Source organism: Brevibacillus laterosporus LMG 15441, from assembly GCF_000219535.2.
GTDB classification, from domain to species: domain Bacteria; phylum Bacillota; class Bacilli; order Brevibacillales; family Brevibacillaceae; genus Brevibacillus_B; species Brevibacillus_B halotolerans.
This window is the reverse complement of record NZ_CP007806.1, coordinates 3,714,019-3,829,361: the sequence shown is the minus strand read 5'-3', so window position 1 is coordinate 3,829,361 and position 115,343 is coordinate 3,714,019. Positions and strand designations below refer to the sequence as shown.

At 42.2% G+C, this 115,343-nt stretch carries 115 protein-coding genes, 1 other RNA gene and 2 riboswitches (1 of these 118 running past the window's edge); of the genes, 82 read left to right on the top strand and 34 right to left on the bottom strand.

The window, feature by feature from the left end:
• The 13 genes from ileS to BRLA_RS25040 all read left to right on the top strand — a co-directional run.
• Positions 1-208, top strand: partial view of an isoleucine--tRNA ligase gene (gene ileS, locus BRLA_RS16770; RefSeq protein ID WP_187349327.1) — the end only. Its footprint begins 2,573 nt before the window's first position; only the last 208 of its 2,781 coding nucleotides appear in the window; its start codon lies off the left edge, out of view; it ends in the stop codon at positions 206-208.
• Positions 209-359: 151 nt separating this feature from the next.
• Positions 360-1,139, top strand: coding sequence for a TraR/DksA C4-type zinc finger protein (locus BRLA_RS16765; protein WP_003336716.1), 780 nt, complete (start codon positions 360-362; stop codon positions 1,137-1,139).
• Positions 1,140-1,154: 15 nt separating this feature from the next.
• Positions 1,155-2,276 carry a mandelate racemase/muconate lactonizing enzyme family protein gene (locus tag BRLA_RS16760; protein WP_003336717.1) on the top strand — a complete coding sequence of 374 codons (1,122 nt, stop codon included), beginning with the start codon at positions 1,155-1,157 and terminating at the stop codon, positions 2,274-2,276.
• 43 nt (positions 2,277-2,319) lie between these two features.
• Positions 2,320-3,810 (top strand): MFS transporter, encoded by a 1,491-nt coding sequence (locus tag BRLA_RS16755; protein ID WP_003336718.1) that lies wholly within the window; start codon positions 2,320-2,322, stop codon positions 3,808-3,810.
• Positions 3,811-3,976: 166 nt separating this feature from the next.
• A riboswitch (SAM riboswitch) is annotated at positions 3,977-4,078 on the top strand.
• Positions 4,079-4,265: 187 nt separating this feature from the next.
• The gene (locus BRLA_RS16750) at positions 4,266-5,192 is read left to right on the top strand and encodes an ABC transporter permease (RefSeq protein WP_003336720.1); all 927 of its coding nucleotides are present in this window, start codon (positions 4,266-4,268) and stop codon (positions 5,190-5,192) included.
• Positions 5,193-5,195: 3 nt separating this feature from the next.
• The gene (locus BRLA_RS16745) at positions 5,196-6,149 is read left to right on the top strand and encodes an ABC transporter permease (protein ID WP_003336721.1); all 954 of its coding nucleotides are present in this window, start codon (positions 5,196-5,198) and stop codon (positions 6,147-6,149) included.
• A 15-nt stretch (positions 6,150-6,164) separates the two neighbouring features.
• On the top strand, positions 6,165-7,178 hold the full coding sequence (locus BRLA_RS16740) for an ABC transporter ATP-binding protein (RefSeq protein ID WP_003336722.1): 1,014 nt from the start codon (positions 6,165-6,167) through the stop codon (positions 7,176-7,178).
• Between the two features lie 3 nt (positions 7,179-7,181).
• A complete protein-coding gene (locus tag BRLA_RS16735; protein ID WP_003336723.1) occupies positions 7,182-8,174 on the top strand; it encodes an ABC transporter ATP-binding protein in 993 nt (330 codons plus the stop codon).
• Positions 8,175-8,204: 30 nt separating this feature from the next.
• Positions 8,205-9,830, top strand: a complete 1,626-nt coding sequence (locus BRLA_RS16730) for a peptide ABC transporter substrate-binding protein (RefSeq protein WP_003336724.1) — start codon at positions 8,205-8,207, stop codon at positions 9,828-9,830.
• A gap of 192 nt (positions 9,831-10,022) precedes the next feature.
• Entirely contained in the window at positions 10,023-10,322 is a 300-nt protein-coding gene (locus BRLA_RS16725; RefSeq protein ID WP_003336725.1) for a DUF3899 domain-containing protein, read from the top strand.
• A gap of 54 nt (positions 10,323-10,376) precedes the next feature.
• On the top strand, positions 10,377-11,570 hold the full coding sequence (locus BRLA_RS16720) for an amidohydrolase (protein WP_003336727.1): 1,194 nt from the start codon (positions 10,377-10,379) through the stop codon (positions 11,568-11,570).
• 24 nt (positions 11,571-11,594) lie between these two features.
• Positions 11,595-12,845 carry a M20 family metallopeptidase gene (locus BRLA_RS16715; RefSeq protein WP_003336728.1) on the top strand — a complete coding sequence of 417 codons (1,251 nt, stop codon included), beginning with the start codon at positions 11,595-11,597 and terminating at the stop codon, positions 12,843-12,845.
• Positions 12,846-13,156: 311 nt separating this feature from the next.
• A complete protein-coding gene (locus tag BRLA_RS25040) occupies positions 13,157-13,261 on the top strand; it encodes a putative holin-like toxin (RefSeq protein WP_338012069.1) in 105 nt (34 codons plus the stop codon).
• Between the two features lie 203 nt (positions 13,262-13,464).
• Here BRLA_RS25040 and BRLA_RS16710 read toward each other — a convergent pair whose 3' ends face one another.
• A complete protein-coding gene (locus tag BRLA_RS16710; protein WP_003336731.1) occupies positions 13,465-13,941 on the bottom strand; it encodes an NUDIX domain-containing protein in 477 nt (158 codons plus the stop codon).
• A 1-nt stretch (position 13,942) separates the two neighbouring features.
• On the bottom strand, positions 13,943-14,863 hold the full coding sequence (locus BRLA_RS16705; RefSeq protein ID WP_051876126.1) for an NAD(P)/FAD-dependent oxidoreductase: 921 nt from the start codon (positions 14,861-14,863) through the stop codon (positions 13,943-13,945).
• Positions 14,864-15,071: 208 nt separating this feature from the next.
• Here BRLA_RS16705 and BRLA_RS16700 point away from each other — a divergent pair, with 208 nt between their 5' ends.
• From BRLA_RS16700 to pyrE, 16 genes are all read left to right on the top strand, one after another.
• Positions 15,072-17,333, top strand: a complete 2,262-nt coding sequence (locus tag BRLA_RS16700) for a DNA topoisomerase III (protein WP_003336735.1) — start codon at positions 15,072-15,074, stop codon at positions 17,331-17,333.
• 53 nt (positions 17,334-17,386) lie between these two features.
• Positions 17,387-18,565: a DUF418 domain-containing protein gene (locus BRLA_RS16695; RefSeq protein WP_003336736.1), complete on the top strand. Its 1,179-nt coding sequence runs from the start codon at positions 17,387-17,389 to the stop codon at positions 18,563-18,565.
• Positions 18,566-18,656: 91 nt separating this feature from the next.
• Positions 18,657-18,845: riboswitch (Lysine riboswitch) on the top strand.
• 113 nt (positions 18,846-18,958) lie between these two features.
• Positions 18,959-20,467, top strand: coding sequence for an amino acid permease (locus BRLA_RS16690; protein ID WP_003336737.1), 1,509 nt, complete (start codon positions 18,959-18,961; stop codon positions 20,465-20,467).
• Positions 20,468-20,792: 325 nt separating this feature from the next.
• Positions 20,793-21,452 carry a DUF4912 domain-containing protein gene (locus BRLA_RS16680; protein WP_003336738.1) on the top strand — a complete coding sequence of 220 codons (660 nt, stop codon included), beginning with the start codon at positions 20,793-20,795 and terminating at the stop codon, positions 21,450-21,452.
• A gap of 191 nt (positions 21,453-21,643) precedes the next feature.
• A complete protein-coding gene (locus BRLA_RS16675) occupies positions 21,644-23,071 on the top strand; it encodes a phosphoglucomutase/phosphomannomutase family protein (RefSeq protein ID WP_003336739.1) in 1,428 nt (475 codons plus the stop codon).
• A 226-nt stretch (positions 23,072-23,297) separates the two neighbouring features.
• Entirely contained in the window at positions 23,298-23,987 is a 690-nt protein-coding gene (locus BRLA_RS16670; protein WP_003336740.1) for a hypothetical protein, read from the top strand.
• A gap of 98 nt (positions 23,988-24,085) precedes the next feature.
• Positions 24,086-24,553: a signal peptidase II gene (gene lspA / locus BRLA_RS16665; RefSeq protein WP_003336741.1), complete on the top strand. Its 468-nt coding sequence runs from the start codon at positions 24,086-24,088 to the stop codon at positions 24,551-24,553.
• Positions 24,554-24,595: 42 nt separating this feature from the next.
• A complete protein-coding gene (locus tag BRLA_RS16660; protein ID WP_003336742.1) occupies positions 24,596-25,528 on the top strand; it encodes an RluA family pseudouridine synthase in 933 nt (310 codons plus the stop codon).
• A gap of 270 nt (positions 25,529-25,798) precedes the next feature.
• Positions 25,799-26,338 carry a bifunctional pyr operon transcriptional regulator/uracil phosphoribosyltransferase PyrR gene (pyrR, locus tag BRLA_RS16655; RefSeq protein WP_003336743.1) on the top strand — a complete coding sequence of 180 codons (540 nt, stop codon included), beginning with the start codon at positions 25,799-25,801 and terminating at the stop codon, positions 26,336-26,338.
• 161 nt (positions 26,339-26,499) lie between these two features.
• On the top strand, positions 26,500-27,864 hold the full coding sequence (locus BRLA_RS16650; RefSeq protein WP_031308992.1) for a solute carrier family 23 protein: 1,365 nt from the start codon (positions 26,500-26,502) through the stop codon (positions 27,862-27,864).
• A 39-nt stretch (positions 27,865-27,903) separates the two neighbouring features.
• Positions 27,904-28,848 carry an aspartate carbamoyltransferase catalytic subunit gene (locus BRLA_RS16645; protein ID WP_003336746.1) on the top strand — a complete coding sequence of 315 codons (945 nt, stop codon included), beginning with the start codon at positions 27,904-27,906 and terminating at the stop codon, positions 28,846-28,848.
• Positions 28,815-30,095 carry a dihydroorotase gene (locus BRLA_RS16640; protein ID WP_003336747.1) on the top strand — a complete coding sequence of 427 codons (1,281 nt, stop codon included), beginning with the start codon at positions 28,815-28,817 and terminating at the stop codon, positions 30,093-30,095. Before BRLA_RS16645 ends, BRLA_RS16640 begins: the two co-directional genes overlap by 34 nt.
• Positions 30,096-30,114: 19 nt before the next feature.
• Positions 30,115-31,212: a carbamoyl phosphate synthase small subunit gene (locus BRLA_RS16635; protein WP_003336748.1), complete on the top strand. Its 1,098-nt coding sequence runs from the start codon at positions 30,115-30,117 to the stop codon at positions 31,210-31,212.
• Positions 31,196-34,408 carry a carbamoyl-phosphate synthase large subunit gene (gene carB / locus BRLA_RS16630; RefSeq protein ID WP_003336749.1) on the top strand — a complete coding sequence of 1,071 codons (3,213 nt, stop codon included), beginning with the start codon at positions 31,196-31,198 and terminating at the stop codon, positions 34,406-34,408. The genes BRLA_RS16635 and carB overlap by 17 nt, the downstream gene beginning before the upstream one ends.
• Before the next feature lie 135 nt (positions 34,409-34,543).
• A complete protein-coding gene (gene pyrF, locus BRLA_RS16625) occupies positions 34,544-35,257 on the top strand; it encodes an orotidine-5'-phosphate decarboxylase (RefSeq protein ID WP_041752652.1) in 714 nt (237 codons plus the stop codon).
• Positions 35,258-35,914, top strand: coding sequence for an orotate phosphoribosyltransferase (pyrE, locus tag BRLA_RS16620; protein WP_003336751.1), 657 nt, complete (start codon positions 35,258-35,260; stop codon positions 35,912-35,914). It begins immediately after the preceding gene.
• 149 nt (positions 35,915-36,063) lie between these two features.
• Here pyrE and BRLA_RS16615 read toward each other — a convergent pair whose 3' ends face one another.
• The 6 genes from BRLA_RS16615 to BRLA_RS16590 form a co-directional block, all read right to left on the bottom strand.
• The gene (locus tag BRLA_RS16615; protein WP_003336752.1) at positions 36,064-37,746 is read right to left on the bottom strand and encodes a hypothetical protein; all 1,683 of its coding nucleotides are present in this window, start codon (positions 37,744-37,746) and stop codon (positions 36,064-36,066) included.
• 22 nt (positions 37,747-37,768) lie between these two features.
• Positions 37,769-38,206 carry a divergent PAP2 family protein gene (locus BRLA_RS16610; protein ID WP_003336753.1) on the bottom strand — a complete coding sequence of 146 codons (438 nt, stop codon included), beginning with the start codon at positions 38,204-38,206 and terminating at the stop codon, positions 37,769-37,771.
• 22 nt (positions 38,207-38,228) lie between these two features.
• On the bottom strand, positions 38,229-38,585 hold the full coding sequence (locus BRLA_RS16605; RefSeq protein WP_003336754.1) for a DMT family transporter: 357 nt from the start codon (positions 38,583-38,585) through the stop codon (positions 38,229-38,231).
• 27 nt (positions 38,586-38,612) lie between these two features.
• Positions 38,613-39,524 carry a decaprenyl-phosphate phosphoribosyltransferase gene (locus BRLA_RS16600; protein WP_003336756.1) on the bottom strand — a complete coding sequence of 304 codons (912 nt, stop codon included), beginning with the start codon at positions 39,522-39,524 and terminating at the stop codon, positions 38,613-38,615.
• A gap of 464 nt (positions 39,525-39,988) precedes the next feature.
• On the bottom strand, positions 39,989-40,462 hold the full coding sequence (locus tag BRLA_RS16595; protein WP_022584328.1) for a CcdC family protein: 474 nt from the start codon (positions 40,460-40,462) through the stop codon (positions 39,989-39,991).
• Positions 40,463-40,601: 139 nt separating this feature from the next.
• Positions 40,602-41,831, bottom strand: coding sequence for an MFS transporter (locus tag BRLA_RS16590; RefSeq protein WP_272898017.1), 1,230 nt, complete (start codon positions 41,829-41,831; stop codon positions 40,602-40,604).
• Between the two features lie 178 nt (positions 41,832-42,009).
• Here BRLA_RS16590 and BRLA_RS16585 point away from each other — a divergent pair, with 178 nt between their 5' ends.
• The gene (locus BRLA_RS16585; protein ID WP_003336759.1) at positions 42,010-42,729 is read left to right on the top strand and encodes a CPBP family intramembrane glutamic endopeptidase; all 720 of its coding nucleotides are present in this window, start codon (positions 42,010-42,012) and stop codon (positions 42,727-42,729) included.
• Positions 42,730-42,797: 68 nt separating this feature from the next.
• Here the strand turns inward: BRLA_RS16585 and BRLA_RS16580 are convergent, their stop codons facing one another.
• Positions 42,798-43,325 carry a DUF309 domain-containing protein gene (locus BRLA_RS16580; RefSeq protein WP_003336760.1) on the bottom strand — a complete coding sequence of 176 codons (528 nt, stop codon included), beginning with the start codon at positions 43,323-43,325 and terminating at the stop codon, positions 42,798-42,800.
• A 101-nt stretch (positions 43,326-43,426) separates the two neighbouring features.
• On the opposite strand from BRLA_RS16580, the gene BRLA_RS16575 reads away from it, so the two are divergent.
• Positions 43,427-43,669, top strand: a complete 243-nt coding sequence (locus BRLA_RS16575; protein ID WP_003336761.1) for a hypothetical protein — start codon at positions 43,427-43,429, stop codon at positions 43,667-43,669.
• 87 nt (positions 43,670-43,756) lie between these two features.
• Here the strand turns inward: BRLA_RS16575 and BRLA_RS23405 are convergent, their stop codons facing one another.
• Complete coding sequence (locus tag BRLA_RS23405) at positions 43,757-43,927, bottom strand: YjzC family protein (protein ID WP_003336762.1); 171 nt, start codon at positions 43,925-43,927, stop codon at positions 43,757-43,759.
• A gap of 191 nt (positions 43,928-44,118) precedes the next feature.
• Between BRLA_RS23405 and BRLA_RS16570 the strand changes: the two genes are divergently transcribed.
• On the top strand, positions 44,119-44,298 hold the full coding sequence (locus tag BRLA_RS16570; protein ID WP_003336763.1) for a hypothetical protein: 180 nt from the start codon (positions 44,119-44,121) through the stop codon (positions 44,296-44,298).
• A gap of 351 nt (positions 44,299-44,649) precedes the next feature.
• Positions 44,650-44,841, top strand: a non-coding RNA gene (gene ssrS / locus BRLA_RS23400) — 6S RNA.
• Between the two features lie 64 nt (positions 44,842-44,905).
• On the opposite strand, the gene BRLA_RS16565 is transcribed toward ssrS, so the two are convergent.
• Both BRLA_RS16565 and BRLA_RS16560 read right to left on the bottom strand, forming a co-directional pair.
• The gene (locus BRLA_RS16565; RefSeq protein WP_003336764.1) at positions 44,906-45,406 is read right to left on the bottom strand and encodes a hypothetical protein; all 501 of its coding nucleotides are present in this window, start codon (positions 45,404-45,406) and stop codon (positions 44,906-44,908) included.
• Between the two features lie 117 nt (positions 45,407-45,523).
• A complete protein-coding gene (locus BRLA_RS16560) occupies positions 45,524-47,254 on the bottom strand; it encodes an Rqc2 family fibronectin-binding protein (protein WP_003336766.1) in 1,731 nt (576 codons plus the stop codon).
• 171 nt (positions 47,255-47,425) lie between these two features.
• Here BRLA_RS16560 and BRLA_RS16555 point away from each other — a divergent pair, with 171 nt between their 5' ends.
• Genes BRLA_RS16555 through rpoZ form a run of 4 tightly spaced genes read left to right on the top strand, consistent with a single transcriptional unit; the run spans position 47,426 to position 49,427 of the window.
• Positions 47,426-48,304 carry a YicC/YloC family endoribonuclease gene (locus tag BRLA_RS16555; RefSeq protein WP_003336767.1) on the top strand — a complete coding sequence of 293 codons (879 nt, stop codon included), beginning with the start codon at positions 47,426-47,428 and terminating at the stop codon, positions 48,302-48,304.
• A gap of 18 nt (positions 48,305-48,322) precedes the next feature.
• Positions 48,323-48,583: an extracellular matrix/biofilm regulator RemA gene (gene remA / locus BRLA_RS16550; protein ID WP_003336768.1), complete on the top strand. Its 261-nt coding sequence runs from the start codon at positions 48,323-48,325 to the stop codon at positions 48,581-48,583.
• A complete protein-coding gene (gene gmk, locus BRLA_RS16545; protein ID WP_022584337.1) occupies positions 48,576-49,220 on the top strand; it encodes a guanylate kinase in 645 nt (214 codons plus the stop codon). The genes remA and gmk overlap by 8 nt, the downstream gene beginning before the upstream one ends.
• 3 nt (positions 49,221-49,223) lie before the next feature.
• Positions 49,224-49,427, top strand: a complete 204-nt coding sequence (gene rpoZ / locus BRLA_RS16540) for a DNA-directed RNA polymerase subunit omega (RefSeq protein WP_003336770.1) — start codon at positions 49,224-49,226, stop codon at positions 49,425-49,427.
• A gap of 172 nt (positions 49,428-49,599) precedes the next feature.
• Here the strand turns inward: rpoZ and BRLA_RS16535 are convergent, their stop codons facing one another.
• The gene (locus BRLA_RS16535) at positions 49,600-50,016 is read right to left on the bottom strand and encodes a jacalin-like lectin (protein WP_003336771.1); all 417 of its coding nucleotides are present in this window, start codon (positions 50,014-50,016) and stop codon (positions 49,600-49,602) included.
• Positions 50,017-50,210: 194 nt separating this feature from the next.
• On the opposite strand from BRLA_RS16535, the gene BRLA_RS16530 reads away from it, so the two are divergent.
• The 17 genes from BRLA_RS16530 to spoVM all read left to right on the top strand — a co-directional run bounded on the left by BRLA_RS16530 (position 50,211) and on the right by spoVM (position 68,385).
• On the top strand, positions 50,211-51,371 hold the full coding sequence (locus BRLA_RS16530; protein ID WP_003336772.1) for a hypothetical protein: 1,161 nt from the start codon (positions 50,211-50,213) through the stop codon (positions 51,369-51,371).
• Positions 51,372-51,678: 307 nt separating this feature from the next.
• Positions 51,679-52,935, top strand: a complete 1,257-nt coding sequence (gene coaBC, locus BRLA_RS16525; RefSeq protein ID WP_003336776.1) for a bifunctional phosphopantothenoylcysteine decarboxylase/phosphopantothenate--cysteine ligase CoaBC — start codon at positions 51,679-51,681, stop codon at positions 52,933-52,935.
• Positions 52,936-52,941: 6 nt separating this feature from the next.
• Positions 52,942-55,422, top strand: a complete 2,481-nt coding sequence (gene priA, locus BRLA_RS16520) for a primosomal protein N' (protein ID WP_003336777.1) — start codon at positions 52,942-52,944, stop codon at positions 55,420-55,422.
• A gap of 49 nt (positions 55,423-55,471) precedes the next feature.
• Entirely contained in the window at positions 55,472-55,951 is a 480-nt protein-coding gene (gene def, locus BRLA_RS16515; RefSeq protein ID WP_003336778.1) for a peptide deformylase, read from the top strand.
• 4 nt (positions 55,952-55,955) lie between these two features.
• Complete coding sequence (gene fmt, locus BRLA_RS16510) at positions 55,956-56,909, top strand: methionyl-tRNA formyltransferase (protein WP_003336779.1); 954 nt, start codon at positions 55,956-55,958, stop codon at positions 56,907-56,909.
• Between the two features lie 4 nt (positions 56,910-56,913).
• On the top strand, positions 56,914-58,275 hold the full coding sequence (gene rsmB / locus BRLA_RS16505; RefSeq protein WP_003336780.1) for a 16S rRNA (cytosine(967)-C(5))-methyltransferase RsmB: 1,362 nt from the start codon (positions 56,914-56,916) through the stop codon (positions 58,273-58,275).
• A 194-nt stretch (positions 58,276-58,469) separates the two neighbouring features.
• Positions 58,470-59,540 carry a dual-specificity RNA methyltransferase RlmN gene (gene rlmN, locus BRLA_RS16500; protein WP_003342772.1) on the top strand — a complete coding sequence of 357 codons (1,071 nt, stop codon included), beginning with the start codon at positions 58,470-58,472 and terminating at the stop codon, positions 59,538-59,540.
• A gap of 6 nt (positions 59,541-59,546) precedes the next feature.
• A complete protein-coding gene (locus BRLA_RS16495) occupies positions 59,547-60,335 on the top strand; it encodes a Stp1/IreP family PP2C-type Ser/Thr phosphatase (protein WP_003336782.1) in 789 nt (262 codons plus the stop codon).
• Complete coding sequence (gene pknB / locus BRLA_RS16490; RefSeq protein ID WP_003336783.1) at positions 60,317-62,329, top strand: Stk1 family PASTA domain-containing Ser/Thr kinase; 2,013 nt, start codon at positions 60,317-60,319, stop codon at positions 62,327-62,329. The genes BRLA_RS16495 and pknB overlap by 19 nt, the downstream gene beginning before the upstream one ends.
• An 18-nt stretch (positions 62,330-62,347) precedes the next feature.
• A complete protein-coding gene (gene rsgA / locus BRLA_RS16485) occupies positions 62,348-63,247 on the top strand; it encodes a ribosome small subunit-dependent GTPase A (protein ID WP_003336785.1) in 900 nt (299 codons plus the stop codon).
• Complete coding sequence (gene rpe / locus BRLA_RS16480; RefSeq protein ID WP_003336786.1) at positions 63,241-63,888, top strand: ribulose-phosphate 3-epimerase; 648 nt, start codon at positions 63,241-63,243, stop codon at positions 63,886-63,888. Before rsgA ends, rpe begins: the two co-directional genes overlap by 7 nt.
• A gap of 540 nt (positions 63,889-64,428) precedes the next feature.
• Positions 64,429-65,241, top strand: a complete 813-nt coding sequence (locus BRLA_RS16475) for a transporter substrate-binding domain-containing protein (protein WP_003336787.1) — start codon at positions 64,429-64,431, stop codon at positions 65,239-65,241.
• A gap of 67 nt (positions 65,242-65,308) precedes the next feature.
• Positions 65,309-65,968 carry an amino acid ABC transporter permease gene (locus BRLA_RS16470; protein WP_041752648.1) on the top strand — a complete coding sequence of 220 codons (660 nt, stop codon included), beginning with the start codon at positions 65,309-65,311 and terminating at the stop codon, positions 65,966-65,968.
• Positions 65,961-66,683 carry an amino acid ABC transporter ATP-binding protein gene (locus tag BRLA_RS16465; protein ID WP_003336789.1) on the top strand — a complete coding sequence of 241 codons (723 nt, stop codon included), beginning with the start codon at positions 65,961-65,963 and terminating at the stop codon, positions 66,681-66,683. Before BRLA_RS16470 ends, BRLA_RS16465 begins: the two co-directional genes overlap by 8 nt.
• A 472-nt stretch (positions 66,684-67,155) precedes the next feature.
• Positions 67,156-67,872, top strand: a complete 717-nt coding sequence (locus tag BRLA_RS16460) for a thiamine diphosphokinase (RefSeq protein ID WP_003336790.1) — start codon at positions 67,156-67,158, stop codon at positions 67,870-67,872.
• Between the two features lie 226 nt (positions 67,873-68,098).
• Positions 68,099-68,275, top strand: a complete 177-nt coding sequence (locus BRLA_RS24335) for a hypothetical protein (protein ID WP_022584347.1) — start codon at positions 68,099-68,101, stop codon at positions 68,273-68,275.
• A gap of 23 nt (positions 68,276-68,298) precedes the next feature.
• A complete protein-coding gene (gene spoVM / locus BRLA_RS16450; protein ID WP_035292591.1) occupies positions 68,299-68,385 on the top strand; it encodes a stage V sporulation protein SpoVM in 87 nt (28 codons plus the stop codon).
• A gap of 280 nt (positions 68,386-68,665) precedes the next feature.
• On the opposite strand, the gene rpmB is transcribed toward spoVM, so the two are convergent.
• Positions 68,666-68,854, bottom strand: coding sequence for a 50S ribosomal protein L28 (gene rpmB, locus BRLA_RS16445; protein ID WP_003341540.1), 189 nt, complete (start codon positions 68,852-68,854; stop codon positions 68,666-68,668).
• 229 nt (positions 68,855-69,083) lie between these two features.
• Between rpmB and BRLA_RS16440 the strand changes: the two genes are divergently transcribed.
• The 13 genes from BRLA_RS16440 (at position 69,084) to recG (ending at position 84,163) form a co-directional block, all read left to right on the top strand.
• A complete protein-coding gene (locus BRLA_RS16440) occupies positions 69,084-69,449 on the top strand; it encodes an Asp23/Gls24 family envelope stress response protein (protein WP_003336793.1) in 366 nt (121 codons plus the stop codon).
• Between the two features lie 12 nt (positions 69,450-69,461).
• The gene (locus tag BRLA_RS16435; protein ID WP_003336794.1) at positions 69,462-71,189 is read left to right on the top strand and encodes a DAK2 domain-containing protein; all 1,728 of its coding nucleotides are present in this window, start codon (positions 69,462-69,464) and stop codon (positions 71,187-71,189) included.
• An 18-nt stretch (positions 71,190-71,207) separates the two neighbouring features.
• Positions 71,208-72,065, top strand: coding sequence for a DegV family protein (locus tag BRLA_RS16430; protein WP_003336796.1), 858 nt, complete (start codon positions 71,208-71,210; stop codon positions 72,063-72,065).
• A gap of 258 nt (positions 72,066-72,323) precedes the next feature.
• Positions 72,324-73,211 carry a phosphoenolpyruvate mutase gene (gene aepX / locus BRLA_RS16425; protein WP_003336797.1) on the top strand — a complete coding sequence of 296 codons (888 nt, stop codon included), beginning with the start codon at positions 72,324-72,326 and terminating at the stop codon, positions 73,209-73,211.
• Between the two features lie 22 nt (positions 73,212-73,233).
• Complete coding sequence (gene aepY / locus BRLA_RS16420) at positions 73,234-74,394, top strand: phosphonopyruvate decarboxylase (RefSeq protein WP_041752646.1); 1,161 nt, start codon at positions 73,234-73,236, stop codon at positions 74,392-74,394.
• A complete protein-coding gene (locus BRLA_RS16415) occupies positions 74,394-75,521 on the top strand; it encodes a 2-aminoethylphosphonate aminotransferase (protein ID WP_041752302.1) in 1,128 nt (375 codons plus the stop codon). Before aepY ends, BRLA_RS16415 begins: the two co-directional genes overlap by 1 nt.
• Positions 75,521-76,258: a YheC/YheD family protein gene (locus tag BRLA_RS16410; RefSeq protein WP_003336801.1), complete on the top strand. Its 738-nt coding sequence runs from the start codon at positions 75,521-75,523 to the stop codon at positions 76,256-76,258. Before BRLA_RS16415 ends, BRLA_RS16410 begins: the two co-directional genes overlap by 1 nt.
• A gap of 326 nt (positions 76,259-76,584) precedes the next feature.
• Positions 76,585-78,135: a spore germination protein gene (locus BRLA_RS16405; RefSeq protein WP_003336802.1), complete on the top strand. Its 1,551-nt coding sequence runs from the start codon at positions 76,585-76,587 to the stop codon at positions 78,133-78,135.
• On the top strand, positions 78,119-79,216 hold the full coding sequence (locus BRLA_RS16400) for a GerAB/ArcD/ProY family transporter (RefSeq protein WP_041752645.1): 1,098 nt from the start codon (positions 78,119-78,121) through the stop codon (positions 79,214-79,216). The genes BRLA_RS16405 and BRLA_RS16400 overlap by 17 nt, the downstream gene beginning before the upstream one ends.
• Positions 79,213-80,370, top strand: coding sequence for a Ger(x)C family spore germination protein (locus BRLA_RS16395; protein ID WP_003336804.1), 1,158 nt, complete (start codon positions 79,213-79,215; stop codon positions 80,368-80,370). The genes BRLA_RS16400 and BRLA_RS16395 overlap by 4 nt, the downstream gene beginning before the upstream one ends.
• A 93-nt stretch (positions 80,371-80,463) precedes the next feature.
• Positions 80,464-81,129, top strand: coding sequence for an L-serine ammonia-lyase, iron-sulfur-dependent subunit beta (sdaAB, locus tag BRLA_RS16390; RefSeq protein ID WP_003336805.1), 666 nt, complete (start codon positions 80,464-80,466; stop codon positions 81,127-81,129).
• A 96-nt stretch (positions 81,130-81,225) separates the two neighbouring features.
• On the top strand, positions 81,226-82,116 hold the full coding sequence (sdaAA, locus tag BRLA_RS16385; RefSeq protein WP_003336806.1) for an L-serine ammonia-lyase, iron-sulfur-dependent, subunit alpha: 891 nt from the start codon (positions 81,226-81,228) through the stop codon (positions 82,114-82,116).
• Positions 82,109-84,163, top strand: a complete 2,055-nt coding sequence (recG, locus tag BRLA_RS16380) for an ATP-dependent DNA helicase RecG (RefSeq protein WP_003336809.1) — start codon at positions 82,109-82,111, stop codon at positions 84,161-84,163. The genes sdaAA and recG overlap by 8 nt, the downstream gene beginning before the upstream one ends.
• A 273-nt stretch (positions 84,164-84,436) precedes the next feature.
• Here recG and BRLA_RS16375 read toward each other — a convergent pair whose 3' ends face one another.
• Positions 84,437-85,726, bottom strand: a complete 1,290-nt coding sequence (locus BRLA_RS16375) for a hypothetical protein (protein ID WP_003336810.1) — start codon at positions 85,724-85,726, stop codon at positions 84,437-84,439.
• 286 nt (positions 85,727-86,012) lie between these two features.
• Here BRLA_RS16375 and dinB point away from each other — a divergent pair, with 286 nt between their 5' ends.
• Positions 86,013-87,248 carry a DNA polymerase IV gene (gene dinB / locus BRLA_RS16370; protein ID WP_003336811.1) on the top strand — a complete coding sequence of 412 codons (1,236 nt, stop codon included), beginning with the start codon at positions 86,013-86,015 and terminating at the stop codon, positions 87,246-87,248.
• Positions 87,245-87,628: a YhjD family protein gene (locus BRLA_RS16365; protein ID WP_003336812.1), complete on the top strand. Its 384-nt coding sequence runs from the start codon at positions 87,245-87,247 to the stop codon at positions 87,626-87,628. The genes dinB and BRLA_RS16365 overlap by 4 nt, the downstream gene beginning before the upstream one ends.
• 60 nt (positions 87,629-87,688) lie before the next feature.
• On the opposite strand, the gene BRLA_RS16360 is transcribed toward BRLA_RS16365, so the two are convergent.
• Entirely contained in the window at positions 87,689-88,957 is a 1,269-nt protein-coding gene (locus BRLA_RS16360; RefSeq protein ID WP_003336813.1) for an MFS transporter, read from the bottom strand.
• 12 nt (positions 88,958-88,969) lie between these two features.
• On the bottom strand, positions 88,970-89,416 hold the full coding sequence (locus BRLA_RS16355; protein WP_003336814.1) for a MarR family winged helix-turn-helix transcriptional regulator: 447 nt from the start codon (positions 89,414-89,416) through the stop codon (positions 88,970-88,972).
• A 119-nt stretch (positions 89,417-89,535) separates the two neighbouring features.
• On the opposite strand from BRLA_RS16355, the gene BRLA_RS16350 reads away from it, so the two are divergent.
• From BRLA_RS16350 to BRLA_RS16340, 3 genes are all read left to right on the top strand, one after another.
• Positions 89,536-89,886 (top strand): YolD-like family protein, encoded by a 351-nt coding sequence (locus tag BRLA_RS16350; protein ID WP_003336815.1) that lies wholly within the window; start codon positions 89,536-89,538, stop codon positions 89,884-89,886.
• A 267-nt stretch (positions 89,887-90,153) separates the two neighbouring features.
• Positions 90,154-90,435: a hypothetical protein gene (locus BRLA_RS16345; protein ID WP_003336817.1), complete on the top strand. Its 282-nt coding sequence runs from the start codon at positions 90,154-90,156 to the stop codon at positions 90,433-90,435.
• A 338-nt stretch (positions 90,436-90,773) separates the two neighbouring features.
• Entirely contained in the window at positions 90,774-91,283 is a 510-nt protein-coding gene (locus tag BRLA_RS16340) for a hypothetical protein (protein ID WP_003336818.1), read from the top strand.
• 387 nt (positions 91,284-91,670) lie between these two features.
• On the opposite strand, the gene BRLA_RS16335 is transcribed toward BRLA_RS16340, so the two are convergent.
• The 4 genes from BRLA_RS16335 to BRLA_RS16320 form a co-directional block, all read right to left on the bottom strand.
• Positions 91,671-92,288: an ImmA/IrrE family metallo-endopeptidase gene (locus BRLA_RS16335; protein ID WP_003336819.1), complete on the bottom strand. Its 618-nt coding sequence runs from the start codon at positions 92,286-92,288 to the stop codon at positions 91,671-91,673.
• Between the two features lie 168 nt (positions 92,289-92,456).
• Complete coding sequence (locus tag BRLA_RS16330) at positions 92,457-93,098, bottom strand: GTP pyrophosphokinase (protein WP_003336820.1); 642 nt, start codon at positions 93,096-93,098, stop codon at positions 92,457-92,459.
• 296 nt (positions 93,099-93,394) lie between these two features.
• Positions 93,395-93,781 carry a DUF2500 domain-containing protein gene (locus BRLA_RS16325; RefSeq protein WP_003336821.1) on the bottom strand — a complete coding sequence of 129 codons (387 nt, stop codon included), beginning with the start codon at positions 93,779-93,781 and terminating at the stop codon, positions 93,395-93,397.
• Between the two features lie 73 nt (positions 93,782-93,854).
• Positions 93,855-94,481 (bottom strand): stage II sporulation protein M, encoded by a 627-nt coding sequence (locus BRLA_RS16320; RefSeq protein WP_003336822.1) that lies wholly within the window; start codon positions 94,479-94,481, stop codon positions 93,855-93,857.
• Positions 94,482-94,897: 416 nt separating this feature from the next.
• Between BRLA_RS16320 and BRLA_RS16315 the strand changes: the two genes are divergently transcribed.
• Positions 94,898-95,554 carry a hypothetical protein gene (locus tag BRLA_RS16315; RefSeq protein ID WP_003336823.1) on the top strand — a complete coding sequence of 219 codons (657 nt, stop codon included), beginning with the start codon at positions 94,898-94,900 and terminating at the stop codon, positions 95,552-95,554.
• 176 nt (positions 95,555-95,730) lie between these two features.
• On the opposite strand, the gene BRLA_RS16310 is transcribed toward BRLA_RS16315, so the two are convergent.
• The 4 genes from BRLA_RS16310 to BRLA_RS16295 form a co-directional block, all read right to left on the bottom strand.
• Complete coding sequence (locus BRLA_RS16310; protein ID WP_003336826.1) at positions 95,731-96,780, bottom strand: TolB family protein; 1,050 nt, start codon at positions 96,778-96,780, stop codon at positions 95,731-95,733.
• A 24-nt stretch (positions 96,781-96,804) separates the two neighbouring features.
• Positions 96,805-97,641: a permease prefix domain 1-containing protein gene (locus BRLA_RS16305; protein ID WP_003336827.1), complete on the bottom strand. Its 837-nt coding sequence runs from the start codon at positions 97,639-97,641 to the stop codon at positions 96,805-96,807.
• Entirely contained in the window at positions 97,638-97,964 is a 327-nt protein-coding gene (locus BRLA_RS16300; protein WP_003336828.1) for a PadR family transcriptional regulator, read from the bottom strand. The genes BRLA_RS16305 and BRLA_RS16300 overlap by 4 nt, the downstream gene beginning before the upstream one ends.
• Positions 97,965-98,231: 267 nt before the next feature.
• Positions 98,232-99,437: a S8 family peptidase gene (locus BRLA_RS16295; protein WP_003336829.1), complete on the bottom strand. Its 1,206-nt coding sequence runs from the start codon at positions 99,435-99,437 to the stop codon at positions 98,232-98,234.
• Positions 99,438-100,247: 810 nt separating this feature from the next.
• On the opposite strand from BRLA_RS16295, the gene BRLA_RS16290 reads away from it, so the two are divergent.
• The 3 genes from BRLA_RS16290 to BRLA_RS16280 all read left to right on the top strand — a co-directional run bounded on the left by BRLA_RS16290 (position 100,248) and on the right by BRLA_RS16280 (position 104,289).
• Positions 100,248-101,240, top strand: a complete 993-nt coding sequence (locus tag BRLA_RS16290; protein ID WP_187349328.1) for an NAD(P)-binding domain-containing protein — start codon at positions 100,248-100,250, stop codon at positions 101,238-101,240.
• Between the two features lie 319 nt (positions 101,241-101,559).
• Complete coding sequence (locus BRLA_RS16285; protein WP_003336833.1) at positions 101,560-102,171, top strand: YhcN/YlaJ family sporulation lipoprotein; 612 nt, start codon at positions 101,560-101,562, stop codon at positions 102,169-102,171.
• Between the two features lie 444 nt (positions 102,172-102,615).
• On the top strand, positions 102,616-104,289 hold the full coding sequence (locus tag BRLA_RS16280) for a diguanylate cyclase (protein ID WP_003336835.1): 1,674 nt from the start codon (positions 102,616-102,618) through the stop codon (positions 104,287-104,289).
• Positions 104,290-104,442: 153 nt separating this feature from the next.
• Here the strand turns inward: BRLA_RS16280 and BRLA_RS16275 are convergent, their stop codons facing one another.
• Positions 104,443-104,892, bottom strand: a complete 450-nt coding sequence (locus BRLA_RS16275) for a MarR family winged helix-turn-helix transcriptional regulator (RefSeq protein WP_003336836.1) — start codon at positions 104,890-104,892, stop codon at positions 104,443-104,445.
• A 284-nt stretch (positions 104,893-105,176) separates the two neighbouring features.
• Here BRLA_RS16275 and BRLA_RS24825 point away from each other — a divergent pair, with 284 nt between their 5' ends.
• From BRLA_RS24825 to BRLA_RS16255, 5 genes are all read left to right on the top strand, one after another.
• Entirely contained in the window at positions 105,177-105,386 is a 210-nt protein-coding gene (locus BRLA_RS24825) for a VOC family protein (protein ID WP_003336838.1), read from the top strand.
• The gene (locus BRLA_RS25160) at positions 105,328-105,600 is read left to right on the top strand and encodes a VOC family protein (RefSeq protein ID WP_338012067.1); all 273 of its coding nucleotides are present in this window, start codon (positions 105,328-105,330) and stop codon (positions 105,598-105,600) included. The genes BRLA_RS24825 and BRLA_RS25160 overlap by 59 nt, the downstream gene beginning before the upstream one ends.
• 179 nt (positions 105,601-105,779) lie before the next feature.
• On the top strand, positions 105,780-106,478 hold the full coding sequence (locus tag BRLA_RS16265; protein ID WP_003336840.1) for a GGDEF domain-containing protein: 699 nt from the start codon (positions 105,780-105,782) through the stop codon (positions 106,476-106,478).
• Between the two features lie 457 nt (positions 106,479-106,935).
• Positions 106,936-107,553: a DUF47 domain-containing protein gene (locus tag BRLA_RS16260; protein WP_003336841.1), complete on the top strand. Its 618-nt coding sequence runs from the start codon at positions 106,936-106,938 to the stop codon at positions 107,551-107,553.
• Complete coding sequence (locus tag BRLA_RS16255) at positions 107,546-108,553, top strand: inorganic phosphate transporter (protein ID WP_003336842.1); 1,008 nt, start codon at positions 107,546-107,548, stop codon at positions 108,551-108,553. Before BRLA_RS16260 ends, BRLA_RS16255 begins: the two co-directional genes overlap by 8 nt.
• A 32-nt stretch (positions 108,554-108,585) precedes the next feature.
• Here BRLA_RS16255 and BRLA_RS16250 read toward each other — a convergent pair whose 3' ends face one another.
• From BRLA_RS16250 to BRLA_RS16225, 6 genes are all read right to left on the bottom strand, one after another.
• On the bottom strand, positions 108,586-108,825 hold the full coding sequence (locus tag BRLA_RS16250; RefSeq protein ID WP_003336843.1) for a hypothetical protein: 240 nt from the start codon (positions 108,823-108,825) through the stop codon (positions 108,586-108,588).
• A 157-nt stretch (positions 108,826-108,982) separates the two neighbouring features.
• Complete coding sequence (gene lgt, locus BRLA_RS16245; RefSeq protein WP_003336844.1) at positions 108,983-109,777, bottom strand: prolipoprotein diacylglyceryl transferase; 795 nt, start codon at positions 109,775-109,777, stop codon at positions 108,983-108,985.
• A 130-nt stretch (positions 109,778-109,907) separates the two neighbouring features.
• Positions 109,908-110,804, bottom strand: coding sequence for a non-homologous end-joining DNA ligase (gene ligD / locus BRLA_RS16240; RefSeq protein WP_003336845.1), 897 nt, complete (start codon positions 110,802-110,804; stop codon positions 109,908-109,910).
• A 105-nt stretch (positions 110,805-110,909) separates the two neighbouring features.
• Positions 110,910-111,848 (bottom strand): ATP-dependent DNA ligase, encoded by a 939-nt coding sequence (locus BRLA_RS16235; protein WP_003336846.1) that lies wholly within the window; start codon positions 111,846-111,848, stop codon positions 110,910-110,912.
• A 56-nt stretch (positions 111,849-111,904) separates the two neighbouring features.
• The gene (locus BRLA_RS16230) at positions 111,905-112,627 is read right to left on the bottom strand and encodes a polymer-forming cytoskeletal protein (protein WP_003336847.1); all 723 of its coding nucleotides are present in this window, start codon (positions 112,625-112,627) and stop codon (positions 111,905-111,907) included.
• Entirely contained in the window at positions 112,628-113,257 is a 630-nt protein-coding gene (locus BRLA_RS16225; protein WP_003336848.1) for a YhbD family protein, read from the bottom strand. It lies immediately after the preceding gene.
• A gap of 174 nt (positions 113,258-113,431) precedes the next feature.
• Here BRLA_RS16225 and BRLA_RS16220 point away from each other — a divergent pair, with 174 nt between their 5' ends.
• Positions 113,432-113,977 (top strand): glutathione peroxidase, encoded by a 546-nt coding sequence (locus BRLA_RS16220; RefSeq protein WP_041752642.1) that lies wholly within the window; start codon positions 113,432-113,434, stop codon positions 113,975-113,977.
• A gap of 70 nt (positions 113,978-114,047) precedes the next feature.
• Here the strand turns inward: BRLA_RS16220 and BRLA_RS16215 are convergent, their stop codons facing one another.
• The gene (locus BRLA_RS16215) at positions 114,048-115,028 is read right to left on the bottom strand and encodes a non-homologous end joining protein Ku (protein WP_003336851.1); all 981 of its coding nucleotides are present in this window, start codon (positions 115,026-115,028) and stop codon (positions 114,048-114,050) included.
• 79 nt (positions 115,029-115,107) lie between these two features.
• Positions 115,108-115,251 carry a hypothetical protein gene (locus BRLA_RS24330; protein WP_003336852.1) on the bottom strand — a complete coding sequence of 48 codons (144 nt, stop codon included), beginning with the start codon at positions 115,249-115,251 and terminating at the stop codon, positions 115,108-115,110.
• Positions 115,252-115,343 lie beyond the last annotated feature (92 nt).

Here is a 115,343-nt window from a genome sequence, read left to right as displayed (position 1 = left end):
TATTGAAATGCATGAGGCTGGCACGGAGGCACCTGCGGAGGCTGTTAAGCTTGAAGGCATTTCCGTAGTTGTCCTTGCAGCTGAAGGTGGAAAATGCGAACGCTGCCGTGTCGTAAAAGAAGATGTAGGCACAGTGGAATCGCACCCAACTACATGCGAGCGTTGTGCTACGATTGTTGACGAACACTTTTCACATGTGACGGAGTAAATTTACTTGGTCACACCGTTTCCAAGCGAATTACATTGGTTTTACAAAGAACGTTCTTATTAGGGAAAAAAATTCCCTAGTAAGAACGTTTTTTTGTGGGGCATACTACCAAAACGAGAGCTCTACACTTTTAAGTAAGGATGGTGTCCAGATGGATAAACAGACGCTGGCTCATGTTAAGCAGAGACTCCTGGATGAGAGGGAGAGCATAACAAAACGTTTAGAGGAGAACGATCACTATGGTATGAAAAGCACTATGGGTGAAACTACCTCCGAGCTTTCCACTTATGATAATCATCCTGCAGATATTGCTTCTGAATTGTTTGAGCGGGAAAAGGATATTGCCTTGTACCAGTTGGATCGGGAAACATTAGGCGAGATAGATCAAGCATTAGAACGTATGGATGCAGGAACATATGGCATTTGTACTGTCTGCGGAAAAGAAATTCCAGCCGAAAGATTAGAAGCCCTGCCGCAAGCACTAACATGCAAAGAACATGCCCCGTCTCCAGCTGTTAACAATCAGCGTCCCGTTGAGGAGCAGTTTATGAAACCAGCCTTTGGACGAACTTCGCTGGATGAAAAAGAAGCAAATTCCTTCGATGGCGAAGATGCATGGCAAATTGTTGAATCATGGGGAACCTCCAGTACGCCCTTTTCTTTCCAAGACACGGATAAAACAGATTATAACCATATGTATATTGAGGCAGATGAAGCTGATGGTTATGTAGAAGCCGTGGAGCAGATTGGTTACACCGATATGTATGGCTATCATGGGCCAGACAGTGTTCATTTTATGCGGAGCCATACGTATGATCGATACATGGATCAAAACGAGGGAAAAGGGATATTCATATCGTATGACCAGTATTTAGATGATTTAGCTAAGCAGGAAGCCGATGAGGATATTGATGATCTTAGCAACCTGTAAGATGGAGGTATTTAGTTGATTATCGAACGGATCGAGACATACCCTTGCCTTCACCGGTTACGTGAGCCTTATGGGGATGCAAATGGCTACAAAAAGTATCGTTCCTGTTACATGATTAAAATCGTGACATGCTCGGGACTGGAAGGGTGGGGGGAATGTATTGATTGGTTACCCACGCTGGAGGTGGGCTTTCGCAAACGAATTATTCCCTATTTAATTGGCAAGCAGGCAACAAAGAGAAACAAGCTGGTCACTGTTGTGAAAAAGTGGCATCAACGAGCCGCTACTGCCGTTAGCATGGCCTTAATGGAAATTTTGAGTAAAAGTGGGGGGCTCCCCATATGCGATTTATACGGAGGAATGTGGCGGGACACCATACCTGTCTATGCTTCATTGCAATCGTATCGGGATACACCTTACTGGGAGCAGCAATCTTGTAAACAAGTAGAACAGGCTTTACTTGATGGTTTTCGAATGGCCAAAATTAAAATTGGCGGGAGAACAATAAAAGAGGACCAAGCTCACGTGAAGCTCTTAATGGCTAAGCTTGACTCTCAAATGTCTTTTGCCTTGGATGCAAATCAGAGCTATGATGTGGCTAGTGTAGGAGCATGGCAGCAGCTTTTTTCAGAATGGAGGAATCTGTTGTGGCTAGAGGAGCCCATGCCGATGGATCGCTTGCATGATTATGTTTTATTGCGATCTAAGCTTTCCATTCCATTAGCAGGTGGAGAAAATCTTTTGCATGTAAGGGATTTTCACAATCTATGCCAGCTTGGAGCGATTGATATTGCCCAGCCTGACCCGATGCATGAGGACGGAATCGATGGGTATCGACATACGCTATCAACTGTGCGTAGTTTTGGCTATCGTGTGTCCCCGCATGTATTTGATGGTGCTTTAACAAGGCTGTATGCATTGTTTGCCCAAGCCTGTCTGCCTTCATGGAGCAAGATGACAGGAGATGAAATCGAACCAGTTGAATGGGATATCATGGAAAATCCCTTTGCCAAACTAATTCCTCTCTCTCCGCACCAAGGGATGGTTACGCTGCCAAAAGGAGTGGGACTTGGTATAGAGATCGATACCGACATCCTAGCACACTATAGCTGGGATGGTAGTATATATCAGGCCTAAGTACATTTCATGATTACGTTGATCGTTTAAGAAAAGAGGACGTATGATGGCTCAAGCGCAAAATAACAAGAAAAACCTCATAGGATTAACAGGTGTTCCATTGGTTATGGTACTTGGAAATTCAATGTTAATTCCCATATTGCCAACAATGAAATCGGAATTGCACTTAACTTCTTTTCAAACCAGTTTTTTAATTACTGCTTTTTCTATTGCGGCCGGAATCATTATTCCATTGGCAGGCTATCTATCTGACCGATTTAATCGCAAAGTGGTCATAACGATCGCTTTAACGTTATATGGCGCGGGCGGATTGCTTGCAGGCTTAGCGTCCCTATGGTTAACCAATCCCTACTGGTTAATTATTTGTGGAAGGGTGTTACAGGGAATAGGTGCAGCGGGAACATCCCCCATAGCCATGGCTTTAGTAGGAGACTTATTTGATGGTGCCTCCGAAAGTAAAGCGCTTGGACTATTGGAAACCTCTAACGGGTTGGGTAAAGTGTTAAGCCCGATTTTAGGCGCTCTGTTCGCCTTATGGACATGGTACGCAGTCTTTTTGGCTTTTCCGGTCATATGTGCAGTAGTTCTAACTATTTTTTTGCTATTGGTAAAGGAAAAGAAGCAAAACAAGCAACCCAAATCAGTTAAAGAGTACCTTGGCTCGATTGGCCAGATATTTAAACAAAATGGAAAATGGCTCATTCCAGCCTTTTTTATTGGTAGCATATGCTTGTCTACGCTATTTGGTGTGCTTTTTTATCTATCGGATTTATTGGAGGAGACCTATCAGATTGATGGGATTCTAAAAGGTGCCTTTTTAGCTATTCCCCTGCTGGCTCTGAGCATTATGGCATTTATAACAGGAGCTATTATTAAAAAGAGACTAACGGTAATGCGCTACTTTATTATTGCAGGAATGCTCTTACTTACCATTTCTTATGCTGGGGCAAGCTTTGTTTCTAACGTGTACTTCTTAATAGGAATTCTTGTATTTGGTAGCGTAGGAACCGGCATGATTCTGCCCTGCCTCAATTCTATGATCATTGGAGCGGTTACAAAGACAGAGCGTGGTATGATTACGTCTTTGTATAATGGTGTCCGGTTTATAGGAGTAGCGTTGGGGCCTCCGATTTTTACGTGGTTATTGGGATTTTCGACGAAAGTTATGTTTTATTCGATTGCTTCTGTCACGTTACTATTTGCTATAATTGCATTTTTTACTATAACGCCGCAAAAGGGCAGCAATTCTCAAGGAGCTTCGCAGGAGGGAACTGTTAAAAAGGAATCTTCAGCAGACGGGAATTCAATGGATTCGTCAAGATCAGCCGGTACTAAAAGTGAAGCCGATTCCTCTGCCAAGGAAAAGAATCTTTTGGATCAGAAGGCTTTGGATGAGATGACTTTGTTATTAGAAATGCGAGAGGAAACAAAAGATCAGCAAAAACAGGAGCAATTGAAAAAGGAACTGGGTTTCGACCTAGGAGATTTGTTTGAAAAGCTACTTACCAAAAAAGAAAAAGATAAAACGAAATAGATGCTTAGCCTCCAGATTTTGGAGGTTTTTTTGTATTCTACTATTTCTATAAAAAAATGACTGCTAACAAAAATAAACAAAAGTAAAAACAAGGGTGGTTCTATTGACATTTCAAGTAACGATGATATGATAATGTATAAATTGAATCCGATAATTTTATAACAACTTCTTATCAAGAGCGGTGGAGGGACTGGCCCTATGAAACCCGGCAACCTTGATTCATTCAAAAGGTGCTAAATCCAGCAGAAGTATTTCTGAGAGATAAGAAGAATGGCAGATACATAGACATGAAGCCCTTCTTCTTAGAGAGAAGGGCTTTTTTGCATAAGTTTTTTACAGACAAATGAATGAATCACAAAGGGCGGTCAAAGAGGAAAAAATGTATCCTTGCAAGCATATAACCAAGTATTCCGATATAAAAATAAGGTATTAGAGAAAAGTGGGGGAACTTACGTATGTATCTGTTAAAAAGAATATGTACCATGCTCATAACACTATGGATTATTGTGACACTAACCTTTGTCATTATGCATCTTATACCGGGTGATCCATTTGCTACTGATTCGCAAATGCTACCGGCTGATGTCGTCCAAAATATGCGGGAAAAATATAATCTGGATAAACCAATGGCACAGCAATATTTGTTATATCTAAAGGATTTGGTCCAGTTGGATTTAGGACCTTCCATACAATCAAAATCACGTGATGTAAATACATTGATTGCTTCTGGATTTCCTGTATCGGCAACACTAGGTCTACAAGCGCTATTTTTAGCTTTATTTCTTGGTATTTCCTTAGGAATTATCGCAGCCCTTTATCATCATAAATGGTTGGATTACGTTTCGATGTTTATTGCGATCATAGGGATTTCTGTCCCAAGCTTCATTCTGGCTCCACTGCTAATCAAATTAGTTGCGGTTGAGTGGAGGCTTTTGCCGGCTGCCTCCTGGGGATCATGGAAACATTCAATCCTGCCGTCTGTTACATTAGCGGTCGGTCCTATGGCTATTATCGCCCGCTTTGTTCGGGCTAGCATGCTTGAGGTTTTTAGTCAGAATTACATGAAGACGGCAGAGGCAAAAGGCTTACCTACGTTCGCAATCGTAGTAAAGCATGGCATTCGTAACGCCTTGATACCAGTGTTAACCTTTATCGGTCCGTTGTTTGCAGCACTGATTACGGGCACGTTTGTAGTTGAAAAAATCTTTGCCATTCCAGGCATTGGCAAGTATTTCGTAGATGGCATCTTTAATCGTGATTACCCAGTTGTGATGGGAACAACGGTTTTTTATAGCACGGTCCTGATCTTGTCGTTGTTTTTGATCGATGTGTCATACCGACTGGTGGACCCAAGAATTAAGCTAACGAGCAAGGGGGACTAACAGATGGCGCAATCTTCACTGCATTCTGAACAAGATCATCTTTTTCGACCTGTGGATAAACGAGTTTTTGAGAAGCATCAGATAGATCGTCCTAGCCTAAGCTATGGCAAAGAAATGCTGCGAAAAATCATACAAAACAAGCTGGCGATGCTTGGTTTCAGTTTATTAATCCTTGTGGTCATGCTTTCGCTGATCGGTCCACATCTAGTAGCCTTCAGTCCAGAAAAACAAGATTTGATGCTTGGAAATCTCAACCCTTCCGGTACTCATTGGTTTGGGACAGATGATTTAGGACGAGATATGTGGGCGCGAACCTGGGCAGGTGGACAGATTTCTCTTTTTATCGGCTGTATCGCAGCAACCATCGACTTATTGATTGGCGTAGCTGTCGGTGGAGTCTCGGGTTATATGGCAGGACGCGGTAGGGTAGGGGATCGTATTGACAGCATCCTGATGCGTATTGTCGAGGTTTTATATGGCATTCCTTATTTACTGGTTGTGATTTTATTGATGGTGGTGCTAGAGCCTGGACTGTCCACTATCATTATCGCCCTTTCTGTTACAGGCTGGGTTGGCATGGCTCGTTTGGTACGTGGTCAGGTCTTGCAGTTAAAACAACAAGAGTTTGTACTAGCGGCCGAAAAGCTAGGAACCTCACACGCCAAAATTATTTGGAAGCATCTGTTGCCAAATGCCTTAGGAATTATCATCGTGAATCTGACTTTTACGATACCTCAGGCGATCTTTGCTGAATCCTTTTTAAGCTTTCTAGGTTTAGGGGTACAAGCACCGAGTGCTAGCTGGGGGACGATGGCTAATGATGGTATAGGCGTGATTTTAAATGGCCAGTGGTGGAGGCTGTTTTTCCCGGGCTTATCTATTTCACTAACGATGTTTGCCTTTAATGCTTTCGGAGATGGCTTACAGGATGCACTTGATCCTAAAAGTAAAAAGTAGAAGGGAGGGATAATCATGGGACATTTGCTAGAGATAGATGAGCTGGAAGTTGGGTTTACGACATATGGCGGTGAGGTTAAGGCGGTTCGTGGGATTTCGTTTTATGTGGACAAAGGAGAGGTGGTAGCCATCGTCGGTGAGAGTGGCTGTGGCAAATCAGTTACAGCGCAGGCAATCATGGGGATGGTTAAGGCAGGAAGCGGTGTTAGGACGGAAGGCTCTATTCGCTTTGCTGGGCAGGAAATGACAGGTTTGTCTAAAAAGGAATTGCAGGAGATTAGGGGTTCTAAAATAGGAATGGTGTTTCAGGACCCAATGACATCACTAAATCCTACGATGAAAATCGGCAAGCAAATTGCGGAGGGCTTACGAAAACACCAAGGGCTCTCCCAACAGGCGGCACAGCAAAAAACGATTGATCTGTTGCGGCAAGTAGGCATCCCAGAAGCAGAGAAGCGCTATCATCAATATCCGCATGAATTCTCGGGAGGAATGCGCCAGCGGGTCGTAATTGCGATTGCGATTGCCTGTAATCCACAGCTATTGATCGCTGATGAGCCAACAACCGCATTGGACGTGACCATTCAAGCGCAAATCCTTGACTTGCTGCTTGAATTACAACAAACAACCAGTACCTCGATCATTATGATCACGCATGATTTAGGAGTCGTTGCAGAAGTGGCTCAGCGGGTAGTAGTGATGTATGCTGGCAAAATCGTAGAAACAGGGACAGTCGATGAATTATTTGAATCGCCGGGACACCCATATACAAAAGGGCTATTAGACTCGGTGCCAAAGCTGGAACAAGCCGGGAAGCATCGATTAGTCCCGATTGATGGAGCACCACCAGATTTATTTGCTCCGCCAAAAGGATGTCCATTCGCTCCTCGCTGTCCACATGCGATGGAAATTTGCCTGGATCATCTCCCGCAGCCGACCACATTTTCAGCTACACATCAGGCGAACTGCTGGCTGCATGACCCAAGGGCTCCACGCCAACAAGAATGTAGAGTAGCAGGGAGGGAGTGAGAAATGGTGCGAAGCCTAGAAGTTACAGAAGATAAGGAACAATCTGAAACTCTGTTGGAATTACGCAATGTAAAAAAATACTTTTCTTTAGGCTCTGAGCAAACAGTGAAATCGGTAGATGACATTACGCTGTCTATTAAAGCAGGCGAAACCTTTGGACTGGTGGGCGAAAGCGGAAGCGGGAAATCAACGCTGGGACGTACAGCGGTCGGATTGTACCAGCCTACAGATGGACAAATTCACTTTGCAGGGAAAGACATCACAACCTATAGTCGGCAGGAAAAGCGTGAATTCAATCGGAATATGCAAATGATTTTCCAAGACCCATACTCCTCCTTAAATCCACGTATGCGAGTAGGTGACATTATCGGAGAGGGGCTGGATGCTTATGGCATTGCGAAAGGGGCTAAACGTACAGAGCGTATCTATGAGCTTTTAGAAAAAGTAGGTTTGCGACCAGAACATGCAAAACGATATCCTCATGAGTTTAGCGGAGGACAGAGACAGCGAATCGGGATAGCCCGAGCCTTAGCAGTAGAGCCTACCTTTATTGTGGCAGACGAGCCTATTTCCGCTTTAGATGTCTCGATTCAGGCACAGATTGTCAATTTATTAGAGGATTTACAGCAGGAACGAGGACTAACCTATTTATTCATCGCACATGATTTGGCGATGGTGAAGCATATCAGCGATCGGATCGGCGTCATGTATTTGGGTCAGATGATGGAGGTTGCTGACAGTGAGACATTATTTCAGGAGCCGCTTCATCCATACACACAAGCCTTGTTGTCGGCAATCCCAGTATCATCTACAGCGAAAAAGGCTAAGAAAGAACGTATCGTGTTAACAGGTGAGCTACCAAGTCCATTGCAACCACCAGCCGGATGCCCGTTTTCCACCAGATGTCCCGTTGCAATGCCGATCTGTCGAGAAGCTAAACCAGAGTGGAGGGAGGTGAAGCCGGATCATTGGACGGCTTGCCACTTGCACCAGTAAGAAAAGAGAGATAACGAGGAGGAACCATCAGTGAAAAAACTTTTATCGCCAGCGTTGGCCATTCTATTATTCCTAGTACCAACTCTGACTGCTTGTGGAAATCAAACAGGTACAGCAGGTACGCCTGAAGCAGGAGCTAGTGTTAAACAGGAATTGACAGCAAATTTGGCAGGTGAGCCATATTCACTTGATCCTGCCATTGCGACGGATACGAAATCCTTTTGGATTATTGATCATCTATATGAGGGGCTATATGCCTTTGATAAGGAAGGAAATGTGGTAGAGGGGGCTGCTAAAAAAGTAGAGATTTCTCCAGACGGAAAAACCTATACCTTCACGATTCGTGACGATGCGAAATGGTCTAATGGTGATGCTGTGACAGCCAAGGACTTTGAATACTCCTGGAAGCGTGTCTTACATAAAGAGACGGGGGCTACTAATGCATTTTATCTGTATTATATAAAAGGTGCAGAGGCCTATAATAAAGGGGAAGGTAAGCTAGAAGATGTGAAAGTAAAGGCAACAGATGACAAAACATTGGTAGTGGAGCTGAATGCACCTACTTCCTATTTCCCAAAAGTAATGATGAATAATGTTTACTTCCCTGTAAATCAAAAGGTTGTAGAAGGAAATAAAAATTGGGTAGCAGAAGCAAATACCCTCGTATCTAATGGAGCTTATCAATTAGCTAGCTGGGAACATGACAGTCAATTAACGCTAACAAAGAGTGAAACCTACTGGAACAAATCGAATATCAGCATGGATACACTACATTTCAAAATGGTGCCAGATGCAACTACTTATTACCAAATGTACAAGACAGGTGAGCTAGATATCATTGATACGTTGCCAATCGATGCTATCGAACAAGAAAAGAACAATGCGGAATATGTAAGTCTACCTAAATTTGGGACTTATCTGTATACTTTTAATGTGACGCAGGAGCCATTTACAAATGCTAAAATCCGTCGCGCCTTTGCCTTAGCTGTCGATCGTGATCAATTGACGAAGAATGTGACTAAGGCAGGTGAAACACCAGCATTCGCTTATGTGCCACAGGGTGTTAAAACGGCTGGTTCTGATTTCCGTAAAGAAAAGCCAACTTATTTCACGTTTGATCCAACTGAAGCGAAGAAGCTATTGGCTGAAGGGATGAAGGAAGAGGGCTGGAGTAAACTACCTGCGGTCACATTGAAGTACAATAATGCACAAAACCATAAAAAGGTAGCCGAAGCTCTGCAACAAATGTTTACAAATAATCTTGGCGTCGATGTGAAGCTAGAAAACCAAGAGTGGAAAACCTACATTGATACCTACAAACAAAGTAACTTCCAGATGGCTCGCATGGGCTGGGTTGGTTCTTTCCTTGATCCGGTTGCAATGCTTGATTACTATCTAGGCGAGAGTCCGAATAACCAAGCGAAATGGGTCAATCCACAATTTGACGAGTTAATGGAAAAAGCCAAAGTAGAACAAGATGAAGCAAAGCGTAATCAATACCTACATGAGGCTGAAGATGTTTTCATGCAAGACTTGCCTGTGCTTCCACTCTTCTTCTATTCACAGAACTATTTAAATACCAAAACCTTAAAGGACGTCACATACAGTGTTTATAAGAATCCAGACTTGCGTTGGGCTAAAAAAGGAGCAGAGTAGCAAGTAGGGCTAACATTAGTGTAAATGCTTTTATACGTATACCTGACATCTTAGGTCTGCTTCTGCCTCAAGAGGAGCAGACCCTCTTTTTTCATACAAAACACATGCTTAAAGACTAGAAAACAATAGAAGAGCAAACATGGTTCAGCCAATACCAGCAAGATAAAGGGTTCACCAGTGAAGGAGATTACTATGGATACAATTATGGATACGCTGTTTCTAACAGGCTTACTCCTAGTGCTGGGAGGAGCGATTATTTATGTATGGATAAGCAATTTTTTTGCCACGTTTATGAAGGGATTTTATCTATTAGGTAGCACTCTATTTAAAAAGTCAAAGGCACTTCAGCAAATTGACGAACAGATGTCTGAGGATACAAATCTGCAAGAATGGAAACGAAAACGAGCAAGGCAACTGATGGTGCTCCTGTTAGTGGCAGGGATGCTTTTGATCATCCTATCGCTGATTTGGGCTGGCATCCAGTTGTCATGACACCATATAGTTAATAAGTAGAACAAAATACGTAACGAAAAGGGGAACATACATATGTCAGAAGCAGTAACAATCATTACAAACGCTACAATCATCCTAGGCAATGGGCAACAAATTGAATCAGGCAGTATTTTATTGGCAGAAGGAAAAATTAAGGCGGTAGGGAAAACAGAAGAGATTGCAGAGCAACTCAATCAGCTAAAAAATCAATACAAGGAGTCCGTTACAATCCATGCAGAAGGAAAATATGTTACACCGGGACTCATTGATGTACACACACATCTTGGTGTTCATGAGGAGGGTATCGGAAGAGAAGGGCATGATTATAATGAGACGAGCTCACCAGTGACGCCATATGTAAGAGCATTAGATGGAATTAACCCTTTTGAGCGAGGCTTTCTTGAGGCTCGAAAAGCAGGTGTAACAACTGTTCAATCCATGCCGGGCAGCGCTAATGTGATCGGTGGCGAGATGGTTGTCCTAAAAACGGCAGGGACGATTGTCGATCACATGATTGTTCGCGAGCCCTCTGGAATGAAAGCAGCTTTTGGTGAAAATCCCAAGCGTGTCTTTGGCGCTAAGGACAAGGCACCTATTACACGGATGGGAACTGCTGCATTGTTTCGCCAGGAATTTATAAAGGCGCAAGAATATTTGGAATCTAGAGAAAAAGGGGAGGCCGTGAAACGTGATGTAGGCCTAGAAAATCTAGTAAAGGTGTTGAAGCGAGAGATTCCCTTACGTGCCCATGCTCATCGTGCTGATGATATTGTAACAGCACTTCGCTTAGCAGAGGAATTTCATATTGAAATCACAATCGAGCATTGCACAGAGGGGCATAAAATCGCGGATTTCTTAATAGATAAAGGGGTCAGTGTTTCCGTGGGGCCTACTCTTTCCTCACGCTCCAAAATTGAGCTAGCAGATAAAGGCTTCCATACCCATCTTGCCTTGGCAAAAGCAGGTGTACCTTTTAGCATAACTACAGATCATCCTGTTGTAGGTATCGAATACTTAGTGACCAGTGTAGCGCACGCTGTAAGCGATGGTTTGGATGAAGCGTTAGCTTGGCAAGCTATTACACTGCAAGCTGCCAAGCATCTAGGGGTAGAAGAACGTGTTGGTTCTTTGGAGGTTGGAAAGGATGCTGATGTGGTTATCTGGAGCGGACATCCGTTTCATATACAAAATAAAGTAGAAAAGACATTTATCAATGGTGAACTGGTGTATAAGCGTGTAGAAAACTAAGCAAAATGAAGCAGGTGAATTATGATGAAGGTAGATCAAACACAGGCCGTCCAGATGGGGACGGATCGTACTGAGTCAGAGCTGGAAAATAGAATCATTACCTACGTAGAACAAAACAAGCAGCAATTTATTTCGGTTAGTCATGCGATTCATGAGCATCCAGAGATCGGCAATGAGGAAGTGTATGCACAAGGGGTATTAACAGCATTATTAGAAGAGGCGGGCTTTCAGATTGAAAAAGGGGTGGCTGGTCATCCTACAGCGTTTCTTGCACGTAAAAAGGTAGGAGAGAAAACAGGACCTACGCTAGGGTATTTAGCTGAATATGATGCCCTGCCAGGTCTAGGCCATGCGTGTGGCCATAATATTATTGGGACAACAAGTGTGCTTGCAGCTATTGCGTTGGGTGAAACGCTCCAAGAGACCGGTGGAGAGGTGGTAGTGCTTGGAACGCCGGCGGAGGAGGGCGGTCCAAACGGCAGTGCAAAAGGCAGCTTTGTTAAACATGATTTGCTGAAAGGAATCGACGCATGTATGATGGTGCACCCATTTAGTCACAATCGTATTACGGGGACAACCCTCGCTGTCATTCCGCTTGATTTCGAATTTATTGGCAAGGCGGCTCATGCAGCGGCTGCACCAGAAGAAGGGATCAACGCACTGGATGCTGTTATTCATTTGTTCAATGGGATCAATGCTCTGCGTCAGCATGTGACGGCTGATGTCCGTATTCATGGAATTATTACTCATGGGGGAGACGCACCGAATATTGTACCTGAATATGCTAAGGCCAGATTCTATATTCGTGCGGCAACGCGTCACAGTTGCCTGAAAGTGACGGAAAGAATCAAGGAGATTGCCCAAGGAGCGGCATGTATGACGGGTGCGACTGTCAATATTATTGCTTTTCAAAATGAAGTAGATGATATGGTGCTTAATCGAACGTTTGATGGAGTGTTTCAAGCGCAAATGGAACGGTTTGGTTATTTGGTAGATACGCGTCATCAGGCGGGTCTTGGCTCTACCGATGCAGGAAACATCAGCTACGTGGTCCCGACCATTCATCCCTATATTAAAATTGGCTCAGAAGAGTTGGTCTGTCATACAGATGCGTTTCGTGAAGCAGCCAAATCCCCGGAGGGTGACGCGGCACTGATTGTAGGCGCTAAGGTATTGGCTTTGACAGGTTTTACCCTAATGACGAACGAGGCTGTGCTAACAGAGATTAAACAAGAATTCTTTCAACGAAAACAGGAGCTAGCCCTACAGTCATAATCGACTGGGGGTAGCTCCTGCTTTTTTATATGTAACGATCACAGTTTTTTATCAAGCGATGCTAAAAGTGGAAGAGCATAGCGTATATTTATTAAATTTCGTACTAAGGTTATTCGCTATCCCATCTCGCACAATGCTGGTAAGATTTGATTCTGTTAAAATTCATGCCAATTCAGGTGAAAATTGCGCAAAAATAAATTTCCTCAAAAAATACTAAGAAATGTAATCCTGTTGTGACGGGGATATGTTATAATTTTCCTACTACAATAGCTTCCTATCTCAAAGGTGGTCGGCTCACCCCTAGAAAAGAAATGTCAGAGGGGGGTGAGAACATGGAGGTTTATCAAGCGCTGTCCCTGATGTTTATGTTTGGGATGTTCCTGTTAGCTTTGTTAACCTACCTGAAAAAGAAATGACCTCATGCTGTGCACAAAGCACAGGAGGTCATTTCTTGTCTATAGCTGATGAGCTGATTCATCGAAGAGAATCAACTATTGTAGAAGGCTGTGAGTGCGGCAACACTCACGGCTTTTTCTTTATTACCATATGCAAGTAACTACATTTTAACACAAAAGGGACAAGGTGACTAAGCCTGTCCTGAAAAGACGCTACGCTTAGTTTATTTGATATAGCCCAAGTCACGTAAATGAGCGATGGTCAGTGGATAGACATCGTCTTTTACAAAAGCGCTATATCGCTCATCTGAACGCAACTCCTCGGCTGTTGGAATTTTATCACTGATAAATGCCCCGCCAACCGATCCTTCTATAATAGTAGCGACCTGTCGTTCCGCCTCTGCTACATAAATATCTTTCACAATCGAATCTCCGACCGTATACTGACCGATTTTTTTGATAGCGGATAAGTGATAGCCTGTTTCTTCGTATGTCTCTCGAATGGCAGCAGCAATGCTTGATTCGCCAGGCTCTACTTTGCCTCCAGGAAGCTCATATCCTCGTTTGGTATGGATCGTGAATAAAAGCTTGCCTTGATAAAAAGGAAAGACGAGGACGTGCTTAGCCTGCTCCTCTCGAAATTCCGCCGGGTCAAAGCTTAACGTCATGGGTACGCCTGTCGTATCGTAAAAAGTGTCCATGTTAGGCCTCCTTGGCATGCAAAGCAATGTGTTTTGCGGTTTTCATAGCCTGACCGATGGCAAGTGAAAGACTAGCATAATCACTTCCATTTGTAATATCTCCAATGGCATAGATCCATTCATGAGCAGTGCGCAGATACTCATCAACCGTTAGAAATTCGCCCATTTTATCCACTAATTCTGCCACCGGGCTACTATTAGCAGCGATACCAACACGAGGTAAAATCCAGTCAACCTGCAAGCGATGTATCTTTTGGTTGTGCGTTTGTAAATCAACAGAGCATCTATTGCCCTTTGATTGTGCCGCTTTTACCTCCGTTTCCATCCAAATGGTCACGTTAGGCAGTGAAGTGGCTTTTTGTACCCATTCTTGTCGGCCGCGAAATTGATGATTACGGACGGCAAGCCAAATATGATGTGCGTAGGCGGACAGATTACAAACACTTTCTAAGGCACGATCTCCACCGCCAATCACCAGAATATCCTTTTGATCTAATAAATGAGCCCCCGAGGATGTAGAAAACTCCGGACCTAACACATGAGAAGAAACCTCTGCAAGCTGTGGTAAGTGAACAGGGCTCACCCCTGTGGCAACAACTACATAATCCGCCTGATACGAGGTTTGATCTGTATGTATCATTTTGGTTTGATAATCAATGCTACGCAGGCATTCTTGATAGCGAATAGGGATTTGCAATACTTGCACACTTTCGCGTAAGTCTGTCAGCAATTCCTCTCCATTTGCATATAGTTTGGGGGGGAGGTCCCAAATGCGATTATGAATATAGTGAATTTGACCGCCAAGCGAATCGCTTTGTTCTATTACGAGGCAAGAAAGCCCAAGCCGTTTGCACCAAATCGCAGTGGAAATACCCGCCATCCCAGCGCCAACGATCAGCACTTGAACATGTTTCAATTTCATTTCCCCCGCTTCTTGCTAAGATGGTTGCTTCTCTTCATTATAACAAATATCACTGCACTGGGGGATACATTAAGCAAGCATGTCCCTAAAACCACAATGGATTCCTCCTACAATGAGATTGTCTAAGCGGGCAAAACACGGTAAACTAGAAAACAGTTTTTTTACTAGATCAGAAGAATAAAGCTATTGATAAAAGGGAGCCGTTTACATGAAAGTCATTATTGCTGAAAAACCTGATCAGGCCTCAAAGCTCTCCAGCCCATTTGCACATAAAAAACAACAAGGATATATTGAAATCGCTCCACATCGTTTATTTCCACAGGGAGCATTGGTGACTTGGGCTGTCGGACATATTTGCGAATTAGTTCCACCAGAAGATTACAACCCTACTTGGAAAAAGTGGAGCATGGAGACACTGCCCATGATACCGGAACGTTTTCGCTATCAGGTAATGAAATCAAAGGCCAAGCAGTTTACGATCATTAAACAACTGCTAAAACGCTCAGATGTCACAGAAATCATTCATGCGGGTGACGCAGGGCGTGAGGGTGAACTCATTATCCGTACGGCTATCGAGCTTGCTGGTGTAAAAAAGCCAATGAAAAGACTATGGATTTCCTCCTTGACGGACCGTGCAATTGTGGAGGGATTTGAGCACGTATTAGACGAAACACACACTCGTAATCTGTATTATGAGGCCTACAGTCGCTCCTGTGCAGACTGGCTCATTGGTATGAATGCTTCTCGGATTTATACGATTCTCTTTAAGCAAAAGGGTGTTTCGGATGTATTTTCTGCAGGACGTGTACAGACTCCTACTCTAGCACTCGTTGTCAAAAGGGAAAAGGAGATTGCTAATTTCAAATCAGAGCCATTCTGGGAAGTGATTGCTTCCTTTACCATAGAAGGAAAGAAATATGAGGGGATTTGGCAAAAGGACGGAGAATCCCGCCTGTTTGACGAGCAAATGGCTACACGAATAGCTCAATTCTGTGAGAAAAAGCCTGCTAGTGTGCAGGAGGTTAAGAAAGAACGCAAGGAATTTTTACCACCCTTCCTATTTAATCTCTCATCCTTGCAGGCAACCGCTAATAAGATTTTTAAGTTTTCGCCTAAAAAGACGTTGGATGTAGCTCAACAATTATATTTGAAGGGATTTTTATCTTATCCGCGTTCTGATTCCAGCTTTGTTACACCAGGAGAAGCTAAGAGTTTTCCAGAAATTTTGTCCAAGCTGGCTAAAAAGAAGGAATTTCAATCATTCTTTCCTACGCCAATTCATTCAGTAGCAAATAACAAACGCTATGTAAATGAAAAGAAGGTAACGGACCACTACGCTATTATTCCTACCGAGCAGGTGCCTCATTTGGACAAGCTCTCTGCTGATGAACGCCATATTTATGATTTGGTGGCACGTCGTTTGATCGCTGCTCATTATGAGCCGGCGATTTTTGACTATACTACGATTACTACCTTAGTGGATGGGCGAGCAACCTTTATCAGTAAGGGAAAATGTCAGGTGCAAGCAGGCTGGCGAACCGTGTTATTTCAAGGTCAGGACGAGGACGACAAGGATAAAGATGAAGAAAAGCTACTGCCGCCTGTTGAAAAAAATGAAACAGGGAAGGTAAGCCGTGTAAAAGTTAAAGCGGGCAAAACCCAACCGCCGAAACGCTATACAGAGGGTCAGTTAATTACGCTAATGAAGACCGCAGGTAAGCATTTAGAGAATAGCGAGTGGGAAAAGGTTTTGTCTAAAACCGAGGGGCTCGGTACAGAGGCTACACGAGCGGGTATTATTACCATGTTAAAGGATCGCAAGTACATTGAGGTGAAGAAAAACCAAGTATTTGCTCTAGAGAAGGGAAGCTTATTAATTGATGCCATTGGAGATAAGATTCTCGCTTCTCCAGAGATGACGGCCCGCTGGGAACAACGGTTGGCCGAAATTGGGCAGGGGCAGGCTTCGGCGCAGGAATTTATGGAGCAAGTCAAAAAATTAGCGCACAAGATTGTTCAGGATGCTACCGAGCAATCTGCTACATGGGACTTTTCCGGCATGGATATCGAGGCAATGCCTAAGCAAGCCTCTACGTTTACTCTAGGGAAAAAGATAGCGGTTTGTGCTGGATGTAAGGGCTCGATTGTAGATAAAGGAAATTTCTATGGCTGTGATCAGTATAACAAGACGGGGTGTAAAATCACTTTACCGAAAAAATTACTCGGCAAATCCTTGTCTGCCACCAATGTGAAAAAACTGATGGAGCAAGGAAAAAGCGGATTAATAAAAGGCTTTAAAAAAGGTGACAAGACGTTTGATGCCTATTTGAAATGGGATATAGAGAAAGCGCAATTCCAATTCGAATTTGAAGCAAAAACAGCTTCTTCGGGTGCTAAGGAGTATAAAAAACCAAGCTCAGGAGCACCGAAAGGGAAAAAGATTACAGAAGCGCTATATTCTACTGAGTAGAAAAGAATAAAAGTAGGCAAAGTAACAAACAAGAAAGAAAGGGGGTGTGATGTATGAATCAAGCAAGACCGATTTCCGTTAACGATCGAATAACATCGATTGATACCGTTAGAGGCATTGCGATCCTGGGTATATTTCTGGTGAACTTACCAGCTATGCTAGGAATCCAACCGCTTGACACAAGAGGATATACCCAAGGCGTCGATGCCGTGTTTCGTTTTGGTTATGACTTATTTATCCAGACAAAATTCTACTCCTTGTTTGCCTTTTTATTTGGATTGGGGTTCTATCTATTTATGAGTAGAGCAGAAGCGAAAGGGTCGCGGATGAGGTCCCTTTTTTCGATGCGTCTAGTTGTGCTGTTTCTTCTGGGATGCCTGCATTTTCTGCTTTTGTGGTACGGTGATATTTTACATATGTATGCATTAGTGGGCTTTTTACTTTTATTTTTTTATCGTCAGAAGGCATCAGCCTTGTTTGTGTGGAGCATTTTTTTAATGGCTCTGTTTATGTTGTTTATCTGGTTTGCTTATTCCGGGGATATTGATTTAGATCAAACAGTGCTACTAGAAGCTCCTTGGTTTAATGGACTAGAGGATTATGCACAAAAAGTGAGTCAACGCTATGAAATACTAAGTGGCATCCAGATTCTCAATGTAATTATCTATATTCCTGAATTACTAGGACTTTTTTTGTTGGGATTGTGTGCAGGAAAGATCAACTTTTTTCAACGTGTGCATGAATGGAAACGTGGATTGCGCATCACTCAGATTGTCAGTCTGGTAGTAACGATTCTATTGTTTATTCCGATGTTTCGTTATTATTTCAGCCATGAAGTCTATGTGTCTGAAGAAATTCAAAAGTACATTCAATTGACGGGGAAAACGTTGTTCGTTTTTTATCTCGTATCGATTGTTCTGCTTCTGGAAAACAAACGTTTTCGAGCAAAAATGCAAGGCTTCACATATGTGGGGCGCATGGCATTAACCAATTACTTATTGCAGACATTGGTCACAGTCCTGTTGTTTTCCCTGTTTATTCCTAATACGGCAGGAATTCCGCTATGGATTGGATTTATATTTTGTATTACGATCTATCTATTACAGATCATGTTTAGTAAATGGTGGTTATCTCAGTATGCCTTTGGACCAATGGAATGGCTGTGGCGATGTGCAACCTATATGCAAAAACAGCCACTACGGCTGAAGCAACAAACCCGTGAACGATCATAGATAGAAGGCAAAAAACTAGTTGAAATCTAATGGTTTATCATCTATAATGGCATTATCTTTTTTAATAAAATAATAAAATCCTCATCATATCTGGTGAGGTAGAGGTTGCGGTATTTAAGAGTATGCTGGACGAGACCCAGAGATGTTGTAGACTCCATCAGAAAGGAAAGACCGCCGAAGCTTGTACAAAGACTCTGTGATGTACAGGCTGGGGCTGTTTCCGAAAGGGACAGAACTGTCACGTTTATTTGCCGAATAAGCGTGTTGTGCTATCTTCATGGAAGGTATGATGCGGGTTACGTATAAATCCGTCGACAGATTCTAAATGACGGATTTTTTATATTCCCACTCCTTCCTTGCACGTATCTTTGAAAAGATAAGGAGTGTTTTTTTATGTCTCAAGCAACAACTGGGAATGAAAGTGTAACAAACATATCGACAACTAGGGATGGAGGACAGCCTCAGGAATTGAAGCGCGGTCTAAAGGCTCGACACCTGACAATGATCGCTCTTGGCGGTTCTATTGGTACGGGTTTATTCCTAGCAAGTGGTGGAGCTATCTCTCAAGCAGGCCCTGGTGGTGCGATTGTAGCATATGTAGCAATTGGTATTATGGTATATTTCTTAATGACCAGCTTGGGTGAAATGGCAGCTTATATGCCGGAGTCAGGGTCTTTTAGTACCTATGCAACAAAGTTTGTAGATCCTGCTCTTGGCTTTGCATTAGGATGGAACTATTGGTATAACTGGGCTATTACGATTGCAGCCGAGTTATCTGCCGCTACGCTTTTAATGAAATTTTGGTTCCCGAACAGTTCATCTTTATTATGGAGCGGCTTATTTTTAGCCTTTATGTTTGGATTAAACTATCTATCTGTAAAAGGATATGGGGAGTCAGAGTTCTGGTTCTCGATGATTAAAGTAGCAACCGTTATTATTTTCTTGGTAGTTGGTATCTTAATGATTTTTGGCATCATGGGCGGAGAGGCTGTAGGCTTTACGAACTTTACCATTGGCGACGCTCCATTCCATGGCGGCTTTATGGCAGCCCTTGGTGTATTTATGATTGCTGGATTTAGCTTTCAGGGTACAGAATTAATCGGGGTAGCGGCAGGAGAGAGCGACGATCCGCGTAAAAATATCCCAAAAGCCATCAAGCAAGTGTTCTGGCGCATTCTGTTGTTCTATGTTTTTGCCATTTTAGTTATTGGCTTGCTGGTACCCTACACCAGTCCGAATCTGGTAGGTGGAGAAATAGAATCGATTGCTCTAAGCCCATTTACAATGGTATTTGAAAAAGCAGGCTTGGCATTTTCTGCCTCTGTGATGAACGCTGTTATTTTATCGGCTGTATTATCCGCGGGTAACTCTGGTATGTATGCTTCTACACGTATGCTGTGGGCGATGGCGAAGGATGGGAAAGCACCTAAATTTTTTACAAAACTAAACCGCCGCGGTATTCCGATTTACTGTTTGTTAATGACAGCATCAGTTGGGATGGTTGCTTTCTTCGCTTCTTTTTTTGGCGATGGGGTTGTTTATGCATGGTTGCTTAATGCTTCTGGTATGTCTGGCTTTATTGCTTGGTTGGGCATTGCAATTAGCCACTATCGCTTCCGTCGAGCGTTTGTAGCGCAAGGACATAGCTTGAGTGAATTGCCTTTTAAAGCAAGATGGTTCCCATTCGGTCCGTTATTTGCTTTTATACTGTGCATCGTTGTTATTCTGGGACAGAATTACGAGGCATTTATTGGAGATAAAATTGATTGGTACGCTATGATGGTATCCTATATCGGCATTCCGATCTTCCTTGCTTTATGGTTGGGATACAAATGGATCAAGAAAACAAAGGTTGTGAAATTGCACGATTGTGATTTTAGCAGTGCACATGTAAGAGACTAGCTTGTAGTCCTTTTATATTGCTCATAGTAATCAATACAGGAAAAACCACTTCTCAAGCAAAAGGAAGAAATTCTGAGGCTTGTGAGTGGTTTTTTCTATGCTTCTTGAACGTTTCCACTCCACGTGAGCTTCTTGTCCATCGATTTTTCTTTTTAAAAAATTTAGTAAATATAAAAAGTTTGTCGAACTAGCATTCTCTATGCCGAACGTTTTAGCTGGTATCGACAAAAGAAGAAAAGTTATGCGTTCAGCGTTCGACATGATTTGAAGGCAAGCTCTTTTATACTTAAAAGCAATGAGTTAAGCAGAAAGGAGCACAACCTTCATGATTACAAGAATCCTACAAATGCGAGCACAATCTCTATCACTGCAAGAAATCGCTACAAGGTGCGAGATGACCATTGGCCAAGTGAGATACCAACTTCATAAATTTGGACTGAAGTCGCAGGCTTACAAGGAGAGCTGCCAAAGCGTAGCAGAGGAGTCCTTCATTAATTTGTTCATGGGAAAGGTTGTTAGCCCACCTTTTTATCCTGCTGTCTACCCATTGGAAACGGACAGAGGGGAGAGCTATACAACTCAGGAGAAAGACTTTTTAGCTGAACAAACCCAAGGACAAGCAATCTTAGAGGAGAAGCGAGTCCCTTCTATAGCTGTTATTCCAACGGCACCTGACACTGTGTATATCCATTGGTCTATTTCTAAATATCGCCTGCATATGATTGCGGGGTACCTAAAGGAAGAGTGGGCGAAAATCACACAAGGAATTCGTCTTTATGAGGTGGAGGAAGGCATATCCTCTAATAGGGAGGTGGGGTATAAAGACGTGTATATGAATGAAGAAGCAGAAGCCTGCTACGTTGAACATTTGCAAACAGGGAAACAATACGTAGCCGAGTTTGGTCTTTATGCTTCTGGGCAATTTTGTCCTATCATGCGGTCTGAGAAAGTGAGATTGACAGCTTACCGGTACGCCGTTTGGTAAAAAATTAGGAAAGACACTCCTTGAAACGTCTAGTGCAGGAATAAGGATTTTCATGATAGAGATGTAAAGCGGCCAATGGGTCGCTTTTTTATTTGTTTTTTGTTCCTAAACCTTCTATCCTACTATTTCCCTTCATACAGTAAAAATGGAGTATTTGACGCGACTACCTTGTCTAGCATGGAGGGAATCAAATGAAAAAACAGATTGTTTTTGGAACAGACGGCTGGAGAGCTGTGATGGCCGATCAGTTTACGATGGAAAATGTACGGACCGTGGCAAAAGCAATTGCCTGTTATACAGAGGAGAATGGGTGGATCAATCGGGGAATCATCGTGGGATATGATACTCGTTTTATGGGACGAATGTTTGCGCAAGAGGTTGTACGTGTGTTAACTGCTCAGGGCATACTTTCCTTCTTGGTAAGTGAGCCGACCCCCACCCCTGTCGTGGCCTTTGGCGTAAAGCATTTTGGGGTAAGCGGCGCAGTGATGCTAACAGCTAGTCACAATCCCGCAGAATACAATGGAATCAAATATATTCCCGAATATGCAGGGCCAGCTTCTCCTGAGATTACCCAGCGCTTAGAGGTGTTGATTCAAGAGATTGTAGCAAGGAATGAACAGATAGAGACGCGCTGCATGGAGGAGGCTAAAAATTGTAAGCTGTATCAGCCCATTCACTTAAAGCCTCATTATGAGGCACATATTCGCAGACTTATTCGCATGGATGCATTACAGCAAGCAAACTTAACCGTTGTCGTAGATGCCATGCATGGAGCAGGGAGCGGATATATGAGTGCTCTATTGCAGGAGGCCGGCGTTGCGGTGAAAAGCATCCGCGAAGAAAGAGATCCATTATTTGGCGGAGGCCTACCAGAGCCCAATGAACATCATTTAGCGGAATTGTCTCGTCAAGTGTTGGTCGAGCATGCGGATTTAGGAGTAGCCAATGATGGAGATGCAGATCGATTTGGAATCGTGGATCGACAAGGGAGGTATTTACCTCCAAATGAAGTGCTTACGCTACTTACCTACCATATGGTCAAAAACCGAAATGGTCAGGGCAAAGTCATTCGTACAGTAGCCACCACTCATCAGCTAGACCGGATTTGTGAATATTATGGATTGGATATAATCGAGACCCCTGTCGGATTTAAATATATTGGGGCGCAGATGCTCAAGGGTGATGTGCTTATTGGCGGCGAGGAGAGCGGGGGAGCCAGCATTCTGGGACATATTCCTGAAAAGGATGGAATTTTAATAAATTTATTAATTGCAGAAATGTGCGCAGTCGAGGGAAAGAGTTTAGATGAAATTAAAACGGATATCCACCGCCAATTTGGACGCATGTATAGTATCCGACTAGATATTCGCTTGAAAGAAAAGGAAGCTTTTTTACGCCGTTTTAAAGAGAAGCCTCCACATGCGATCGCTGGATATGCTGTTGAATCGATTCATACATCGGATGGGTTTAAACTGTTACTAGAAGGTGGGCATTGGGTATTGATACGCCCATCCGGCACGGAGCCCTTGCTACGGATTTATTGTGAGGCAACTGGATCAGAAGAGTTAGAAAGGCTGAAAGAAGCAGTAAGGGATTGGTTTGAGGAAAGCATGTAATTAAACAAGCAAAAGCTTTATCCCCAATAAGAATACGCTGAATGGAAAGGAACCGGCTTCTCGTGAGTTGGTTTTTTTCTCATGTCAGCTAAAAGTATGCAGGTCAAATCAATTGCATGGCGAAAAGTTCTTTCTAGAAAAAATTACACTACGAAAGGAACAATGTTTCTCGCATCTTTCTTTGTTACAATAAAAATAAAGATGTGATAACGAAGAGAGGGTACCGATGAAATTGGAGCAGGAGCTTTTAGAACGTTTTTTAGAAGAAGTAGTATTGGACTCACCTTCTCCCTATGACCCTGTGCAAGTCCTGTATGCTCCTCATCCATGGGAGATTGTTGGAACTGGTAATTATGCAGGTGTATTCTGTCATCCGGATTACCCTGACGTTGTTGTTAAACTGTACGCCCCAGGAAAACCGGGAATCGAAGAAGAGAGTGAGGTATATCGTCGTCTGGGCGAATCAAAATATTATCCGATTTGTTATGAGAAGGGCGAAAATTATCTAGTAATAAAGCGGATGCGAGGAATCTCGTTGTTTGATTGTGTCCGCTATGGAATCCCGATCCCTGAAAATGTAATTAAAGAAGTAGATGAGGCATTGGATGAAGCGAGAGCGAAGGGCTTATATCCTCAAGATGTGCATGGTAAAAATGTTCTTATGTATCAAGGACATGCCTATATCATTGACGTGAGCGATTATATCCATCCAGGAGAAGATCGCAAATGGAAGGATATTAGAAGAGCATACTATCGGATTTATTACCCTTATCTAAAAGATCGTCGGATCAAGATTCCGTTATGGGTGCTTGATCTGGTGCGCAAAGGGTATCGCTTTTATCGGAAGCTAAAGGGGTTGACCTCCTTGAAACATAAAGAGCGACATAAAAAGGGACCTAAAAAGAGCTCGATTTAATAAACAAGCAGGAAGTTATTGAAAAAAATTGCCCAACTGATTTTGCCTGTGGTACAATTTGCGGTGTTACTCTACGCCATTTCTGTAAGGAGGCTGTTATGTATTTCTACTACATAATTGCGCTCGCGGTTATTGCCTTGGATCAATGGACCAAGCATCTCGTGGTGAAGTATATGGAATATGGGGAGTCAATTCCTTTGATTGAAAATGTATTCCACCTTACTTCTCACCGTAATATGGGTGCTGCGTTTGGTATGCTCCAGAACCGTCGTGTGTTTTTTATTATTATTACTACTCTAGTTGTAATTGGGATTATCTATACTCTTTACAAACAAGGAAAAAGCAATCCGCGTATGTCCTTTGCCTTATCGCTTGTATTAGGCGGAGCCATCGGTAACTTTATTGATCGAGTTTCAACGGGACAGGTAGTGGACTTTTTACACGCTGTTATTATCAACTTCCCAATCTTTAATGTAGCCGACATGGCTATTACGTTTGGTGTAGCCGTGATGCTGATTGATATTTTTATGGAATCTCGCAAGCCATCACATTCTTCCAGCAAGTAAGAGCATACTATCATTAGAATGAATATATTTAGGAGCTTATAGATGACAGAGCAAACTTTCGAACGTTATGATTGGACAGTGGAAAAAGAAGAAGCAGGGGAACGCATTGATAAATTTTTGACTATGCAAGAAGGAGAATGGTCTCGTTCTCAAGTACAAGCATGGGTAAAAGAAGGACGAGTTACGGTCAATGATGCTCCGATTAAAAATAATTACAAGGTAGCAATGGATGACGAGATCAGCTTGCGTGTGCCACCTCCAAAAGAGTTGAAGATCGAAGCGCAAGCGATGGATTTAGACATCGTCTATGAAGATTCCGATGTCGTGGTTGTAAACAAGCCACGTGGCTTAGTCGTGCATCCAGCGTTAGGTCATTATACAGGAACATTGGTCAATGGTCTCATGCATCATTGTAAGGATTTATCAGGTATAAATGGTGTGATGCGCCCCGGTATCGTTCATCGTATTGATAAAGACACGTCTGGTTTATTAATGATTGCCAAAAACGATAAGGCCCATGCAAGTCTAGCAGCTCAATTAAAGGAACATACCGTTAATCGTAAATATGTGGCTTTGGTTCATGGAGAAATTCCACATGAGATGGGGACAATCGATGCTCCAATTGGACGCGATCCTAAAAATCGCCAACAGATGGCGGTTGTCTTTGGCAATAGTAAACCTGCTGTCACTCACTTTGTCGTATTAGAGCGGATGAAGGATTTTACCCTTGTGGAATTAAAGCTTGAGACAGGACGCACCCATCAGATTCGTGTTCATATGAAATATATTGGCTACCCGCTAGCAGGTGACCCCAAATACGGCCCACGAAAAACGCTGGATATTAATGGGCAAGCCTTACATGCGAAGACACTAGGATTCATTCATCCGAGTACAGGCGAATACATGGAATTCGAGGCTGAGATCCCACAGGAACTGCAAGCAGAAATTCAGTTCATACGTGAGCAAAAATGTTAAACGTGTTGACAGATATAAAAAGGTATGACATAATCATTCGTAACAAAAGGTAACCTTTAAATCCAGTCCCGTGAGGCTGGCAAGGGCGACGGTGAATAACGCAGATATAGTTGGGATGGTTATGCCCTTCTTTATGTGCGCACGAAGCTTCTTGTCAGTGAGACAAGAAGCTTTTTTTGTGTCAGACCATCAGGAACAACACAAGCTGGCAGATAGTAGCCTCCCGAGTCTTGTAAAGGTCATCTACTTCTGCTGAAAGGAGCAACTCCGATGAACGAAAAAAGCATTATGATGGATGAAGCAGCGATTAGGCGGGCCTTAACTCGCATTGCTCATGAAATTATTGAACGCAATAAGGGCGTAGAGGACTGTGTGATCATCGGCATTAAAACTCGCGGAATTTATTTGGCAGAACGCTTAGCCAAACGAATCGAGCAGATTGAGAATGTGAAGCTTCCCTTTGGTGAATTAGACATTACTTTATACCGAGACGATTTGACACACAGGTCTTCAGACGCTGTTGTTCATGGAGCAAAACTGCCTGAGATTACAGGGAAAAAGGTTATCCTGGTGGATGATGTGCTGTTTACAGGACGTACGGTTCGGGCTGCTCTGGATGCCTTAGTGGATCAGGGACGCTCGAAGATGATCCAGCTCGCTGTATTAGTGGATCGTGGTCATCGTGAGTTACCTATTCGACCTGATTATGTGGGCAAAAACCTTCCTACGTCCCGATCTGAAATTATTGCTGTACAATTGCAGGAAGTAGATGGAACAGATAAGGTTTCACTGATGCAAAAAGAAGAATGAATCGCCAACTATATATCGCCTCTTTAAGGCTAATCCCGTGAGGTTAGCAAGGGGACTCGATCTAACGCTGGAGGTATGCGTACCTCTGTGCTTGGACCTGCCTCTTTGTGTACCCACGAAGAGGTTTTTTTGTGCAAAAAATTAAGAAAGCAGGGGAGAAAATGAGCAAACAAGATTTTGTAGACGTACATGAAACACCAGCTTTGACTCGTTTATTACCACTTAGTATTCAACACTTATTCGCCATGTTTGGCTCCACAGTACTAGTTCCAATCTTAACAGGTTTAGATATATCTGCCGCACTGATTGCCAGTGGATTAGGCACCCTGATTTTCATGCTGATTACGAAGGGAAAAATTCCTAACTATCTTGGTTCCTCCTTCGCTTTCATTGGCCCCATCATTACCGTGACAGCAACATACGGGCAAGGAGTTGCCTTGCTGGGCTGCTTCCTATCGGGACTGGTTTATGTCCTAGTAGCAGCCATGGTACGAAAATTCGGGGTAGGCTGGCTGGATCGCTTACTCCCACCCGTTGTGATAGCTTCCATTATCGTGGTTATCGGTTTGAGCTTAGCAGGTGTAGCTGTAGACATGGCTACAAAAGTAACGGTAGAAGGAAAATCAGTAATCTCGCTAACTTCCATTGAAATCTCCTTAGTCACATTGCTGGTAACCATTATTGCTGCGGTTATGCTGCGCGGCTTCTTGTCACTGATTCCCATCCTACTTGGAATCATTGGCGGATACGGCTATACAGCTCTACGACATGCGGATTTGATTGACTGGGCTTCCATTACAAAGGCTCCCCTTTTTATCAGCCTGCCAGAAATGTTTTCGCAGCACTTGCATGTTGGCCTGCTGACAACTGCCATGACGGATAAAGGAGCATGGTTATCAGCTCTGATTATCGCACCGATCGCGTTTGTCTCCTTAACCGAACATTTAGGCCATTTATTGGTAACAAGTAAAATTATGAATCGTGACCTAATGAAGGACCCTGGCTTGCATCGAAGCTTGCTAGGTGATGGTGTAGCTACCGCGGTTTCTGCCTTTATCGGTGGACCACCTAGTACGACTTATGGTGAAAACATGGGTGTTCTAGCAATCACAAGAGTTTATAGTCGAGCAGTTATTGCCCTAGCCGCAGTATTCGCGATCTTATTCTCCTTCTGCGGAAAAATCAGCGCGTTTCTCATGACCATCCCAACGCCGGTACTAGGTGGCGTCTCCATCGTACTGTTCGGGATTATCGCATCCCAAGGCTTTAGGATGTATGTTGAAAATAAAGTCGATTTTGCAAATAAACGCAACATGATTATCGCTGCTTCCATACTTGTAACGGGAATCGGCGGGTACAAAATTAGCTTCGAGGGAGTTACCTTCTGGCAAAGCTTCCTAACGAACCTAACGATTGATAATGTAGCATTCTCAACCTTCATCGGAATTTTTCTGCATGCGATCTTGCCTGGAAAGGAATCTGCGATGGGTGAGGCGCACAAGGATCAGGTAGAGTCAGCAGCATAAGCATTATGACAAACCATACGGGCAAAGGAGTGGGGAATAATGAAAAATCTGCTGGGAATCAAACACCTTGGTAAAGATGAGATCGAAGCAATCTTGCGAGAGGCCGAATATTTTGCAGCAAGGCCAAATGAACAGATTAACCTCTTACAGGGACGATTTGTAGCAAACTTATTTTTCGAAGCAAGTACACGTACCCGCTTTTCCTTTGAAGTAGCGGAAAAACGTTTGGGTGCTCATGTACTGAATTTTAGCGATATCAGCTCTTCTACTACCAAAGGTGAGACAATTTATGATACTTTGCGAACGCTTGAATCAATGGGAGTAGAAACGGCCGTTATTCGCACCGGACAAAATGGATTATTTCATGAGCTTGCGAACGAACCAAATTTAAACCTGCACCTTGTAAATGCAGGGGAAGGCACGATGGAGCATCCAACGCAATGCTTGCTGGATTTGCTTACAATGAAGCAGCATCATGGGGGCATTCAAGGGTTAAAGGTAGCTATCATAGGAGATTTGCGCCATAGCAGAGTGCTCGGATCGCATTTAGATGCATTACCGAAGCTCGGGGCCAACCTTATGATTACAGGACCAGATCAGTTGATGCGGGATCAGACAGCCTTGCCAAAAGAGGTACGAGTGGTAGGGATGGAGGAAGCAATAGCAACAGCGGATGTGGTGATGATGCTGCGAGTGCAGCTAGAACGTCATACAGGCCAGCTCTTTTCTTCAAAGGAAACCTATCATCAGGCTTATGGATTAACTAGAGAACGCGCAGCCATGATGAAACCAAATGCCATCATTATGCATCCGGCTCCTTTTAACAGAGGGGTGGAGATTGATGGACAACTGGTGGAGGGTAAGCAATCCGTTATCTTCCCGCAAGTTACAAATGGAGTAGCTGTTCGAATGGCTGTAATTGCGAAATTGATGACAGGAGGAATAAGCACATGGGAATCATCCTTAAAAATGGCAAACTGCTAAACGAACAAGGTGAACTTTCGATCAAGGATCTGTTAATCGTAGAAAATCGCATTGTTAAGATCGAGAGCAACATTGAGGCGGAAGCAGATCATGAAGTGGTGGATTTAAACGGACACTTCATAGCCCCAGGTCTAGTGGATGTACATGTGCATTTCCGCGAACCAGGATTTGAAGCGAAAGAAACCATCGAAACAGGCGCTCATGCGGCAGTGGCAGGCGGTTACACTACGGTAGCCTGCATGCCGAATACACGCCCAGTGATCGATCGTGTCGAAACAGTAGAATTCGTTCTTCATAAAGCAAAACAAGCTAACCTGGCACGGGTTTTACCCTACGCTGCTATTACTGTACGTCAGCTTGGGGTGGAGCACACAGACTTTGCGGCTCTACAGCAAGCTGGAGCCTTTGCACTAACTGATGATGGGGTAGGAGTGCAATCCACGAAAATGATGGTAGAAGCAATGCAAAAAGCGAAAGCGTTAGGAATGTCTGTAGTTGCCCACTGTGAAGATAACGACCTGTTGCCTCCCGGTGCGGCATTACATGATGGAGTGACAGCAGCTAAGCATGGGCTACCAGGTATCCCGTCTGCTTCAGAAGCTGTGCATGTCGGCCGAGATATTCTACTAGCAGAAGCCACGGGGGTTCACTATCATGTATGCCATATCAGCGCAAAAGAATCCGTGCGACTTGTACGCGACGGGAAACATGCAGGTATCAACGTTACCACGGAGGTAACCCCGCATCACCTGTTGTTATGTGACGAGGATATCCCAGACAGCCTAGATCCTAATTGGAAAATGAATCCGCCGCTTCGCTCTCGTGAGGATCGTGACGCATTGATCGCCGGATTAAAGGAAGGAAGCATTGATATCATTGCTACCGACCATGCACCGCATACCTCGGAAGAAAAAGCAAAGGGATTAAAGCGGGCTCCATTTGGAATAGTTGGACTAGAAACGGCATTCCCACTCCTTTATACGCATCTTGTAGAAAAAGGAATACTCACCCTTGCCGAGCTGGTAGACAAAATGGCTACTAAACCAGCGGAACTGTTTGGGCTACCCTATGGAAAAGTAGAAGTAGGAGCAATTGCTGACTTGGCAGTGTTTGATCTTACGACTGAGAAAAGCATTAATCCCGATCATTTTAAAAGTAAAGGAAAAAATACACCATTTGCGGGTTGGGTATGTAAGGGATGGACTGTACTCACTATGGTAGATGGAAAAATTGTATACAACAATTAGGGATAAGGGGGATAACGGCATGAAGGCACGTTTGATATTAGAAGACGGAACGATTTGTGTAGGAAAAGCGATGGGGGCCACCAATGAAAGCATTGGTGAGGTGGTATTTAACACAGGATTAACAGGCTATCAAGAGGTATTATCCGATCCCTCTTATTGTGGACAGATCGTCGTCATGACGTATCCCTTGATTGGTAACTACGGGATTAATCGCGATGATTTCGAGGCGGTTCGTCCGTTTATCCATGGCTTTGTTGTACGAGAGCATTGCGATATGCCAAGCAATTGGCGCTCGACACAAACTCTGCACGAGCTCTTACAGGCATATGAGATTCCGGGTATTTCCGGTGTAGATACACGAATGTTAACACGTAAAATACGTCATTTTGGAACCCTGAGAGGATTGATTACAACCAGTGAGCGTCCAGCCGAGGAATTGCTTGCTCAGTTGAAAAGTACGGATGTCATGACCAATCAGGTTGCCCAGGTATCAACAAAAAGCATTTACTCCAGTCCAGGTAACGGTGATCGCGTCGTCTTAGTAGACTTTGGCTGCAAGCATGGCATTATGCGGGAATTATCCAAGCGAGGATGGGACATTGTAGTGGTTCCGCATACCGTCACCGCAGATGAAATTCGCCGCCTACAACCAGATGGCATCTTGCTGTCTAACGGCCCAGGCGACCCTAAGGATGTACCGCAAGCTATTCAGATGGTGAAAGAAATTCTCGGAGAATACCCATTATTCGGAATATGCTTGGGTCATCAGTTGTTTGCTCTGGCAAGCGGAGCTGACACGGAGAAATTGAAGTTTGGTCACCGTGGCGGGAATCATCCCGTAAAAGAATTGATAACTGGACGTACATATATCACGTCCCAAAACCACGGCTATGCTGTAAACGAAGCTTCCGTTATTGGAACAGAATTAGAAGTGACCCATGTTGCTCTAAATGACGGGACGATTGAAGGATTACGCAATGCGAAAAAGCAAGCCTTCTCTGTTCAATACCATCCAGAAGCAGCACCTGGACCGTATGATTCAGGCTATTTATTCGGCCAATTCCTAGACATGATGAAACAATCCAAGGAGGAGAAATGGTATGCCAAAAATAGATAATCTGAAAAAAATTCTGGTGATTGGCTCTGGTCCTATCGTGATTGGACAGGCGGCAGAGTTTGACTATGCAGGAACGCAGGCTTGCGAAGCATTAAAAGAAGAGGGGATGGAGGTGGTTCTAATCAACTCCAACCCAGCTACAATCATGACAGATACGAATATGGCTGACAAAGTATACATTGAACCAATTACTCCTGAGTTCGTAGCCCGAGTCATTCGTCAGGAAAAACCAGATGGATTGTTACCGACCTTGGGTGGACAAACAGGATTGAATATGGCAGTAGCTTTAGCAGATCTGGGTGTACTGGAAGAAGAGAATGTGAAGCTACTCGGAACAAATCTGAGCTCGATTAAACAAGCGGAGGATCGCGATTTGTTCCGCTCTCTCATGCAGGAGTTAAACGAACCAGTACCAGACTCTGTAATTGTAAGCTCGGTAGAAGAGGCGCTTGATTTCGCTAATGAGATTGGCTATCCAATCATTGTTCGCCCGGCTTACACGCTCGGCGGAACCGGTGGGGGTATCTGTGAGGACCAAGCCTCGTTAATTGAAATTGTCACAAGCGGTCTAAAATATTCCCCGATTACGCAATGCTTAGTGGAAAGAAGTATTGCAGGAATGAAAGAAGTAGAGTATGAAGTAATGCGTGATGCTAACGATAACTGTATCGTGGTCTGCAACATGGAAAATATTGACCCAGTTGGTGTACACACAGGTGACTCAGTCGTTGTCGCTCCGAGTCAGACGCTATCTGATCGTGAATATCAAATGCTGCGTTCCTCTGCATTAAATATCATCCGCGCCTTAAAAATCGAAGGTGGCTGCAATGTTCAGTACGCGCTTGATCCCGTTAGCTTCCAATATTATGTCATCGAGGTAAATCCTCGCGTCAGCCGTTCCTCAGCCTTAGCGTCCAAGGCCACAGGGTATCCGATCGCTAAGATGGCGGCAAAAATCGCTATTGGCTATACACTAGATGAGCTAAAGAATCCGGTGACTGGTCAAACCTACGCTTGCTTTGAACCAACCTTAGACTATGTGGTTAGCAAAATTCCTCGCTGGCCTTTCGATAAATTTCAATCCGCAAATCGCCGTCTTGGTACACAAATGAAAGCAACGGGCGAGGTAATGGCGATTGGACGTAGCTTTGAAGAATCCATGATGAAAGCGATCCGCTCCTTAGAGATTGGAAGCTACCATTTAGAACTACCAGAGGCGAGAGAGCTTACTGATGAGGAATTGGAGCAACGTTTGGTAATCGCAGATGATGAACGCCTGTTCTTACTAGCAGAAGCAATGCGCCGTGGCTATCATATCTCTCGGATTCATCAATTAACGAAGATCGACCTCTTCTTCCTGCATAAATTCTGGAATATTGTCGCTTATGAAACAACATTAGCCGAATCTGGATTGACACAGGAAGCTTTACATGAAGCAAAACGCCTTGGTTTTACCGATCGTAAAATCGCAGAATGTACAGGACAAAAGGAAGAAGAGATTTATAACCTGCGTACACAATGGGGAATGAAGCCTGTATATAAAATGGTAGATACGTGCGCTGCCGAATTCGAAGCGCAAACACCGTACTATTACTCGACCTACGAGCAAGAAAACGAATTTATGGATACAGGCAAAAAACGTGTCATCGTACTAGGCTCTGGTCCGATCCGCATTGGCCAAGGAATTGAATTTGACTACTCAACAGTCCATGCGGTCTGGGCTTTGAAGGAGGCTGGGTACGAAGCCATTATTGTCAACAATAACCCTGAAACGGTCTCAACAGATTTTAATACCTCTGATCGTCTCTACTTTGAACCGCTGTATATAGAGGATGTTATGCACATCATCGAGCAAGAGCAGCCAGAAGGTGTCATTGTCCAGTTTGGAGGACAAACAGCGATCAATCTTGCTGATAAGCTTACGAGACGCGGTGTCAAAATTCTAGGAACCAGCTTAGAAAATATTGATGCAGCTGAAAACCGTGAGAAGTTTGAGGCCCTCTTGCGAAAGCTGGATATCGCTCAACCGCCGGGCAAAACGGTGACCTCTGTAGAGGAAGCTGTGGTCGCTGCTGACTTATTAGGCTTCCCTGTGCTGGTTCGCCCTTCCTATGTCTTGGGCGGACGGGCAATGGAAATCGTTTATAACGAAGAAGAGCTAATCTCTTATATGAAAAAAGCAGTAAAAGTAAATCCAGAGCATCCTGTACTAATTGATCGCTATATGCTAGGAATTGAAGCAGAAGTAGATGCGATTTGTGATGGAGAGAATGTGCTGATTCCAGGTATCATGGAGCACATCGAGCGTGCAGGGGTTCACTCAGGCGACTCTATCGCAGTATATCCGCCGCAATCCTTATCAGAGACAGTGAAAGCAGAGATCATCGACATGACTACGAAGCTAGCACGCGCGCTCTGCATCAAGGGCTTACTCAATATCCAATTTGTCATCTATAAAGGAAAGCCTTACGTCATCGAGGTAAACCCACGCAGCTCCCGTACCGTTCCATTCCTGTCTAAGGTAACCGGAATTCCGATGGCGAACATTGCGACGAAGGCAATTCTTGGCTACAGCATTCTCGATCAAGGGTTTGCTACAGGCTATCATCCTGAGGAAAAGATGGTTTCTGTAAAGGTTCCTGTCTTCTCCTTCACAAAACTACGCCGTGTGGACATCACCTTAGGTCCTGAAATGAAATCCACCGGGGAGGTAATGGGGCGTGAGACTACCCTAGCTAAAGCTCTTTACAAGGGACTGCTAGCGGCTGGCATGAATATTCCAACCAAAGGAACACTTTTGGTAACGGTAGCTGACAAGGATAAGGAGGAAGCGTTGTCGATCACGAAGCGTTTCCAACAGCTTGGTTTCCATCTACTAGCCACGGATGGAACTGCTGATTATCTAGAGCAGGCAGGCTTGTCCGTCCGTCGTGTACAAAAGCTATCCGAAGGCACACCGAACCTACTGGATGAAATCCGTACAGGTCAAGTAAACCTTGTGCTTAACACCTTAACGAAAGGTAAAACACCACAGCGTGATGGATTCCGCATTCGTCGTGAGGCCGTAGAGAACGGAGCAGTCTGCCTGACATCTCTAGACACAGCGAGCGCCATCCTGCATGTATTAGAGACAATCACATTCTCTACAGAGGCAATGCCCAAGCAACAGATGGGAAAAGTACTGGTAACACAGTAAAAAAGAAGAGTTGACTTAGAACGGGGGCGTGCTCATTAGGAGCACTCCCCTCCTATATGTGGACAATGAGGGAACAACGGAGAGGAGCATTCACACATGGAATTATCCTTACTACAAGAGCATTCGTTAGATAAAATCGATGAACGGATTATTCTAGCGCTGGATTTTCAAACAAAAGACGAGGTGTTAAACTGTCTTGCTAGCCTAGAAAATCAAGTGCGCTACGTGAAGGTTGGCATGGAGCTGTTTTATGCAGAAGGATCAGCAATTGTATCGCTGTTAAAGGAACAGGGATTGAACGTGTTTGTTGATTTGAAAATCCATGATATTCCCAATACAGCTAAAGGCTCAATGAAAAGCTTAGCTAGGAATGGCGCCGATATGGTGAATGTACATGTAGCTGGTGGATTAGCTATGATGGAAGCGGCACGAGAAGGCTTAGAGCAAGGTATTTCTGCCGGCAGTACATCACCATTACTGATCGGGGTAACGATGCTGACGAGTAGTAGCCAGCAGATGATGAATGAGCAGATGCTCATCTCTGGTAGATTGGAAGAGACGGTTGCTCATTATGCATCCTTGGCAAGTCTAGCTGGGCTGGACGGTGTTGTTGCTTCTCCCTTGGAAGTACCAATCATTAAACAAGTCACTCGAACAGATTTTTTGACCGTAACACCAGGCATTCGTACTGTTGGTTCCGCCTTTGGAGATCAAACCCGCGTAACCACACCAGTCAAAGCATTTGAGTTAGGTACAGATTATATCGTAATCGGTAGGTCCATTACACAGGCCGAAGAACCTGCCAAAGCATGGGCTGACATGATGAAAAGCATACAGGAGGGAAAATAGATGAATACAACGATTGCAAAACAAGTGGCACAGCATCTCTTACAAATTGGAGCTGTACATCTTCGTCCTGACGAACCATTTATCTGGACATCTGGCATTGCTTCACCGATTTATTGCGATAATCGTATCACGATGACGTATCCAGAGGTTCGCAGCTTTTTAGCAGATGCTTTTGTTCAGATCATTCGTGAACGGTTTCCTGAAGTAGAAGTCATTGCTGGAACAGCGACAGCAGGAATTCCTCATGCAGCCTGGATTGCTGATCGTCTGGGATTGCCAATGATCTATGTTCGCGATAAGGCAAAAGGTCATGGCCGCCAAAACCAAATCGAGGGGCGTATTGCTGCCGGTCAGAAGGTGGTCGTAATTGAAGATTTAATTTCCACAGGGGGTAGCTCCATCAAGGCAGCAAGGGCTGTTGAGCTGGAAGGGGCTGAAATACTAGGGGTAGTTGCTATTTTTAGCTACCAATTTAACGATGCAGAACGTGCCTTTGCAGAAGCGAACTATCCATTGTACACGTTATCCAACTACACTGCACTCTTAGAGCAAGCAAAAGATAATGGAACAATCAATGCCCAACAAGAAAAAGTTTTATCCCAGTGGAAGGAAAATCCACACACATTTTATCAGGAGCAGGCTTTAAAACAAGAATAAAATGTTGACGGATGGGGACGACTGTAGCCTAAATGAAAAAACTGACCCCAATTGAAGCGTGGGGTCAGCAAGCGTCCTAACGAACGGACTATTCAGGTTGATTATAAAGCGAGCTTCTGCCCAAATGAGTGGCATGATGGAAAAGCCGCTCATCTCAATAAATACGTAGCACGTGATGAGCTAAGTTTTTTCGCGTTTTTATCATCAATTTTTGCTTCAATAAATTCTATCTCTGCTTTTTCTAATCTAATTCGATTGGAATGAAAATGCTGGAAATCAACTAATACAGGCAGCTTGCTCTTTTTCATTTCATGAAGCTGTATGTTTACTTGCACATTTAAGAAGGATTGAGCAATAGCTTGAGTAGCCCCTACTAACAGCAAGTTTATGGAAAGAGTACAAATTAAAAGCCAACTTCCGTACTTCACAAATTGTTTTTCGGATTCGAAGCCTACCATTGCGATGAGTATGGGGACAAACCACAATTGCGGAACGTATCGCGCCCACCAGCTTTCTGGATTGATAAATACGGTCAAGAGAATGATCCCGCTTAGTAAAAATACAGGCTTCGCTAGTTGTCTATTGCGAAGAAAGAGAGCAAGTGAGACAACACAGGTTACTAACACAGCTCCTCCAAACAAAGGCCCAAAACCCGCTACACGAGCATCAGCCCCAACAAAAGCTTGAAATTCCTCAAATGCTATAGTAAACGGCCATTTCATAGTGCTTTCATTTGGTCTTGTAATATTTTCCGACTTCGCAAATAAAGATACAAAGAACTTTTCGAATGGATTTTTTCCTTTGAAGTCGGCTGGACTGTTAGCTGTCATAATATCGACAGCATGCTCACCAGCTAACGGATAAAATGGATGCCCCTTCGCTAAAAAATTAGTAACGTAAGGATTGTAACCAACGATTGTTACCGCTACGAGACCGCACGCTACAAGCGAAAGCAAAAGCTTTTTCCAATGTCTATGCTTATCGTACAGGAAAAATAGAACGAGCAAACCACCGCATAAAAGAACGGCATATACAAGGGCGGTAAATTTAATAGCCGTTAGCAGGATGATGGCCGAGCATAGCCCTACGACAATCCATGCGTTAAATCGCTTAAATAAGAGATAGCCCAAGGAACAAATGATAAGTACAAGCGATGCCAATTGACCATCAATATAAAAGGTGACAAGCTGTGCTATCACGACTGGATTACAGGCCAAGAGTAGGGAGAAGAAGACGGCTCGCCTTTTTTTCTCTGGATAGGCATTTAGAATTGCCGCTAAACAAAGAAAAAAGGAAGCAAACAAAAGAATAAAGTTAAACATCTTACTGCCTTCTATGTTATCCGTCAATTTGTACATGACGGCATCAAGTATCCACGGGCCTTTTGTGTAATGATTAATCCAAAGATAAAAGGGAGTTCGTAGACTTTCCTCGCTTGGATTATCGAACTTTTGGGTATCTGTGATGGTAAGCAAAGGTTGGTCATGAACAGGATTCCAGCCATTCTTTAATAAAATGATCGCTTCTTGATGGTACGTTTGCCCGTCCCATGATAGATCATATGTAGCGGTACTAACATACCAACTTACTCCAAAAACCAATCCCAATCCCATTAACAAAGACAAAAACATGGTTGTCCTGCGTGTGGTGAAAAATGTATATGTCATAGCCAGGAGGCAGACAATACTTGCACATACAGCCACCCAGAAGCTAGCTGTTGAGATGGACACACCAAGTAAAAATAAAATCGAGGCAGAAAGTACGATTCCGATTAAGAATAGGAGTAAAACAATTCCTATCACAAGAGAGACGTTCGGTGTTCGGCTCTTCATATGTTTGCTAGTTCCTCCTTGGCTAAAGTAGTCCTGAAATGATTGGTGATAGCAGATACAACAGCAGTCCTACTAGCACACCTAGAACAATACCGCCGAGGATTTCCCATTTTGTATGTCCCATGCTTTCACGCAGGATTTCTTTTTCTTCAGTAGTGGCATGCTCTTTTACCATAAGATTAATAGCAGTAGCATGCTTGCCGACAGCTCTTCGCAATCCGGTCGCATCAATAATAATGATAAAGGTAACAGCCACTCCTAGACCAAAAATAGGGGTGGCAAAGCCTTCATGAAGACCAATGAAGCTGATCGTGCTTACCATTACGGTTGTGTGTGTACTAGGAAAGCCGCCATTTCCGATTTTATTTCTTGCTTCTTTCCCATATTGTAAATAATTAATCATAAATTTCATCGTACCGGATACTAACCAGCCGATAAATGGTGCTAAAGCGTATAGCATAAACATTTCCTCCGAATAGTTACTAAGAACGTGAAATGACAATGACGCCAACAACAATAATAGCTAGACCAAGCAGACGGACACCTGAGAGGGGCTCCTGAAAAATCCACATAGAAAGCAGGGCTACCAGAACATAACCCAATGCGGCCATAGGATAAGCATAGGAGAGCTGCACCTTTTCAATAGCTGCAATCCAAACAAACGCAGAAATTCCATAAAGGCCAAGCCCCACCATAATTGGAATATTGGTTAGATATTGCAGTATTTTCATCAAAAACACATCGCTTTTTCCTGAGAGACCAGAGGCTCCCATTTTCATAGCGACCTGCCCGCATGCACTAAGAATGACTGATATAAGGATAAGAACTTGCGATGGCATAAATATTTACACAACCTTTTATATTGTTTATTCAAAAATAAGGATAATACTAGCTACAGCAATCACATATAGTAGAACCGTAATCAGAATCGGTTTGTCCTCTACTAGCACTTTTTCAGGGGTTCCTCCTTTGTTGCCCATCATAATCAAGTAAAGATAGCGGAAAATACCAAAGATCACAAACGGAATTGTCCACATAAGCTGAATGGTTCGTCCTGAAGTAAAGGTAAACAAGGAGTAGCTGATAATCGTTGCTGAGGTTACAATCGTATTTAATTGATTTAATAGCTCTATCGAATAATTTTCCAATACTTTACGATGACTTCCTTTTTCCTCCTGTAGCAAATAAAGCTCATGGCGACGTTTGCTAATCGCCAAGAATAGAGAAAGCAACATTGTACACAGCAAAAACCACGGAGTAAAAGGAGTGCCGATCATTAGGCTGCCACCGATTGCCCTGAGTACAAAACCAGCAGAAATAATCATAACATCCAGAATAACCACATGCTTTAATGTAAAGGAATAGGCAACATTGATCAAAAAATAAAATAATAAAACACTACCAAACCACAAATCGAAGTGAAAAGCAGAAAACAAGGAAGCGATTAGCAGCCCACACCCGAATGCTAGTCCCAGAAAGGGATTTAATGCTCCTGAAGCCATCGGACGATATCGCTTTTCGGGATGATTGCGATCGTTTTTGATATCAGCAAAATCATTTATGATATAGACACAGCCTGAAACCATGCAAAATAGAAAAAAGGCGATCAGTGATTTGCCAAGCAGGTGAATACTGACTTTATGTAGAGAAAATAAGAGGGCAGCAAACACAAGCAAATTTTTTGTCCATTGGTGAGGACGTAACTGGAGAAGGAGTAAAAGGAAAATATTTTGTTTTGAAGCTATTCTTTCTTTTAGTTTAATTGAATTAGATAACACGTATAAATCCCCTGTCTTCTAGTAATATACCTCTTATAATTGACGAAAATTGTCAAAAATCGGTTACATGATTTGGAATTCGCAATCGTCAGAGTCAGAGTAAAGGTGCAAGTATTTCTTATCGTGCATGTTGTAGATATTTTCTGTTTATGTGGATTTTTACAAAAGCTTACTTTCCGATTTTTCTAGGTCATAGACGAAAAGGCTAAGCAGTTGTGTCTGTTGCGATTCAAAAAGGTAAGTGGGGCGTAGAGGTCGATTTTCATTTTATATCCAAATTATGAGTAGCCGTACATCTCTCTATTAAACCACATTCTGCCTCAAAAACCACGCATAATGAAGATAAAAAACGTATTTTTTTACCAAAATTACATCAATAAATAAAATAAAAAAGCGAGTTACCAAGCAAAGAAACATGCTTTGGATAGCTCGCTTTTGTGTAATTCCAAATTGGAAAGCATGGGTTATTTAATTAGTCTTTTATACATATAGAGCATGGCAACTCGCCACGGAAGAATCATGCCGTAAGCAAGGACAAAGAATAAACCTGCTGTCTGCATCGGAGTAAATGTATCACCGACCCAGATTTTAATCCCGAGTCGAATGACTAGCAGAACAAACAAAATCACGATAAACGCATTGGAACGACGCAAAAAGACATGATTCCCTACTTGTTCAAAGCGGGAAGACAAAATGAGCGGAATAGAGAACAAACACCCAATAAAGAAAGCGATAAAATCATAGCTGATAGGTGTTGGTACGCCCGGATAATGAAACATAGCAAACCCTGTAGACATAGCCACGGGTGGGATAATAATCTTACGTGTAGATATAGGCTTTTTTGCTGAACGCAACCGAACAAGAATGACAGTGGTCGCCATGAATAAACCAATCAGTATGCTAACGACTGTAGGGGAGATGCCAAGAATTGTATTCATCGTTTTCGTACGGCTCCCTTCTCGATTCACCCTAAATATTTACCTTTTACCTTATGTCTATACTACAAAAAAAGAAGAGGTGGTGTAAATACACCCCTCCTCCTGCGTTCTGGAAAGCACAAAATATAGAGTGATATGGCTATGCCATTTTAACAGGTGGTGCTTCTGTAACCTGTCTGACATCTAGAGCATGTCGCTTTCCATAGTAATAGGACAGAGCACCGACAACAAGGGAAGCAAAGCCCATTAGGAAAAGGTATGCGTGAATGCCCATGAGATCAAGGCACAATCCCGTACCAGCCAATGCTAGTAGGAACCAGGTCCGATCCAGCATGGTTTTAAAGGAGAAGAAGCGGCCACGTGATTCAGCAGGTAATTGCTTTTGAAACAGGGTGGCAGTAAGAGGCACAACCGTCCCAAAACAGAACCCGAATAGCGTATAAGATAAAAGCAATGGAACCAAACCATACGACAGAGCCATCCCGATTTGAGACAGAGCCAGTAAAAATAGAAAAAGCGTTGATGACATGACTAGATTGGTTTTTCCAAAAAAGCGTTTGACCAATATGCCTGCAATGAGTGCTGTGAGTCCTTCAGTCGTATAAATCCAGCCCATCAGCCCTGGTACTGCAAACATTTCACTGAAATTAATAACTAAGAGATTGGAGCCGCCTACAAAATACGAGACAACCAGTGCATTTGTAAGACCCAGACTTAATGTTCGATCTGATTTAAGCAGGGAAAAAACTTCTCGAAAGGGCATTTTAATAACCCTTCCAGCCGTTTTTAATGAGTTGATTACAGGAATATGAACAGGAAGAATAAAAAGAATAAGAACAAAATAGCAAGCTAGTGTAATGCTATAAAGCGTCCAAAGCTGCATAAAACCAATTAGGATTCCACCGATCGCCGTTCCACCAATCCTTGCGAGTGTGGAAGCATTTACATAAAATCCGTTGGCACGAAGTAATTCTTCTGAGGGCACGATTAACGGAATAGATGCTTGAGCGGCTGGTTGATAAAAGGTGGCGGCCAACTGGATAAAGATCGATGAAGCGATCATCCAGCCTACAGAATCGTAATGAATCGCAAATAGCATACAAATGGGAGCTAAACATCGTATCCAAGTCGCATAAAACAATACGTTCTTTTTGGAAAAGCGATCAATCCATTCTCCTGCTTTAGGAGAAAAGAACAGACTGACAAAAAGCCCCACCATCAATAATAACCCCTTCAAAAAATCGGAATCGAATAAATGTTGCAAAAACTTTAGGTTCCCGATGATTCCAATCCACATCCCTGTACCAGCTATAACCTCACCTATAACTAAGCATAAGTAAGATTTATTCCGTGATAAAATAATGACCACCCCTTACCTTGAATGTAGTTAAAATGTTCAGTGTTATTATTATACCAATATTTACATAAATAGGCATATCTTATTTATGGCTTTTTTCTTATCTATGCGCATTAGTTATTTTTCATTCATTACAAATAGAAAGAGAATAAACATCACAAACTAGAGTAGAAATCTGGGGGGAGTGAGTATGTTGCATACAAACAAAGCTGACAAACGAAGAAGACAGCCTTTATTAATGCTGATATGCTATAGCTGCTTTGCCACCCTCACCATATTTTATGGATTAGTTGAAAGGCACAGCTTATTTATTACCTTTATTGGCTTTCATCTTGTAACCTGTCTAATCATCCCTATTTTTCATGCCTATTGGGAGGGGAATCTGGCGATAAAGTGGCGAGAAGCATGGGGCTTGCATAGACAACAGGAAAGAAAGCTAAAAGGTATTTGGTGGGGCATTATCTCGGGTGTTTTATTGTTTATCCTGATTTGCCTTGGATTTTATATATTGCTATGGACAGGGGTATCTACAGAGTGGATGAGAAATAAGCTATTTTCTTGGGGATTAACCGAAGAAACGAAGTGGTGGTTTGCCCTATATATGACCATTGGCAACTCTCTTTTTGAAGAAATGCTGTGGAGGGGCTTTCTACTCGAACGCCTACTTTATAAGATGCAGCTATTTAAAGCCGCTTTACTTAGCAGTTTTTTTTATTCGCTGTATCATTGTATCATTGGAGTAACTTTGTTCGGTATAAAGGCTGGGCTGGTCGCTACGTTTCTGGTTTTTATGACTGGCGTGTTTTGGGCATGGTTAAGGAGAAGGTATCAAAGTATTTATCCGACATGGATCAGTCATTTATTTGCTGATTGGGCCTTGATGTACACGATGCTACGAAATGTCCTGTAAAAAGAATTCCCCTAGCGAGATGTGGAAAACTCTCCAGCTAGGGGAACGATATTTTAATGTAATAATTTTCACGAATTGTTCTGGTTTTTCTTTTGAGTGAGGCTAAGATGGCGCTCCATGATAACCTCGTTACGGTCACGTAGGGTATGCTTGTGTACAAGATATTCATCAGCAGGGGTATCGATATTGCCGAAGGTTAATCCACGATGATTAGCTAGCTTTTGACACTGCTTCAGAAGGTTTTTGTCAGCTAAGGGAAGATTCAAGCTGACATATGGTTCCTTCGCTAATACAGATTGTAGTCGTTCTTGTAGAAGCTGTGTAAACAAATCCACGTTTATGCCTAAATGAAGTAGCTCAGCCTTATTTGAAATCGCTAAGGAGGAGGCATTTTGCAGTAATTTAATTGCGCCATTAAAATTGCCACGGCGATGATGATAGAGGGCAACGGCTACCTGAATGAGACATACCCAGGTAGAGGTACGTTTGTCTGGAGGAAGTGATTTCCAATATTCCTCTAAAACCTCATGGCATTCAAAATAATCTCGATCAGTATGAAAATGCAGTAGAAATGTTACATAAGCAGAAGGATACATTTGATTCGCTCCTGTTAATCCATGTTTTTCTTTATTATAATAGATGAACTCCCCTAATGTAGAGCGGGAATACAATTCGTGTAGATAAAGGTGGATAAAAAATGACTCAACAAGAAATAGTAGATGCACTAAAAGAAAGACGCATGACGGAAATTCTGGAGCTTATTGAGGATGCAAAATCAGGAAATCTAGAGGAATTAGAGCTAGTGGAAAGCCTGGGGCTATTGGCAGATGAAACGTTAAATAAAGAAGTGATCCGTTTGTTAGAGGAGCTTGGGGTAACCATCATCTATTTAAGCGGTGAAGAAGAAGACGAGGAAGAGGACGAGAACGACGAGGTCTAAATTAAAGTGTGAAAAAAAGAAGAAAATGAAAAAGGCACATGCCGGTATCAGGCTGTGTCTTTTTCATTTTTATACAAAAAGATAGGCTTACTTTTGTGTCCATACACGATTTTTATTTCGGGTAGAAGGGAATTTCTCCCCCTTTTTTAGGGAAATAATCATGGGGTCCTCTACACCTGACCCTGTTTCTCCAATTTCGATATAGACTTGATTTTTCGGTGATTTTTCTCCTTCACGAAATCGGCTATGTTCGCCCATGCCTCCGTCACTCCTTCTTCATATGTTATCACTAGTATCCCCTCATACAAATGGGCTCATGTACATCAAAAAACGCCAAAAAATAGACGATTGTCTCCGGTACATTAGCTGATTTTGATTGAACTAGACACCTGTACCAATCACAAACATTGATTTGTACATAATTTGGTAACGTATCAGACAACGAAAGGATGATGAGTTTATGGGTTGTGGTTGCAGAAGAAGAAGAAGATTCCATGGTTGTGATCGTTGTGGAGGGCATCGTGATCACGGTGGTTTTGGCGGTTTCGGCGGCTTTGGTGGCTCCGGAAATTGTTACACGAAGAAGCATTGGAGAAAAGTTTGTAAATGTGTACCATTCCACAAAATAGTATGTGAAGCACCTGCTTTTGATGAGTTTGACGAGGGGTTTGACGACGGTTTCTGCGGACACCGCCAACGCCATCACCACTGTCATAAAAAATGCTAGTTAATGCTTAAGGAGAGAGGCGCTGTAAGGCGCTTCTCTTGCTTTTTCGGTGGAAATCATGGCAGAGATACCCTCATAAAATAAACCTTCTGTCTCCCACCTAATACATATCTGAGTTACCGGTAACAGAAGCCTTGTCCTGTATAAACAAAAGTGATATGATATATCTACATAATCCTTTAGTAACATTTGTATATAAAGTTGATTCCAATCGGTATTTGTGATAGGATTTCAAATACATATGATGTGTAGCATATTCCTGCGATGTGCGTTGAGCTAATATGTTTTTAACCTTAAGTGTTTCTAGGGAGACAGAACGCTGTTATCTAATGTCAAGCCCACCTCCTTTATGGGACGATGGGAAGGCAGAAGGGCGGCTGAGTCACCCACCTGGTCTTTCAGGTTAAAAGAAACATGTATAGCAAGACGGCAGAGCGGGGCGTTATACATAAGAAACAAAAAACCTGAAGCAATTGCTTCAGGTTTTTTTGTGTAAGTAAGAGCTATTTTCATTGATATTGCTGTTTGTTTTTGTCCTTTTGGTTGTTCTTTTGATCTTTGGACGAACCCTTTTTTGATTTATCCTGTTGTTGCTGCTGTTGCTGTTGATTTCCTTGCTGGTTTTGCTGACCATTTGAATTTTCAATACTTACGATTGTGAGCTGCTGCTCCAAATCTGCTTGTTTCTGAGCATCTGTTACGATCTGATACATCTGCAAAAATGTCGCCTTTTGTCCCTCAGGAATTCCTTTGATACGGACAACCATCTCTTGAGGTTCCTGTTGTTTTTGATTCTGCTGTGATTTATCTCTTGAATTGCCAGTTTCCTGTAAAATATCCCCGCCAAGAAAACTGAGAAAAGTACTGTCGTCATCGTGATGATCCTGATCCTGATGACTCTGATCGTCTCCATTTTGCTTTCCCTGTTGGTCTTGCTTCTGCTTTTTATCCGGTTCGAATAGAATGCTGAATTCATTCAGGTCTGTTTGGACAATTCCAATTACTTCCACATTTTCACCCTCGTTCACTACAATAATCTACCGCTTATCTCATATATGTAGTATGAAACGGATGCGGTATAGATATGCAGTCTATGTATGAACAAAGGTGATTACGTGGACCTAGCGTTATTTTTGTTCTGCTGCCGAATTATTTCGTAACGCAGCGACTAAGGTAGCATCTGGAGTAACAAATAGCGTTTTTTGCTGGTCATAGGTTACATAGCCAGGTTTAGCACCACTTGGTTTTTTTACATGTCGAATTAAGGTGTAATCGACTGGCACTTTACTGCCTTGTTGAGCTTTGCTGAAATAGGCGGCAAGCATGGCTGCTTCAAATAAGGTTTGATCGCTTACTGTGCGTGATCTAATGACCACATGGGAACCAGGGATGTCTTTGGTATGCAACCATGTCTCAAAGCTCGCCGCTAATTTATTAGTCAAATATTCATTTTGTTTATTATTTTTTCCGACTAACAGCGTGATGCCATCTGAGGAATAGTAAGTATCAAGCTCAGGCGCAGTCTCTTTTTTCTTTTTAGAACCGCGTTTGTTTCGATTGCGCAGATAACCTTGCTCCACTAACTCTTCCCGAATCTCTTCCGCTTCTGCTAAACTAGCGTGAGCCAATTGTACAAGAATGCCATCCAGATAGATGACTTCCTGTTCAGCCAAGCTAATTTGCTCTGCTATAAATGCCAGACTTGCTTTTGCTTTGTTATATTTTTTATAGTAAGCTTGCATGTTTTCCGACGGTGTTTTTAACGGATCTAGCGGTATGACAATTGTCTCCGCATTTTCACTATACCAGTTGGTTGCAGTAAGCTCAGTATCTCCTTTTTTGACCTGATGCATATGAGAAAGAATCAGTTCACCGTAGAGGCGATAACGTTCGGCCTCGTGGGCATCCTCGATAGAATGGTGTAGCTTTTCGATTTTTTTCTCGTTTTTGTGCTTTTCATTCGTTACCAATCGCAATAAATCCTGCACCTTTTGCTTAACCACGTCTCGCATAGCTTTATGCTCATAAAATCGTTGTAAGCATTCGCTGATTGACGTGAAGGTCTCGCTTTCCCTGACACCTAGATGTGAGAGAGAGGTTATGGAGAAGGCAGCTTTGTCATTGGTTGTCTCAATCACCGGCTCATAACGGTGAAGATTCATTTGTTCCATAAAGCTGGAGAACTCATGCCAAATTGCATCACGTGTAGGCAGTGTTGCTCTAGAAACAAGCTCTCTCGCTATCAAGGGACTAAGACCGCTGAAACGCTCGACAAGCTGTTTGTCCAGCTTTCCTTCGTTCCATTGGAGTGCCATCACAAAATCCTGCTCGCTTGCCGTTAATGGATTCAGCTTATTTTGGGCAGGAGGAGCTACATAAGCTCGACCTGGCAATACCTGACGATACTGGCTGATGCCATGAGAAACATGATGAATGCCATCCAGAATCATGTCAGTTTTTACATCTAGCAAAATAATATTACTATGACGGCCCATGATCTCAACTACAATTCGTTTTCTGGTTGTATCTCCTAGCTCATCACGAGACTTTAGATCAATGTAAATTACACGTTCCATTCCATCCTGCGTGATGGCCTCAATTACCCCATTTTCGCAATGCTTCCGCAATAACATACAAAACATCGGAGCTTCCTTTGGATTCATAAATTCCTCTGTTGTCAAATGAATGCGGGGATAGGTTGGATTTGCTGAAATTACTAATTTTAACGTTCCTTGGTTTGAGCGCACCTGCATAACGATATCGCTTGGATGCGGTTGATGTATACGAGTAATACGGGCTCCTACGAGCATGGATAGCTCATGAACGACCGCTCTAGTTACTAATCCGTCAAAAGCCACATTCTTCACCTCTTGCTTCCTCTACCTAGCAGTAGCTATTTCCTCAGTGTAGCATACAGGGAAGCTCAACCCAAGTAGGAACAGTAATTTTGTAATGGGGAGTCAAGTTGACACTAGACTGTATTCTCTCCTATAATAAATTAACGATTTTATGTCTGTGGGTGGAACCAGATGATTTCTATGACAGGCTACGGCCGAAAAGAAATAGAACGTGGATCTATGCGTTTAACGGTGGAAATGCGCTCGGTTAATCATCGTTTTTGTGAGATTATTGTTCGGTTGCCAAAAATATGGACCATGCATGAGGAACGAGTGAAAAAGCGGATTGCAACGAAAGTGCGCCGTGGGCGAGTGGATGTCACCGTCTCGCTAGAAGCCGTTCGGGACGAGTCTTCCGAGGTTCAGGTTGATTGGAATACAGCGCAATTTTATGTTACGGCGGCCAATCAGCTAGTGGAGCGCTTTGGTTTGCCTGAGACCCTTCATGTGAAAGATCTAATGCGTATGCCTGGCGTATTAATTGAAGCCAGTGTACCTGAGCTTTCTGATGAAGAGGTAGAACAGCTATTAGATGAGGCTACAGATGCTGCGTTGGCAGAGCTCTATGTTATGAAGAGTACTGAGGGGAATCTCCTGCAGCTTGATCTGATCCGACGCCTCGAATACATTAAGTCAACGACCCACACTTTGCAGGATATTGCTCCTGAAGTAAGAGAGCAGTATCGCAATCGCTTGAAAAATCGCCTTGATGAAATTATGGAAGATCATATGCTAGATGAATCTAAAATCTTTCAAGAGGTGGCATTGTTTGCTGAAAAGGCTGATATCTCCGAAGAAATTACGCGTTTGTTAAGCCATTGTGAGCAATTTTTGGAACAGATACATAGCTCGGAGATTATTGGACGCAAATTGGACTTTCTATTGCAGGAAATGAACAGAGAGGCTAATACAATCGCGTCAAAAGCGAATCATTTACAGATTCAGCGCTTGGCAGTTGAAGTGAAGACCGAACTGGAAAAAATGAGAGAACAAGTGCAGAACGTTGAGTGAGGAAGGGTGCCAATCTCTATGGGGATTAAGTTGATAAATATCGGGTTTGGAAATATCGTGAATGCAAGTCGCATTATTTCGATTGTAAGTCCTGAATCCGCACCAATTAAACGAATTATTCAAGAAGCAAGGGATCGCAACATGCTTGTTGATGCTACGTACGGACGCAGAACGCGTGCTGTGATTATCACAGATAGTGATCATGTCATTTTATCAGCGGTACAACCAGAAACGGTTGCCCAACGTCTAACCAATAAAGATGACGAGTCTGATGAATAAGGTAGGAGTTGAAACAAAGATTATGGATAAGGACCACGGCCTTCTGTTAGTTTTGTCGGGGCCATCTGGAGTGGGTAAAGGAACGGTTTGTAAAGCACTTCGAGAATACATGCCGGACCTTATCTACTCTGTATCTGCGACAACCAGACAACCGCGTGTGAACGAAGTGGATGGGGTAAACTATTTCTTTAAAGAAAAAGAAGAGTTTAAGCGTATGATGAAAGAAGATGAGCTTCTCGAATGGGCAGAGTATGTTGGTAACTACTATGGAACGCCTAGACGTTTTGTAGAAGACACACTCGCTACTGGACGAGATGTCATCCTGGAAATTGAAGTGCAAGGAGCCATGCAGGTAAAAGAAAAATTCCCGCAAGGCATTTTCTTATTCTTAGCACCTCCTGATCTGGAAGAGTTACAAAACCGCATTGTTGGACGTGGTACGGAAACGGAAGAATCCATTAAGAATCGGATGGCGATGGCACGTACTGAGATTGAGATGATGGATCATTATGATTATGTTGTCGTTAATGATGAAATCTCACATGCATGTGAAAAGATCAAATCCATTGTAACTGCCGAGCATTTGAAAAAAGATCGTCAGGTTCATAAATTTTTGAAATGGCTTAAGGAGGTATAATACATGTTATATCCATCGATTGATAAACTTGTAGACAAAGTAGGTAGTAAATACACATTGGTGACACTCGCTTCCAAGCGTGCACGTCAGCTTCGTGAAGACAATGATATGCAAGTAGAAAAACCTTTCTCGAAAAAATTTGTTGGGCAATCGTTAGAGGAAATCATCTCAGACAAATTATTGTACGAGACGCCAGCAGTAAAATAATCCGAAAAAAAGTGGAAAAGTAATAGGTACAGGCTCGTTTTAGACCGACAAGCTCCCTTTATGTTCGTTACATAAAGGGAGCTTTTTGCTTTTTTACGACTTGCATCCATCAAAAGTTGGTGAGTATGAAAAAAACGTTATCAAGTGAATGATAACGTTAAAAAATGTATGTTTAGACTGTAGGTATAAAAAAGCCTATCGCATCAAGCTCACTAGCAGATCTTCCGAAGAAGCCGCTTATATGTGCGGCGTCAATCTCAAAGGGATTGCCCCCATCCCCGCCGTAAGGACCATACGTACGCTTATTTGTCGTAAAGGTAAGTTGATCTACTCGTCTATCGGTACGCCCGGTAATTTGGATGATATACTCATCATTTTCAAAGAAAACAATGTTATGAGAGCCTCCGTATCCCCCATGGAAGCCTTGTGGGGTTCTTCTCCCGTCTGAATACTCATAAATCCCCTGAATAGCATCGATTCTACTGCCGTGACGGATATAGAAGCCTGCTAATCTTTTTACGTTAGTGAGATCATCACTAAAGGGGCTACCGCCGTCGCCGCCAAATTGTGTAGATTTTCTCCACGACATACCTGATCACTCCTTTGGGAAATCAACTTTGAATCAATGTAAATATATTCCAATAAATGTAATTTATACGTAAATTTTCAACGTTATGAATTACGGATTTATTGTTATTTTTACAAGCAAACTGTAACCTTTTTACTTTTTCTGTGACTAATGTAGGATACAAAAATTCGCAATAGAAATCAGGAGGGTACAAAATGAATACATTTCATAGGCTTACAGCCACGGCAGCAATAATCAGCCTGTTATCAGCAATACCGCTAGAGGCTGTCGATGCAAAGGGAAATGTCGTCACGCAGAAGGTGGAGATGGATAAGTACACAAAGGTCGCAAGTCAATGGCAGGAAAAAATAGCACTTATGTTTCCAAAGGTTAAGGACTATCACAAGGTGAACCTGGAAAATTATGAGTGGAGTGACTTGGTAAAGGTGACGCTGAGTAAAAATGGTCCGGGTACGCCTTCTCTCTCGATAGAAATCAATAAGGAAACGAATCAACTGTATAGATTCTGGCTTATGGAACCAGCTGGAGTGGATAGGGAAGGAGATTATCGATATAAAACATCTACTGGAGACAAAAAGGCTATTACAGATGAGCAAGCAAAAGAGAAAGCAACTACATTGCTACAGAATTTGTACGGAGCGAAAGCGAAAAACTATCAGATCATTTCAATTTGGCGCGAACCTGATCGCGATGCTCCGGGTAAAACGCGTCCACCTATTGTTAATGTGAAATCTCCTATCGAGGGTAATGGGAAAATGGCTACATACGCGTCTATTACCTTTGCGGACGATGGAGGTATCGGCGTATATCGGATTGAAACGAAACCAACAACCTTTGATAAGTGGTACGGTGCAGACTTGAATACACGTGAAATGCAGGATGATATCCTTTCTCAGCCTGCCCAGGTTACCTATGATAAAGTAATAGCTACTTTGTCTCATTTTAAAACATTCCCACTTAAGAATGTTACGTATGAATATCATAATCAAACATTTAACGTGACTCTAAAACATACACCAGATCAAGGCTGGGGGTCACTTAACGTTGCTACCATCGCTATCAAAAAGAATGGCCAATTGAAATTGTTAGATTATCCGACGTTATCCGATAAAATCCCTGCTCCAGATATCGCTAAGCAAAAAGCGACTCAATTTCTCCAAAGTTTTGACAAAGAGAAGGCGCAAGCGTATAAAATTCAAGAGGTTATGGACTGGACCTATGGCGGTATGAATTACAATAATCAAAAAGGGAGTATGATTCAATTTTCTCTTCCAGATAAGCAAGATGCGCTAAAAATAGGGGTTAATGGTAATGGTGATATTTTTACAATTTATGTGAATGATGGTTCTAAATAGTATAGATAAACAAATGAAAAGCCTTTGCGGTCATGCAGGGGCTTTTTGTGATTATTCTTGGAGGAGCAGGTTAATGATAGGGGAAGAAATGGCTTCTTGATGGTCGAGAAGGGATTGTACAAATGGGGCAAATTTAAGACCAAAATAGGCAAAAGAGGTTACAAAAGGCTATAAAAAATATATACTCGAAAGCAGAGAAAGCCAATATAACAATAAAATTTTTACGATAACTGTAATGAATGCAAAACGCTCAACCACTTTTTGAAGGTTGTTTTTTTGCGTAGGTTGGCGTGAAAGGAGCTGTACCATGAGTATCTTACAACATAAAGAGATTGTTCTGGGTGTGTCCGGTGGAATTGCCGCCTATAAAGCAGCAGCTTTAACAAGTAAATTGACACAGGCAGGAGCCAAGGTAAGCGTCGTGTTGACGGCTAATGCTTGTAAGTTTGTACAACCGATTACGTTTGAAGCATTATCGCATCGAGCTGTTTATACAGACACGTTCAAAGAGCCGGTTCCAGGAGTAATCTCTCATATAGATGTAGCAGATCGAGCTGACTTGGTCATACTCGCCCCTGCCACAGCTAATATTATCGGGAAATATGCAAACGGAATAGCTGACGATATGTTATCTACCATGTTATTAGCTACGACTGCTCCTGTCATGGTAGCACCGGCTATGAATGTAAATATGTATAATCATCCTGCTGTACAAGCCAACATGCAGCGTTTACTCACCTATGGAGTGACGATGGTAGAGCCAAATGAGGGCATGCTGGCTTGTGGATGGGTTGGCAGAGGACGCCTAGCCGAGCCTGAAGAAATTGTAGAAGCGGCTATACGCTTTTTTGAACAGAAAGAGACCACTACGAAATCATTACATTCAGCACCTCAACAGGACCTGCAAGGTAAAAAAATCGTTGTGACAGCAGGACCTACCCGTGAAAAAATTGATCCAGTACGTTATATTTCAAATTATTCGAGCGGAAAGATGGGCTATGCGATTGCAGAAGCAGCACGTGATCGTGGAGCGGATGTTACGTTAATTAGCGGACCTACAGCGCTTTCTATCCCTGCTGGAGTTACTTTTGTCCCAGTCGAGTCTGTTCAAGAGATGTTGGATGCAGTTCTACAGGTTTATCCACAGGCCGATGTTGTGATTAAGTCAGCCGCTGTATCTGATTATCGCCCAGAACAAGTGTATGCCCATAAGGTCAAGAAAACACAGAGTGAGGACTTTTCGCTTTCGTTAGTAAAAGCCCCAGATATTCTTCGGACGTTAGGGGAACAGAAAACCCATCAGATGCTAGTCGGCTTTGCAGCGGAAACGCAGGAGGTTGAGAAGCACGCACTAGATAAAATGCGCCGTAAAAATTTGGACATGATTGTAGCAAATGATGTGTTGCAGGAAGGTGCGGGTATGGGTGTTGATACGAATATTGTGACCATCTATCAACAGGATCAAGCACCGATTCGTCTCGATAAAATGAGTAAGCGGGACGTAGCAGAGCGACTTATAGATGTAATAAAGCAGAATCTGCAAGTAGCGGTTCAAGAGGCGTGATGCCGCATGAATAATCATCAAATCAGAGCAAAAGTCATTGTAGATGTCCCAGCAACCCGGACCAATCGACCGTATGACTATGCTGTTCCCCTGTGGTTACAGCCGTTGGTAGCGGTAGGAAGTCGTGTTGTTGTACCGTTTGGACCCAGGAAGGTTCAAGGGTATGTCATCGGATTGATACAAGGACAAGAGGCAGATCATGATCCTGATGGCCCTGGCATGATCAAAATAAAAGAACTGGAAAAGGTATTAGACGATGTTCCTCCACTCTCCCTTGAATTAATTCAATTGGCGGAATGGATGAGCCATCGTTATTTATGTCCACTTACTATGTCCATTGCAGCGATGTTGCCTGCTGTTTTAAAAGGGAAAACAGAAAAATGGTACATGCTTGCAGATGAAGTCGATGAAGAACTGGCAGAAAAACATCCTATGTTACGCTATTTACTTCATCAAGGAAGCCTGCTGCAAACAGAAGCAGACAAGCAATTCCCTGTGGATAGTAAACAAATACCGAAATGGATTAAAAACGGATTAATTGTTAGTGAATATCAGGTGAAAAATCGGCTAACCCATAAAAAGCTAGCACATGTACAGCTTGCAATAGATGAGGTACGAGCATGGGAGCTTATGGAGAACATCCCCAAGCGTTCCTATCGTATGCGAGATGTACTTGAATTTTTGTTGAATCAGCAGAAGGAACAAGGACAGCAGGCATCATACCCAGTCAAGGATGTAATCGAAAAGCTATCTATTACTCGTTCCACACTTACAACGATGCAACAAAAAGGCTGGATAGCGATAGAGCAGAAAGAAGTAGGGAGGGATCCTTACGCCAATCGTACTTTTTCACCTCCGCCAAAGCATATATTGACACGGGAGCAACAACATAATTTAGCGGCTATTTTGCGTTCCGTTGAGCAAGAAGAATATCATTCCTTCCTACTGCATGGGGTCACGGGTAGCGGTAAGACTGAAGTGTATATGGAAGCAATCGAACATACGTTAGCAAAGGGCCGAGAAGCCATCTTTTTAGTGCCTGAAATTTCCTTGACACCTCAGATGGTAGAGAGGATTAAGGGGCGTTTTGGTGATAATGTAGCTGTATTACATAGTGCGTTGTCACAAGGTGAGCGCTATGATGAGTGGCGCAAAATTTTGCGGCAGCAGGTACAGGTGGTAGTTGGCGCCCGTTCGGCTATCTTTGCTCCGTTTCGTAATCTGGGCCTGATCATCATGGATGAGGAGCATGAGGGCTCTTATAAACAGGAGGAGACCCCAAGATATCATGCTAGGGATGTGGCGTTATGGCGAGCACAGATGAATAATGCTGTATTTATCATGGGTAGTGCCACACCCGCTTTGGAAACCTATGCGTTGGCAACGCGTGGACGTTATGATTTGTTATCAATGAAGTCGCGGGTAGGGAACAGGCCGCTTCCTAAAGTGCATGTGGTGGATATGCGGGAAGAGATGCGGGAACAAAATCGATCCATGTTTAGCAGGAGCCTACATCAAATGATTGCGGATCGGCTTCAAAAACAGGAGCAAATTGTCATTTTTTTGAATCGTAGAGGCTTCTCTACTTTTGTCATGTGCCGGTCCTGTGGCTATACATTGGCCTGCCCGCATTGCGATATCTCACTTACTTATCATCGAACAAATCATACGGCCCGCTGTCATTATTGTGGTTATACCATTTCCCAGCCAAGGCATTGTCCTGAATGTCAAAGTGATCACATTCGTTTTTTTGGCACAGGGACACAGAAGGTAGAGGAAGAATTGGCTAAATTATTTCCCGGTGTTCGCGTTATTCGAATGGATGTGGATACTACCTCCAAAAAAGGAGCGCACGAGGCGCTTTTGACCAAATTTCGCACTGGTCAGGGTGATATTTTATTAGGCACACAAATGATAGCGAAGGGTCTTGATTTTCCGCGTGTAACGCTCGTAGGAGTAATTGCTGCCGATACATCCTTACATCTGCCGGATTTTCGGTCGGCAGAAAAAACGTTTCAGCTTCTAACCCAGGTAGGGGGGCGAGCCGGTCGGCATGAACTCTCTGGTGATGTAGTCGTACAAACCTATACACCTGAGCATTACAGCATCCAGCATGCAACTCATCACGATTATGAGGCCTTTTATCAAGCTGAGATGGTCCACCGTAAGAAGAAGGGTTATCCCCCATTCTATCGGCTAGTATTGATCACATTTTCCCATGAGGATGTTCCTATGGTGATTCGGGCTGCGGAACAGTATGCCGCTTATTTACGGCCGCGGCTGGCGCAGACAACCGTAGTTCTAGGGCCTGTGGCCTCACCGATTGCCCGGATCAAAGATAGATTTAGGTTTCAGATCATGTTAAAATATCGTGATGAACCGAAAATATTTGATCTGTTGGCGCAAACTACGCTACATTTTGATGATTGGATGAAACAAAACAAAGTGTTGTCCACGATAGATGTCGACCCACAGATGCTACTTTAATCAGATCAAATGCAATTTATGCTGGATATAGATAAAGGAGGCCTTTTTTATGGCAATTCGCAACATCGTAAACCATCCTGATCCTATTTTAAGAGAAAAAGCAATACAGGTAACCAAATTTAACAGTAACCTGCACAAATTGCTTGATGATATGAAAGATACAATGTATGCTGCAAACGGGGTAGGGATTGCGGCTCCGCAGGTAGGTATTTCGAAACGCGTATTCGTGATGGATTGCGGCGATTTCTATGTAGAAGCGATCAACCCTGAAATCATTGAGTTTAGTGGCGAGCAATTTGACAATTATCCAGAAGGGTGCCTAAGTATTCCAGGCTTACATGGTGATGTTCGTCGTCATATGGTGGTCAAAATGCGTGCACAAGACCGTGACGGTAATCTCTATGAGCTAGAAGTAGACGACTTAGAAGCTCGTTGCATTCAGCATGAACTAGATCATTTGAACGGTGTTTTATTCATTGACATCGCTGAAAAAGTATATCCTGCAACAGAGGGCAAGGAAGGGGTTTAGCGTCTTGAAAGATACTCGTATTCTTTTTATGGGAACCCCTGATTTTGCTACACAAAGCTTGGAAGCCCTGATCACGAATGGTTTTCAGGTTGTAGGTGTTGTGACACAACCAGATCGTCCGGTCGGCCGCAAACGCGTGCTGACCCCTCCTCCGGTGAAAGAGCTAGCACTTCGTCACGGGTTGCCTGTTTATCAGCCGGAAAAAATTAGGGAGAGCGAAGCCGTTCAAAGTGTGTTGGATGCAACTCGTCCCGATTTGATTGTAACAGCAGCTTATGGTCAAATTTTACCTGTCTCTTTATTGGAAGCTCCTAAACATGGATGCATTAATATACATGCCTCCTTGTTGCCAAAATATCGTGGCGGCGCTCCCATTCACGCCAGCATTATTAATGGCGAGAAGGAGACAGGAGTTACCATTATGTATATGGTACAAGCGCTGGATGCAGGTGACATGATCTCGAAGGTGATTGTACCGATTGAAGAACGCGATACGGCAGCTAGCATGTTTGAAAAGTTAGCGACAGCCGGAGCAGACTTATTGATCGAAACGTTGCCTAAACTATTGAAGGGCGAGATCACACCAGAGCCTCAAAACCACGAGGAAGCTACCTTTGCGCCTAATATTAAACGTGAGAATGAGCGACTAGATTGGAATAAATCAGCGCGGGAAATATATAATCAGGTGCGTGGTATGAACTCATGGCCTGTTGCCTTTACGACTTTTGAAGGCAAGGTGTGGAAAGTTTGGTGGGCCGAAGTAGTGGAGCTAGCTGGCCAACTGGCTACACCGGGAACCATCATCGGCCGAACCGAGGATGGTCTCATCATTGCTTGTGGAGCGGGAAGTATTATCTTGAAAGAAATCCAACCAGAGGGCAAAAAGCGTATGAGCGTGTACGATTTCTTACGCGGTGCAGGCGCTTCAATTGCTTCAGGTTCGAAAGTAGGAGAATAGATTCGTGTCAAAAACGAGAAGTACAACAGCGCGGGAAGTAGCCCTAGATGTTCTAGTGAGAGTAGAAGAGAATCAATCCTATAGCAACCTAGAATTGAAATACGCTTTAGGTGAAGCAGGCCTTTCCAAAGCAGATGTAGGATTGGTAACGGAGCTTGTTTATGGAACAATTCAACGCCGAATGACGTTAGATGAAGTGATTGGTCAATTTGTAAAAGGTGGTACAAAAAAGCTTCAGGGCTGGGTCCTGCAATTATTACGGATGAGCCTGTATCAGGTTCGTTTTTTGGATCGTGTTCCCGATCGAGCAGCCGTACATGAAGCGGTTGAGATTGCCAAAAAGCGCGGACACAAGGGGATTTCCTCATTAGTCAACGGGGTTTTGCGCAATATTCTTCGCCAACCAGAGTCATGGGAAAAACTACCTAAAGGCATAACAAAGCAAATTGCGGTCACCGAGTCACATCCAGAGTGGCTGGTCAAGCGCTGGGTTAAGCAATATGGTGAGGAAACCACCAGAGCGATCTGTCACAGCAATAATCAGTCGCCTATGCCAAGCATTCGAGTAAATCGTTTGCGAACAACTGCTGATGCGTTGTTACAAGAAATGAAGGAAGCATTCCCTGAGGCTGCAAAATCTGAGCTAACGCCAGATGCTCTTTTGCTACAAAGTGGACATGCAGCAGGGTCTTCTTGGTTTCAAGAAGGATTTTGCACCATTCAGGACGAAAGCTCTATGCTAGTGGCCCCTGCCCTGCACCTTACTCCAAACCTACGAGTTCTGGATGCTTGTGCGGCACCAGGTGGGAAAACAACGCATATGGCAGAGTTGATGGGCAATCAGGGGGAGATTCTTGCTTGCGATGTCCATCCTCATAAACGCGAGCTAATTGAACAAAATGCGAAACGTCTAGGAATTACGATTATCACAACAATGGTAGCGGATGCGGCTGATTTAGTAGACCGTAACGTGGGTGAATTTGATCGGATTTTACTAGATGCTCCTTGCAGCGGATTTGGTGTCATTCGCCGTAAGCCTGACCTGAAATGGAATAAAACAGCAGAGGATATAAAAGCGATCTCTGAGATTCAATATGATTTGCTGGAGCGCGTTGCTCCTTTACTAAAGCCGGATGGTTACCTCGTTTATAGTACATGCACAATCGATTCTCAGGAAAATCAAGATGTTGTGGAGCGTTTTATTGCCGAGCACCCAGAGTATGAGCTGGATAAATCATTGGCAGAAGACTTGCCTACAGGCTTAACTGAAAAGATTGATGCTTCGAAGGGCTATGTGCAGATTTTGCCACACCACTTTTCTAGCGATGGATTCTTTATTGCCAGAATAAAGCGTGTTTCTAAATAAATAACGAACTGGTTTACCAGGCTGTATCAGGTGGCAGAAATCAGGTCTCTATGTGAAAAAAAGTCAAGTGGAAATCTGCAATTGCGGCTTTCCACTTTTCCTTTTCCGTCACAAAGGGTACAATGAGTGAATGGGGTTTGTTTCTTATCCCCAAATACAATGTAGTTACAACTAGTAAAAAGGTGAATCTTACAATGAACATTACGTCATTTACAGACAATAAACCCTTAATCTATAGCTTGCGTCTTGAAGAAATGAAACAATGGCTGGAAGAGAACGGGGAAAAAGCATTTCGAGCTGCACAAATTTTTGACTGGTTATATGTGAAACGAGTAACAGCATTTGAAGAGATGAGCAACCTGTCGAAGGCCTTGCGTGATAAATTAAATGAGGAGTTTCGCATCAATGCGCTAACCGAAATTACACATCAGGAATCAGCGGATGGAACAATCAAGTTCTTATTCCAACTGATAGATGGGCATGCCATTGAAACGGTAATCATGCGCCACAATTACGGAAATAGCGTATGTGTAACAACACAGGTAGGGTGTCGCATTGGCTGTACGTTCTGTGCATCGACACTGGGTGGCTTAAAGCGAAATCTGGATGCCGGTGAAATTGTGGCACAAGTATTGCAAGCCCAACGTGCCCTAGATGCAGATGAAGGACGTGTAAGTCATGTAGTTGTTATGGGGATTGGCGAACCATTTGAGAATTTTGAACCACTATTATCCTTCTTGAACATCATTAATGACAACCGGGGATTAAATATTGGTCAACGGCATATTACCGTTTCCACCAGCGGAATCGTGCCTAAGATTTATGAATTTGCTGAGCGTGGAGGGCAGGTGAACCTAGCTATTTCCCTTCATGCCCCTAACACAGAGCTAAGAACCAAGCTAATGCCGATCAATCGCGGCTTCCCGTTGGAAAAATTAATGGAAGCTTGTCATCATTATATAGCTAAAACGGGGCGTCGTATCTCCTTTGAGTACGGTTTGTTTGGTGGTCAGAACGACCAGCCGCATCATGCGGAAGAATTAGCCGAGTTAATCGGCGATATGCTTTGCCACGTTAACCTAATACCTGTGAACTACGTGCCAGAACGCGATTATGTTCGCACGGCTAAAAATGATATTTTCACCTTTAAACGCATTTTAGACGATCGCGGTATAAACGTTACAATTCGACGGGAGCACGGCAGTGATATTGCGGCTGCTTGCGGTCAATTGCGTGCGCAACACGCGAAAGAAACGGCAGGGTGATAAAGTATGGAAATAGCGATGAAATCGCATGTGGGGTGCGTCCGACAAGTTAATGAGGATTTTTATGCCTGTGCAGTTGACCTGGCTGGACGCGTACTTGCAGTTGTCGCAGATGGCATGGGCGGTCATCAAGCTGGCGATGTTGCGAGCAAAATGGCGGTTGAACGCATTTTAAAAGAAATGAAAAAAGTTGAACATAGCATGGCTCCTTTAGAAGAGCGAGAATTATTGATGGATGCTTTACTTCTTGCTAATCAAGAGGTATATGAGTATGCCGAGGCACATCCGGAGTGTAATGGGATGGGAACCACAGTCGTTGCTACACTAATAGGAAATGATGAGGGTGTCACCGCACACATTGGTGATAGTCGTTTGTATATTTATAAGGAAAATGAGCTGATTCAGCATACAGAGGACCATTCGCTTGTACAGGAATTGTTAAAAAGCGGGCAAATCAATCAAATGGAGGCGTCCCTGCATCCGCAGCGCAATGTCCTGATGAGAGCTCTAGGTACGGAGGATCATGTTCGAATTGATCTGGGACAGTTTGAGTGGTCAGATGGCGATATTGTGCTGCTTTGCTCAGACGGATTATCCAACAAAGTTCCAGAAGAGATCATAGAGGAATGGTTAGCTAAACCAATACCTTTGCAGCAAAGCGTGGACGCACTCGTTCAATATGCACTTGATGCAGGGGGAGAAGATAATATTACTTGTGTGGCCATACGTAATAAAAAGAAGCCTTCGCAAGTCTGTGAGAAAGAGGGGGGAGGAGAATGCAAGGTCAACGACTAGGTGGGCGCTATCAACTTGAGGAAGTGATTGGTGGCGGCGGAATGGCTATTGTTTACAAAGCCAGAGATCTTGTATTAAATCGAATCGTTGCCGTCAAATTGCTAAGACCCCAATTTGGCACGGACGAAGACTTTGTAGAGAGATTTCGCAGAGAAGCGCAAGCGGTAGCAAGTCTTTCGCATCATAATATCGTCAATGTTTATGATGTTGGGCAAGACGATGATATTCATTATATGGTGATGGAATATATCGAAGGCTCAACCTTAAAGGAAATTATCACCGCCCAAGGTGGCATGATGATGAGTGAGGCGGTTCGAATCGCGATGCAGGTGTGTGACGCACTAGATCACGCCCATCAAAACCAGATCATTCATCGCGATATTAAGCCGCACAATATCATGATTGGAACGAATGGTCGTGTGAAGGTAACGGATTTTGGGATTGCCCGTGCGGTTACGTCACAGACGATTACACAGACGGGTTCGGTACTTGGCTCAGTCCATTATTTTTCTCCTGAACAAGCTCGTGGAGGAATCACGGCAGAGAAATCCGACATTTATTCTCTCGGAATTGTACTGTATGAAATGGTTACCGGCACGTTGCCATTTTCAGGAGATTCACCCATTACTGTAGCGCTTAAGCATTTACAAGACCCATTGCCTGAACCACGTAAATTAAATCCAGCTATTCCACAAAGCTTGGAAAATGTTATTATTCGTGCTTTGGCTAAGGACCCATTTCAGCGCTACAAGTCTGCACGGGAAATGTATGAGGACTTGGAAACGTGCTTGTCAACAGAAAGACGTCATGAATCAAAGCTTACGTTTGCAAGTGATATAGATGATGAAGAAACAAGGGTCATTTCAGCAATCACGCCAGATATGCTGGAGAAAAATAAACAAGATAGCTATCAACCGAGAACCTATCCTACCCGCACTCCTCAAAAGGTGGCAAGCACAGAGGAGCAATATAGAGACGAGGAGGAAGAGGAGGAGGAGAACTTGGCTAACAAGAAAAAGGGGATCTGGTGGAAGCGAAGCCTTCTTTGGTCTGGTATCGCTGTTCTATTCGTTGTTTTGGCTATTTTTGGTTTTAACCTTGCAATGAAGATACTCACTGTTCCAGAAACAGATGTACCTAATGTGATTGGAATGACGAGAGAGCAAGCAGATACGGCCCTGAAAAATGCTGGATTAAGTGCTACGTTTGAAGAGGCCTTTAATGCCGAAGACAAGGGCAAGGTTTTTGAGCAAGATCCAGCGGCAACAAGGCGCGTTAAAGAAAATAGCGCAGTAATTGTAATGATCAGTAAAGGAAAACAATTGCTACCGACTCCTGATTACGTCGGTATGTCACAACAGGAAGCAGAACAAAAAGCACGTTTAGCTAACTTTAAGGAAGTAAAGATTGTTATGAAAGAAAGCAATGATGTTCCAGCGGGACAGGTCATGACTCAAGATCCAATGCCAAATGTTAATCTTGCTTTTGTAGATACTGTCATGACCTTAACGGTTAGTGAAGGGAAAAAACGGACAAAAGTACCAAACGATTTAGTTGGTAAGCATTGGGAGATGGCGAAAGCTTCTCTTAACAATGTAAATCTAAAGGAGGGAGAATTATCAGAGCAGGGTTCTTATGAACACCGGGAAAGAGGTATTGTCCTTTCCACAAATCCTCCTGCTAACACTGTAGTCGAAGAAGGTACGAAGGTTAACATGGTAATAAGCAATGGACAATGGCCTTCTGATGCCAAGATTGTAAGTGTTCCTGTTCATGTTGAGCACGATCCTGTCGAAGTACCTTCTGCAACCATTGAAATCGTTGTAAATGATGCTCGCAAAACGGAACTAAAGCCCATTCATCAATCTATATCAGAAAGCGCTGATTTTAGCGTTGAAGTAATCTTATCGCCAGAGACGAATGGAAAAATCGAGGTTAGGAAGAATGGCGAAACAATCAATACCATAGATGTTGATTATCAATCGTATCCGTAATACGCTGGAGGTACATGCATGCCAGAAGGGCGAATTGTAAAAGCATTAAGTGGATTTTATTACGTGGCCGATCAAGCGAATCCAGAGCGAATCGTCCAATGTCGAGCTCGTGGCTTGTTTAAAAAGAAAGGGGCAAAGATTACCCCTTTAGTTGGCGATTGGGTTGTATTTGAGGCCCCAAATGATCGAGATGGGTATGTGATGGAGATAGAAGAGCGAACAAGTGAGCTGGTTCGCCCTTCTATTGCCAATGTTGATTTAGCTGTCCTAGTATTCTCTGCTAAGGAGCCTGATATGAGTCCGTTGCTGTTGGATAAATTCCTTGTGCATACGGAGCATGCTGGCATTGATGCGATTATTGTTATTACGAAGGCAGATTTATTGGAAGAGCAAGATTGCAGCAGGTTTGTAGCGGAATATGAAAAGGTGGGATATCGAGTGATTCCCACCTCCATTCTTGATCGGCGTGGTGTAGAACAAGTCCGTGAAGAGCTGATTGGAAAGCTAGCGGTGTTTGCTGGACAATCAGGAGTAGGGAAATCATCTTTGCTAAATGCTATTTTTCCAGGAATAAGTCTACAAACGGGAGAAATCAGCCAAAAGCTAGGACGCGGTCGACACACTACTCGCCACGTAGAGCTGCTTCCATTAAAGGAAGGTGGCTATGTTGCGGATACACCTGGATTTAGTTCATTGGATTTTATCAATATGACCGAGCTAGATTTGGCGCAAGCATTTCGTGATTTTGAGCAACGAAGCGATGAGTGTAAGTTCCGGGGATGTTTGCATATAACGGAACCAAGCTGTGCAGTCCAAGCGGCTTTGCAGGCTGGTGAAATCGTTGAACATCGTTATAAACATTATCTACAGTTCATGGAAGAGTTGAGAGAATACCTGAGGAGGAACAAACAATGGTAAAAATCGCACCATCTATTCTATCAGCTGATTTTGCTCGCTTAGGAGAAGAGATTAAAGATGTAGAACGTGGAGGCGCTGACTGGATTCATGTAGATGTAATGGATGGTCATTTTGTCCCTAATATTACGATAGGTCCCTTGATCGTCGATGCGATTCGTCCAGTCACACAACTTCCTTTAGACGTACATCTGATGATTGAAGAACCGGATCGCTATATCGCTCAATTTGCTAAAAGTGGAGCAGATTACATCACTGTTCATCAGGAAGCTTGCCGCCATTTACATCGAACTATTCACCACATTAAAGAACAAGGTGTAAAGGCAGGGGTTGTTTTAAATCCAGCTACTCCAATTAGCACGATCGAGCATGTGCTAGAGGATTTGGATCTGGTGTTATTGATGACGGTAAACCCAGGCTTTGGCGGTCAAAAATTTATACATAGCGTATTACCAAAAATACGTGATCTACGTCATTTATTAAATGAACGTGGTTTATCTCATGTTGATATTGAAATTGATGGTGGGGTAAATGCTCAAACGGCACGCTTGTGTGAGGATGCTGGAGCAACTGTACTTGTCGCAGGTTCTGCTGTTTATAATCAACCAGATCGAGCAAAGGCGATCGCTGAGATTCGCGGCTAACAAAAAAGGATGACTCTCTCATTTTTATACGGAGGGAGCATCCTTTTTTTATGACCATCTCTGTGAGCTTTTGGATTCGTTTAATATAGGAAAAAAAGAATGAAAAGAGTATGTAAATATTACAGTGTGAATCCATAATAGGAATGCGTACCTTGAAGATTAAAGGTGCGCATTTTATATTTACATGCATATTTGTCTTTGGTGACCTAATAAAGAACAGATATTTATGCATAAAAAATGCATAAAAACCGAAAAAATGTATAAATGCTGGTTTTGAGCAGGTTATAAAGGCGAATATATGTGAATAGATGATTAGTTTTGATCGCACACTATACGGAGATTTTATTTGAAGTAAGCTGATAGGACAAGAATTATGGTTAGATACGCACTGTCTTTTTATGAAGTTTTAAAAAATATTATTAAATTTTACTTTCTTATTTTTATACATATGGTATTATAAATATAAGTTTTCAGTGTTTCGTAAATAATTGGATTACACACATCGTAGATCATCGGTGTTTCATACAGGAGGGTATTATTATGAGAAAATCTACAAAATCATTCGCAGCAATTGCCTTATCTACTTTATTATCTGTTTCTTTATTAACAGGCTGTGGTTCTGCTAGTCAGGACAGTGGAAATGCAGCTAACAAAAACACAGATCAAGCAACGGCTAAAACCTTAACGATGTTCACGTCAGCGGATTACTATCCGTATGAATTCCATGAAACAAAGGATGGCAATGACCAAATTGTAGGCATGGACATCGATATTGCTACTTATATTGCAAAGGAACTTGGTTATGAATTAAAAGTAGTGGATACAGATTTTAATGGTCTGGTTCCTGCTCTTCAATCAAAACGAGCAGACTTCGTAATGGCGGGGATGTCCACTTCACCTGAGCGTAAGAAGAATGTAGATTTCTCCAATAATTATTATGAAGCAAAAAATACATTAGTGAGCAAAAAAGACTCGCCTATAACCAAGCCAGAACAGCTATCAGGTAAACGGCTAGCCGCTCAAATTGGCTCTATGCAAGAAAAGGCCGCTCAAGTGATTGCGAAAGAGGTTAATGGGGTTGAGGTGGTTTCCTTAAATAAAATGGGAGAAATCATTCAAGAGGTGGTTACGGGTCGATCTGCGGCGGCAGTTGTAGAAAATACCATCGCCCAAGGCTTTCTGGAGAAAAACCCTGGTTTGCAATCAACGGTTATGACAACAAATAATACAGAAGGTTACGCAATTGCTTTCCCAAAAGGATCAGAACATGTGGAAAAGTTTAATGAAATCTTGAAAAAGATGGAAGAAAACGGTGAAATGGACAAACTGATTAAAAAGTGGCTGGGACAATAATCCCAGTCTGCTTTTTTTACGGGACAAGATGATGAAGCAGAGGTGAACATAAAACATGAATACAAGCATACCAATAGATTTTTCAGTGCTTACACCACATATACCCTACATGCTAGAGGGTATGGGAATTACCTTACAATTTACGGTTTTATCGGTTTTTTTCGGATTTATTCTGGGCACAATCCTAACCCTATGTAAAATATCCAATAGCAAATCTTTACAGATATTTGCTGCTTTTTATACAAGTATTTTTCGTGGTACACCATTGCTGGTTCAACTCTTATTGATTTATTATGCCATTCCGCAATTAACCGATTATCAGATTCCAGCTTTATTTGCTGGGGTTCTCGCTTTTAGCTTGAATTCCGCAGCCTATTTGTCAGAGACCATGCGCGCTGGAATTTTGGCTGTAGACAAGGGGCAGTGGGAAGCGGCTAAGGCATTAGGGGTTCCTTACTCTCGCATGATGAAGGATATTATTTTTCCTCAGGCGATTCGTAACATTTTACCTGCCATTATGAATGAATTTATTACCTTACTTAAGGACTCATCCTTAGTATCCGTTATTGGAGTGGCGGAAATCTTGCGCCGTGCAGATGTCGTCAAGGGTCAATTGTATATTTATTTTGAGCCTTTAGTGTTTGCAGGCTTACAGTACTATATTTTGGTTATGATTTTAACGCTACTGTCTACATGGCTAGAACGGAGGCTGCGTCGTAATGGTTAAAATTGAAAGTTTGCATAAAGCATACGGGAAACTGGAGGTTCTGAAAGGAATCAGTACCAGCATTAAAAAAGGGGATGTAGTTGCTATTATTGGACCATCTGGTTCGGGCAAATCTACATTTTTACGTTGCATGAATATGCTAGAGGAGCCTACAAAGGGACAAGTAATGATCAACGGGATGGATATTACCAATTCGAAGGGAAACATCCAAGAGATTCGGCAGAAGGTGGGAATGGTGTTTCAGCATTTTCATTTGTTCCCACATATGACGGTACTGCAAAACCTGACCTACGCACCAATCAAGGTAAAAAAATTAACGAAGGCGGTTGCGGAGAAAAAGGGAATGGAGCTTTTGGAACGCGTTGGGCTGGCTGATAAGGCAGGGGTCTATCCAAGTAGCTTATCAGGTGGGCAAAAGCAACGTGTTGCGATTGCGCGAGCCTTAGCAATGGAACCAGAGATTATGCTCTTTGATGAGCCCACGTCCGCTCTTGATCCAGAAATGGTCAAAGAGGTCTTAGAAGTTATGAAAAGCCTGGCGAACTCTGGTATGACAATGGCAATTGTTACACATGAGATGGGCTTTGCTCGTGAAGTGGCAGATCGTGTACTGTTTTTGGATGGCGGGTTGCTAATTGAGGATGCCTCCCCGCAGGAGTTTTTTACAAATCCAACAAGTGAACGTGCCCGTCAGTTTTTGGAAAAAGTATTATAAAAAGCCGAAGTAAAACGCCGAAATAAAAAGCAGTGTAAAAGACAGGTGTTGTCCCTATTGGACAGCACCTTTTTTCGTGTCGAAACTCAATTTTATTCATGCTTATCCATTGGTAATGTAGTATTCAAAGTAGTGATTTTTGATGTGACATTTTTAGTATTCCGATATATTGTCCGTATGCGTATGATTAGAAAACAAATAGAATGAAGGGGGAATAATAGTAGATATAGATGGAATTCTTCTGTATAAAGGAGGAAACATAGAGGGCTCTTATTTTAGCATATCGAGGACAAAGAGTACGAAATCGGAGTGTTTGAGATTCTACATAAATTCAATGGTTTTATACTAGGCTTACGTTTACTTCCCCTAGGAGCGACCGTACAATATAGAGTAGCTTCCTAAATGAGCTAAAACAATTTGATATGAAAAAAACTACTAAGAGGCACGTACTGGAGAAAGGAATGTAAGCACAATGATTGATTTTACTATACATATTTGCACAGGTGGAGACCTCGATATGCTGCCGCAGATGGAGAGAGAGGATTTATTAATCGGAGTGGACGGGGGAGCGATTGCTTTACTAGAAGGAGGGATGATCCCGCATATTGCCGTGGGGGATTTTGATACCATTCAGGAAGAGGGGCTTAGACTGCTTCAGGAGGCAGGTATTGCTATTAAAAAGTTCTCCGCCATGAAGAATGCCACTGACACGGAAATTGCCGTAGAGATCGCTATGGAGGCTGCACGAGAGCATTTGCGTGATTTGAGTGCTACACTAGATAGCGAGGATGGTGTCGTGCATTTATATCCAGATCATCGCTTCAAGATCATAATGTATGGGGCGGTAGGTAGTAGATTGGATCATTCGCTTGCCAATTTATCACTGTTAAAAAAAGCGCATCGTGAAGGTGTCTGGATGGAGATTGTTAATCGACAAAATCGTGTCATGCTGTTATCCGATCATTTTCCAAACGTCAATCTTCGCGGACACTCTGGTGAATTTCTGTCCTTAGTGCCAGCTTCGCAGGAGGTGACTGGCATTTATTTAACAGGCTTTGCTTATCCATTGACCGATGCGACTATTGCATTTGGCTCCTCTATTGGGATTAGTAATGAATGGGCAAGTGAATATGGCAAAATAGAACGTGCATCAGGGGATTTATTTGTGATCGCAGCCCGAGATTGTTAAATCTTTACACAGGCTTTGGATTCTTACCTGCTGCTATTGATTTTTCTAGAAAAACTAGCAACAAATGAACTTTGGACGCATATACATATCAGGTAGGCAGGTACTGTTCTTACGTGATGAAGTTTTTCTATTTTTCCCCGGCATACTGGACATATGTTTGACCCTCTTCGGAATATGTATGTAATAGCTTTATTACGGAATAAGCCTAAGGGGGGTGCGACCTGGTATGAGTTTTCGCTCGTTTCACGTGAAGCAGGGGATGGCAATCAAGCGCGTTCTCGGAGTCATTTTTGGAGTGGGTGGACTTATCCTCATTTTGAATACGATGCCCCTCTGGGTGTGGTATGCCATCTTGGGAACAGCACTCATAGCAACAGGCTGGTTTTTATTTCATCACAAGTAATTCCGGAGTAAGGAGGGGTCAAGATGCGTTTCTATACGATCAAGTTGCCGAAAATTCTAGGTGGTATGGTTCGCGCCATGATTGAAGCTTTCAATAAGAAAGCCAAGTAAACGCTGAGGATGTGGCTCAGATGAGAGGCGACATTCGATTGCCCATCAGCATTTTAAACAGGCATTCACCCTGTATTTTTTGGTAGGTGGATGCCTTGGTATTTATGATGATTCCCATCTTAGGGGATAATAATAGTAAATAAAAAAAGCACCCAAGAAAGGTGCTTTTTTTACATGTTACATGTAAGTGCAACGTTGTCGTATCTAGTCAAAGACCAGACAGACCCATTCTATGACGAACCAAACAAATTGATTCGCTTCTAGCTCAGCCTTTGCTGAGTTATACGCGAGTTACAAGACCAGATTTCAAAGCTCTAGTGCTTACATAAACGCGTTTTGGTTTCCCGTTAACAAGGATGCGCACTTTTTGAACGTTAACACCCCAAGTACGGCGGCTAGCACGCATAGAGTGAGAACGCGCATTACCAGCTTTCGCTGTTTTTCCAGTAACAAAACATTTACGTGACATTTACATCCACCTCCCTTGAAGCTATTAAACAAGCCCAATACGGGCATAAGAACAGCTTGATCCATAGTATCATAGCAAGCTGTCAATTGCAATACTTGACAGGAAATTCCCTGTGGCTATTTCGACAAATGAAAAAACCTTCAAATCGCACTTTACTTATAGTAGAATGGGGTGAAGTACAAGATATACCATTATACGGATTGGTCTTTTGTAAAAGGAGGAACCTGAAATGCCAGTTGAAATGAATACACCTCTTGGAAAAATTGATGTTAGTGAGGAAGTAATCGCTCGAATTGCTGGCGGGGCCGCCATGGAAGTATTTGGATTGGTGGGTATGGCTTCCCGTAAAGCATTAAAGGACGGAATTGCAGAACTTCTAAAAAAGGATAATTTGAGTAAAGGCGTTGTTGTTCGCAATGAGAATAACGATGTTAGCTTAGATTTGCATATTATTGTGAGCTATGGTACAAAGATTTCTGAAGTGGCTGGCAATGTGCAGAGCCGTGTGCGATATACACTCGAACAAACGCTAGGAGTCGAGGTATCGGCGATTAATATATATGTCCAAGGGGTCAGAACAGACCGTGAACTGTAAGGAGGAAAAGTAGTGGTACACAAGCGTCTTGATGGCGTGCAATTTAGTCAGATGGTTTATCTAGGCGCCAATAACCTGCATACGAACTACAAAATAGTAGATGCTTTAAACGTGTTCCCTGTTCCAGATGGCGATACTGGTACAAATATGAATCTTACGTTTACAGCTGGTGTAGAAGAGCTTTCCCGTAAAGAGTCTGCACACATCGGTAATTCAGCTCAGGCGTTGGCAAAAGGACTTTTAATGGGGGCCCGCGGAAACTCAGGTGTTATTTTGTCTCAATTATTCCGTGGATTTAGCAAGGTGGTGGCAGGTAAGGAAACCATCGATGCTCGCACGTTTGCAGATGCATTAAAAATGGGCGTGGATACAGCATATCAGGCGGTAATGAAACCAGTAGAGGGTACTGTTCTTACGGTAGCACGTGAAGCTGCTGAAATGGCTGTTAAAATCTCTCGCACGACGGATGACATCCTTACTGTGATGGACAAAACCTTTGAACAGGCAAAGCTTACTCTAAGCCAAACCCCTGAATATCTGCCTGTTTTAAAAGAGGTAGGCGTTGTTGACTCCGGTGGGCAAGGATTGGTTTACATCTACGAGGGCTTTGTTCGTTCCTTGCATGGTGAGAAGGCTGTTGAGCAAAAACAGATGCCTGGCAAAGCTACTACGTTACAGAATATGAGTGATCTGGTTGAAGAGAAGCATAGCGCTCAATCTCAATTAAAAACAGAAGACATTCTGTATGGATATTGCACGGAGTTCATGGTGTATTTGACTGGAAGTACAGAAGCGAATAAAAAGCCTTTTGCTGAAGCCACGTTCCGTGCGCAATTAGATACAATGGGAGATTCATTGCTGGTTGTATCTGATGAGGATGTCATCAAAGTACATATTCACGCTGAACACCCAGGAAATGTGCTTAACTATGCACAGCAATTCGGTTCACTGCATCGAATTAAAATTGATAATATGCGTGAACAGCATTCCAATATCCTGCGTGAAGAAACAGCTCACGTGACTTCTGAAGAAGTACAGGCTGAATCAGCATCTATAGCAATCAAAGATGAGCAAGAGCTCCCAGTACCTTATGGAATTATTGCGGTAGCAGCAGGAGACGGAATCGCGGAGATTTTCCAAAGCTTAGGAGTACAAGTAGTGGTTCAAGGTGGACAAACCATGAATCCAAGTACCGAAGACTTCGTAAAGGCTATTGAAGAGCTTCACGCTGAAAAAATGATTATCCTACCAAATAATAAAAACATCATCATGGCTGCACAACAGGCGGCTGTATTGGCAAGTGTACCTGTTGCTGTTGTACCGACGAAGAGTGTGCCACAAGGGATGGCAGCGTTGGTAGCATTTAATGGCGGAGAAGAATTAGAGAGCAATAAAGAAATGATGACAAAAGCGCTGGAGCAGGTAAAAACAGGGCTGGTTACGCATGCAGTTCGAGATACCAAAATGGGGGATGTCGAAATTGCAGAGGGTGACTTTATTGGAATCAACGAAGGAACCATCATTACAGCACAAGCAGATATGATGGACAGTGCTATGGAGCTTTTGAAAAACATGGTAGATGAAGAGACAGGGCTGGTTACAATTATCTATGGTGAAGGTGCTTCCGAAGAGCAGGGGGCCCTACTAGAGGAAATGCTAGCGGATTTATTTGAGGATGTGGAAGTTGAGATCCTTTCTGGTAGACAACCACTTTATCCTTTCATTTTTGCTGTCGAGTAGGAGAGGAGTAATGTTACGTTGTCACCTATTGTAATTGTTACGGATAGTGCGTCAGATATTGATCCAGCTCTGATTACAGAGCTAGGTATTGAGATCGTTCCTTTGAAGGTGAGCTTTGGTGCTGAAACCTTTCTGGATGGAATCACTATACGCTCTGCTGAGTTTTTTGAGCGTTTACGTTCGTCCGACGTATTTCCAAGAACATCTCAGCCATCACCAGTAGAGTTCTCTCAAAAATTCCAAGAAATTAGTGAGAAGCATGGTGCGGATGTTTGCATCATTGCTATTTTGTTGTCCAGTCAGTTATCGGGTACGTACCAATCCGCTGTTATTGGCAAGGGAATGCTCGAACAAGACCTAGACTTGACGATTATTGACTCGAAGAAGGGTGCTATGTTTGAGGGACTCCTTGTTGTTGAAGCAGCTAAAATGGCGCGTGCAGGATGCTCTAAACAACAAATTCTGGATGAAGTGGACCGGATGATTCAGCAAATGCAGAATTTCTTTATCATCGACACTTTGGAGTTTTTACAAAAAGGCGGTCGAATCGGTCGCGCTTCCGCATTTATTGGTTCGCTTTTAAACATTAAGCCGATCCTGTCGCTAGATGCAAATGGTGCTGTGTATGCCTTTGACAAGGTACGCGGCAATAAAAAAGCAGTGGCTAGGATGCTGAATGAACTAAAATCCTATGCTGCCGATGCAAGAGTAAAGGTAGCCATTCTGCATGCAAATGCGTTAGAAGAAGCAAAGTCGTTAAAAGAGCGGGTCGCTCAGGAATTCCAGGTAATTGAAACCTATATATCCGAAATTGGTCCTGTTATCGGAGCACATATTGGACCAGGCGGAATTGCCTGCGCAATGGTAAAAGAGTAGGAATAACACAACATTTTATTGTGAATAAAGGTTCACGAAAAACCAAGAGAATAAGGGACACCTTGCTTGAATCGTGCAAATAGCGATTAGGTAAGGTGTTTTTGTTTTGCATTCGTACAAATAAGAGGGTGGGGTTGATATCCAGCAGATGAGCATATGATGAAAGCATTATAAACGAAACATTTTGGCACACGTCCTATAATTATTCATAAGATAAAGATAAAAAATAGTTAGACTCCAAATGGAATGGAGGTCCTTATGAAAAAAACAACACGATTAAAGCAGCTCATTCGTTCTGAAGAAATTGAATTTTTAATGGAAGCTCATAACGGATTATCAGGCAAAATTGCAGAGAATTGTGGCTTTAAAGGAATTTGGGCTAGTGGTTTGACCATTTCGGCTTCGCTGGGTGTGAGGGACAACAATGAGGCGTCCTGGACCCAAGTGCTAGATGTATTAGAGTTTATGAGTGATGCTACTTCTGTACCAATTTTGCTAGATGGCGATACGGGTTATGGAAACTTCAATAATGCAAGGAGATTGGTAAAAAAATTAGAGCAAAGGAGCATAGCGGGTGTATGCATTGAAGATAAGCTTTTTCCAAAAACCAATTCGTTTATCAAAAGTGAAATGCAACCGCTTGCCAATATTGATGAGTTCTGTGGAAAGATTAAAGCGATGAAGGATAGTCAAACAGATGAGGATTTTGTTGTTGTGGCAAGAGTAGAGGCATTCATTGCAGGGTGGGGGCTAGAAGAATCCTTACAAAGAGCTGAAGCTTATCGACAAGCGGGAGCGGATGCTATTCTGATCCACAGTAAAAGATCCGATGTCACAGAAATTGATGCTTTCATGAAAGAATGGGCGTTTAGACATCCTATTGTGATCGTACCGACTAAATATTACAAAACGCCGGTGGACAAATTTGAAGAATTGGGTGTGAGTATGGTCATCTGGGCGAATCACAATCTGAGATCTTCAATTGTTGCTATGCAACAAACCTCGAAACAAATTTTTGAACAGAAAAGCCTCATTCAGGTGGAAGAGAATTTGGCAACGTTAGACGATGTGTTCCATCTACAGAATGCGGATGAATTAAAGGAAGCGGAAAAGAAATATCTCCCTGCAAACGGACTTAAATCCTAGATGTAAAAAAGGATGATTAATGGTGCTAAATACGAATCTGTTTGTTAATGAATTGAGAAAGCGGGGATTCCAATTTTACTGTGGAGTTCCTTGTTCGTTTCTAAAGGATTTTATCAACTATGTCAAAAATGAATGTACGTATGTGGGGGCTACCAATGAAGGCGAAGCTATAGCTATCTCATCTGGAGTAGCGTTAGGAGGAGAAAAGGCAGTTGTTTTTATGCAAAATTCCGGTCTGACCAATGCTGTTTCCCCATTAGTATCACTCAACCATCCTTTTCGTCTTCCAGTTCTTGGATTTGTCAGTTTGAGAGGAGAAGAAGGGATTCAAGATGAGCCACAGCATGAATTAATGGGCAAAATAACGACACAGCTCCTTGATTTAATGCAAGTAAAATGGGAATTTTTATCAGTCGATATAGAAGAAGCGAAGGAGCAGATTAACCGAGCTAATGAATATGTGGAAGCGAATCAGTCTTTTTTCTTTGTTGTCAGAAAGAAAACCTTTGAAAAGGTTAAGCTGTTCAATCAAGAGCCTTCTGGGAAAGGCAATCTATATAAAAAGCAAAAAAATAAACAGGATGCTGTTCCAAAACGTTCAGAAGCGTTGGAGGTTATTAACGCACTAAAAGATAGTCAAACAATTCAGCTTGCCACAACTGGAAAAACGGGACGGGAACTGTATGAAATTGAGGATGCTAACAATAATTTATACATGGTTGGCTCTATGGGATGCATTAGCTCTCTAGGACTCGGTCTAGCCCTAACCAAAAAGGATAAAGAGATTGTTGTCATTGACGGGGACGGTTCCATGCTGATGCGTATGGGGAGTCTGGCTACAAACGGGTACTATGCTCCAGACAATATGCTCCATATTCTACTCGACAATCATGCCCACGATTCTACGGGTGGACAAAGCACCGTATCACATACGATTGATTTTGTAGAAATTGCTTCCGCCTGCGGGTATCTGACATCCACCTACATTCACAGCTTGAAGGAATTGGAAGCCTCCATTCGAGAATGGAAACAAACGAAAGGACTTACTTTTCTCTATTTGAGAATTGCCAAAGGTTCCTTGGAGCAGCTTGGTCGCCCTAAAATAAAGCCTTATGAAGTAAAAGAGAGGCTGCAGGCGTTTGCAAGTAGCAATGTATCCCGTTTTGGAAAGGGGGATATCTGATGCAGATCGTGAAGAGAAATATTTTATTGAATCCCGGTCCCGCCACAACAACGGATAGTGTGAAATACGCCCAAGTAGTTCCTGATATTTGTCCTCGTGAAACAGAATTTGGTGACCTATTGGAATATGTATCTACAGAGCTTACCCAGTTGGTTGCTGATACGAAGGATTACACGACGGTCTTGTTTGGCGGTTCCGGTACAGCAGCTGTAGAAGCTATTATTAGTTCTGTTGTGCGCGATGATACTGTACTTGTCATTAACAATGGTGCGTACGGAAAACGCATATGTGAAATTGCCAAAGCCTACAATCTGCCCCTCCTCGAATTCACTAGTCCTCACGATGATGGAATCGATTTAGTTGCACTAGAAAACACGATCAAAAAATCCTGCCAAAAAATCTCCCACCTAGCCGTAGTTCACAACGAAACGTCTACTGGTCTTTTAAACAATCTTGAAGCGATTGGAGCCATTTGCGAAAAATATCATATTGATATGATTGTGGATGCAATGAGCTCATATGCGGCCGTTCCCATTCAAATGGACAAAATGAATATCAGTTTTTTGGCTGCAAGCTCTAATAAAAATCTACAGGGTTTTGCAGGTGTCGCATTTGTCGTTGCCAATCGAAAGAAATTGGAACGTATCCGGGACAATAAGCCCAAAAATTATTACCTACACCTCTATGAACAATATCAGTTTTTTTGTGAGTCCCGTCAAATGCGTTTTACTCCTCCTGTCCAGACCTTCTATGCACTAAAGCAAGCGATCGACGAATTGAAAGAAGAGGGGGTAGAGAGAAGATACCAAAGATATGTGAAATCGTGGGAAACATTAATCAAAGGCATGGATAGGCTTCATTTGAATTATATTATTCCAAAGGAGCATCATTCCAAAATCATTACTTCCATCGTTGAGCCTGATTGTAGCGGATACAATTTCAATGAAATGCACGATTATTTGTACGATCAAGGCTTTACCATTTATCCTGGGAAATTTGCAGATTCAAAAACATTTAGGGTGGCAAATATTGGGGATATTACCTATAAGGATATTGAGGATTTTTTGAGTATCCTAGAAAGTTATTTACAAGCCATTGGTTATCCTTTTGCAAAGGAAGATGCCTAATGAGAGCAAGAAATAAATGGTCAAAATATTTATTTTTAAAACGGTCAAAAAGTTTAGCACCGTACTTGCCGGAAACACAACGGATGTCAAAAAGCGCCTTTTGGGATTTGATTAATCGGTATGGAAAGGTGATTCTAAAGCCTGTCAGGGGAAGGGGAGGGGCGGGCGTCATTCAAGTATCTTCACTAGGGGATCGTAAATTTAATATACACAGTGAAAATAAAAGGAAGACCATAAAAGGGAAAAAACGGACTTATCACTACATCAAAAAAAAGATAAGATCGACTGCTTATATGATTCAACGGCGAATTTCCCTTGCTACAATCCATAAACGTCCTTTTGATATGCGGATCATTGTACAGCGCAGAAGATATTCTGATTCGTGGAAAGTTACTGCCAGAGCAGCTAAAGTAGCTGGCAAAGGTTATTTCGTCACCAATAATACTAGGAGTAAAGGAAAGATGCTGCACGTTCAAAGGGCACTTCAAAAATCATCACTTAAAAATCATTCGAATCAACTTCTCCTCTCTAATGTTAAACAGGTGGCTTTAATGTCCGCAAAAAGGCTAAGAGTAGCATTTCCATCGCATCGTACCTATGGAATGGATATAGGATTGGATAAGAAGGGGAAGGTATGGATTATTGAAACAAATCATTATCCAGCTATTTCTCACTTCCGCAAGCTGGGTGATAAAGCTATGGTGTATCGAATTTTGGCATATCAAAAGGGTAGATAAGTAGGGACTTTGGAAGTAAAGGATCGGTTTTTCAATGGATCATAGTAGAATAGTAAGGTTCTTGTAACGTAAACGTGGCAATCTTTTATGAATGAATGGTTGTCACGTTGGTTACCTATTTTGCTGGGATATTAAAGTATGCTAAGACAAGCTGACGTAGCAGGTGCGCCCATGGAATCCTATTCATTTTTAATGTTCGGGATATTTCGTTATTGTTTTTTCCTTTTATATGAGAATCTCTATTCCCTTTTTGGCAAACCATACATATACAGGCTACAACAGCAAACTGGAACGCAGAGGTTCACATTGAATAAAAAGGTGAGGTCATGTCATTCTTCCAACGATATTGGACAACCAGACAGGGACAGAAGGCAGGGGGAAGCCAGACTTCAGATTCTGCCTGTATTGACTCTTCGATGTATAGCAATTTGAATCAATTAGAGAAGAAATTCTCTGGAATTCCGGATTTGACTATGCGTGAGCTTCCTTTAAAAACAGGAGAGAAGGCACTATTGGTTTATTTAGATGGTTTGATTGACAAAACCATTGTGAATCGAGATATTGTTCATCCCTTGTTGGTTGCTGAAACCGTATATCCTGAACAAATGGAATCTGTATTATTTGTAGGCAAAATCAAACAAATTAATTTATGGGCTGAGATTGAGGAGTCCTTGTTTCATGGTTGCTGCATTATATTTATGGATGGGTTTCCTCAGGCTTTTCTTATAGAGGCTCAAGGCTGGCCCCAGCGTGCTATTCAGGAGCCGCAGATTGAATCAGCGATTAAAAGTGCTCATCAGGGATTTATCGAGACAGCGAATGCCAATATTTCTATGATTCGGCGCTACATTCCTAGCAGGGAGCTGAAGGTTAAGGAACATACCATTGGAGAACGCGGTGGAGCAAAAGTATCACTCTTGTATTTGGAGGATGTGACGAATCCTCAGATTTTGGACGAGCTTGAAAAAAGATTAGAGTCGCTTACAGTCGATATTATTTTAAATACAGGAGAACTAGAAGGATATTTGGAGGATCGAGCATTTACTCCTTTTCCTCAATTCTCTATGACAGAGCGTCCAGATACAGCAGCTTCCCATATTCTGCAAGGTAGAGTCGTCATCATCATGGATCGGTCACCGGGAGTGTTAGTGGCTCCCATGACCTTTTTTTCATATTTTCAAACCGTAGATGATTATAGTGTTCGATGGTTTGCTGCTTCTTTTATTCGCCTGTTGCGTTTTGTTGCTTTTTTTATCGCAATTTTGGCTCCTGCGATCTATATTGCTTCTGTATCGTTTCATTATGAATTGATACCGCTTCCCTTGCTTTTGACGATTGGAGAATCGCGTGAAAGAGTGCCGCTCCCGCCAATTCTTGAGGCATTTATTATGGAAATGGTATTGGAAATGCTCCGTGAGGCTGGATTACGATTGCCAGCTCCTATTGGACAAACCATTGGTATTGTAGGCGGTATCGTTATAGGGCAAGCGGCAGTATCAGCTGGGTTGGTCAGTAATATCATGGTGATTGTAGTTGCTTTGACAGCGATTGCTTCCTTTATCATTCCGAATTTGGAGATGTCGGCTGGAGTTCGTATGATTCGGTTTCCTATGATGGTGGCTGCTTCTTTATTTGGGATGGTGGGTATCATTTGGGGGCTTATGCTCGTTATTCTGCATCTGCTCTCACTGGAATCGTTAGGTACACCATATGGTGCTTCCTTTTCACCCTTGCATTTTTCCGAACTAAAAGATACCTTCATTCGTTTACCAGTGTGGATGATGAAGAAACGGCCAATCGAGCTTAAACCAAAGCAGGTTGATCGACAGGGAGACAATGGCAGAGGGAATGGTGAACATCATGAGAAAATTGAGTGATCGGAAAATTTCTCTCCTGCAATTTATTTTAACAATCAGTGGGATTGAGGTAGGTACTAGCATCTTGAATCTACCAGCAGATTTGGCTCGTGTAACTGGCACTGATGGCTGGATTTCTATTATTATCGGATACTTGTGTACGATGATTATCAGTCTTTGCATCATCGGGATTATGTCTAAGCATCCAAATAAAACGATGCTCGATGTGTTGATTTACTATGTAGGCTCCTTTTTGGGGAAATCAATCATGGTGGTCTGGATTCTCTATTCCTTGCTTGGGGCTATCACGATCTTTTATACGAGCATCTATATTATAAAAGAATGGGTATTGCCTAATACAATGACATTTCTGATAGTTGCTCTCTTTCTCCTTTGTACTTACATTGGTCTAAGAGGAGGCATTCGCCTAATTTGCCGATATCAGGTGTTCGTATTTTTCTTTACTTTGTGGATGCCTTTAATTTTGCTGTTCTCATTAAAGGATGGTCATCTTACTTTCTTGCTCCCAGTGTTTAAAGAGGGCTGGATGCCTATCTTACATGGAGTGAAAACAACGGTATTAGCGTTCTTAGGCTTTGAATGGATCTTTTTGTTTTATCCTTATTTGGAGAATAAAAAGCAAGCAGTCAAAGGGGTCATCATTGCAAATACAATTACGCTGCTTGTCTATTTGCAAATTACGTTTAGCTGCTTTACCTTTTTTAGCCCAGATGAAATTACAAAATTTATTTGGCCTACGCTCACCTTGGTCAAGCCGGTTCGGTTTTCTTTTCTCGAGCGTTTTGAGATCGTTTATCTTTCCTTCTATATCTTTATTTTTTCCACGTCTGTCATCCCTTACTTGTTTTTCGCGATGGAGAATATTTCGCAACTGTTTCATAAAACGGATTGGCAGATGCCTTACACTATCTTACTTATCTATGCGCTTAGCTACCTGTTTTATCAGCCATCGTATACAGGTATTACGTTTTGGAAGAATTCGTGGGAATGGATGGGCTATTACACGGTATTTGCGTTTCCAGTACTCTTTTTATTGTATACCATGCTGGTTAGCCGATGGAGGGGGGCGACAGTTAAATGAAAAAGCGGGGTAAAAGTAAAGTGTCACAGCTACTGAGCTGCATGGGTGCATGTGCCTGTTTGTTCGGCTTAAGCGGCTGTGGAGATCAGGTTCTTGTGGAGGATATTAATTTAGCGCTGATTTATGCCATGGATCGGACCTCTGACAACCAAATACTAGTCTATGAAATGAGTCCGATCTTTGATAAAGATGCAAAAAAGAAATATGCTGTCTATGGAGCAAAGGCACACACTGTTCGCCAAGCGAAGGACGTGTTCAACAGTGTGGCTCAAGGACAGGTAGTTGTAGGAAAAGTACAGGTTCTGCTGTTCGGGGAGGCAATGTTAAAGGAGGGAATTGTTGCTGATCTGGATGTATCCTTTCGTGATGCTAAAAATGTGGCGAATATGGTGATGGCAGGAGTTAAAGGCTCCATGTCTGATCTTGTAAATAGTAATTTCCCGGATAAATCCATCCTGCCTCGCTATATTACAGATTCTCTTCAAAATAGTGCCAAGCTTAATCAAGGGCTAGAAACTACTCTTCAAAAATTTCATACATTGCTATATGACAAGGGAATCACTCCGGCTATCGCGGAGGTAAAAAAAGATAAGAATGGGATTGTCGTATTGGGAGCGGCTCTCTTAGACAAAGAAGGAAGACAGCATTTGTCCTTGAATCGTCGAGAGAATTTGTATCTGCTAATGCTACAGCGGAAAGCCAAAATTCCGATCTCTTATACCATAGCAGTTCCAACAGCTTCGTTTTCGCAAGGTCAGTCATCAGGTAAAGCGAAAAAGGAAGGCTTTGTGACAGTGAATATTCAACGATTAAAGCCAAAGATAGAAACCTCCTATCAGGATAATCAATTTGTTTTTACGGTTCATCTGGAAATGGACGTCCGAGTTATTGAACGAACCTTACCGATTGATTTGGAAAAAGAAAAGGATAAGCTGGCACATTTTATAGGAAATAAAATGAAAGCTGAAATGGAGACGCTCATAAAAAAGGTACAACAAAAAAAATTGGACCCATTCGGGTTTGGATGGTATGCAAGAGCGTATCAGTATCCGCATTGGAAGAAAATTCAAGATCAGTGGCCTGCTCAATTTTCGAAAGCACGGGTGAATATCCTGCCGACTATCAATATAGAAAGTCGAGGAGTAATCGAATAGATTGAGTAACATGTGTTTTTAGAAGTAGCCGATTTCCCTAACCTACGATACAATAAGGTGTACGAGACTTTTGGGAGAGCGAGGGCTGCTCAAATGAAATTTAAAAGCGTTTTCGATATTATTGGACCCGTGATGGTTGGGCCATCCAGTTCACATACAGCAGGAGCGGCTCGAATTGGACGCGTTGCTCGCACTTTATTTGGGAGACAACCAAAGAAGGCGGAAATCACGTTCTATGGTTCTTTTGCAAAAACCTATCAGGGTCATGGTTCAGATGTAGCGACTGTGGCAGGAATTCTTGATTTTGATACAAGTGACTTACGATTAAAAGATTCCATCCAAATAGCCAAAGACTTTGGAATTGAAGTGATCCTTACTACCTCAGAGCTACAGACGGAGCATCCGAATACGTCTCGGATTAAGCTCTCAGATGAGCAGGATAGTGTAGAGATTGTTGGAATTTCCATTGGCGGGGGCAAAATGCTGATTACTGAAATCAATGGGTTTCAATTAACATTGTCAGCAAGCGCTCCTACATTATTGGTTTTCCATGAGGATCGTTTCGGTATGATTGCTAAGGTGTCCGAGGTTTTGGCTGAGCATCGTGTCAATATTGGCTTTATGGAGGTATCACGACGGGAGCGAGGCAGTTTAGCTCTCATGATCATTGAGCTAGATACGCTGGTTGATCAGGCTACAATACAGGAGATGGAAAAACTGTCGTCCATTGAGCAGGTATTGTTGCTACCTACTGTGTAGCTTGGGCTGCTTTTAATTGGATATTATCGTGAAAAATAAAGCCCTTTATGGAATAGAGATAGAGTTGGAAGGTAAGTGCAAAAGGAGTTGAGGTCCATGTTTCGCAATGTAGCAGAATTAGTGGAACTGGCGGAATCACAAGGGAAACCCATTTCTCAAATCATGATTGAGGCAGAAATGAACTTTTCTGAGCGATCTCGTGAGTCTATTATGGAAGAGATGTATCGCAATCTGGATGTGATGGAAAAAGCGGTGCAACGGGGATTGACCGAGGACATTCGTTCATATAGTGGTTTGACTGGTGGAGATGCTAAAAGGCTGCAACAATATATGAAAGAAAAGCCGTTTTTATCTGGCAAGACGCTGCTTAACGCGGTAAGCATGTCTGTGGCTGTTAATGAAGTAAATGCAGCGATGGGGACGATTGTTGCCACACCAACAGCAGGTGCCTGTGGGATTGTTCCTGGAACCTTGTTTGCTGTATCAGAAAAACTAAATCCAACACGCGAGCAAATGGTGAATTACCTTTTTACAGCGGGAGCGATTGGATATTGCATTGCTAACAATGCTTTCATCTCAGGAGCAGCCGGTGGGTGTCAAGCGGAGGTAGGCTCTGCTACAGCGATGGCAGCGGCAGCGATTGTTGAAATGGCTGGAGGTACACCAGAGGAATCAGCACAAGCGGTAGCTATCGCTTTGAAGAATATGCTTGGCTTAGTATGCGATCCGGTGGCAGGATTGGTTGAGGTTCCTTGTGTGAAGCGTAATGCAATGGGGGCCGCTATCGCAACCGTAGCTGCCGATATGGCAATGGCGGGCATTAAGAGTGTGATCCCTACTGATGAGGTAATTTTAGCGATGTATCGTATCGGATGTAGCATGCCAAATACCCTGAAGGAAACGGCACAAGGCGGGTTGGCGGATACGAAGACAGGCCGTGCAATTGAGGCGAAAATCTTTGGTGTGCCGGTGAAACAGCATGATTGATTTATTAGCTGGTCCTGTTAGCAATCTCTATGGCATTGGAGCCGAGCGGGCTAAAGATTTAGAGGCACTTGGCATATACAGCATCAAGGATTTAGTAGAGTATTTTCCATCGCGTTATGAGGATTATCGTATTCGCGATCTAACTGAAGTGAAGCATGAGGAGAGGGTTACTCTTGTAGGCACAGTCTACGGCGAGCCCTCTGTTCGCTTTTTTGGCAAAAAGAAATCGCGGATCAGCGTCAAGCTTGTCATGGATCGTGTAGTTGTTACGGCTGTTTGGTTTAACCAAATGTATGTTAAAACACAGCTATCTACTGGTAAAGAGATCGTAGTTACAGGTAAATGGGACAAGCATAAACTGCAAATTACCGTGAGTGAAATGACACAAAAGGATTCACCGCGGGCCAAGAAACGTAATGATCTCGTCCCGGTTTATCCGTTAAGTGCGGGAGTTAATCTTTTATTTTTACGCAAAACGATTCAGCATGCCCTTGAAAAATACGGCAAGCTAATTCCTGAGATTCTGCCTCCGGAACTAGTAGAACGTTATCGTTTATTGCCGCGTCATGAAGCAATTGAGCTGATCCATTTTCCAGGCAATGCACAAGAAGGTCATCAAGCGCGCCGCCGTATTATGTTTGAGGAGCTTTTTTTATTTCAAGTAAAAATGCAGGCATTTCGACGGATAACACGTCAGCAAACAGAGGGGATTGCCCAAGCCATTCCGCTGGAGCTGGTGCGAGAATTCGTACGTTCCCTACCGTTTCCGTTAACAGGAGCTCAAAAGCGTGTGGTAAAAGAGGTGCTTGATGATATGCAGGCTCCCTATGCAATGAATCGTTTATTGCAAGGGGATGTAGGCTCCGGTAAAACAGTGGTAGCAGCTATTGCTTTGTATGCTACAGTAAAAGCCGGTTTTCAAGGGGCTTTGATGGTGCCCACCGAAATTTTGGCTGAGCAGCATTTGCACTCATTAACAGGCTTATTGGAGCCATTGGGACTACGGATTGCGCTGTTATCAGGCTCTGTTACAGGCAAAAAACGACGTGAGTTGCTTGAAACTCTGCAATCAGGAAGCTTGGATGTAGTAGTTGGTACGCATGCACTTATTCAGGACGATGTATTTTTCTCTAAGCTGGGACTGGTGATAACAGACGAGCAGCATCGTTTTGGGGTCGAACAACGTCGTGTGCTTCGCAACAAGGGGCTTTGTCCAGATGTCTTATTCATGACAGCTACACCGATTCCACGTACGTTGGCAATCACGGCTTTTGGCGATATGGATGTCTCTGTAATTGATGAGATGCCGGCTGGACGTAAACCAGTAGAGACCTCATGGGCTAAGCACGAGCAGTTTCATCAAGTGCTAGAACGCATGCGAGCAGAATTATCACAAGGTCGCCAAGCGTATGTAATCTGTCCTTTAATCGAAGAATCCGACAAGCTGGACGTTCAAAATGCGATTGATGTACATGCGCAATTAAGCATGTATTTCCAGGAGTATCAGGTAGGCTTGATGCATGGGCGTTTGCCATCGAAAGAGAAGGATGAGGTCATGCAATCGTTTGCTCGTGCAAAGACTCAAATTCTTGTTTCTACAACCGTAGTAGAGGTTGGGGTAAACGTGCCGAATGCAACCTTTATGGTCATCTATGATGCTGAGCGGTTTGGTCTTGCTCAGTTGCATCAGTTGCGTGGACGTGTCGGTCGTGGGGCTGATCAATCATATTGTGTACTCATTGCCGATCCAAAATCAGAGGTTGGAAAAGAACGGATGCGTGTCATGTGCGAAACCAATGACGGTTTTGAACTGTCTCAACGCGATTTGGAGCTACGTGGTCCAGGTGATTTCTTTGGTACTAAGCAAAGCGGGGTTCCTGACTTTAAGGTAGCAGATTTACTAAGCGACTATAAAGCGTTAGAGGTAGCTCGTCAGGAAGCAGCGGTTATGGTCAATAAGGATGAGTTCTGGACAGAGCCTGCGTATGAATATTTACGCTCCTATTTGCGAGAGCAGGGAATTCTGGAGGGTACCGTTTTAGATTAGACTAGTATAAATGGCTATGCTTGCTCTGTTTGATATGGATGCAAATGATTTTGATTTTTTTACTTTGCTAGGATGATAAAAAGATTTCAAATAAGAATACACGTTTGTTTAGGACGATGTAAGAAGCCCCCTCACTCTTCTTAATGTTAGAAGGGTGAGGGGGCTTTCATTTGGAAAACGGCGGAAATACGGATCGTTTTTGATGTACGTATGTTCAAGGAACACATTCTTGTTTAGAAAAACTAGTGTGGTAATAGGTGGTCAAGGCACGTTCTAGTCGATGGAATCTAATAAAATAACGTCACCATTTATTCCTAGCACTCCATAGTGGCAATCTAGCTTTCCACACAATACATAATGGGTTCTTTCTGGATGCAACACATACGTGGGCGTCAGAGTAAGATGCTGTTTAAGCCGTTCGAAGGCAAGTTCTTTGTCAATGGTGACGGGCTCAGCTTGCGCTAGATTTCCATGTACCTCTTTCCAAAAGAGCTGATTATCAAAATACGAGACGATTTGCAGTTGTTTCGGGTCTAAGAATATTGTGATTTTAGGTGAGATCAATTTAGTGGGACTAGAAACAGGTCGGAGTACAGCCTGAATGTAGCTGTTTTGCCGATATAGATGGGTTAGCTTCCACTGTCCTGACTCTGTTGGGTACATAGAACGCAAAAAGTCGGAGATTGCATGAATAGCCTGCTGCTGCTTCTCCCGTGTAATAGGTAGCATATCTGGGTGTGGTTCATTAGCAAATGCTTGCTTGGCAGACACCTCCGGCTGATTCTGAAATAGGAAAGGATTTTGTTCCTCATACGTTAGCGTTAATGGTGTGACCCAATGAAAAACATGGTCAATCTTCAAGCAAAAACGATTATCTATCATAAATTCAAAAGGATAAGTTGCTGATAAATCATTGGCTATATAAATTTCCTCAAGTGCATAAGCCAAAATCCATTTGTTTTGCTCTGTTGAAGGAAATTCGATTAAGCTAACCTGTTCCTTTGCGATCTGTATGACATCTGTATCTAGGGCCAATGCATAAGGCTCCTCTTTTATCATTTCTTTTGTAGGAAACACGCCACCTACTGTAAACGAAAGAAGCTGTCCTTTATCATTATGCTCTACTGTTATCATTCCACCTGGAGCAAGAGGAATACCATTATGGCAGGCTTTAAAATGATGGATGGTGGAGGACTGTGTCCGATCGCTTAGAATGAACTGCTCTTCATGGCGTAGGCCTGTTTCTGCTTCTATCCACTCTATTATTTCGGAATGGGTTGAAAAGCGTGTAGAGCTTGTAGAAAAAGTTTTTCCATCGACAAAAATAACACTTTTATAGCGTTTGGAGCTAATATCATATTCAATTACGGCCGTACCGGGTGGATTTACATCATCCTCCGTACGTTCTGTTACTCCGTTTACAAACCATTCCATGTTCAATTGATAGGTTGTGCCACGAATCAAATCCACGGTTGTCGATAAACGGCTCGTATGTAAGTGATACGTTTGAAGGCCAAATTTTTCACTTGTAGCCGTAATAATCTCCTGTATGCGCTTGTCCACTCTTAATCACCTCTATAGTAAGTACGTTATTTTGCTTGGAAGGTTTCACGGGAAACGTATACCGATCAACCTCGGCTCGAATTTTTTCTAGGCAAAAGCTAACCTGATTCTGCTGATCTGGTTTAATCCATTTACATGTAGCAGCATCTCCAATTGTTCCGTTTATTTTCTCATGCTGAAGTGCTTCATTCCTGTATAAAATTACCTCCGGGTTCATAGTATAAATAGGAACAAGTGTTTGGTATACTATTCGACAGGAATGTATGTTCGATAGGGGGTGTTCGAGGTGAACAAGAAGCGGGTGATTTTTCTAATTGACATGCAAAGCTTTTACGCAAGCGTTGAGAAAGCGGCTAATCCAGAACTGCGTGATCAACCTGTCGTGGTGGCTGGTGATCCGAAGAGACGGAGCGGTGTGGTACTAGCTGCTTGTTCGTTAGCAAAAGCATATGGTGTGACTACAGCAGAGCCCTTGTGGAAAGCCGAACAAAAGTGCCGCCAGCTTGTGGTAGTACGCCCCCGCATGCAGCGTTATTTAGAGGTAGCGGGGCACATTACGGCTATTTTTGAGTCCTTTACCGATTTAGTGGAGCCTTTCTCGATTGACGAACAGTTCCTTGATATTACGGGGAGCCTGCGATTATTTGGGAATGATCCAGAAGCGATTGCGACTAGGATTAGACAGCGTGTTCTCATGGAGACAGGAGTAGTCTGCCGAGTAGGAATTGGCGAAAATAAGGTGCTGGCTAAAATGGCTTGCGATATGGCTAAAAAGCAGGAAGGAGGGATTTTTTGGCTAAAAAAAGAGGAGCTGGCTGAAACGCTGTGGCAGTTACCCATCGACAAGCTGTTTGGTGTGGGCTCACGGATGAAGCGGCATCTTCATCGGATGGGAATGTATAAAATTGGTCAGTTAGCAGAAGCATCGCTTGATGTCATGATGAAACGTTTTGGAGTAAATGGAGAGGTGCTGTGGCGGACTGCACATGGCATTGATGAGTCACCTGTATCGGTTCAGGCGCATGATGTTCAGAAGGGGATCGGTCATCATATGACATTGCCACGTGACTATCATACAGCGGAAGAGATTAAGGTGGTTTTGTTGGAGTTATGTGAAGAAGTGTGTAGAAGGGCTAGAAGCAAGCAACTAATGGGCTGGGTCGTAGCTGTAGGATGCAGAGGGGCGGATTTTGACGTACCAACAGGTTTTTCTCGACAGATGAAAATGCTGGAGCCAACCAATGATGTGATGACGATTTATGCCGTTGTCTTAGAATTGTTTGAGCGTCATTGGGAGCAGTCTCCAGTACGTAGCGTGGGCGTTCAGATTGGCCAATTGACCCCGGATGATGTTTGTCAGCTTAGTTTATTTGAAGACAAAATGAAAAAGCGTTCTCTTGCCTACACCATGGATGGAATTCGATCTCGCTTTGGCAATGATGCGATTATGCGCGCAGTATCGATACTCTCGGCTGGTCAAGTGAAGGAGAGGGCACACAAGATTGGAGGACATTATAAATGAGCCAGTCAACCGTGCCACCCGAGTGGCAGGAGCACGTGCGTGAATCTATTTTATTTGGCTTGTTATTTAAAGTAGCGATGGTGGATCAGCAGACTTTGCGACAGATTCCATTGTCTCTGTCCTATATCCATTTATTAGAGCATCTGTCACGTTGGGCAGAGCGTAGACATCATGATCTGCGCAGAGCCCTACTAGACAGAGGATGCGAGGTGATTGGCGCACAGACCAAAGAAGGCTTATATCGCGTACAGGTTCGGTTGAACGGCTATGTACACGAATTCCTCTATTCCCCCGAATTATTGCGGGCAGAATGTCAGGAGCGCGTCCAACAATGGCTGACGGGAGAGACGCAACAAGGTGATGCAGGAAACGGTCGCTAGTGAATGATACCAGCGTTGTATGCACTACCCATCTGGCGTGCATGATTCTACTCGCAACGGTTACATTTTTACGTTCTCAGCGTGCTTGGCTAGCTCTCTTTTCATGCGTTTTCCACGTGTCATTAAGAAGAATAAATAAACGAGCAAATAGGTCACCATGGCTAAAGCAGAGATGCGATACATGATTGCATAATTGGCACTAGCTGCTACTACGCCGAGCAACATAGAACCGATGGCAACTCCTAAGTCAATCGAGTTGAGAAAGGCAGCATTAGCCATTCCTCGCTTATCTGGACTTACTTCCTTAATGATCCACGCTTGCATGGAAGGCTGGAGAGTTCCATAACCGAGTCCATACAACACAGCCGAACCAATTAGACCGATCATACCAGTCGTAAAGGAAAGAGAAAGCAGACCAGCGATTACCAATAAAGCACCTGGAATCAAAACAGCTACATGCCCTTTTTGGTCAAAAATCTTGCCAGAAAGCGGACGAATACACAGAATCGCTAGTGCATTAAACAAAAAGAAGTTACCTACATTGTCAATTTGCATTTCTTTTCCAAATAAGGCCAAAAAGCTCAGTAATCCGCCATAGGTAACTGATAGCAACAGATTTAACAGGCAAGGAAGCAAGACGTTTTTATCCAAAAAGGAAGAGCTACTATTGGATGACATGGTTTTGTACGTGGATTGCATAGTGAACGTCTTAGGGTCCGTTTGTCTAATAGACTCAGCATTTTCCGTTGCTATTGATTGTTGCTTGGGTAAAACGAGGTACAGCAAAGGGAAGATCAATAAAATCAATAGGGTAGAAGAGGCAGTTAATGTACCAAAGCCATACGTTGCTAATACCCATAATCCAATCATTGGTGCGATAGACATAGCTAGGCTGGTAGATAAACCGAAGTAACCCATGCCTTCTCCTATACGGCGAATGGGAATGACATGAGAAACCATTGTGGGAAAGGTGGTACTAGACATCCCAAAGCCAATCCCGTAACAAACGCGCATAACAAGCAAGACAGCAATAGTTCCGCACCAATAATAGCCGGCTGTAGAGAGAGCAGCAATTGCTAAGCCCGTGAATAATAGGAAAGTGATCTTTCCCCGCTTTAACAACTCACCTGCGAATAGCCGTGTCACAATAGCAGACAAGGCAAAAAGACTTGTTACTAGACTAATCGTAAAATCATTAGCATAGAAGGTTTCTTTCACATAGGCCGGAAAAGCGGGAAGGATCATTTGTAAATTAAGAAATAACAGCAGATTACAAATTGTTAACAATATAAATTGTTTAGACCAAAGTTTCTCTTGTTCTCCTATCAAAACGTACCACTCCTAAGACTCTATCTGTTTTTGAGCATTCTCACTCATTTGTTGTAAAAGCTGTTTCATAAACGCTAGATCAGCATCCGAGATGTTCTGGAGTGCTTCCTGAATCGTTTGTTGCTCGATGGGGAGTGTCTGTTTGACCATTTCTTTGCCAGCATCGGTTAAGAAAAGCAAAAAAGCGCGGCGATCATTTTCAGACGTTTTTTTGTGAATCAAGCCTTTTTTATACAGTGCATCTAAAATCCGGGTTGTTGATGGTTGATCTTTAGATGTACGGTGTGCTAGTTCTTTTTGATTGATCCCGTCTTGTTTATCCAATTGATACAGAAGGGAAAATTGCTCCGTCGTAATGTCAAAATCCTTTAAGCGTGAAGAGAGCAGATAAACGATTTTGCGGTAGGTCTGCCCTAGCATAAAGCCGATAGAGTCCTCCGAAACAATTTGTTTGGTCAAAGGGGCTCCTCCTTTCTTCAAAAATACTTGCTACAACAATTATATGTAAGACAACTATTCTTGTAAATATCTGTACTTTTTGTATAAGTAAAAAATGGAAAAAGAAAGCAGTGACGATCATGAAAAATAAGCCTGTTTCCAAGAAGGAAAATCTTTTTGCGACTAGCCGATTTATTTTGCCAGAGCATCGGGAGCTATATCTGCGAATGAAAGCAGAGCAAGAGAGATACTGTCCGCCTAATCTAGATGAAGAGGATCGTGCCAGTATTAGCGCCACATTATTTCAAGGCTTACAACAAAAGCGTTTGCTGACATTGCGTTATTACGATGATACGGGGGAGAAATGCATGATCGGGCATGCTCTGCATGTTGATCCTGTATCACAACGACTTAAGCTGCAGACAAAGCACGGGGTGTCCTGGATTAGCTGCCAGACGATTCTGGCGGCTGAAGTGGAGGATAGCTGGTAAAAGTTTGTAGGGGTTTGGAAAATAATTTGAGGAAAAAAATAAAATAAACCTAAGTAAATATCATGGAAATAGAGAGAAAATGAGTAGTAACGCAAAAAATCATGATTGGCCAAGATTGAACGATCTATTTTACGTTTCTAATTGAATTTATGGATTTTTCGCTGGAATTTTGCGTGAAAATGCATTTTGCGTTGGAAAGCGTTTTGGCTGTATTGTATGTAACGTGAGATTTTTACGAAAACACGTGAGCACAAAAGGGGATTATAAATGTTAGCACAAGAGATGGGCATGGTTTTAACCAAGCACGCGGAAGTAATGGATGCGAAGCGTTGGGCGAATCTGATTGAACAGATGGAAAAGAAGGGCTTGTACGTCGTGATCGAGACTGATACCAACTGCCGCATGCTCAGTCCACTAGGTGGATTGATGCCGATGCCTTCAAAGAATCAACAGCTGACGGTTTTGACAAAAGAAGAATTGCTAGCAAAAGGCTTAGATATTGGCCACCATATTGTTAAAAAGCAAGTAGATGTCGCTAGCGGATCATAGGTCAAACGAAAAAGAAAATAATCATAAACTAAACTTATTAAAATGAAACAAATTACACATGAATGCAACTGCTACATGGCTCTCTTTCATTGGGAAAGAGAGCTTTTTATTTACTTTCTTTCTTTCATTCTTCCTTCCATAGTTCTTATTTCAAAAGTCAATCATTTGGGTCATAGAGTGATTGAATTATGATTAACCCGTTAATTATAAAAAAGGAACTGAATCTAAACTATAGTTAGATAAATTGGAAGAAATGTAAAAATTAATTATTTTGGCAGGAATAAGAGTGGTAAAGATTGAAGTTGAGTTTCTAAAATCCTTTAAAGGAGGAATACTGGTTGAAAAAAATATTTTGTTTGGTGTTGCCCCTATTGTTATTTGTTTTATCTGGATGTCAAGGAAATCAAACGGTGGAAGAAAGTAAAAACATGCTAAATATTGGGGTTGTAGGATCTAAGCCATCGGTTAACGAAGAGAATGTCCAATTTATAGAACTAACATTGGATAGATTAATAAAGGAACAGAATATAACGTTAGACGCTTTGTTTATTATGCCTGATATGTTACAAGAAGCTTCCAAAAAGCCTTATAAGCCAATCTATAAAACTGGGAAATATTCCATTTATTTTGTAGATAGCGCAAGCTCATACCTTCCTTTTACCGAAGACGATATGACCTATGAAAGTGCACCGAAAATAAAAGATGGAATGTATATCATGGGAATTTTAAAAGGAACAAATAAGGAGGTCATCAAAATCAAAGGCTACGGATTGAAAGATGATAAAAAAACGGATAAAAATATAAAAGAAGTATATAGTACGGTATTTTTAGATATTGCAGCTGAATAGGCAGTTAGATGAACAAAACGAGAAGGAAGCGGTCACTTAAGTAGAGTAAGTATACCGCATCCCAACAAATCTGAGTAATGATGAAGATAAAGCATCCAAATCAACAAGAAAACCACGCTACTGTTGCTGGCAATAGGAAGTTATATCAAGGAAATGAAGCTTATTTGTACTAAAAATATAAGTTGAAAATAAGTAAAGGTTTTTAAAATATGTAAAATGCATAATAAAGTAAAAAATTCTTGCTGAGTAAAATAGTCATATTTTCATTCGTACATAAAGTAAATGGTAGCTAATAAAATTTCTAGATTACTATCAGGAATAAAGCTTAAATTCTCATTTCCGCAGTTCTTCCGTGAATCAAGGTTCTTGGAGAAAACATGTAAGAAGCTAATCCCACTCCCTCGACAGCTGTTTTTGCAATTGACTAAGCAGGCGCTTCGTTTCGGGAGTAAGAGAAGGTCTCTTCAGAGCTGACCTTTGTTTTTGCTGATATACCATCATACTCCATTCTTGTTCCTGTGCTAGCCAGATTCGGCGCTTGATCTGCTCCCAGCGGCGGGAAGCCAATGAGATGGGGACCCGAAAAGCTAGAGCTAGCTGGTGTAACCAATCCCGTTCGTATTTAGGCATGGGTAAGGTTTGAAGCAAATAAAAAGGGATAGCTGCATACAACTGAAAGTGTCCGGCTTGCATTTCCTGTAAGTCGCGTAAAGCAGGTGGCAATGACAACTGATTGCCAGAATGGCGCAACGGGTGACATAATTCATGAAAAAATTCGGCTCGCCGATCTACCTCTGAGAGATGCTGCTGTAAAAAAATCAGAAAGTCTCCACTATTCTCGCACCATCTTACGTGGGATGGTAATCTTGTAAAAGCAATTTCTCCTCCAAATAGCTCTGCAATCTCTTCCAGGTGTAATTCCTCAGGAGCTAGAAATCCATGTCGTTGATACCTAGCTGTAATCCATTCCTCTAAGGGTGTCATTTGATATAATTCGAGATTCATGAAAACCTCCTCCCTCTAAATTATACCCTAAAAATAGGAATATTTGTTCGGATTCTAAGGAATATCCTGCTAAATTTTATATGATGGTCGTATATAAGAAAAAAAAGGATAATTGCAAGCGTACGGGACGCGTCCAATTATCCTTTTTCTTTTGTACGGGGAGAAAAGCTATGCCTTGGCTCCGGCAACTACTTTAAATTCTTTCCCATTTAAGATTTCTTTACGCAATCGCAGCATTTTTTGATCCAAGCTATTTGCTGCCTCAGCGGCCTCAGTCAATTCATGTAAGACATAAGGCGGCACCTGCTTGTCGTACTTATAGTACAAAATATGCTCAAGGCTCGCCCAGAAATCCATAGCTAAGGTCCGTAGTTGAATTTCTGCATTTACCCATTGTGTTCCTTCATTTAGAACGAGAGGGACCTGAACGATGAGATGCAGGCTTTGATAGCCATTTGGCTTTGGAGAGGCTATGTAATCCTTAATCTCAACAAGGCGCAAATCCTCTCGCTGTTTAAAATGATCTGCAATGCGATAAATGTCTTCAACAAAGGCACAAACGATTCGAACACCAGCTACATCAAACAGCTTGTCTCGCACGCTTTCTAAAGTCTTTGGCAAACGTTTACGCTCTAGCTTTTTCATGATACTAGCCGGTTCTTTTAAACGCGTTTTAATATGTTCAATAGGGGAATATCCATCTTGCAGCTTCCATTCTGTATTCACGATCATGATCTTCGTTTCCAATTCGCGTAAAGCAAATTGATAATGAAAGGCCATGTTTTTCCAGACATCCATATTTTCTAGCATAGGTACGCTCCTTGTATTTCTGTGACTTGTATGCAAGCCTAAATCCAATTCATAGGCACGGTGAGCAAAATTCATTTATTGTACGTGATGATTGTACCTGATGGTTGTGGGAGAAATGTGTAAGCGGCGAAAAAGGACGTTGCTGATTGAAACAGCAACGTCAGATCAGGGAAATATGACATCATTTCAAACAAACAGGCGCTCGTCTTTTTGCAATCAACAGTCTAGACCATTTAACCAATATTTTTACCAAGAAACAATAACAGCTTCATGTATGATCAATGTAAAATGGAGTATTAAGCCGAAGTAGTTTGACGCTGAAAGCCTTTAAAACGTGTTCCTTGATAAGAAACGATACCATGGTCTCCCTCAGCTAGCAGTCCGTATTGAGATCCAGACAATTGAAATTCTTTGCGTTCACCACTCACTAATTCAAAGGTTACATAATATGAAGTGTGGGAAGCATGATTTCCAGAACCGCCAGACACTTGAACCCGCTTTGAAACAATGTGAGCTTGTTTATTTTCGACGGGAGAATGATTATTAGTTGTCCAGGTAAATAGAGCACGACCAATTACAAAAATAAAGCCACCAATTACAATCACAGGAATCACGTTAGCCATAAAAGAGAACGTAAAATCAAACATGGGTGAACCAAGCTCAAGTGGATTAGAAAAAAACAAAATGGAATCCTCCTAATTACAAAAATAGGGAATATTCACTTGTATTATAGCATAAGTAGCAGCGGTTTACAGTTTATACGACCTTGTGAATCAGAATGGGTGTCACATAGCCTTCAATAAGTGCTGCGAGCAAGACAAGCGGTAAAATAACCAAAATATAGGTTTTAAGTGACTGGAGGATCGCATTTTTAACAGAATACTGATGTCGATTGCGCGAAAATAGGCGGCGAAACACAGTAAGACTAAGAAAAATGCCAACACTTCCACTTAAGAAAATAGCAATCATCTCAATAATGCCATGAGGGAGGATTCCGTAAACTAAGATATCTATCCAAGGCTGGTTCTGAATCGCAACAGACGCAAGTAAGATACTAATCGTGCTAATGGTGATAATACCTGAAAAGGCAGGTAAAACAATTAGCGGAATGATTCCGATTACCACGGACAGAAGGGTCGCTTGCGTATTATTTTTAAAAATAGACCAGAAAAAATTGGTGGGTGTTCCGCCCGACTTGATCCCTTTTGCCTCAAAGGCTTGAGTAAGTGTAGTCAACAGCTCTTTAACCGTTTGCGGATTTTTTACAATGAGCATATAAAAAACAACAGCGGTGACTAAAGCCACGAATGTAACAATCCAAAAACCTTTCTTGTAATCTTTGCGGAAATGTTCCCATTCTTGGGCATACAAATCACGAAGCATAGCATTTCTCTCCTTATCAGTTAAAAATAATGGTTTGTCTACTTAGTTATGTACACCTAAAAATCATGATTGCAACAATAATACGCATGTAATGCGGTTTGGTATTCACCTCAGTTCTTTAAAGCTTGAAATGATTCAAGGATGCTTACACTTGCTTTCCTTTACTAAAGACCTATAACCATATTATTTATATTACCATCCAAGTAAATTTAAGAACATGTTGAGCATGAATTCCTTGTGGTACAAAACAGCATGAACTAAAAATTCTTTTCAATGAAAAAGAAAGCAGAAGTTGATGTTGCAATCGTGAAAACAATGGTAAAATAAGGAAAACGAAGCCTTCTCCATCTAGAATGTGCGCTGATAACGTCCCAATTGTAAGCCGACAGTCTGAGCCAAGAGAAAGGAGTGTTTCTTTGATCCCTAAAAAACATCAAAAACTACGCTGGGCGGCTTGGATTAGTTTAGCTTTGTTGCTCCTTCTGAAAGCCTCCTTTCCACATAATACCACGCTATTATACCGCCTTTTACAGCAGATAGGCATTCCTACCAGAATAGAGTCATTCCACGTAGATGGTATATTCCTTCTCTTATTATTTATCTGTGTGCTTGTCCTTTTCCTGAAAGAATACGGAGCAGGTAAAACAATTGTGACACTATGGATTGCTGTGCCCGTTGCAACGTATCTTCTTTTAAGCGGGTTTCAATCTTTTATTGCCAATGGTGTCTATGCCCTTGATTATGAGAAAAAAAGAAGCTTCTGCCACTATCAAAGTGACACAGATGGGCTAATGAAAGGAAGCTGTCAATTTCGTATTAAAAATTACGGTGGCCAAGAAGTCCATTTTTCCATAGATATGCCCTTTCATCTATTCGATGATAACACTACTGAGCCAGAACCCTTGCGAGCCGAGTATGTAATTCAAGCACGTGCAGAAGAGATTTTTGAAATGCCGTTTCAGATTCGTCTGGCCCAAACAAATCAAACTGATGAATCGGAAAGAAGAGTGAGCGGTAGCATTACAAGTCCAGAAATTATGGTGCAGGCAGAGGGGCATGAACGGAAACTATAGAAGGAAGGCTAAATACATCCGATCAAGCTAGACTAAGATGAAAGCGCAAGAAGATAGTCTAAGTAATAGATATCTTTTGCGCTTTTTATGTTTTGAACAATATGATAAATCGTCATGCTTTTGTAATCGAACGCTTTCCAAGAGAGGCAAGCTACCACTGATATGGTGGGAGATATTTATTTTGGCACAGCGATCTGTAGTGTTTGCAGATCAGAGCCGTCCGTGTTTACGGTCCTAAGCTGATATGTGGATTCAGCAGGCCAGCCGATATCTTCTAAGAAAAGTAGCTTGTTCTGTTTATGAAAATAGACAGGTGAATCAGTATGCTTATGTAAAGTGGTGATTTGCTTAGCCTGTTTTGTAGCTACATCCATGGTAAACAATTCATACTCAAACGTTTTGTTTGATGAGGCAGGTGAAACGGCAGAGAAGGCGATCTGCGTATTATCTGGTGAAATATGAACATCATACATCTCAGGAGTTCCGAGTACCTCATTGACTGGTAGATAGCTAGCCAGCGTTTTTCCCTGTAAATCGGTAGCAAATAACGAAAGCTTATCTTGGCTAAAGTCGCGATTATCAGAAGTATTGGTAAATTTGGTGAAGAATAGCTTCTGTCCATCCGATGATATTGACAGGTCTGACATCTGATATTCTTTAGTGTGTGTAATTTGCCGCTTATTCTTCCCTTGTACATCAATAGAAAAAAGATCATAATCATGGGGGCGCTTAGAAGCGATTGGAGAGTAATTTTTAAATACTCCGGCTTTTAAATAATAGACGGTTTGATTATCAGGAGCAAAAACGGCGTCTGTGATCAGATCATGAGGCTCTGATAAAAGATGTAGCTCAGAGCCATCGGCATTCATCACATAGAGGGCTTGCTCCACTGTCTTTTTCTCTGCTTCTATAGGTCGAGCTAGAGTAAGGATTTTTTTCCCGTTGCTGGAGTAGACGGGCTGAAGCAAGGAATGACCAGAAAGACTGACTAGCCTTTTGACGTCTGTTCCATCTGGATTTGCTGTATAAAGACTAGCTATCCCATTAATCGAGTAGGAAAAAAGCAGCTTAGAGTCATCTGGAGCAATATCAATCCCTGCTTCTAAACCTGTTTTTCCTACATTCTTTCCAGTGTTGGATGCGTACAGGGAGCCTGTCGCCCACAGACCGATTGTTAAGCAAAATGCCATTCCTAAAAGTAACCAATTGCGTGTTTTTTTGTTCATTTTGATCACCTCTATATTTTTAAGTTAGACAGAGCAAAGAAGGCCGACAATAACAGCAGAGGACATTCCAAACAGTAATCCTAAAACCGGTATTCTCCCAATTAACTTGTATTGAACCCAATAAAGACAGGCCCAGCCAAGGAGAAAACAGACAGGAAAAATAGCAAAAAACCAGCCGAAAAGTAGAATGCCACTAAACCATTTGATAAGCGGATATAGCATTATTAATAATAAGGATAGATTTGCTGTATGGATTACATTTCTTCGTTTACGCTCCGAGAGGGTTAGGTGTAAAGGTTTTTTCCAAGCCGTCAATACGAGCGTAATCCAAGAGAGAATGAGTAACAAAGCTGTGTTGGCTAACAAGAAATTACGAATCCATTTTGTTCCAAGAAAGCCGACATATCCCCAATACAAAAAAGAGAAGGTGAGTAGAATAAGAATCGTGCTGATCAACAGCTTGCGCTGGAAAATATGTTCTGGATTCCAATAGAACCAAAGCAACGAACTCCCAAGCAGCATTCCAATTACCATAGGAAGAGGGAGAAATGCCTGTAAAATAAACAAGGCGTATAGGTAATAGAGAATGGTGAACAAAATGGTGCCTGCTCCCACCAGCAGTAATAATAGACGATAGTGGGGAGCTTGGGATTCCTGTAATTCTTGACCAATCTCCTGCTCGCCACCAAAATCACAAATAGCTAATCGCTCTGCCTCTTCCTTGGAATAACCGGCTTGCAGATAGTCACGTTGCAACTGGTACAGATGGTCTAGAAATTCTTCTGCTAGCTCAATTCGATCCTGCTCACTAAATTCTCCATGAGATAAAATAGAGGAGACATACTCTTCTAGCCGACTCATACAAAGCCATTGGCAACCTTACTCACCAGTGAGTGAATTGTATTCCAATCCGATACTTTTCGCTGTAACTCCTCTGCTCCAGCATCTGTAATCTGATAGTATTTGCGTCTTCCTTGAGCTTCATTATCTCCCCAATAGGAGGTGACCCATCCCTTTTTATGTAGTCGATTTAAAGCGGGGTAAAGAGTGCCTTCACTCATGTGGTATAAATTATCACTTTTTTCCTTTAATTCTTTTGTGATTTCATAGCCATACATATCACGTTCAGCAATTAAGGAGAGTAATAAAATGTCAATGCTCCCTTTCATTAGTTCCTTATCCAATAGGCTCAGCTCCTTTTATTTTTTATATTGTATAACGATGTATCTTGTATTGCAATACGATGTATGTAAACTTAGCAATAATGAAAACAGCCCTGTCTTGGAGTGGAGTAATGCCATCCAGTCATAGGGCTGTTTTTAGAATGTACATTCAGCTTGATTGCTCATTGTCATGCTGTTGATTCGCTCCCATCTAGCTAAGTCTTTGAAGTAACTGGTTGTTCAAAGGCAAAGGCTCAATTTGTATCAACCGATCTTGTTATGTTGGAATTAAAATCCGTTAACTGCTTTGTATGCATTTACGCGACCATTTTGGTAGCTAGTGCCTGTAGCAGATGTTTGATCGGCTGTAGATAATACACGATCGACGATTTGTTGGTTTGTAGCATTCGGTTGTTTACCCCAAGTTAATGCTAGAACAGATACAGCAACTGGAGTAGCCATGGACGTACCAGACATATTGGTGTAGCCACTGTTTTTGTAAGTGGAGTATACTGATACACCAGGAGCAGCAATGTCAACCCATTTTCCATAGTTGGAGAAATAAGCTAGTCCATCGTTAGAATCAGTAGCAGCTACAGCAAGTACGTTGTTGTAGGCAGCAGGATAGGTAAGAGAGGAAGATCCGTTGTTACCTGCGGCAGCTACGATGATTTTGTTTTTACCCCAAGCATAGTTAATAGCATCTTGGAAGGATTGTTGGAAAGCACCGCCCCCAAGTGACATAGAGATAATGTCAGCGCCATTATCAGCAGCCCAAGTTACTCCCTTGATGATGTCAGAGGTGTAGCCTGAACCTTGAGCATTTAGAACTTTTACCGGGATAATTTTAGCTGAACCGTCAACCCCGCTTACCCCAATACCATTGTCACCGATAGCTGCAGCTAGACCTGCGCAATGCGTACCATGGCCATGGTCATCATTGGGAGAGGTTACACCAGGGACAAAGCTAGTTCCAGGCAACAGGCTATCCTTTAGATCAGGATGGTCTAATTGAACACCTGTGTCTAAAATAGCTATTTTCTTTGTGGACCCTTTAATAACATCCCATGCCTCATATGAATTGATTTTTTTGTGGTGCCATTGGCTGCTGATCAGAGGATCGTTTGGTGTGTAATCTACATGATACAGCATGTTGTACTCAACAGATTCTACATTGGGATCCGATAAATATTTTTGTTTGAATTCCTCAGCTTGTCCATCTGGAACTTTTACTAATTGCCATTCTGAAGTTCCGTTACCCAACTCTTCTACTTCTTCACCACCTAGGGTAGAATGAATTTGTTCTGTGTCAATAGGTGCTAAAGATTGTTTGAATTTCACCAGTATTTCGTCATCTTTAAATTCACCTTTTGCGGGAGCATCAGCGGATTGTACCTGATGCTCAACTTTTTCAGTCATCGAAGCGAAAACATTGATAGGCAAGAGAGTGGCTAACGCGGTGCAAAGAGAAAGGACTTTTAGTGATTTTTTCATTTTTAACAACATCTCCTTATAAAATATTTTGTTACTGTCTAAATTATACGAAAATTACGAAAAAACACAATATATAACTTATCGACAAAAAATGTCTAAATTTATCATTTTATGTCATAATGTTAATTTTAAAATAACAATTTGTGTCATTATTTTTTGTAGGAATCAATTGGTTTTTGTAAAAAAATCGGAGATAATATATAAAAATTAGATAAATAAAGAATAAATCAGGAGAATCTATATATAAAAGTAATCTGGAATTCTAGAAACATTTTCGTAACATGTTAGAGAAATGGAGAAAAAAAGACAAAATTTTTCGGGATAAATTTATGGAATTATCAAAAAATATCAGATCAAGTAGCTGTATCGAGGTTGCAAAAAACATTATTTGTAAATTAAGGGAAAATTAAGTTATTATTTTATTTCAGTCTCCTTGACTAATTTGCCTGTAATGGAGGCTAAAGCTTGTATAGATTCCTTCATTTGTATAGGAGAGGAAAGAGGTTTTGTGGTGAAGTGAGGAATTTTACAGCTAATAAACTGAAAAACGAGTAAAAGAGCAGGAAGCAAAAAACGACGGAATGTGAACAATCTGAAGAACTACGCACTAATCTCACACTGTGTTGTAAGCTACAAGGAGGGGGAAGTGTTAATAAGGGACTTAATTTTACAGGGTTATAAATGGGGACGCTTCAACTGAACAGAAATAAATCGTATTGAATTAGCAGGAAAAGAATGCATTTGCACAAAAAGTAAATTAAGAGCAGGAGGGAATAGATGTATGACAAATCACATCAAGGAGAGGATAAAATGCTGATTGTAAGGCAACAGGAAGTGAAACAGTTGCTTAGTATGAAAGAAGCTATTGAAGCCGTGTCTCATTCTTTGATTGAATTTTCGAACGAAAGGACGGTTAGTCCCATTCGATTGTCTGTACCTGTAAAACAAGGCAACGGTACAGCTTTGTTTATGCCAGCTCTTGTTCCAGCTATGGAGAGCCTTGGCATGAAATATGTTTCCTTTTTTCCAGGTAATAAGACAAAGGGGAAGTCTAGTATTACAGGGCTCATGATCCTCTGTGATATGCAGACGGGAGAACCCCTTCTGTTATTAGATGCGTCCTATTTGACGATCATACGTACGGGTGCAGTATCTGGTTTAGCTACTCAGCATTTGGCTCGTCAGGATGCCAGCATTCTTGGAGTGATTGGTACAGGGGCACAAGCGCAGGGATTAATCTTAGCAATGCTAGCGGTTCGACCACTTAAGGAAATCCGGCTATATAATCGCACGCAACAAAAGGCGGAGCAACTTAAAATAGAGCTACAGCAATCCCAACAAGGGAGAGATTTGCTGATACACGTCGTACCAGAGGCAAATCAAGCTGTTGTGGGAGCAGATATTGTAATTACAGCAACCAATGCAACAAACCCCGTTTTTTCAGCAGACGCAATATCTGCGGGAGTTCACATCAATGCGATAGGATCATTTCAGCCTCATATGCAGGAGATTCCTACAGATGTACTTACAAAGGCCGATAAAGTGATTGTAGAGGGGAAGGAAGCGGCTTTAGCAGAGTCGGGAGATTTGCTACTTCCTATACAGGAGGGAGTTTTTTCTAGCCAACAGGTGTACGCTGAGCTAGGGGAGATTGCGGACGGTCAAAAGCCAGGGAGAGAAACTACGAATGAGGTAACATTATTTAAATCAGTAGGTCTAGCTGTAATGGATGTAGGAGTGGCTTGGGCAATCTATAAAAAGGCGAGACAAGCGGGGATAGGTCAAGAAATTGAGCTTGTGTAGACAAGATATGTATTAAACAGCTATTTTTTTCGCTAAAAGAGAGTCCTCGGCAGTGGAACAGGGCTAAAAAAATCAGGCCCGAGATATTTCTGCTAGACCCAAGAGTACGTATTATGCAAACGAAATTTCCCCATGAGCTATTTATTTGTAAAATGACATTGTTTTGCAAAAGGAAACGAAGATAGACCTCCGTTGGTGGCATAAGTCAGGGAGGTCTATTTGTTATGTTACCTTCTGTTTCTTAAGAACTTTTACCATTACGGCTAATCGAGTAAAACCCCTTTAAAACAAGCATGCTATAACTACTGGGGGTGTTAGCATGAAGCAAATATATACGGCTATGATATGGAGCTTAGCAATGGTACTGAGTCTATCTCTAGTGGGGTGTGCTACCCGTTCTCCAGGTGGCACGAATACGCAAATTGGCATTCAGGATTACAAAAGTGATCGTCGAAATAACCATGAATTTGTAGAACCTGGACCAGTGAAAATGATGTACCAAGGAAAAAATACAAATAGCTATCAGTTAACCGCCGTGGAGGAACGGGCTAAGAAGGTGCCTGGCGTACTCGATGCAAAAGCGATTATTTATGGAGATACCATGTTGATCGGTGTAATCACAGATGGAACTCCTAACGGAAAGTATGAACGAAAACCGATTCAACGTGATCCAACGAGTGAACTACGACCAAAGCTAAGCTTAAAATTAAATGTTGATGGACACGATAATCGGATTATTCGGGGCATACGAGACACATTAATTCGTCAGGATAAGGCACGTCTCGTCTTTATTACGCCTGATTATAAAATGTATAAACGAATTCTATCTGTCCATGACAGATTGTTGGCAGGTGAGTATGTGGACGACAGTGAATTCAGACGTTTAATTAATGATGTAGGTGCATATACAGAGGGCTTTGGTGCTTACTAGAGATTATAGGTATGCAGGTACTTTAAAGTACCTGCCGCCTTTTTATTTTCAAATAAATATACATAATCATATTACACTTCGCAAAAGGAGATAAATTACGGTACAAAAATGTAGCAGTTCTACGCAAGGGATTGTAGCGAGAATGATTAACTCGTGATCAAGTCTAGGGCAGGGGTTGCTACAGAATGATTAGGTTGCTCAAATAGGGATTACATGTACGATTGGATATGTATTACAGGTAACAAAAATAACAATTTTATCGTCATATATATAATAGCCAATACCAAACATATAAAACCAATGAAGACAAATCCCTATTAGAAGCAAGCAGCACTTTTAGTATGGTACCGCTCTCTACTTCCTACAATCGGTTACCAGCTTTTATTCATGATCGTTGCTTTGAACTGATGGGGGAACGGATGGAAGTGGATGTGACATGTTGCCATGAGTATAAATAAAAATCAAAAACAGTTATATGAGGCACGTAAGTTATTTTTACGAGGATTAACAAATCAACTAAATCGTATGGAGCAGTATCTGGAGCAATATGTTTATGAACAAAATCGGCAGTCAGCTCAAGCCATTTACCACATTGCTCAGACTTGGAAAGAGAATGTCTCTATCTATGGTTTAGCGGCAATTGGCAACGTAGCTGATTTATTACTAAAGGAATTGGAATGGACACAAACGGATTATGAAAAAAGACGGGCTCCTCAACAGCTTCAGAAAGTTCATATGCTAATTAGTCAATTAAAAATGGAACTGAGCTTGAGTCACATGGAAACGGTACAGGAAGAGAAACAAATGCAGGAGGATCGGCTAGTAAATAAAAAAGCATATCGATTGCTTTTAATTGATGACGATGAGGTTTCGCGAGCCTATTTACTCAAACGCCTTTCTCAAGAGGGATATCTTGTGGAAGAGGCTAATAGTGCGGAAGAGGCGAAGCGTTTATTATGGGAACGAACCTTTGATTTAATCATGCTCGACCTAACGATGCAAACTCAGTCTGGGTATGAGATTTTTGAATATGTAAGAAATGATCTCGTCTTAAAGTGGATTCCACTTGTCGTATTATCTGGAAAGAAGGATAGGAAGGATAAGATTAGATGTTATCGGATGGGAGCGGATCATTATGTAACCAAACCCTTCCATTTTGAGGAATTGGAGGCCTGTATCTACCGTCTGCTTACGAGAACTCAGTACTATGAGCATATGGCTTTTCGTGACCCATTAACAGGAGTGAACAATCGACGTTCTTTTGATCACCAGATGCAGGTAGAACTGGCTCAAACCCGCAGAAAACAGGAGCCCATTTCGATAGCTTTTCTTGATATCGATTATTTTAAAAAAATTAATGATAGTTATGGACATCATATTGGTGATTTAGTATTGCAAGGGGTGGGACATAAAATACAGCAAAGCTTACGTGAAACAGATATATTAGCGCGTTATGGAGGAGAGGAATTTGTAATTGCCTTCCCTGGAACGTCTGCTGAGCAGGCTACAATGGTTTTAGAGAGAATCCGAGATCAGCTACAGCAATCTCCTGTATTACAAATAGATGGGCGAGATTTTCATATTACGTTCTCGGCAGGAGTTGCTGATTGGGACCATATAATGCCGCAGCACAAATGGCTGGAGCTAGCTGATCGGGCTATGTACAAGGCGAAGCGCCAAGGGCGTAACCAAATTGTTAGAGCTAAGCTGGAACGGGACAAGCCTCGAAATGAGCCGGAAGCAAAAAAGAAAAAATGCTTACTTATAGCTGATGATGATCCAATGATTCGCTCAATCCTAAGAACAAAGCTTGCACATTTAGAAGTGGATATCGTAGAAGCCACAGATGGGAAAGAGGCGCTGGAAGCTATGAGGAAAAGGCGACCACAGCTTTGTATTTTAGGTGGAATTACGCCCAAACTGGATGGATTTTCCTTATTGCAGATAGTTCGACAAGATCAAGCATTACGTAAGATGAGAATCATTATGCTTTTAGCAAGAAATAATCAAAAAGATATCATTCAAGGATTGTCGTTAGGAGCAGACGATTATATGTCAAAACCGTTTTCAATGCTTGAATTGGAATTGCGTGTAAAGAGGCTGTTGTATGCCGAGTAATGACAAACCTATATGTGTATAAAAAGAGTAAGAGGCTTACGATCAAGCGATCTTACTCTTTTTTCTGTCATAAAAAGCTTCATAAAAAATACAGGCATCATTTCCGTGGAAATAATGCCTATAATCGACAATAAGCGGCATGAAACCGAATGCTTACAAGTCGCCTACACCTTTACGTAATTTAACTAACAACTGTAATAATTGCTGTTGCTCATCTTTTGATAGAGGGGCAAAAAAACTAGTTTGATAATGCTCTCGGATTTTCATTAATGATTCTTCTACCATACTTTGATACTGATCTACTAGCTTAACCACATAACTACGGGAATCTTGAGGATGTGCTTCCTTATAAATAAATCCCTTTTTAAATAATCCAGGCAAAATTCGAGAGATAGTCGTTTTGTCACGTAAGGTAATCTCCCCTAGTTCTGTTGGGGTAACACCATTTGTTTTATATAAGACAGCAAGCATTTGCCACTGTTCAGGGGTGAGATCGTAAGGCTTTAATACCTTATTCGTTTCCTCACGGGTAAGCTGACCAATTCGATGAAGATTATGACCTAAACTATTACATACATCAGCTAAGTACGAGCTAGGGTTCATAAACAGGGTCCTTTCCATTCAAAAAGCGTTTTCCTTTTATATAACCACAGATAGAAAGCTTCGTCAAAGCAAGACACACGATGCTTTCGTGTAATGTCTAAGGAAACAGAAAAGAAAAAGTGGGAGGATAGTATGTTTTAACAGCATATTTCTTTTGGTAAGGAAAATGTTTGTGGCAAAAATTATAGGTGTAGAAGGGGGGTTTATTAGATTCGTGCTAGGGATTTTCCATTTGGATAGGGGTATCATTGGAAAAGAAATGATGATTAGGAGCGAGTAAAAACATGAATGAACAGGCAAATTCATCAGGAAATATAGGAGTTATAGGTTTTAGTCATATCACTCTACAGGTCTCAAATCTGGAACAATCTTTACGTTTCTATTGTGAGAAATTGCAAATGAAAATGGTTCATCAAGGGGAGAACAGATGCATACTTGGAATGGGGAAGTGCTTGGATATGCCTATTGGAGAGGCCGGAAATATTTCCGATTAAACTTGAGCAACAGCACCTTCATCATTGTGCCTTCTATATAAACGAGGAGGATTTTGACATAGCAGTGGATCTGCTACGTAAGAGGGAAATCATGCTAGTAAAAGGCCCTATTTTTCGTGGAGGGGGCAAAAGCGTATATTTTCATGATCCCGATAAGATTATGCTAGAACTACATACCAGTACATTGCATCAAAGGATGAGTAATTGGACCTAAATCATCTCTTGCCTATAATTTGGAAAAAAACATAGATACATCCTTTTTCTGGGTGCAATTTGGAAATGTTACAGCTTGAAATGAGCAGAATCAGTGGGTAAAATGAACTAGAGAATATGGTTCTTAAGATTTACTTCTGATTTTTATGAAACAGCGTCCGGCTTGAGGGAGGTATCAAATTGAGATATCGATATAGAGGAGCAGGTATCGGATTTCTGCTCGGTTGCTTATGGTGGTGGCTTGGCGCCGTTTCTCAGGTCTCTTTTCAATCTGTCTATGTTCCATTTTTTTTAGCAGTTCTCCAAGGTGCATGCGGCTTTTATTATGGAAAAAAGCTTGAGGACTATAAAAAACAGGCTCATCATGATTCACTAACAGAAGTTCTGGTTAATCGACAGTTTTTTAAAATGATGGACAGGGAAATTCAAAAAGCAAAAATCCACGAATATTCAGTCACATTACTGGTTATTGATCTGGATCATTTTAAAAAATACAACGATGAGCATGGTCACTTGGAAGGTGATAGGCTTTTGAAGCGCTTTGCGGGATTTTTACGTGAAAATGTCAGGGGAAATGATCTAGTTGGACGGTGGGGAGGCGAGGAATTTGTGGTGCTACTTCCGCATACCTGCCTAGAGGAAGGAGTGGATGTAGGACTGCGTTTACAGAACAAAATTAGACAGGAAGTAGGCGAAGTGACAGTTAGTATAGGGGTAGCTTCCTATCCCGATCATGCTGCTACAGCTACGGAGCTTACTGCCTATGCAGACCAAATTATGTACCAAGCTAAAAAACAACGTGATTGCTTATATAGTGGTCCAGTGGGCGGGGAGATAAAATTTTGGCATCGTGACACCAACCACATTCCACTTCATTAAACACATATACATGAATGTATGTAACAACGTACACAATAGAAAAGAGCTAAGATGAAGCCAGGATACTCCCTGGTTTTTTTGATGACGAAAAAAACGGGAGAGCATCTGATACAAATGACCTATGAATTTGGCAAGCAAACATTTTGTTAACAATTTGCGATCAAGCATCAAAAAATATCTAAATATTACCAGTAAATTAATGTATAAATTATCAATAAATACAAAATAAGTATGTTTTTGTTTAATTATCATGGAGGAAATAAAGGATTTTTTTGCAAATAAATAAAAAATAAAAGCGCGAAAAACCCTGTCATCTAGCGGTTTATCAAATCTTATTAATATCTTTACAAAAACTTAACATAGTTTTGTCGAATTTTGACTATAAATCAATTTACGTAGAAAACCATGTTTTATATAATCGTAGAGGTGATAATTCTGAAGGAGTGAGATTTCTTCCATGATCAAATCTAACAAAACAACATTCTTCGATCTTTTTGAACAGCAAGCTGCGACTGTACATAAAGGTTCCCATCTCTTTTTTGAAATGGTTAGTAACTACCAAAATTTACAGGAGAAAGTAGCTGAAATTAAAGCAGTTGAAAAAGAAGGCGATGCTGTTGTTCGTCAAATAATGAACCAGTTGAACTCAACATTTATCACACCGTTGGAACGTGAGGATATTCACGCGTTGGCTCATACACTGGATTCCGTTATTGACTTGATTGATGGTACTGCAGAATGCATGTATCTCTACCAGGTAAAACAAGTAGACAAGCGTGTTCTAGCTCAAGCGAATATCCTACACCAGCTAACCTCTAAACTAATTGAATTGATTCGCACTCTACGTAAGCTGGATCATAACGTAGTAGAGGGTATCGCAAAGGATATTAAAGCACTTGAGCATGAATCAGATGCGAACTATCGCAAAATGGTTTCTGAGCTGTTAAATACACCAGGGCAAGACCCAATTGAAGCGATTAAGCTGAAAGAGATATATGAAAAACTGGAAGACTGTGCTGATTTTGCTGAGGACGTCTCTAATCTGGTTGAAGGGATTGTGCTGAAGAATGCTTAATCTGTCGCCAGAACTAATCATCCTCATTCTTGTGGTGATTATGGCTTTGGGCTTTGACTTTATCAATGGATTTCATGATACAGCCAATGCAATTGCAACCTCGGTGTCAACTCGTGCGCTAAGCCCACGTACGGCCATTCTCATGGCTGCGATCTTTAACTTGGTCGGTGCGCTTACTTATACAGGTGTTGCCAAAACGATTGGTAGCGATATTGCTAATCCATTTCAGCTAGAAAATGGTTTAGTGGTAGTTCTTGCTGCTTTGGTGGCTGCAATTCTTTGGAACCTGATTACTTGGTGGTTCGGTATTCCTAGCTCTTCCTCCCATGCATTAATCGGTGGAATTGCAGGTGCGGTGGTAGGAGCTGAAGGCTTTAGTGCGGTTAATTATGGTGGCTTTATCAAAATCATTCAAGGTTTGATTTTTTCTCCGCTCATTGCCTTTGTAGTTGGTTTTATTGTTATTAAACTTGTTTCCAAAATCGTCGCTAACATGCCTTATCACAAGACAAACAGAGGCTTCCGCTATTTACAGGTGCTGTCTGCTTCCTGGCAAGCATTTAGCCATGGTGCAAATGATGCACAGAAGACGATGGGAATCATTACTTTTGCAATGGTTTCAGGTGGTTTCGCTACAACAACAGATATCCCGTTATGGGTGAAGGTGTCAGCCGCTCTTGCCATGGCATTCGGAACCTCTGTTGGGGGATGGAGAATTATCAAAACGCTAGGTGGCAAGATTATGAAGATCAAGCCGATTTCAGGCTTTTCAGCTGATATATCCTCTGCGTTTATCATTACTCTATTTACGATTCTGAAATTGCCGGTTAGTACCACTCATGTTATTTCCTCCGCTATTATGGGGGTAGGTGCCTCACAGAAATTCTCTGCTGTTAAGTGGGGGGTTGCAGGACGTATCGTTTTCACATGGGTGATTACGCTTCCAACAGTAGCTCTCTTAGCTGCTGTCAGCTATCGTGTTCTTGATGTGTTTTTATAAAATGTAACAATAGTAAGATTATAAGCTAAAAGCTAGGACACTCCTGTTAAGCGTTGCCAGAGAGTGGGCCTAGCTTTTATTTCTATTTTTTGGATGGAATGAAATGGAATATAACACAGATTTTTTTGACATAGCAAGATTCCAGCACTGTCAAAATCATAAAACAACCCTTCTTCTGTATGATGAGCGGGGAGTGTATTCGAAGCGTTGGCTAGCTGATAATGCACAATTACAATGTGATCTAAATATTCTTCTAACAGTTCACTAGTCATTTTTTCAGCCCTTCCTTATCAGAAATGCCAGTCGATTATGACTGTAAATCCAGTATGACCTGTTTCTATTTTTTTTAAACGAGCAACAGCTCTTCTGAAAATAACAAAAGCACCCGGCCCCTTTTACTGGGGCAGAGTGCTTTATCTATGGGTCTTGCTACATACTATCTTTTTGCTTGGAACCGATCTTTTTTTGTCTGCGATAGCAGTAAACTAGGACGATGAAGCCTGCTACCATCAAAACAAGGCTCGCTACTTGGGCGATGCGTAAAGGTCCGAGATACAAGGAGTCTGTACGCATTCCTTCAATAAAGAAACGGCCAAATGAATATAAAATCAGGTAACTGCCTAAAATTTGTCCATCAAATTTTTTGAACTGGTACAGCATCAATAATAAGAGAGCAAGGACAAGTATATTCCACAAGGATTCATACAAGAAAGTAGGATGGTAGTATTGACCTTGGATGAACATTTGTTCACGGATAAAGGCAGGGAAGTGAGACATGAATGCGGCAGAAGCTACATCCCCATGTGCTTCTTGATTCATAAAATTACCCCAACGACCGATGGCTTGACCCAAGATAACACTAGGCATCATAGCATCTGCTAATGTAAGGAAAGGCAGGTTGTATTTTTTTATATACAAAGCACCAGCGATAAATCCGCCAATGAGTCCTCCGTGGATTGCCAGACCACCATTCCAGACTTTAAAGATATCGAGCAAGTTCTCTTTATACGTGCTCCACTCAAAGGCTACGTAATAAAGACGAGCACAAACAATAGCGGCAGGAATAATCCAGACCACCATGTTTAAAATGTGATCGGGATCTATACCAGAGCGCTTGGCATTATAACGCGCGAGATATGTTCCTACTAAAAAAGCAGTCCCCATAATAAGTCCATACCAATGGACATCTAAGCTTCCGATGGAAAAGGCAATCGGATCATACAAAGTGAATCTCCTCCTCATGTTTACTCATGGGGAAAGTATAACATAGAATACACACGTATTTCCTCCTCCATTCTCACGAAAGCTGTTTTTCTATCAAGATAAGGATTGGAACAAAAAATCCGTCTATGTCTTAGCTTAATATATCTAAAATATGGTCTAGAGTAGATCGATTTTCTTGCTGTTGTAAAGGAAGAAATAAGTCTCCTTTTTGTTTGACCCGTTCAGGCATTGTGTGGATAGTAAAATCACTAGGATGTACACTCTCTATTTCCGACCAGCTTAGAGGGGCGGAGACTGTTGCTAGTTCCTTGGCTCTGGTTGTGTAGGGAGCGGGTAATGTTTTGCCGCGCCAATGCTGTAAGTAATCGAGATATAACTTCGTTCCTCGATTCTTCGTCAAACGTTCGATGGTTAATGTTTTCGGATATTTTTGCGTCAGATAGTTACAAATAAATTCTCCTACCTTTCGAGTTTGTTCGAAAGCATAGCCTGGCTGAATAGGAATATAAACTTGGATACCACTGGCCCCCGATGTTTTGGGATAGCTGTTGAGCTGTAGCTCATCCAGAATCTCTTTTAGATACAAACTAGCTTCTATTGCATCTCTAAAATCGGGAGTGGATGGATCAAGATCAAAAACCAACTCAGTAGGCCATTCCTCTTGATAGGTATGAAAAGCAATGTGCCATTCTAATACAGCCTGATTGGCCATCCAGATCAGTGTGGCAGTATCATTTAACAATGCATAGGTGATAGAGCCATCTACAGCACGTGGAATCCACTCTGGCGCATAATCTGGAAGATTTTTTTGGTAAAACGATTTATCCTCGACTCCATGCGGATAGCGAATCACAGTTAAAAATCGATCAGTTGTATAAGGGAGTATATAAGGAGCCATTTGTATGAGATATTGTAAATAGATGAGTTTGGTTACGCTGGCTTTAGGCCAAAGAGGCTTATCGGGATTGGTGATAACTAGTTCTTTTCCTTCGATCTCTAAACGATACTCTTTCGTAGCAATCGCCATGGAATAAACACCTCCTGCTATTCGGATGTGCCTTATTCTTCCCGATATTTCTGTATTTGCTTCACAGCATCCGCTTCTTTTTTGTCCAGATCATTTCAGCAAATATTACACATCAAATCGACATGACTGAGCTGGTACATCGACAAAGGCTTGAATACTTGGTTGTCGCAATGTTAAACCGCTTGTCCACTCAGCAAAATGCACTTTTACCGTTAGTTCAGGTGAAAGCCAACTGGCATCCTTATACCGATCTGGTCGATTTATGAAGGGCATCTCCTTTTGAAGGAGAGGCTTGATAACCTGTGTTAATGCTAACCAATCTGCATTTGTCAGTTTTCCTGTACCAGCATGACCAATATAGTGTAAATGACCATCGGGTGTGTAGAGTCCTAATAGAAGCGAGTTAACCACCTGATCGCGAAACGTAACACCGCCTATAACAGCAATCAGATCACGGTAGTATTTTTTCTTTTGCCAACGCTTATCCTTTCCATTGATAAGGTAGCTACTTGTTAGATCTTTTAGAACAATGCCCTCTAATTGATGTTCTTGTACAACCTTATATAGTGCATGTCCGTCGGGATGACTGGTTACCAGCTGAATATGCTCAGAAGGCTTGATCCACTGCTGTAGCAGTTCCATTCGATCGCGTAGGGGAAGATGATTGACCCAGTCCCCATTAACAAATAGGATATCAAAGATCATATAAGTAATGGGAACCTGGGATTTTATATGAGATACCTTTTCAAGACGGCGAATTCCATCTCTACGCATTACTTCATGAAAGGATGGTTTTCCTGTAGAACCAAGGGAAATTACTTCACCGTCCAAAATAAGGGAAGTGGCTGAACTATACGTAGCTATATTTGTGATTTCAGGGTAGTGCCAGGTTCTTTCGTTGCCTCTTCTGTTAAATAGCTGAACCTGTTGACCGTCAAAATAGGTTAAGATGCGAACACCGTCCCATTTAATCTGAGCTATCCATTCAGAGCCTTGAGGAATACTTTCACAAATGGTTGGTTCAAATGGGATGATTGGGTTCATATGCCACCTCGTAACAATGGAATGATTGGATGTACAGATCGCTTTCTTAACCGATTTTATTGCTGCTGAACTTTTTCCCTCACATTTGCTTTATCATCGCAAATAAGGCTCGTTTTGTATTCTACGAGCTGGATGTCGCATCCTGGACCTAAGGTGATATGATTGCCACGGACAATGGTGGCTTTGGTGTCTTCTAAATAAATATCGTCGCCTTCGATAATATGTGTAGTTAGACTGTTGGAAAAAAACGGGCGAAGAAGGGAAGGCAGAAAGGAGCCGCGTCGTTTTACTTCTATATGCTCCCCGCCTATTTCTTTTGCTCTGCATTCACCGCTTGGCTGAATATAAATTCGTCCCGCATTTAGTAATCCTTCTATTTGAAAGCAGCCATACGTCTGAAAGGACTCTGCTTCACAATCGCCAGCAATTTTAGTATAGCCACGTACTCTCATCTCTTCTGCATGGCAGGAGCCATCAACCAAAATACTGCCATCAATGTTAATTTCCTGACCTTTAACCTGACCATTGACTTTTGTATTCCCACTAATTTTCAAGATTTGACTTTCTACGCTTCCATGAACCGAGGAGTTGCCTCGAACGACAAAGGTTTCAGACTCAACATCTCCATCCACAGTAGCATGCCCCGCGCAAGAAAATTCCTTACATACAAGATCAGACGTGATTTTTGCACTACCAGCTATTTTGACAGAATGAAAAGTTCCTCCAGGTATTTTCATGGAACCATTGATTACGAGATCATCGGGTTCTTTTCTTGACATTTACAATTCCTCCTTGAGTATGTCCCATTTCTGCTTCAAATTTTCAAGTAAAACAGGAAGAGAAAGACGGGTAACAATTCGAGCATGCTCTTCCCAAAATAGTTCTTCAGAAGATGATGTGATTAAACAGATGGATACGCCCATTTTTCTAACAAGAATAAGTTCAGCCGTTTTCCCCTGTAAGGAAGCATAGTTAGTTGCATAGGTGCGCAGAACGGTTTTGGCTTCTTCTCGACTACACTCACCGCTGAGCAGTAATTGATCAACAGCATACAAGGACAAGACGATTTCAAAAGAGTATTCCTGCTGCTTGGCAAAGCATTCCTCATATAGCTCAAGTGAAGTTTGTGTAACAATGTTTCGAGAAAGGATCGTTTGTCTATTCATTGCATGATCTAAAGGAATAGGAGAGAACATATTTGCCAACTCATCTAGTGACAGATCATCCTTCAGACTTAGAATTTTGTTCACTCGATGCAGGATCTCCTGCTTAGGGAAAAAAGTCTCCTGCCCTGTAAAGGTTGACTTGCGAATAAACCAGTCCTCGGGAATTAAATTTTTACGTTTCCAGCGGTAAAGCTGGCCGTAGGAGATTCCGGTTTGCTCTAGCAATTGTTTTTTTGAAAGCAATTCCTGGTTAATTTGGGTGACCTCCTTTTATAAGGATAGAAGTTTACTTTGTGCAAATGATCGTAACATAACAATGTTACGTTGTAAATGGATCAAAAGTGTATGTAAGTGCAAAAATAATTGCCGTAATTTATTTAGAATGATTATAATGTAGAGGAGAGGATGGTGATTTGTTTGAGCATTTTTGATTTTTCCGTACAAACAATGCATGAGGAAACGGTGTCATTAGAACGTTATAAAGGGAAGGTCTTACTTATTGTTAATACAGCTAGCAAATGTGGCTTTACACCGCAATATACAGATTTACAGAAGCTGTACGATCGTTACCGAGATGATGGTTTAGAAATTTTAGGATTTCCTTGCAATCAATTTGAGCAACAAGAACCAGGAAATAACAAGGAAATTGCTCAGTTTTGCGAGTTGAATTATGGGGTGAATTTTCCGGTATTTGCGAAAACGGATGTAAAGGGAACGAATGCGAATCCGCTCTTTCGTTATCTATGTCAGCAAATCCCATTTGCTGGCTTTGATGAGTCACAGGCATCTGGTCGACTTTTACATATGTTTTTACAAGAAAAATTTCCTGAGACTTTGATGGATGACTCTATAAAATGGAATTTCACAAAATTTTTAGTGGATCGAGAAGGGAAGGTAGTGGGGCGTTTTGAGTCGCCTGTTGAGCCAATGGATTTAGAAGCTCCAATTAAGGATGTATTATAGACATACCAGCTATCCTAGAAAGTAAAAATGAAAAAGCTGAGAGCAACAAGCTGGGCCCTCAGCTTTTTCGTTATGATTTCGCATTCGGTGTCTGTGTTTTCTTTCGTCGCAAGGCTTTTGTTACACTGGTAGTGCTTGTATCAGGGGTTAGCTTCGTTGTAGCAGCAGTTGTAGATGCTTTGCTTTTCTTTTTGGGATTCTGAGCAATAGGCCGCGGCTCAGGATATCGTTCCACGATGTCACGATTCTCATTTGTTTCTTTTGTTGCCAGCTCTTGAGGGGCTTCAGCTTGAGCCAAGCTTTCCTTTAATGCCTGCATGAGATCAATGACATTAGCGCGTGGTGCGGAAGGCGCTGTTGCCACCTCTTTCCCTTCCAGTTTTTTCGTAATGAGCTCTTGTAGATGCTGTCGATACGTATCTTGGTATTGTTCAGGGTGGAAGGGACGAGACATGCTTTCAACTAATTGAATGGCCATAGCTAGCTCACTCTCGACTAGTGGCGCATCTGCTTGAGGGAGAGCTGGTACTTGAGCTAAGGAGCGTACCTCATCTGGATAGAAGATCGTTTCTAACACCATACCATTTTGATATATACGTAATACGGCCAGGCTTTCTTTATTACGCAAGGTGATTCTAGCAATTGCGATTTTACCGGTCTGCTGCAAAGCGACCCGTAAGAGGGAATAAGCCTTTTCCCCTGTTTCCTGTGGAGAGAGGTAGTAGCTTTTATCGAAGTAAATGGGGTCAATTTCTGACAGTTGTACGAAATCGACAATTTCAATAGCCCGTTTTGTTTCGGGGGCGATTTTGTCCAAATCCTCGTCTTGAATCATAACAAAATTACCTTTTTCATATTCGTATCCTTTTATGATTTCATCGGAAGCTACTTCACGGTCACAGGTTGGGCAAACCTTGGAGTACCGAATGGGCGTGTGGCACTCCTTATGCAATTGACGAAAACGAATATCGCGGTCTTCTGTTGCTGTAAACATACGAACAGGGATATTCACTAAACCAAAACTAATGGAACCTTTCCAAACGGTGTGCAAAAAAACGCCTCCTTATAGAAGTAGTATCCACAAGGAGGCATAATGTATTGGCATGTAACTTTTGGGACGTCAACAATGTTTATTGGTTATGCTTCTTGGCATCAAGAAGATCCGCTTCCGATTGCATATCGCGGGCACGCTCGATTCCAACACCAGTGCGATCCGCCTGCGATTGAGCTTTAGAGGCTTTAATCTTACGTTCTGATGGATTTTTAGCAGCCATGCTAGTTCTCTCCTTCTATTCTTTATGAATGGGGACGTTTACTAATATCTCTGTTTTGGACAAAAAAATACCTCACTTCTTCTTAAAAAGAG

Coding starts and splice junctions, on each gene's coding strand:
- BRLA_RS16280 (WP_003336835.1), top strand. CDS start 102,616: ATGAGTATAAATAAAAATCAAAAACAGTTATATGAGGCACGTAAGTTA.
- BRLA_RS24825 (WP_003336838.1), top strand. CDS start 105,177: ATGAATGAACAGGCAAATTCATCAGGAAATATAGGAGTTATAGGTTTT.
- def (WP_003336778.1), top strand. CDS start 55,472: ATGGCAATTCGCAACATCGTAAACCATCCTGATCCTATTTTAAGAGAA.
- BRLA_RS16260 (WP_003336841.1), top strand. CDS start 106,936: ATGATCAAATCTAACAAAACAACATTCTTCGATCTTTTTGAACAGCAA.
- coaBC (WP_003336776.1), top strand. CDS start 51,679: ATGAGTATCTTACAACATAAAGAGATTGTTCTGGGTGTGTCCGGTGGA.
- BRLA_RS16740 (WP_003336722.1), top strand. CDS start 6,165: ATGGGACATTTGCTAGAGATAGATGAGCTGGAAGTTGGGTTTACGACA.
- BRLA_RS16400 (WP_041752645.1), top strand. CDS start 78,119: ATGAGAAAATTGAGTGATCGGAAAATTTCTCTCCTGCAATTTATTTTA.
- BRLA_RS16250 (WP_003336843.1), bottom strand. CDS start 108,825: ATGACTAGTGAACTGTTAGAAGAATATTTAGATCACATTGTAATTGTG.
- BRLA_RS16335 (WP_003336819.1), bottom strand. CDS start 92,288: ATGAATCTCGAATTATATCAAATGACACCCTTAGAGGAATGGATTACA.
- BRLA_RS16585 (WP_003336759.1), top strand. CDS start 42,010: ATGTTGCATACAAACAAAGCTGACAAACGAAGAAGACAGCCTTTATTA.
- BRLA_RS16345 (WP_003336817.1), top strand. CDS start 90,154: ATGTTAGCACAAGAGATGGGCATGGTTTTAACCAAGCACGCGGAAGTA.
- BRLA_RS16660 (WP_003336742.1), top strand. CDS start 24,596: ATGACAGAGCAAACTTTCGAACGTTATGATTGGACAGTGGAAAAAGAA.
- BRLA_RS16635 (WP_003336748.1), top strand. CDS start 30,115: ATGAAGGCACGTTTGATATTAGAAGACGGAACGATTTGTGTAGGAAAA.
- BRLA_RS16680 (WP_003336738.1), top strand. CDS start 20,793: ATGATTACAAGAATCCTACAAATGCGAGCACAATCTCTATCACTGCAA.
- carB (WP_003336749.1), top strand. CDS start 31,196: ATGCCAAAAATAGATAATCTGAAAAAAATTCTGGTGATTGGCTCTGGT.
- BRLA_RS16290 (WP_187349328.1), top strand. CDS start 100,248: ATGCTGATTGTAAGGCAACAGGAAGTGAAACAGTTGCTTAGTATGAAA.
- rpe (WP_003336786.1), top strand. CDS start 63,241: ATGGTAAAAATCGCACCATCTATTCTATCAGCTGATTTTGCTCGCTTA.
- BRLA_RS24330 (WP_003336852.1), bottom strand. CDS start 115,251: ATGGCTGCTAAAAATCCATCAGAACGTAAGATTAAAGCCTCTAAAGCT.
- spoVM (WP_035292591.1), top strand. CDS start 68,299: ATGCGTTTCTATACGATCAAGTTGCCGAAAATTCTAGGTGGTATGGTT.
- BRLA_RS23405 (WP_003336762.1), bottom strand. CDS start 43,927: ATGGGCGAACATAGCCGATTTCGTGAAGGAGAAAAATCACCGAAAAAT.
- BRLA_RS16365 (WP_003336812.1), top strand. CDS start 87,245: ATGAGCCAGTCAACCGTGCCACCCGAGTGGCAGGAGCACGTGCGTGAA.
- BRLA_RS16320 (WP_003336822.1), bottom strand. CDS start 94,481: ATGCTTCGTGATTTGTATGCCCAAGAATGGGAACATTTCCGCAAAGAT.
- BRLA_RS16695 (WP_003336736.1), top strand. CDS start 17,387: ATGAATCAAGCAAGACCGATTTCCGTTAACGATCGAATAACATCGATT.
- BRLA_RS16495 (WP_003336782.1), top strand. CDS start 59,547: ATGGAAATAGCGATGAAATCGCATGTGGGGTGCGTCCGACAAGTTAAT.
- BRLA_RS16460 (WP_003336790.1), top strand. CDS start 67,156: ATGATTGATTTTACTATACATATTTGCACAGGTGGAGACCTCGATATG.
- BRLA_RS16465 (WP_003336789.1), top strand. CDS start 65,961: ATGGTTAAAATTGAAAGTTTGCATAAAGCATACGGGAAACTGGAGGTT.
- BRLA_RS16690 (WP_003336737.1), top strand. CDS start 18,959: ATGTCTCAAGCAACAACTGGGAATGAAAGTGTAACAAACATATCGACA.
- BRLA_RS16530 (WP_003336772.1), top strand. CDS start 50,211: ATGAATACATTTCATAGGCTTACAGCCACGGCAGCAATAATCAGCCTG.
- remA (WP_003336768.1), top strand. CDS start 48,323: ATGGGGATTAAGTTGATAAATATCGGGTTTGGAAATATCGTGAATGCA.
- BRLA_RS16725 (WP_003336725.1), top strand. CDS start 10,023: ATGGATACAATTATGGATACGCTGTTTCTAACAGGCTTACTCCTAGTG.
- BRLA_RS16310 (WP_003336826.1), bottom strand. CDS start 96,780: ATGAACAAAAAAACACGCAATTGGTTACTTTTAGGAATGGCATTTTGC.
- BRLA_RS16275 (WP_003336836.1), bottom strand. CDS start 104,892: ATGAACCCTAGCTCGTACTTAGCTGATGTATGTAATAGTTTAGGTCAT.
- BRLA_RS16755 (WP_003336718.1), top strand. CDS start 2,320: ATGATGGCTCAAGCGCAAAATAACAAGAAAAACCTCATAGGATTAACA.
- pknB (WP_003336783.1), top strand. CDS start 60,317: ATGCAAGGTCAACGACTAGGTGGGCGCTATCAACTTGAGGAAGTGATT.
- BRLA_RS16605 (WP_003336754.1), bottom strand. CDS start 38,585: ATGCCATCGCAAGTTCTTATCCTTATATCAGTCATTCTTAGTGCATGC.
- BRLA_RS24335 (WP_022584347.1), top strand. CDS start 68,099: ATGAGTTTTCGCTCGTTTCACGTGAAGCAGGGGATGGCAATCAAGCGC.
- BRLA_RS16615 (WP_003336752.1), bottom strand. CDS start 37,746: ATGAAGAGCCGAACACCGAACGTCTCTCTTGTGATAGGAATTGTTTTA.
- BRLA_RS16735 (WP_003336723.1), top strand. CDS start 7,182: ATGGTGCGAAGCCTAGAAGTTACAGAAGATAAGGAACAATCTGAAACT.
- BRLA_RS16715 (WP_003336728.1), top strand. CDS start 11,595: ATGAAGGTAGATCAAACACAGGCCGTCCAGATGGGGACGGATCGTACT.
- BRLA_RS16710 (WP_003336731.1), bottom strand. CDS start 13,941: ATGGACACTTTTTACGATACGACAGGCGTACCCATGACGTTAAGCTTT.
- BRLA_RS16295 (WP_003336829.1), bottom strand. CDS start 99,437: ATGAAAAAATCACTAAAAGTCCTTTCTCTTTGCACCGCGTTAGCCACT.
- BRLA_RS25040 (WP_338012069.1), top strand. CDS start 13,157: ATGTCAGAGGGGGGTGAGAACATGGAGGTTTATCAAGCGCTGTCCCTG.
- BRLA_RS16535 (WP_003336771.1), bottom strand. CDS start 50,016: ATGTCGTGGAGAAAATCTACACAATTTGGCGGCGACGGCGGTAGCCCC.
- BRLA_RS16235 (WP_003336846.1), bottom strand. CDS start 111,848: ATGAACCCAATCATCCCATTTGAACCAACCATTTGTGAAAGTATTCCT.
- BRLA_RS16570 (WP_003336763.1), top strand. CDS start 44,119: ATGATGAGTTTATGGGTTGTGGTTGCAGAAGAAGAAGAAGATTCCATG.
- aepX (WP_003336797.1), top strand. CDS start 72,324: ATGAAAAAAACAACACGATTAAAGCAGCTCATTCGTTCTGAAGAAATT.
- BRLA_RS16305 (WP_003336827.1), bottom strand. CDS start 97,641: ATGAGTCGGCTAGAAGAGTATGTCTCCTCTATTTTATCTCATGGAGAA.
- BRLA_RS16670 (WP_003336740.1), top strand. CDS start 23,298: ATGAAATTGGAGCAGGAGCTTTTAGAACGTTTTTTAGAAGAAGTAGTA.
- BRLA_RS16745 (WP_003336721.1), top strand. CDS start 5,196: ATGGCGCAATCTTCACTGCATTCTGAACAAGATCATCTTTTTCGACCT.
- BRLA_RS16415 (WP_041752302.1), top strand. CDS start 74,394: ATGCAGATCGTGAAGAGAAATATTTTATTGAATCCCGGTCCCGCCACA.
- BRLA_RS16410 (WP_003336801.1), top strand. CDS start 75,521: ATGAGAGCAAGAAATAAATGGTCAAAATATTTATTTTTAAAACGGTCA.
- rlmN (WP_003342772.1), top strand. CDS start 58,470: ATGAACATTACGTCATTTACAGACAATAAACCCTTAATCTATAGCTTG.
- BRLA_RS16475 (WP_003336787.1), top strand. CDS start 64,429: ATGAGAAAATCTACAAAATCATTCGCAGCAATTGCCTTATCTACTTTA.
- rpmB (WP_003341540.1), bottom strand. CDS start 68,854: ATGTCACGTAAATGTTTTGTTACTGGAAAAACAGCGAAAGCTGGTAAT.
- BRLA_RS16750 (WP_003336720.1), top strand. CDS start 4,266: ATGTATCTGTTAAAAAGAATATGTACCATGCTCATAACACTATGGATT.
- BRLA_RS16395 (WP_003336804.1), top strand. CDS start 79,213: ATGAAAAAGCGGGGTAAAAGTAAAGTGTCACAGCTACTGAGCTGCATG.
- BRLA_RS16575 (WP_003336761.1), top strand. CDS start 43,427: ATGACTCAACAAGAAATAGTAGATGCACTAAAAGAAAGACGCATGACG.
- BRLA_RS16350 (WP_003336815.1), top strand. CDS start 89,536: ATGAAAAATAAGCCTGTTTCCAAGAAGGAAAATCTTTTTGCGACTAGC.
- sdaAA (WP_003336806.1), top strand. CDS start 81,226: ATGTTTCGCAATGTAGCAGAATTAGTGGAACTGGCGGAATCACAAGGG.
- BRLA_RS16650 (WP_031308992.1), top strand. CDS start 26,500: ATGAGCAAACAAGATTTTGTAGACGTACATGAAACACCAGCTTTGACT.
- recG (WP_003336809.1), top strand. CDS start 82,109: ATGATTGATTTATTAGCTGGTCCTGTTAGCAATCTCTATGGCATTGGA.
- BRLA_RS16440 (WP_003336793.1), top strand. CDS start 69,084: ATGCCAGTTGAAATGAATACACCTCTTGGAAAAATTGATGTTAGTGAG.
- BRLA_RS16330 (WP_003336820.1), bottom strand. CDS start 93,098: ATGCTAGAAAATATGGATGTCTGGAAAAACATGGCCTTTCATTATCAA.
- pyrR (WP_003336743.1), top strand. CDS start 25,799: ATGAACGAAAAAAGCATTATGATGGATGAAGCAGCGATTAGGCGGGCC.
- rpoZ (WP_003336770.1), top strand. CDS start 49,224: ATGTTATATCCATCGATTGATAAACTTGTAGACAAAGTAGGTAGTAAA.
- BRLA_RS16255 (WP_003336842.1), top strand. CDS start 107,546: ATGCTTAATCTGTCGCCAGAACTAATCATCCTCATTCTTGTGGTGATT.
- BRLA_RS16230 (WP_003336847.1), bottom strand. CDS start 112,627: ATGTCAAGAAAAGAACCCGATGATCTCGTAATCAATGGTTCCATGAAA.
- gmk (WP_022584337.1), top strand. CDS start 48,576: ATGAATAAGGTAGGAGTTGAAACAAAGATTATGGATAAGGACCACGGC.
- lspA (WP_003336741.1), top strand. CDS start 24,086: ATGTATTTCTACTACATAATTGCGCTCGCGGTTATTGCCTTGGATCAA.
- BRLA_RS16765 (WP_003336716.1), top strand. CDS start 360: ATGGATAAACAGACGCTGGCTCATGTTAAGCAGAGACTCCTGGATGAG.
- BRLA_RS16595 (WP_022584328.1), bottom strand. CDS start 40,462: ATGAATACAATTCTTGGCATCTCCCCTACAGTCGTTAGCATACTGATT.
- BRLA_RS16700 (WP_003336735.1), top strand. CDS start 15,072: ATGAAAGTCATTATTGCTGAAAAACCTGATCAGGCCTCAAAGCTCTCC.
- BRLA_RS16720 (WP_003336727.1), top strand. CDS start 10,377: ATGTCAGAAGCAGTAACAATCATTACAAACGCTACAATCATCCTAGGC.
- BRLA_RS16705 (WP_051876126.1), bottom strand. CDS start 14,863: ATGAAATTGAAACATGTTCAAGTGCTGATCGTTGGCGCTGGGATGGCG.
- BRLA_RS16675 (WP_003336739.1), top strand. CDS start 21,644: ATGAAAAAACAGATTGTTTTTGGAACAGACGGCTGGAGAGCTGTGATG.
- pyrE (WP_003336751.1), top strand. CDS start 35,258: ATGAATACAACGATTGCAAAACAAGTGGCACAGCATCTCTTACAAATT.
- BRLA_RS16580 (WP_003336760.1), bottom strand. CDS start 43,325: ATGTATCCTTCTGCTTATGTAACATTTCTACTGCATTTTCATACTGAT.
- rsgA (WP_003336785.1), top strand. CDS start 62,348: ATGCCAGAAGGGCGAATTGTAAAAGCATTAAGTGGATTTTATTACGTG.
- ligD (WP_003336845.1), bottom strand. CDS start 110,804: ATGGCGATTGCTACGAAAGAGTATCGTTTAGAGATCGAAGGAAAAGAA.
- BRLA_RS16555 (WP_003336767.1), top strand. CDS start 47,426: ATGATTTCTATGACAGGCTACGGCCGAAAAGAAATAGAACGTGGATCT.
- BRLA_RS16405 (WP_003336802.1), top strand. CDS start 76,585: ATGTCATTCTTCCAACGATATTGGACAACCAGACAGGGACAGAAGGCA.
- BRLA_RS16285 (WP_003336833.1), top strand. CDS start 101,560: ATGAAGCAAATATATACGGCTATGATATGGAGCTTAGCAATGGTACTG.
- BRLA_RS16610 (WP_003336753.1), bottom strand. CDS start 38,206: ATGCTATACGCTTTAGCACCATTTATCGGCTGGTTAGTATCCGGTACG.
- BRLA_RS16645 (WP_003336746.1), top strand. CDS start 27,904: ATGAAAAATCTGCTGGGAATCAAACACCTTGGTAAAGATGAGATCGAA.
- BRLA_RS16640 (WP_003336747.1), top strand. CDS start 28,815: ATGGGAATCATCCTTAAAAATGGCAAACTGCTAAACGAACAAGGTGAA.
- priA (WP_003336777.1), top strand. CDS start 52,942: ATGAATAATCATCAAATCAGAGCAAAAGTCATTGTAGATGTCCCAGCA.
- sdaAB (WP_003336805.1), top strand. CDS start 80,464: ATGAAATTTAAAAGCGTTTTCGATATTATTGGACCCGTGATGGTTGGG.